Annotated in this window: 98 protein-coding genes, 1 tRNA gene and 1 pseudogene; 47 read left to right on the top strand and 53 right to left on the bottom strand. The window is 45.3% G+C overall.

Features of this window, described 5'->3' with window-relative positions; all coding sequences use genetic code 11:
- On the top strand, positions 1–155 hold a 155-nt coding region (locus DVY93_RS08345; protein WP_230710252.1), incomplete at its 5' end, for an IS3 family transposase.
- 78 nt (positions 156–233) lie between these two features.
- Here DVY93_RS08345 and DVY93_RS08340 read toward each other — a convergent pair.
- The 3 genes from DVY93_RS08340 to DVY93_RS08330 all read right to left on the bottom strand — a co-directional run bounded on the left by DVY93_RS08340 (position 234) and on the right by DVY93_RS08330 (position 4,882).
- Positions 234–1,223: a malate dehydrogenase gene (locus tag DVY93_RS08340; RefSeq protein ID WP_193005317.1), complete on the bottom strand. Its 990-nt coding sequence runs from the start codon at positions 1,221–1,223 to the stop codon at positions 234–236.
- A 424-nt stretch (positions 1,224–1,647) separates the two neighbouring features.
- Positions 1,648–2,472 (bottom strand): hypothetical protein, encoded by an 825-nt coding sequence (locus tag DVY93_RS08335; RefSeq protein WP_230710249.1) that lies wholly within the window; start codon positions 2,470–2,472, stop codon positions 1,648–1,650.
- Positions 2,473–2,761: 289 nt separating this feature from the next.
- Positions 2,762–4,882 (bottom strand): lytic transglycosylase domain-containing protein, encoded by a 2,121-nt coding sequence (locus DVY93_RS08330; protein WP_230710248.1) that lies wholly within the window; start codon positions 4,880–4,882, stop codon positions 2,762–2,764.
- A 347-nt stretch (positions 4,883–5,229) separates the two neighbouring features.
- Here DVY93_RS08330 and miaB point away from each other — a divergent pair, with 347 nt between their 5' ends.
- The gene (gene miaB, locus DVY93_RS08325) at positions 5,230–6,702 is read left to right on the top strand and encodes a tRNA (N6-isopentenyl adenosine(37)-C2)-methylthiotransferase MiaB (RefSeq protein ID WP_230710245.1); all 1,473 of its coding nucleotides are present in this window, start codon (positions 5,230–5,232) and stop codon (positions 6,700–6,702) included.
- Positions 6,703–6,883: 181 nt separating this feature from the next.
- On the opposite strand, the gene DVY93_RS08320 is transcribed toward miaB, so the two are convergent.
- The 3 genes from DVY93_RS08320 to DVY93_RS08310 form a co-directional block, all read right to left on the bottom strand.
- A complete protein-coding gene (locus DVY93_RS08320; RefSeq protein WP_230710243.1) occupies positions 6,884–7,612 on the bottom strand; it encodes a LysE family translocator in 729 nt (242 codons plus the stop codon).
- 86 nt (positions 7,613–7,698) lie between these two features.
- The gene (gene argE / locus DVY93_RS08315) at positions 7,699–8,919 is read right to left on the bottom strand and encodes an acetylornithine deacetylase (RefSeq protein WP_230710241.1); all 1,221 of its coding nucleotides are present in this window, start codon (positions 8,917–8,919) and stop codon (positions 7,699–7,701) included.
- A 63-nt stretch (positions 8,920–8,982) separates the two neighbouring features.
- Entirely contained in the window at positions 8,983–9,636 is a 654-nt protein-coding gene (locus tag DVY93_RS08310) for a UPF0149 family protein (protein WP_193005311.1), read from the bottom strand.
- Positions 9,637–9,848: 212 nt separating this feature from the next.
- Here DVY93_RS08310 and DVY93_RS08305 point away from each other — a divergent pair, with 212 nt between their 5' ends.
- Positions 9,849–10,289 carry a hypothetical protein gene (locus DVY93_RS08305; RefSeq protein ID WP_193005310.1) on the top strand — a complete coding sequence of 147 codons (441 nt, stop codon included), beginning with the start codon at positions 9,849–9,851 and terminating at the stop codon, positions 10,287–10,289.
- 106 nt (positions 10,290–10,395) lie between these two features.
- Positions 10,396–10,812: a cell division protein ZapA gene (locus DVY93_RS08300; protein WP_230710239.1), complete on the top strand. Its 417-nt coding sequence runs from the start codon at positions 10,396–10,398 to the stop codon at positions 10,810–10,812.
- Between the two features lie 225 nt (positions 10,813–11,037).
- On the opposite strand, the gene DVY93_RS08295 is transcribed toward DVY93_RS08300, so the two are convergent.
- The 4 genes from DVY93_RS08295 to DVY93_RS08280 form a co-directional block, all read right to left on the bottom strand.
- Complete coding sequence (locus tag DVY93_RS08295) at positions 11,038–11,334, bottom strand: hypothetical protein (protein ID WP_404672010.1); 297 nt, start codon at positions 11,332–11,334, stop codon at positions 11,038–11,040.
- 111 nt (positions 11,335–11,445) lie between these two features.
- Positions 11,446–13,539 carry a glycine--tRNA ligase subunit beta gene (gene glyS, locus DVY93_RS08290; RefSeq protein WP_230710238.1) on the bottom strand — a complete coding sequence of 698 codons (2,094 nt, stop codon included), beginning with the start codon at positions 13,537–13,539 and terminating at the stop codon, positions 11,446–11,448.
- Positions 13,540–13,548: 9 nt separating this feature from the next.
- Positions 13,549–14,550, bottom strand: a complete 1,002-nt coding sequence (gene glyQ / locus DVY93_RS08285; protein WP_198334031.1) for a glycine--tRNA ligase subunit alpha — start codon at positions 14,548–14,550, stop codon at positions 13,549–13,551.
- Between the two features lie 492 nt (positions 14,551–15,042).
- On the bottom strand, positions 15,043–15,255 hold the full coding sequence (locus DVY93_RS08280; protein WP_193005307.1) for a PspC domain-containing protein: 213 nt from the start codon (positions 15,253–15,255) through the stop codon (positions 15,043–15,045).
- 539 nt (positions 15,256–15,794) lie between these two features.
- Between DVY93_RS08280 and nadR the strand changes: the two genes are divergently transcribed.
- The 3 genes from nadR (at position 15,795) to DVY93_RS08265 (ending at position 18,337) form a co-directional block, all read left to right on the top strand.
- Positions 15,795–16,889: a multifunctional transcriptional regulator/nicotinamide-nucleotide adenylyltransferase/ribosylnicotinamide kinase NadR gene (gene nadR, locus DVY93_RS08275; protein WP_330165963.1), complete on the top strand. Its 1,095-nt coding sequence runs from the start codon at positions 15,795–15,797 to the stop codon at positions 16,887–16,889.
- Between the two features lie 62 nt (positions 16,890–16,951).
- Complete coding sequence (pnuC, locus tag DVY93_RS08270) at positions 16,952–17,683, top strand: nicotinamide riboside transporter PnuC (protein ID WP_230710237.1); 732 nt, start codon at positions 16,952–16,954, stop codon at positions 17,681–17,683.
- A gap of 207 nt (positions 17,684–17,890) precedes the next feature.
- Positions 17,891–18,337, top strand: a complete 447-nt coding sequence (locus DVY93_RS08265; RefSeq protein ID WP_193005304.1) for an Mpo1 family 2-hydroxy fatty acid dioxygenase — start codon at positions 17,891–17,893, stop codon at positions 18,335–18,337.
- A 190-nt stretch (positions 18,338–18,527) separates the two neighbouring features.
- On the opposite strand, the gene DVY93_RS08260 is transcribed toward DVY93_RS08265, so the two are convergent.
- The 6 genes from DVY93_RS08260 to DVY93_RS08235 form a co-directional block, all read right to left on the bottom strand.
- Positions 18,528–19,139 carry a nitroreductase family protein gene (locus tag DVY93_RS08260; RefSeq protein ID WP_193005303.1) on the bottom strand — a complete coding sequence of 204 codons (612 nt, stop codon included), beginning with the start codon at positions 19,137–19,139 and terminating at the stop codon, positions 18,528–18,530.
- A 206-nt stretch (positions 19,140–19,345) separates the two neighbouring features.
- Positions 19,346–20,284 carry a pirin family protein gene (locus DVY93_RS08255; RefSeq protein ID WP_230710236.1) on the bottom strand — a complete coding sequence of 313 codons (939 nt, stop codon included), beginning with the start codon at positions 20,282–20,284 and terminating at the stop codon, positions 19,346–19,348.
- Positions 20,285–20,448: 164 nt separating this feature from the next.
- Complete coding sequence (locus DVY93_RS08250; protein WP_230710235.1) at positions 20,449–21,162, bottom strand: pirin family protein; 714 nt, start codon at positions 21,160–21,162, stop codon at positions 20,449–20,451.
- Positions 21,163–21,392: 230 nt separating this feature from the next.
- Positions 21,393–22,199 (bottom strand): YoaK family protein, encoded by an 807-nt coding sequence (locus DVY93_RS08245; protein ID WP_230710233.1) that lies wholly within the window; start codon positions 22,197–22,199, stop codon positions 21,393–21,395.
- Positions 22,162–22,716 carry an NADPH-dependent FMN reductase gene (locus tag DVY93_RS08240; protein ID WP_230710231.1) on the bottom strand — a complete coding sequence of 185 codons (555 nt, stop codon included), beginning with the start codon at positions 22,714–22,716 and terminating at the stop codon, positions 22,162–22,164. Before DVY93_RS08240 ends, DVY93_RS08245 begins: the two co-directional genes overlap by 38 nt.
- 35 nt (positions 22,717–22,751) lie before the next feature.
- Positions 22,752–23,153, bottom strand: coding sequence for a DoxX family protein (locus tag DVY93_RS08235; RefSeq protein ID WP_287022217.1), 402 nt, complete (start codon positions 23,151–23,153; stop codon positions 22,752–22,754).
- 135 nt (positions 23,154–23,288) lie between these two features.
- Here DVY93_RS08235 and DVY93_RS08230 point away from each other — a divergent pair, with 135 nt between their 5' ends.
- From DVY93_RS08230 to DVY93_RS08220, 3 genes are all read left to right on the top strand, one after another.
- Entirely contained in the window at positions 23,289–24,194 is a 906-nt protein-coding gene (locus tag DVY93_RS08230) for a LysR family transcriptional regulator (RefSeq protein ID WP_193005299.1), read from the top strand.
- Positions 24,195–24,302: 108 nt separating this feature from the next.
- Positions 24,303–25,430 (top strand): hypothetical protein, encoded by a 1,128-nt coding sequence (locus DVY93_RS08225; protein WP_230710229.1) that lies wholly within the window; start codon positions 24,303–24,305, stop codon positions 25,428–25,430.
- Positions 25,430–26,233 carry an SDR family NAD(P)-dependent oxidoreductase gene (locus DVY93_RS08220; RefSeq protein ID WP_230710228.1) on the top strand — a complete coding sequence of 268 codons (804 nt, stop codon included), beginning with the start codon at positions 25,430–25,432 and terminating at the stop codon, positions 26,231–26,233. Before DVY93_RS08225 ends, DVY93_RS08220 begins: the two co-directional genes overlap by 1 nt.
- A 94-nt stretch (positions 26,234–26,327) precedes the next feature.
- Here DVY93_RS08220 and DVY93_RS08215 read toward each other — a convergent pair.
- A tRNA-Gly gene (locus DVY93_RS08215) sits at positions 26,328–26,402 on the bottom strand.
- 431 nt (positions 26,403–26,833) lie between these two features.
- Between DVY93_RS08215 and DVY93_RS08210 the strand changes: the two genes are divergently transcribed.
- From DVY93_RS08210 to DVY93_RS08195, 4 genes are all read left to right on the top strand, one after another.
- Positions 26,834–27,646, top strand: a complete 813-nt coding sequence (locus DVY93_RS08210) for a M48 family metallopeptidase (RefSeq protein WP_193005296.1) — start codon at positions 26,834–26,836, stop codon at positions 27,644–27,646.
- 227 nt (positions 27,647–27,873) lie between these two features.
- Positions 27,874–28,197 (top strand): BolA family protein, encoded by a 324-nt coding sequence (locus tag DVY93_RS08205; protein WP_230710227.1) that lies wholly within the window; start codon positions 27,874–27,876, stop codon positions 28,195–28,197.
- A gap of 88 nt (positions 28,198–28,285) precedes the next feature.
- Positions 28,286–28,645 carry a SirB2 family protein gene (locus DVY93_RS08200; RefSeq protein WP_230710226.1) on the top strand — a complete coding sequence of 120 codons (360 nt, stop codon included), beginning with the start codon at positions 28,286–28,288 and terminating at the stop codon, positions 28,643–28,645.
- A 135-nt stretch (positions 28,646–28,780) separates the two neighbouring features.
- On the top strand, positions 28,781–29,182 hold the full coding sequence (locus DVY93_RS08195) for a hypothetical protein (RefSeq protein WP_193005293.1): 402 nt from the start codon (positions 28,781–28,783) through the stop codon (positions 29,180–29,182).
- A 103-nt stretch (positions 29,183–29,285) separates the two neighbouring features.
- Here DVY93_RS08195 and trxC read toward each other — a convergent pair whose 3' ends face one another.
- The 4 genes from trxC to DVY93_RS08175 form a co-directional block, all read right to left on the bottom strand.
- Positions 29,286–29,723 (bottom strand): thioredoxin TrxC, encoded by a 438-nt coding sequence (gene trxC / locus DVY93_RS08190; RefSeq protein WP_193005292.1) that lies wholly within the window; start codon positions 29,721–29,723, stop codon positions 29,286–29,288.
- Positions 29,724–29,855: 132 nt separating this feature from the next.
- Positions 29,856–30,476: a class I SAM-dependent methyltransferase gene (locus tag DVY93_RS08185; protein WP_193005291.1), complete on the bottom strand. Its 621-nt coding sequence runs from the start codon at positions 30,474–30,476 to the stop codon at positions 29,856–29,858.
- A gap of 24 nt (positions 30,477–30,500) precedes the next feature.
- Entirely contained in the window at positions 30,501–30,683 is a 183-nt protein-coding gene (locus tag DVY93_RS08180) for a YgaP family membrane protein (protein ID WP_193005290.1), read from the bottom strand.
- A gap of 60 nt (positions 30,684–30,743) precedes the next feature.
- Positions 30,744–31,616 carry an MBL fold metallo-hydrolase gene (locus DVY93_RS08175; protein ID WP_193005289.1) on the bottom strand — a complete coding sequence of 291 codons (873 nt, stop codon included), beginning with the start codon at positions 31,614–31,616 and terminating at the stop codon, positions 30,744–30,746.
- Between the two features lie 347 nt (positions 31,617–31,963).
- Here DVY93_RS08175 and DVY93_RS08170 point away from each other — a divergent pair, with 347 nt between their 5' ends.
- From DVY93_RS08170 to DVY93_RS08150, 5 genes are all read left to right on the top strand, one after another.
- Complete coding sequence (locus tag DVY93_RS08170; RefSeq protein WP_330165962.1) at positions 31,964–32,254, top strand: ArsR/SmtB family transcription factor; 291 nt, start codon at positions 31,964–31,966, stop codon at positions 32,252–32,254.
- Between the two features lie 57 nt (positions 32,255–32,311).
- Complete coding sequence (locus DVY93_RS08165) at positions 32,312–34,021, top strand: SulP family inorganic anion transporter (protein WP_230710223.1); 1,710 nt, start codon at positions 32,312–32,314, stop codon at positions 34,019–34,021.
- Between the two features lie 186 nt (positions 34,022–34,207).
- On the top strand, positions 34,208–34,534 hold the full coding sequence (locus tag DVY93_RS08160; protein WP_230710221.1) for a beta-lactamase hydrolase domain-containing protein: 327 nt from the start codon (positions 34,208–34,210) through the stop codon (positions 34,532–34,534).
- A gap of 133 nt (positions 34,535–34,667) precedes the next feature.
- Positions 34,668–35,000, top strand: a complete 333-nt coding sequence (locus tag DVY93_RS08155) for a TIGR01244 family sulfur transferase (protein ID WP_198333857.1) — start codon at positions 34,668–34,670, stop codon at positions 34,998–35,000.
- Between the two features lie 154 nt (positions 35,001–35,154).
- Positions 35,155–35,901, top strand: a complete 747-nt coding sequence (locus DVY93_RS08150; RefSeq protein ID WP_230710219.1) for a glutathione S-transferase family protein — start codon at positions 35,155–35,157, stop codon at positions 35,899–35,901.
- An 83-nt stretch (positions 35,902–35,984) separates the two neighbouring features.
- Here DVY93_RS08150 and ahpF read toward each other — a convergent pair whose 3' ends face one another.
- Complete coding sequence (gene ahpF, locus DVY93_RS08145) at positions 35,985–37,565, bottom strand: alkyl hydroperoxide reductase subunit F (protein WP_230710217.1); 1,581 nt, start codon at positions 37,563–37,565, stop codon at positions 35,985–35,987.
- 478 nt (positions 37,566–38,043) lie between these two features.
- Between ahpF and DVY93_RS08140 the strand changes: the two genes are divergently transcribed.
- Positions 38,044–38,292, top strand: a complete 249-nt coding sequence (locus tag DVY93_RS08140) for a YdcH family protein (protein WP_193005283.1) — start codon at positions 38,044–38,046, stop codon at positions 38,290–38,292.
- A 148-nt stretch (positions 38,293–38,440) separates the two neighbouring features.
- Here the strand turns inward: DVY93_RS08140 and DVY93_RS08135 are convergent, their stop codons facing one another.
- Both DVY93_RS08135 and ahpC read right to left on the bottom strand, forming a co-directional pair.
- Positions 38,441–39,310, bottom strand: coding sequence for a glucose 1-dehydrogenase (locus DVY93_RS08135; protein WP_193005282.1), 870 nt, complete (start codon positions 39,308–39,310; stop codon positions 38,441–38,443).
- Between the two features lie 503 nt (positions 39,311–39,813).
- Positions 39,814–40,380 (bottom strand): alkyl hydroperoxide reductase subunit C, encoded by a 567-nt coding sequence (ahpC, locus tag DVY93_RS08130; RefSeq protein WP_193005281.1) that lies wholly within the window; start codon positions 40,378–40,380, stop codon positions 39,814–39,816.
- Positions 40,381–40,683: 303 nt separating this feature from the next.
- On the opposite strand from ahpC, the gene DVY93_RS08125 reads away from it, so the two are divergent.
- Both DVY93_RS08125 and DVY93_RS08120 read left to right on the top strand, forming a co-directional pair.
- Positions 40,684–41,592: a hydrogen peroxide-inducible genes activator gene (locus DVY93_RS08125; protein WP_230710215.1), complete on the top strand. Its 909-nt coding sequence runs from the start codon at positions 40,684–40,686 to the stop codon at positions 41,590–41,592.
- Positions 41,593–41,634: 42 nt separating this feature from the next.
- The gene (locus tag DVY93_RS08120) at positions 41,635–42,306 is read left to right on the top strand and encodes an HD domain-containing protein (RefSeq protein ID WP_230710214.1); all 672 of its coding nucleotides are present in this window, start codon (positions 41,635–41,637) and stop codon (positions 42,304–42,306) included.
- Here DVY93_RS08120 and DVY93_RS08115 read toward each other — a convergent pair.
- The 7 genes from DVY93_RS08115 to DVY93_RS08085 form a co-directional block, all read right to left on the bottom strand.
- Complete coding sequence (locus tag DVY93_RS08115; protein ID WP_230710212.1) at positions 42,284–42,889, bottom strand: methyltransferase domain-containing protein; 606 nt, start codon at positions 42,887–42,889, stop codon at positions 42,284–42,286. The genes DVY93_RS08120 and DVY93_RS08115 overlap by 23 nt on opposite strands.
- A 108-nt stretch (positions 42,890–42,997) precedes the next feature.
- Positions 42,998–43,666 (bottom strand): M48 family metallopeptidase, encoded by a 669-nt coding sequence (locus DVY93_RS08110; RefSeq protein WP_230710210.1) that lies wholly within the window; start codon positions 43,664–43,666, stop codon positions 42,998–43,000.
- A 2-nt stretch (positions 43,667–43,668) separates the two neighbouring features.
- Entirely contained in the window at positions 43,669–45,219 is a 1,551-nt protein-coding gene (locus DVY93_RS08105; RefSeq protein ID WP_230710208.1) for a DUF1513 domain-containing protein, read from the bottom strand.
- 3 nt (positions 45,220–45,222) lie between these two features.
- Complete coding sequence (locus tag DVY93_RS08100; RefSeq protein WP_230710206.1) at positions 45,223–46,374, bottom strand: imelysin family protein; 1,152 nt, start codon at positions 46,372–46,374, stop codon at positions 45,223–45,225.
- A 41-nt stretch (positions 46,375–46,415) separates the two neighbouring features.
- Entirely contained in the window at positions 46,416–48,068 is a 1,653-nt protein-coding gene (locus DVY93_RS08095; RefSeq protein ID WP_230710204.1) for a di-heme oxidoreductase family protein, read from the bottom strand.
- Between the two features lie 261 nt (positions 48,069–48,329).
- Positions 48,330–49,790 (bottom strand): imelysin family protein, encoded by a 1,461-nt coding sequence (locus DVY93_RS08090; RefSeq protein WP_230710202.1) that lies wholly within the window; start codon positions 49,788–49,790, stop codon positions 48,330–48,332.
- Positions 49,791–50,189: 399 nt separating this feature from the next.
- Positions 50,190–50,846 (bottom strand): OmpA family protein, encoded by a 657-nt coding sequence (locus tag DVY93_RS08085; protein WP_230710200.1) that lies wholly within the window; start codon positions 50,844–50,846, stop codon positions 50,190–50,192.
- A 525-nt stretch (positions 50,847–51,371) separates the two neighbouring features.
- On the opposite strand from DVY93_RS08085, the gene DVY93_RS08080 reads away from it, so the two are divergent.
- From DVY93_RS08080 to minE, 5 genes are all read left to right on the top strand, one after another.
- The gene (locus DVY93_RS08080; protein WP_230710199.1) at positions 51,372–52,325 is read left to right on the top strand and encodes an acyltransferase; all 954 of its coding nucleotides are present in this window, start codon (positions 51,372–51,374) and stop codon (positions 52,323–52,325) included.
- 202 nt (positions 52,326–52,527) lie between these two features.
- Positions 52,528–53,622, top strand: coding sequence for a hypothetical protein (locus DVY93_RS08075; RefSeq protein WP_230710197.1), 1,095 nt, complete (start codon positions 52,528–52,530; stop codon positions 53,620–53,622).
- A 108-nt stretch (positions 53,623–53,730) separates the two neighbouring features.
- Positions 53,731–54,555, top strand: coding sequence for a septum site-determining protein MinC (minC, locus tag DVY93_RS08070; RefSeq protein WP_230710195.1), 825 nt, complete (start codon positions 53,731–53,733; stop codon positions 54,553–54,555).
- 405 nt (positions 54,556–54,960) lie between these two features.
- A complete protein-coding gene (gene minD / locus DVY93_RS08065; RefSeq protein WP_193005268.1) occupies positions 54,961–55,773 on the top strand; it encodes a septum site-determining protein MinD in 813 nt (270 codons plus the stop codon).
- Positions 55,774–55,775: 2 nt separating this feature from the next.
- A complete protein-coding gene (gene minE, locus DVY93_RS08060; RefSeq protein ID WP_193005267.1) occupies positions 55,776–56,066 on the top strand; it encodes a cell division topological specificity factor MinE in 291 nt (96 codons plus the stop codon).
- A gap of 109 nt (positions 56,067–56,175) precedes the next feature.
- Here the strand turns inward: minE and DVY93_RS08055 are convergent, their stop codons facing one another.
- The 9 genes and pseudogenes from DVY93_RS08055 to pilG all read right to left on the bottom strand — a co-directional run bounded on the left by DVY93_RS08055 (position 56,176) and on the right by pilG (position 69,522).
- Complete coding sequence (locus tag DVY93_RS08055) at positions 56,176–56,703, bottom strand: cytochrome b (RefSeq protein ID WP_198333842.1); 528 nt, start codon at positions 56,701–56,703, stop codon at positions 56,176–56,178.
- Positions 56,704–56,844: 141 nt separating this feature from the next.
- Complete coding sequence (locus DVY93_RS08050; protein WP_230710193.1) at positions 56,845–57,360, bottom strand: hypothetical protein; 516 nt, start codon at positions 57,358–57,360, stop codon at positions 56,845–56,847.
- Between the two features lie 17 nt (positions 57,361–57,377).
- Positions 57,378–58,382: a chemotaxis protein CheB gene (locus DVY93_RS08045; RefSeq protein ID WP_230710191.1), complete on the bottom strand. Its 1,005-nt coding sequence runs from the start codon at positions 58,380–58,382 to the stop codon at positions 57,378–57,380.
- Complete coding sequence (locus DVY93_RS08040; RefSeq protein ID WP_230710189.1) at positions 58,372–65,304, bottom strand: Hpt domain-containing protein; 6,933 nt, start codon at positions 65,302–65,304, stop codon at positions 58,372–58,374. The genes DVY93_RS08045 and DVY93_RS08040 overlap by 11 nt, the downstream gene beginning before the upstream one ends.
- Before the next feature lie 30 nt (positions 65,305–65,334).
- Positions 65,335–66,294: a CheR family methyltransferase gene (locus tag DVY93_RS08035; protein ID WP_230710187.1), complete on the bottom strand. Its 960-nt coding sequence runs from the start codon at positions 66,292–66,294 to the stop codon at positions 65,335–65,337.
- Between the two features lie 113 nt (positions 66,295–66,407).
- Positions 66,408–67,481: pseudogene (locus DVY93_RS08030) on the bottom strand (methyl-accepting chemotaxis protein); the annotation flags it as partial.
- A 519-nt stretch (positions 67,482–68,000) separates the two neighbouring features.
- The gene (locus DVY93_RS08025) at positions 68,001–68,531 is read right to left on the bottom strand and encodes a chemotaxis protein CheW (RefSeq protein WP_193005261.1); all 531 of its coding nucleotides are present in this window, start codon (positions 68,529–68,531) and stop codon (positions 68,001–68,003) included.
- Between the two features lie 3 nt (positions 68,532–68,534).
- Entirely contained in the window at positions 68,535–68,897 is a 363-nt protein-coding gene (locus DVY93_RS08020) for a response regulator (RefSeq protein ID WP_193005260.1), read from the bottom strand.
- Positions 68,898–69,144: 247 nt separating this feature from the next.
- A complete protein-coding gene (pilG, locus tag DVY93_RS08015; protein ID WP_045453505.1) occupies positions 69,145–69,522 on the bottom strand; it encodes a twitching motility response regulator PilG in 378 nt (125 codons plus the stop codon).
- A gap of 675 nt (positions 69,523–70,197) precedes the next feature.
- On the opposite strand from pilG, the gene DVY93_RS08010 reads away from it, so the two are divergent.
- The 7 genes from DVY93_RS08010 (at position 70,198) to DVY93_RS07980 (ending at position 79,157) form a co-directional block, all read left to right on the top strand.
- On the top strand, positions 70,198–71,493 hold the full coding sequence (locus tag DVY93_RS08010) for an efflux RND transporter periplasmic adaptor subunit (protein WP_230710185.1): 1,296 nt from the start codon (positions 70,198–70,200) through the stop codon (positions 71,491–71,493).
- A 299-nt stretch (positions 71,494–71,792) separates the two neighbouring features.
- Positions 71,793–72,515 (top strand): response regulator transcription factor, encoded by a 723-nt coding sequence (locus DVY93_RS08005; protein ID WP_058025471.1) that lies wholly within the window; start codon positions 71,793–71,795, stop codon positions 72,513–72,515.
- An 85-nt stretch (positions 72,516–72,600) separates the two neighbouring features.
- A complete protein-coding gene (locus DVY93_RS08000; protein WP_230710183.1) occupies positions 72,601–74,799 on the top strand; it encodes an ATP-binding protein in 2,199 nt (732 codons plus the stop codon).
- A gap of 356 nt (positions 74,800–75,155) precedes the next feature.
- Positions 75,156–75,926: a methionine ABC transporter ATP-binding protein gene (locus tag DVY93_RS07995; RefSeq protein WP_230710181.1), complete on the top strand. Its 771-nt coding sequence runs from the start codon at positions 75,156–75,158 to the stop codon at positions 75,924–75,926.
- 19 nt (positions 75,927–75,945) lie between these two features.
- Positions 75,946–76,632 (top strand): methionine ABC transporter permease, encoded by a 687-nt coding sequence (locus DVY93_RS07990; protein ID WP_193005256.1) that lies wholly within the window; start codon positions 75,946–75,948, stop codon positions 76,630–76,632.
- Positions 76,633–76,862: 230 nt separating this feature from the next.
- On the top strand, positions 76,863–77,816 hold the full coding sequence (locus DVY93_RS07985; RefSeq protein WP_193005255.1) for a MetQ/NlpA family ABC transporter substrate-binding protein: 954 nt from the start codon (positions 76,863–76,865) through the stop codon (positions 77,814–77,816).
- 492 nt (positions 77,817–78,308) lie between these two features.
- Positions 78,309–79,157: an aldo/keto reductase gene (locus tag DVY93_RS07980; RefSeq protein WP_230710179.1), complete on the top strand. Its 849-nt coding sequence runs from the start codon at positions 78,309–78,311 to the stop codon at positions 79,155–79,157.
- Between the two features lie 81 nt (positions 79,158–79,238).
- On the opposite strand, the gene ccmE is transcribed toward DVY93_RS07980, so the two are convergent.
- From ccmE to ccmA, 5 genes are all read right to left on the bottom strand, one after another.
- Positions 79,239–79,739: a cytochrome c maturation protein CcmE gene (ccmE, locus tag DVY93_RS07975; RefSeq protein WP_193005253.1), complete on the bottom strand. Its 501-nt coding sequence runs from the start codon at positions 79,737–79,739 to the stop codon at positions 79,239–79,241.
- Positions 79,740–79,981: 242 nt separating this feature from the next.
- Complete coding sequence (gene ccmD / locus DVY93_RS07970; RefSeq protein WP_193005252.1) at positions 79,982–80,203, bottom strand: heme exporter protein CcmD; 222 nt, start codon at positions 80,201–80,203, stop codon at positions 79,982–79,984.
- 16 nt (positions 80,204–80,219) lie between these two features.
- Positions 80,220–81,008 (bottom strand): heme ABC transporter permease CcmC, encoded by a 789-nt coding sequence (gene ccmC / locus DVY93_RS07965; RefSeq protein WP_198333832.1) that lies wholly within the window; start codon positions 81,006–81,008, stop codon positions 80,220–80,222.
- Between the two features lie 199 nt (positions 81,009–81,207).
- Positions 81,208–81,915, bottom strand: a complete 708-nt coding sequence (locus DVY93_RS07960; RefSeq protein ID WP_404672023.1) for a heme exporter protein CcmB — start codon at positions 81,913–81,915, stop codon at positions 81,208–81,210.
- A gap of 85 nt (positions 81,916–82,000) precedes the next feature.
- Positions 82,001–82,630: a heme ABC exporter ATP-binding protein CcmA gene (gene ccmA / locus DVY93_RS07955; RefSeq protein ID WP_230710174.1), complete on the bottom strand. Its 630-nt coding sequence runs from the start codon at positions 82,628–82,630 to the stop codon at positions 82,001–82,003.
- Between the two features lie 133 nt (positions 82,631–82,763).
- Between ccmA and DVY93_RS07950 the strand changes: the two genes are divergently transcribed.
- The 4 genes from DVY93_RS07950 (at position 82,764) to DVY93_RS07935 (ending at position 86,027) form a co-directional block, all read left to right on the top strand.
- Positions 82,764–83,861: a hypothetical protein gene (locus tag DVY93_RS07950; RefSeq protein WP_230710172.1), complete on the top strand. Its 1,098-nt coding sequence runs from the start codon at positions 82,764–82,766 to the stop codon at positions 83,859–83,861.
- A gap of 56 nt (positions 83,862–83,917) precedes the next feature.
- Positions 83,918–84,733: a YbjN domain-containing protein gene (locus DVY93_RS07945; protein ID WP_230710170.1), complete on the top strand. Its 816-nt coding sequence runs from the start codon at positions 83,918–83,920 to the stop codon at positions 84,731–84,733.
- Positions 84,734–84,848: 115 nt separating this feature from the next.
- The gene (locus DVY93_RS07940) at positions 84,849–85,766 is read left to right on the top strand and encodes a histone deacetylase family protein (RefSeq protein ID WP_230710169.1); all 918 of its coding nucleotides are present in this window, start codon (positions 84,849–84,851) and stop codon (positions 85,764–85,766) included.
- A gap of 54 nt (positions 85,767–85,820) precedes the next feature.
- Positions 85,821–86,027: a DUF2905 domain-containing protein gene (locus tag DVY93_RS07935; protein WP_230710166.1), complete on the top strand. Its 207-nt coding sequence runs from the start codon at positions 85,821–85,823 to the stop codon at positions 86,025–86,027.
- Positions 86,028–86,035: 8 nt separating this feature from the next.
- On the opposite strand, the gene DVY93_RS07930 is transcribed toward DVY93_RS07935, so the two are convergent.
- Together DVY93_RS07930 and coaBC are read right to left on the bottom strand one after the other, a co-directional pair.
- Positions 86,036–86,821 carry a sulfite exporter TauE/SafE family protein gene (locus tag DVY93_RS07930; RefSeq protein WP_230710164.1) on the bottom strand — a complete coding sequence of 262 codons (786 nt, stop codon included), beginning with the start codon at positions 86,819–86,821 and terminating at the stop codon, positions 86,036–86,038.
- A gap of 48 nt (positions 86,822–86,869) precedes the next feature.
- Positions 86,870–88,261, bottom strand: a complete 1,392-nt coding sequence (gene coaBC / locus DVY93_RS07925) for a bifunctional phosphopantothenoylcysteine decarboxylase/phosphopantothenate--cysteine ligase CoaBC (protein ID WP_230710162.1) — start codon at positions 88,259–88,261, stop codon at positions 86,870–86,872.
- 128 nt (positions 88,262–88,389) lie between these two features.
- Here coaBC and radC point away from each other — a divergent pair, with 128 nt between their 5' ends.
- From radC to DVY93_RS07910, 3 genes are all read left to right on the top strand, one after another.
- Positions 88,390–89,073, top strand: coding sequence for a RadC family protein (gene radC / locus DVY93_RS07920; RefSeq protein ID WP_230710160.1), 684 nt, complete (start codon positions 88,390–88,392; stop codon positions 89,071–89,073).
- 311 nt (positions 89,074–89,384) lie between these two features.
- A complete protein-coding gene (locus DVY93_RS07915; protein WP_230710158.1) occupies positions 89,385–92,324 on the top strand; it encodes an acyl-CoA dehydrogenase in 2,940 nt (979 codons plus the stop codon).
- Between the two features lie 425 nt (positions 92,325–92,749).
- Positions 92,750–94,126 carry a dicarboxylate/amino acid:cation symporter gene (locus DVY93_RS07910; RefSeq protein WP_193005241.1) on the top strand — a complete coding sequence of 459 codons (1,377 nt, stop codon included), beginning with the start codon at positions 92,750–92,752 and terminating at the stop codon, positions 94,124–94,126.
- Positions 94,127–94,219: 93 nt separating this feature from the next.
- On the opposite strand, the gene DVY93_RS07905 is transcribed toward DVY93_RS07910, so the two are convergent.
- Positions 94,220–94,975, bottom strand: coding sequence for a TSUP family transporter (locus DVY93_RS07905; protein ID WP_198333823.1), 756 nt, complete (start codon positions 94,973–94,975; stop codon positions 94,220–94,222).
- Between the two features lie 452 nt (positions 94,976–95,427).
- Here DVY93_RS07905 and nhaA point away from each other — a divergent pair, with 452 nt between their 5' ends.
- Both nhaA and DVY93_RS07895 read left to right on the top strand, forming a co-directional pair.
- Complete coding sequence (nhaA, locus tag DVY93_RS07900; protein ID WP_230710156.1) at positions 95,428–96,630, top strand: Na+/H+ antiporter NhaA; 1,203 nt, start codon at positions 95,428–95,430, stop codon at positions 96,628–96,630.
- A gap of 120 nt (positions 96,631–96,750) precedes the next feature.
- Positions 96,751–98,094 (top strand): oxygenase MpaB family protein, encoded by a 1,344-nt coding sequence (locus tag DVY93_RS07895; RefSeq protein ID WP_230710154.1) that lies wholly within the window; start codon positions 96,751–96,753, stop codon positions 98,092–98,094.
- Positions 98,095–98,363: 269 nt separating this feature from the next.
- On the opposite strand, the gene DVY93_RS07890 is transcribed toward DVY93_RS07895, so the two are convergent.
- Positions 98,364–99,101: an NUDIX hydrolase gene (locus tag DVY93_RS07890; protein WP_230710152.1), complete on the bottom strand. Its 738-nt coding sequence runs from the start codon at positions 99,099–99,101 to the stop codon at positions 98,364–98,366.
- A 526-nt stretch (positions 99,102–99,627) separates the two neighbouring features.
- Between DVY93_RS07890 and DVY93_RS07885 the strand changes: the two genes are divergently transcribed.
- Positions 99,628–100,191 (top strand): NUDIX hydrolase, encoded by a 564-nt coding sequence (locus DVY93_RS07885; protein ID WP_198333820.1) that lies wholly within the window; start codon positions 99,628–99,630, stop codon positions 100,189–100,191.
- 143 nt (positions 100,192–100,334) lie between these two features.
- Positions 100,335–101,663, top strand: a complete 1,329-nt coding sequence (locus DVY93_RS07880; protein ID WP_230710151.1) for a serine hydrolase domain-containing protein — start codon at positions 100,335–100,337, stop codon at positions 101,661–101,663.
- A gap of 109 nt (positions 101,664–101,772) precedes the next feature.
- Here the strand turns inward: DVY93_RS07880 and DVY93_RS07875 are convergent, their stop codons facing one another.
- Positions 101,773–104,814, bottom strand: coding sequence for an insulinase family protein (locus tag DVY93_RS07875; protein WP_230710150.1), 3,042 nt, complete (start codon positions 104,812–104,814; stop codon positions 101,773–101,775).
- Positions 104,815–105,259: 445 nt separating this feature from the next.
- Between DVY93_RS07875 and DVY93_RS07870 the strand changes: the two genes are divergently transcribed.
- On the top strand, positions 105,260–105,721 hold the full coding sequence (locus DVY93_RS07870) for a universal stress protein (RefSeq protein WP_193005233.1): 462 nt from the start codon (positions 105,260–105,262) through the stop codon (positions 105,719–105,721).
- Positions 105,722–105,896: 175 nt separating this feature from the next.
- Here the strand turns inward: DVY93_RS07870 and DVY93_RS07865 are convergent, their stop codons facing one another.
- Entirely contained in the window at positions 105,897–106,832 is a 936-nt protein-coding gene (locus tag DVY93_RS07865) for a LysR substrate-binding domain-containing protein (RefSeq protein WP_230710149.1), read from the bottom strand.
- A gap of 155 nt (positions 106,833–106,987) precedes the next feature.
- On the opposite strand from DVY93_RS07865, the gene DVY93_RS07860 reads away from it, so the two are divergent.
- The gene (locus tag DVY93_RS07860) at positions 106,988–108,079 is read left to right on the top strand and encodes a YeiH family protein (protein ID WP_230710148.1); all 1,092 of its coding nucleotides are present in this window, start codon (positions 106,988–106,990) and stop codon (positions 108,077–108,079) included.
- A 184-nt stretch (positions 108,080–108,263) separates the two neighbouring features.
- Here the strand turns inward: DVY93_RS07860 and DVY93_RS07855 are convergent, their stop codons facing one another.
- Together DVY93_RS07855 and DVY93_RS07850 are read right to left on the bottom strand one after the other, a co-directional pair.
- Positions 108,264–108,473 carry a cold-shock protein gene (locus DVY93_RS07855; RefSeq protein ID WP_010201661.1) on the bottom strand — a complete coding sequence of 70 codons (210 nt, stop codon included), beginning with the start codon at positions 108,471–108,473 and terminating at the stop codon, positions 108,264–108,266.
- Between the two features lie 245 nt (positions 108,474–108,718).
- Positions 108,719–109,141: a YbaN family protein gene (locus DVY93_RS07850; protein ID WP_193005230.1), complete on the bottom strand. Its 423-nt coding sequence runs from the start codon at positions 109,139–109,141 to the stop codon at positions 108,719–108,721.
- Positions 109,142–109,656: the final 515 nt, after the last annotated feature.

The following is a 109,656-nucleotide window of genomic DNA, read 5'->3' as shown; positions in this document are numbered from 1 at the left end:
TAAAGTGTGAGACCATTTACCTTGAGAAGCCTCAAAACATTGAGCAGTTAGAGCAACAAATCCATGAGTACATTCATTATTACAACCATGAGCGTATTCAATTGAAACTAAAAGGACTGAGCCCTGTACAGTACAGAACTCAGTCCTTGGGGTAAACTAAACCGTCCAAGTTTCGGGGGTCAGTTCAATTTAAGAGGGCTTTTTCTATATGACAACTTTAGCAGGTTACTGACTTATGGTAGCAAATGTGCAACCGCATCACGCTCTTCGCTAAGCTCTTGCTCAGTCGCAGCCATTTTCTCTTTAGAGAAATCTGATGACACATCAACGCCGTCTACGATAGACCAGTCGCCATTGCTACAAGTGCAAGGGAATGAGTAGATTAAGCCTTCCGCGATACCGTACTCGCCGTTTGAGTAAACGCCCATTGATACCCAATCGTTCTCATCCGTACCTAATGCCCACGTGCGCATGTGTGCAATAGCAGCATTAGCAGCAGAAGCCGCAGAAGAAGCACCGCGAGCTTTAATGATCGCCGCACCGCGCTGTTGTACTTCAGGGATATAAGTGTTTTCGTACCACGCGCGATCAACCAAATCTAGCGCAGGCTTGCCGTTTACAGTGCAAGCGGTTAAATCTGGATACTGAGTTGATGAATGGTTGCCCCAGATCGTCATTTTTTTGATGTCATTGACGGTGCTGTCAGTCTTTTCAGCCAACTGTGCCATGGCACGGTTGTGATCCAAGCGAGTCATCGCAGTGAAGTTACGTGGATCAAGATCTGGTGCGTTACGCTGAGCGATCAGTGCATTCGTGTTGGCAGGGTTACCCACAACCAATACTTTTACATCACGACTTGCGACGTCATTCAATGCTTTACCTTGCGCTGAGAAAATCGCAGCGTTGGCTTCTAGCAAATCTTTACGTTCCATACCTGGGCCACGAGGACGTGCGCCAACCAGTAAAGCATAATCGATATCTTTAAACGCAACATTAGCATCATCAGTTTGGACGATACCCGCCAATAATGGGAATGCACAGTCTTCTAATTCCATGACCACACCCTTTAGGGCGTCAAGAGCTGGCGTGATTTCAAGCAATTGCAAAATAACTGGCTGATCTTTACCTAGCATCTCACCAGACGCAATACGAAATAGCATCGCGTAGCTGATATTACCAGCGGCACCAGTGACGGCAACACGTAAAGGCTGTTTCATTGACATTGAATACTCCCTAATTAATTATTAGATAATTCTAATGAACGATTATCATTTTAGACATCGACTTGTTTGCCGCATAGCAGCATGTATAAACCGAGAGCTAGTGTAGCACTTCGTTCGGTAAATCGTCTAGAGACAATGAGACGCCTACTGCTCATTATATTGTTACATTTTATACGGGAGGTGTTTTAAAACAATTGAAAGTTTATACAGATAAAGCGCTGGAGACACTTAAAAGTTGGGTAATGTTCGCTTGTATAAACCGTATGGAGATCGGCAACACGCTTAGCGTCGGCAGAAGATATGATCCGTTTTTACTTAAAATTATCCCAAGCAGCCTCAGGATAAACAGTAAAAGCAACTATCAAAACAACCTTAAAAGCAACTGTAAGTATGAAAGAGCCGTAAAAAAAAGCCGTAAAAAAGATTATTTACCGCCTGAGATGACAAATTTACTGCCACAGTTGTCCACAACATCATGACAAGTACCAAATCCGCTGCCCTCATAACAAACATGGATTTCAGTCAAAGTTTGCTGACGGCGATTGCCTGCCTGACAAACCAAGTCAATACTAGCCGAAGACATGCCCCTATTTAGGTGGGTCATTTGATTGATAAAGCGTGATTTAGAGACCGTATAGCTGTTACCAGTGTTCAACTCAGCCGGTAGTTTTAACGCACCAGCATAGTTGGTAATTTGTCGAAAGTAACTACTGGCACTAAGCGGGCTACAGATACCATAGTGCTGCCATGCTTGGCTACGCACTGTTGTGTCTGGCATGACACGGTTGACGACTTTTAGTTGTAACGGCGTCAGCCTCGGTTCACTTCCACGTCCACAGCGCTCACCATACCCCATGTCCAAACCTGACACCGTTAATGAATAACCTTCTAGACACTGACGCATACGAGCCCGCGTTGGCTGTAGACTACATAATGCCGGCGTCATCTCAACCATTAATACACGCTGTCCTGTTTTGACAGTGCTAGCAGCTTGTGCTGGCAGCAGCATGACACCTTGCAATATTAATAACGTGCCAATACTCATGGTAATATTCATATAGCCAGTAGGCTTTTTGCCTATCAAACCCGCGCGTGCTGGCGCTAAGAGCTGGATAGGTTTATTTTTGAAAAATATTGTCGATTGATTAAGGTTTGGGGTCAGGTTGACGGGCGAGCGTCCCTGCACCTGAACAGATGAGAGACGGCTCACTTTTGACAATAGGAACAGACGTAAATATTTTTTGATCATAAGGGCTGAAGGCATCTAGCAATGATAGAACATGGACTATAACTTAGATCGTAGCGCGCAAGACTAAACACGCACAAACATAAGAATAGAGCTAACAAAAAATATGGGTATCGATTGATCAGCACGAATTAAAGGCACTAATTAACGCAATGGTAGCAAAACGTTTTTTTTAATCCATAGCAGAAACGTAAACATTATCATTATCATCAGGAAACAGTCTAATATGAACATACAAATAGACCACTAAAGATAAATCGTTAGTGGTCTATGGCGCACAAAGCTGTGGCTATCAGAACGTGGCAGGAACCGTGCCCATACGCTGACTAATGGGTTGATGACGGCCTAATAAGCTACTATAAATAGTGGCATTTTCCATCACATGTTTGACATAGTTGCGCGTTTCAGGGAACGCTATCGACTCAACATATTGGTCAGCTGCTAGTGATCCGTAGGCGGGCTGCCAGCGCTTGGCATTGTTCGGTCCAGCGTTATAGCCAGCCGTTGCTACCGCAGGTTGCTGGTTCAACCTTTTAAAAATATCACCCATGTACCAAGTACCATAACGGATATTGGTATCGCCACTGTTGGCGCGGCTGGCACTATAGGTCTCGCCCAAATGACGGGCAACGTATTTTGCAGTATCCGGCATGATTTGCATCAGACCACTAGCGCCAACATTTGAGCGCGCTGAGGTCACAAAACGGCTTTCTTGACGCATAATGCCATATGCCCATGCAGGATCAATACCTGCCGATTGACTATAACGTACCACAGCATCTTGGTGCGGCATTGGATGCGACAAGGCTAAACTATCAACTCTATCAGTATTATCAATGGCATAAATCGCACGGTCGAGCCAGCCGAGATCATAGGCTTGACGAGCCGCAGCTACGATTAAATTATCATCACGATTGTCACGCGCCTGCTTCACCGCCCAGTTCCACTCGCGATTGGCATAGGCACGGCTAACATCCGCATTATATAAGGCAAAAGCACGAGCGAAGTTTGCATCTTGCATGACACGCGCACGGTCGGCATTACTGACATTTGGTAAATGATGACCACCCAAACGACTGGCATCAAAACGCTGACCGATTTTATCTTTTGCCATCAGTCCATAGTAGTCGTTACTTTTTGCTAGGTTCTGATACATTTTTTTAGCGATACTGCGCTTATTGGCATTGCTTGACTGCTCATAAGCGCGTGCCAGCCAATACTGCCACTGATTGTCTTTTTGGGTTTCACTATCCATCTTGGAGATAGCTTCAACGACATCATCCCAACGCCCAAAGCGAATCGCCGCCATGGCATAGTCTTCCGCTTCTTCAAAGTTAAAGTCATCGTCTAAGCTGTTACGAAACCAGTCAACCGCCTCAGCGCTAAACCCATCATCAGTGTTATAGTTCATGCGCTTCACCCCAAGGATGCGATATGCATAACGACGGGTATCATCATTCAACAGTCTAACTGAGCGCTGGTTGTCTTGCTTGATATCAAAATCTAACTGGAGCGCGGCTTCACGATAAGACTTATCAGCCACACGTCCCAATGCATATAAATACAAATATTGGTTGGTTTGACTGGCAGGCTCACGGCCAAAACGGCTAAAGAACGAAGATGGATTCAGCTGAATGTCACTTAGTGCTGAATAAGCAATCGGTGTACCAAGACGTGATGACAATGCCATGATGTCACCAGTCTTACCGATACGTAGCATACGCTTAAGACGAGCCGCCCTATCTTGATTGCTAATCAGCGCGTTATTATTCATCTCCATCGCCAACTGCTCACACAAGGCTGGCTGTTTCATGGTCGTGAGCCAAACATCTGACTTCGCTGCCATGGCACGCATGGTATCACCGCCGTTATTAAACCCAAGCGCCACGGCACAGCGCTCGCTTGCATCAGCATTGGTAATGAGATTTGCCACTTGTCTGACAGATGCGTAGTCATTAGAACCCGCTTTGGTTTCGGCAAAATCAGCCACCAGCTTTTCTGCCATCACAGTATTGGGATACTGGCGCACAAACTGTGACACAGCAGCCGCACTTTGCGAGTTTAGGTCTAAATTCATCCGCCAATAAGTCGGATACATGGCAAACAAACTGCCACTCATGGCTTGCTCATAACTGTAAAGGGCACTAATGTCGCCGCGCTCTGCCGCAATAGCTGCCGCGGTAAATGAGCTTGCACCACTATCTTGTTGATAGCTGCGGTCTTGCTGATAGCCATCTTGATCATCGCCCCACAGCTCGGCACAAGCAACTTGCGACAATCCTAGCGCACTGACTGCCGTCGCCAAGCTCAGCGCACTCACTCTTAGCCGACTTGCTTTGAGGCGCTTTGAACCATCCTTTTGATCAGTCGACTCTCTATCCTTGATGCTATGAGCAACGCGCAACTTTGTCATATTGTCTCTCTTTATTATATCACTACACATTTATAAACCACGAATTGCCGAGTACCGCTAAGGCTATGGCGCTTATCATACTATACTCGTTGCACTTTCAACCATCACCTTTACCTTCCGTTAATAAATAGGACAGCGCGGTGTAACATAGAAGTGATAGTGGTGGGTAGTTTTTACTAAAAGCGCTGCTACTCCCAGTAAATATTTGATACTGTTATGAATTATCTATGATAATGACCCTAAATTGCCCGTGCTAATTTTTCACATTGGGAGCGGGTTGTGATAAAATACGCCACCTGTTAATCGGCTACCCCGCTATATTTTTAGTCAATCATGGACTTATCCTTATGAGTGTTACTGTATTTAATCCCCGCATTAATAATGACGCTGCTGTTGCTAAAACAACTGCTGCCGCGCCTGCTGTCACTGCACTCAAAGAACCAAGTTCAGCGCCTAAAAAGGTCTTTGTCACCACTCAGGGCTGTCAAATGAATGTCTATGACTCAGGCAAGATGCTTGACGTACTTGGTGACTCACACGGCATGGAAGTGACACACGATATCGATGAAGCCGATGTACTACTGATGAACACCTGCTCTATTCGTGAAAAAGCGCAAGAAAAAGTCTTTTCAGAACTGGGTCGCTGGCGCAAACTAAAAGAAAAACGTCCCGACCTAGTCATCGGGGTTGGCGGCTGCGTGGCCTCGCAAGAAGGCGATAACATTCAAAAGCGCGCCCCATACGTCGATATGGTGTTCGGCCCGCAAACCTTACACCGTTTGCCAGAGCTATATGATCAATCGAACGAGCAGCGCGATATCTCTCCTAAGCACCGTATCGGCACCATTGACGTATCCTTCCCAAGTATTGAAAAATTTGATTTCCTACCAGAACCAAGAGTAGAAGGCTATAAAGCCTTTGTCTCCATTATGGAAGGTTGCTCAAAATATTGCTCATTCTGCGTCGTTCCTTATACCCGCGGTGAAGAGTTGTCGCGCCCACTTGATGATGTGTTGGCTGAGATTGACAGCTTAGCAGCGCAAGGTATCCGTGAGATCAACTTGTTGGGCCAAAACGTCAATGGCTATCGCGGCGAAAAAGACGATGGCAGTGTCTGCCGCTTCGCCGAGCTATTGCACTATGTGTCGCATGTCGATGGCGTTGAGCGTATACGTTATACCACCAGCCATCCGCTTGAGTTTACCGACGACATCATTGACGCTTATGCCAAGCTGCCAGAGCTGGTGTCACATTTGCATCTGCCCGTACAAAGTGGCTCCAATTCGATTCTTGCTGCCATGAAGCGTAACCACACCATTGATGTCTACATCAATCAAATTAATAAACTAAAAGCCATTCGTCCCGATATCCACTTGTCTAGCGACTTTATCATTGGCTTCCCAGGTGAGACAGATGAACACTTCCAAGAAACGTTGAACTTGGCAAAAGAATTAAACTTCGATCATTCTTACAGCTTTATTTATTCTAAGCGTCCGGGCACGCCAGCGGCAGAGTTGCCAGATGATGTTAGCTTCACAACCAAAAAAGCACGCTTGGCTGAGTTCCAAAAGGTTATCATCGACTCGACACTTGCTAAAACGCATGAAATGATCGGTACCACGACTCGCGTGTTGGTTGAACAAGTTGCCAACCGTCACCCTGATTGTTTAATCGGTACGGCAGACAATACACGTACGGTTATGTTCCCGTACGATGAAGAGCAAATGAATGAGCTGCTCGGTAAAATCGTTAGTGTACGCGTTACTGATTTTGTCAGCCCGCATATGGTGAAGGGTGAGCTAATCGAGGTCTTGGCTTAAATGTTTACAAGCTGAATGTGCATCAATAAAAAAGCCGTTTACTATGTTTATAATAGTAAACGGCTTTTTTATCGCCAGTTCGACGTGTACTTTCTCACATAAATCTGTAAAAAATCCCTCATGATCGTACTGTGCCGCTCTCAAAATGAATCGACTGTATCTTAAACCATAAAACTATATCTTAAACCATAAAACTGTTTACAACTTCAACCAATAGCGCAGCCGCGATCACTATAAATATGACACCGCAACCACGGTTAAGCCAAGCCAAGCGACTGCCAACATCCAGCCAGCTTGCCAGCTTCTTACCGCCTAAGGTGTAAACAATCTGCCAAATCGTCTCACTGAAAAACAATCCGATGGTCAATAAAATGTATTGTGGCCATAGCGGCGCGCTAAAGTTGATAAATTTGGGGAAGAAAGCAGCAAAAAACAAGATGGCTTTTGGGTTGGATAAAGACACCCAGACACCCGTACGAAACAACGTCATATTACTTGGGGAAAATGTAACCGCAGCACTAGAGAGCGAGCGCGGTTTGGGGGTGTCAGCTGTAGCTTCTTCATAGGCAAGATAGTCAATGGCCACTTCCTCGCTCATCTCGCGCGCATCCTTCATCAAGCTACCACCAGCATCACGCCACGAGCTGATCCCCAAATAAATCAAATAGGCCGCTCCTACCGCCTTGATAATCGTCAGCAACCAAGGCGACTGACGACTGATGACATCCAAACCTAGCAAAGTTGAGAGCAGTAAAATAAACAAACCAAGACTCAAGCCCGCCAGCGTCCACAGCGTACGCTTCACGCCATAATTCATCCCATATTGAAACGCTAACAGCATGTTCGGACCTGGGGTCGCTGAAATCAAAAATGTACTTGCAAAAAATACCGCAAACAGATGCCAAGACATCAGCCAACCCCTACGTCGTTATTTATAAAAAATGTTAAGCAATCGAGTTACCGAATATCAAAAATGAACAGCGCGCTTTTTATAGATTACTTGAGCGTACAGCTCGTGAGCAACTTCTGTAAAAATTCATCACAGCGTGCCATTTCGCTAAGCTCAACATACTCATCCGCCTTGTGGGCTTGTTCAATACTACCAGGACCACAAATAATCGTTGGAATACCCGCATTGGTAAACTGACCACCTTCCGTCGCATAAGCCACTTTGTGACGGTCATCGTCCCCCGTTAGAGCGGCTATTAACGCTTGTAGCTCAGCGCTATCGTTATCGGTCATAGCCGGCACGCTTTCTTCTTGCATCAGCTCAATCCCCGTCTCTGGGGCACGCGCTCGCATTTGTGCGCTCAGCTCTGCCACCTTCGCTTGGATCGGTGCTAATATATCGTCTTGCGTCATATGCGGCAAATTGCGGTAATCAAAAGTAAACTCACACAGATTGGGCACAATGTTGGTCGCTGTACCACCGTGGATGGTGCCGACAGATAAGGTCGAATAAGGCACATCAAACAGCGCATCATTGTCTTCGCGGCAACTTATCTCTTCTGCCAAAGTATCGACGTACCCGATCAAACGACTGGCATAGCTGATGGCATTAACCCCTTGCGCCGTCAGTGATGAATGCGCAGACTTACCATGTACGCGGCAACGATATACAGCAATGCCTTTATGGGCGACCACCATCGCCATATTGGTCGGCTCACCCACGATGCAATAATCAGGCGTAATACCGCGCGCTTTTAGATCGGCTAATATCAAGGGTGCACCTAAGCAGCCCACCTCTTCATCAAATGACAACGCCAAGTGCAATGGACGACGTAGCTGACCGCTGTTTGATAACTGTACAGCCTGTGGCAATAGCGTCAACGCACAAGCGATAAAGCCTTTCATGTCACAAGCGCCGCGCCCGTATAGCTTGTCACCACGGATCGCCGCATTAAAAGGATCTGATGACCACTCTTGACCATCAACTGGCACCACATCCGTATGCCCTGATAGTACCAGCCCATTGTCTACTTTATCCGCGTTTTCTCCTGATGGCACGGTCACAAATAGATTGGCTTTATTTTTGGCCTCATTGAAGGTCAAATCTACCGTTAGACCCAAATGCTCACAGTAGCCTTGCACGTCTTCAATCAAGGCTAAGTTTGAGTGCCGACTGACGGTATCAAAGCCAATCAGACGGGTTAGCCAATCGATGCTTTGTTTAGGGTAAGACACATTTTTTAGCTGATTCTTGTTGAGAGAATTCATGAAATATCCTTATCACGATGTAAGATAAAAAGCGAGTCTCTTTGTCTTATCAAATCACATCATTTACGATGGATTGTTTTGGTTCATCGCATCGACGACTGGTGGCATTGGTTTTGGCAGCTTACCTTCTGCTTGTAGCTCTTGAGTCGTTTTGGCATCGAGAGCAAGTCCAGATATGAGGGCGATGTCTTTGACTGGCTTACGCTTACGAGTGGCAAAGCTCACTGGCACCATACGCGCAAACTCATAGATATATAGATAGGACTCTTCACCACCTTCAAAATCTTCATCGTCTTCAAGGCGTATCGCGCCAATTTTGGCCAAATCCGAGAGCATCTCATTTTCTTCACTGGTGAGACGGCAGTCGGTAATGCCAAAGCCGGTCATAAAACCATTCGCCCACTGTTTCAATGCCATCACGCGCTCGTATAAATCGTGTTCATCATCAGGTATCAGCGGCATATAAGAATAGGCATCATCTTTGTCTTTAAGCTGAAACACGGTATCTTCCGCTTCTTCAGCCAATAAGGTCAAGGCAGGCTCTGGTAATGGCGCAAAACTCAACTCCTCAAACACCTTCGCCCAGACCTTTTCGTCAGGGGCATTACAAGCCGTCATCAGCCCTGTCATCAAACCGTGTACCTCACTGATAGACACATCAGTCCAGTCATCAAAAGCGGTCAGCCAAGTATTCCAGCCAGATATATTGTCATTCATAATAGATGTCCTAGTGATTGATTATTGCTGAAAAAATAGAAGTAGACGCCGTGCAATGTCACTGACAAAACCACGGCTAGTAACCGTAAAAAGACCAAGCCTAATACGTGTAATTACTTTGTTGATATAGATATTATGCGGTCACCTATGGCATTATTAAACGCAGAAAACAAAATTCATCCACGCTTACTTGTTAAGGATAAAAACTGACTATGTATGATCAACTTAAAATATTAGAAAAAATGGTACTCGACATCAAAAAACAGTATCAGCTTGTCAGTGCTGAACTTAGCAGCCTTAAACAAAACCCTGTTACTGATCCTCAAGAGCTTGCCGCCCTAAAAACCAAGCTCAATACCAGCCATACAGAACGTGACGGTGCCAAAAAACAACTAAACGATCTCGATAAACGCTACCAAAACCTTGCAGAAGCGCATCACATGATTGGTGAAGAGCAAGACAAGCTGCAAAAACAGATCAGCCAACTACAACAACAAAACAGCGAACTGCAGCAGCAAAATAATGAGTTAAAGCAGCAGTATCACGATATCAAACAACAAAACAGTGAACTACAAAAAAAGAATCAACTGGCCGCTGAGCGCACACAGGTCGTATTAAAACGCTTAACCCGTATCGACCAAGCAGAAGGTTAATGAGTCATCAAAATAGATAAAAAACCTATCCTTTATCGAATGGTGCCACTCTACTTTTACTACCTTATACCTCACCCTTTACTGACTAAATATTGTAGGATTTATCATGACCGATGACCAAAGCAAATTTATAGAAAAACAGCCCAAAAACCCTCAAATCAAAGACAACCAAGCACAAAGTACAGGACTGCAATCGCAGCCGACTAATAAAATGACCAAAAATCCTGAACCCCAAATCAAAAAAGTAGACATTGCGATTGCGGGCGTGACCTATCCAATTTTTTGCCCCGTACACGAACAAGAGGAGCTGCTTTCAGCGGTCTCTTATATCAATAACTATGCCCTGGAACTAAAAAGAGACGCCCCTAGCCTCAGCCAAGAAAGCATACTGGTACTGTGCTGCTTGAATCTGTATGAGAAAATCGACGCAAATCAAAGAAGTGAGGAAGATCGCTTACAGCAAAACAAACAGTCTGAAGCCCTACTCAATAAAATCATGAAAGACGCACAGTCTGTTCTGTAAGTCATATTGATACATCGAACAAAGAAGCGCCTAGCCAATCAAGCTAAGCGCTTTTTTATGCCTAATCGATAACCCATCTGTTTATACAATCGATTGAATTGAATGCTGAGATAGCGCCGCTACTGGGACAAATTTGTTGCCTTCTCTGTGTTCACAGTATATTATCCCAATAGCCCGTAGTGCTCAACGTATAGCCCTCAACATCTCGATTTTATATCGAACTTCCTATACGTTAGGTTGATAGACCTTACCTGCATGAAAGTCGGCCTGATGCTCGTAATTGCAAAAGAACAATTCCTTCTTACTGTCAATACCGCTCTCATCCGTTACGGCTAACTTTGGATTGGTCTCGAGTACACCGCGATATTCTGCCAAGCTATTGCCGCAAAAATCGCAGGTACGCGGGGTGGTGACATCGCCTTTTTTTGGCATCATGCTTTTGGGTGGACGCGGGTACATAAACTTATAAAAGGCCCACATCACCGCCCAAATCATAAGAATGACAATAATAACACCAAACACGGCAGTACTCCTTCGGGTATAAGTTAGCGCAGTAAGGGATAAAAAACTGGCCATACAAAGCCAGTTTTTTGTATAAACAATCCATTAAATCAGTGATTGGTTTTCAGCAGATTATAACTGTAACTCACTGATATCAGCCACCGTTAAAAACAAGGCGCGAACCTGCTTTAGCAATGCTAAGCGATTATTCTTCAAAGCATCATCTTCACTATTGACCATCACATTATCAAAGAACTGGGACAATGGATCATCTAAGCTGGCAAGCGTTTGCAGCACTTGCGTATAGTCCGCTTTTTCGAGTAGCGGAGTCACTGCCGTCTGCGCCTCACGCACGCTGCTGTATAAGCTCTGCTCAGCAGGCTCAGCCAATAGCGCCTCATCCACAGTGTCAGAGACACTCACTTCTGACTTGGCTAATATATTAGCCACGCGTTTGTTGGAGTCGGCCAACATGGAGGCTTGTGACAGTTCACTAAACGCTTGTACCGCCCGAATACGCTGGTCAAAATCAAGCGGCATATGCGGATTGATTGCCTGTACCGCCTGAATCGTATCAACGCTAACGCCTTGCTCGGTGTACATCGCACGATAGCGCGAGTTTAAGAACGCCATTACTTGTGTAAAGGTATCACCCATTTTAGCAATCTTACTGCCTTTAGCATCACTGTAGTTTTTAATCGCTTGTTCAACCAGTGCCACTAAGTTAAGGGGTAACTGCTTTTCGATTAAAATACGTAAGATACCGATGGCCGAACGGCGTAAGCTAAACGGGTCTTTTGAACCCGTCGGTGCTTGGTCAATAGCAAAAATACCAACCAGCGTATCCAAACGATCCGCCAACGCCAAACAAATCCCAATCGGTGTCTGTGGTAAGACATCACCACTGAACTTTGGCAGATATTGCTCCTCTAAGCTTGCCGCAACCGCTTCCGGCTCTCCGTTTAAACGCGCATAATAAGTACCTGCAATTCCTTGCAGTTCAGGGTATTCACCAACGAGTGAGCTTGCCAAATCTGCTTTGGACAGTATCGCAGCACGCACTGTCTCATCAACGCTAATCTCACGCCCTTGTTGTTGCATTAAGGTAGCAATGAATGCGGCAAGCTTGGCGATACGCTCAGATTTCTCCCAGATGGTGCCTAGTTTGTCTTGGAACACACGAGTTTTGAGGCTCTCTGTGAGCGCAAACAACGGCTGTTTTTGATCTTGTAAGAAGAAAAATTCGGCATCAGCCAAACGCGGACGCACGACTTTTTCGTTGCCTTCAATGATCTGATTGGGATCTTTGGACTCGATATTGGTAATAAAAATAAAGTAAGGCTGCAACTTGCCTGCTTTATCCGTTAGACAGAAATATTTTTGATCCGCTTGCATGGTAGAAATCAGCGCTTCTTGTGGCACTTGTAAAAAACGTGCTTCAAAGCTTGCCCGTAGCGCAATCGGGAAGTCAACCAAAGCGGTGACTTCGTCCAATAAATCTTGCGGTACGATGGCGTCAGAGTTAACTTCATCTGCCAACGCTTTGACTTGGTTTTTGATTAGCATTTGACGCTTATCAAAATCTGCCACGACTTTTAAACTATCGAGCAGCTGCTCATAATCATTCGCATGAGCAATAATATGATAGTCAGGGCTGTGGAAGCGATGACCACGGGTTTGCGTGCCCGTCTGGTGTCCTTGGATAGTGGCATCAATGATGGCATCATCCTGCATCAATACCGCCCACTGTACCGGACGTACAAACTCATCTCTTGACGCGCCTGAACGCATACGCTTTGCAATGGGCAAATTATCAAGCGCGGTTTGAAAAATAGCAGGCAGCAGCTCAGTGGTCGCTTGCCCATGAATGGTTTGCTCATAGCCGACATAGTCACCTTTATCGGTGTTTATGGTTGTCAGCTCGCTGGCGTCAATGCCCAAACCTTTGGCAAAACCCATCGCCGCACGTGTTGGATTGCCATCGGCATCAAACGCCGCTTTGATTGCTGGTCCTCGTTTTTGCTCAGTGCGATCAGGCTGCTTGTCGCTAATGCCCTGAATCTGAATCGCTAAACGGCGCGGGGCCGCAAAGGCTTTGATACTATCAAAGCTGATATCCGCGTCCGTTAATTGCTCAGTGACACTCGCTTGTAGCGCATCACGTAACGGCTTTAGGCTTTTTGGAGGTAGCTCTTCACACCCCAGTTCAAATAGAATAGTACTCATGGGATGCTCCTATTTATTGTTAGTAGATTGGTTATTAGTAGACTGATTGTTGTCAGTATTTTCTATTTCTAAGTCTTCTGTTGCCACGTCTTCTTTTGGCAAATACTTATCCAGCGCGTCTTGGCGATGCGCTTCATCTGCTAACGGGAAGCCCAGTTTGGCACGTGCTTCGACATAACCAAAAGCGACCTTACGCGCAAGCGTACGAACGCGTAAGATAAAACGCTGACGCTCCGTGACTGAGATGGCACCGCGCGCATCGAGCAAATTAAAGGCATGGGATGCTTTTAATACCATCTCATAAGCGGGCAACGGCAACCCTGCTTCGACCAATTTATCTGCTTGCTGCTCATAAAAATCAAACATCTCGCCCATCATCGGCACATCAGCGTGCTCAAAGTTATAAGTAGACTGCTCAACTTCGTTTTGGTGGAAAACATCACCATAAGTGACACGGCCAAACTCGCCATCCGCCCACACCAAATCATAAACGCTATCAACGCCCTGCACATACATGGCCAAACGCTCAAGACCATAAGTGATCTCACCTGTGACTGGGAAACACTCGATACCGCCTACTTGCTGGAAGTAGGTAAACTGGGTCACTTCCATACCGTTTAGCCAAATCTCCCAACCAAGGCCCCACGCGCCAAGCGTTGGTGACTCCCAGTTGTCTTCCACAAAACGGACATCATGCACCAACGGATCGATACCGATGGCGCGTAGTGAGTCCAAATACAGCTCTTGAATATTGGGCGGATTGGGCTTGAGTACCACTTGAAACTGATAATAGTGCTGCAAACGGTTTGGGTTATCACCATAGCGACCATCAGTTGGACGGCGTGACGGCTGTACATAAGCGGCATTCCAGCGCTCAGGACCTAATGAACGCAAAAACGTCGCGGTATGAAAAGTGCCCGCGCCAACCTCCATATCATAGGGTTGCAACACCACGCAGCCTTTATCGGCCCAATAATTTTGTAGGGTAAGGATTAAATCTTGAAAGGTCATCGGTTGGGGTTCTTTATCTTGTATCATCGGGGTTGTCGCTTCGGATGTCATAGTTTGGGTTTTCATAGTAAAGCCACTGTGGAATGAGTATGATTAAATAAATCTCTGATAGCGCTCGCATGGCCTATTTGGCAACGACTCTATTTGCCTGCTCACCTTACTAAAAATTGACTATTTTATCCATATTTACGACAACTAAATTTACATTGTGTGCATAAATACTCAGTTGTATCGCCTATTTGCACCCAAACGCTAAGGATGCCAACGGCCACAGTCACAGATAAAAAAATACCCAAACGCGTTAGCATCTGGGCAGGAGGAAAAGTATATCGTGGGCATCCTGATGGGTCAGGCTTTTTGTTTTTTAAGGAACTTATCTTTTTAAGGAAACTGCTTGTTAGAAAAATAATACTTTAAGGGAAACAGTTTTATTTAAACTTTATTATCTAAACCTTCTTTCTACAATAATTTTTCAATTTTACTACTGCATTCTTATTGATAAGATTGATTGGTCGCTTTTGGCATCACTATCCATAAAACAATGTAAATTAAGATACCTGGGACGGCAGCACTTAGCGACGAAATAATGACGAATAACAGTCTGACCCAAGTGGGTGACCAACCTGCATACTCTGCAATTCCACCCATCACACCGGCAATCATGCGATTGTTCTGTGAGCGATGCAACTTTGCTAATTTAGCCAAATCAACTACCTCTCTATCGATTATTTTGTTTATTTTTTCTAGTTTTTTTACTTCATTTTTTGTCTTTAGTTTTTAAGCTAAAGCAATCTTCTTAACTTGTGAATAATTATATCAACTATTAAGCATGTATCTGTTGAAAATGTAGGCGTACTTTGTGAGTTTATGCTACTCGAGCTTGCCAAATTCTGTCATAAAGCCTCTTAACTTGCTGATTTTAAATAAGTATTTCAAAATGTTTCAGAGTTGGTTTTATTGCTCAAACCTTACCAATTTGCGTTTGGCATTCTGTGATTTGCACATATAATCAAGCACATAAGCGGCATTTGAACTTCATAAAATGAGCGGTGTAAAAAGACGGACGAAAAGTTGACTGTCTAATCTGCGCTAGATTTATAGCAAACCACGTCTGTCACTGTTAGAAAAGTAGGGTCTGTAGTGTCTAAGGAAGTCAGCGCACCACTCCCGTTTACAATAACCTACCTGCAAATCCCCAAAAACCTTTATACCATGCTGATAAATCACTTAAGTTTAGATGAGTCATCGTTAAAACTACCCATAATCAGACAAAAAAGGTTAAAACAAGAATGGCTATATACGACACGGGATTGATGATTGGACACTTTGAACCTTTGCATCTGGGGCAGATGCGCAGCATATTGTATGCAGCAGGACAAGCAAAGAAACTACACATCGTTATTATGGCGCATCCATCACCGCATCCAGACTTTGCCATTACCTTACAAGACAAAGCGCGCTGGCTACAAATGGCCTGTGCAGATATGCCCTTCATTCACATTCATACCACGCATGAGATTGAGCTGCCGCTCCATGAGCATTTCGCTGATGTCAGTATTGATGTGACTGTAAGTAACGCGAAATTACAACGTTTGATGGCGGCGCTAGAGCTGCCATCAAAGACGGTATTATTCGTGGCTGATAACCACCCCCTGACCCAGAATTCGGTTCAAAATCAGCTACTGCTACAAGTTGTCACCACCCCATTGCAGCGTGAGTTTGACTCTTATGCTATAGCTTGCGACCCCGTCACGCATTGGTCAGCGATTCACCCGCAAGCGCGCGGAAATTATACCAAGACGGTGGCGATCGTCGGCGGTGAAAGCTCAGGCAAAACGACATTGGTACATAAGCTTGCCAATCATTATGGTGCCAGCTTTGCCCTTGAGATGGGTCGCCTGTACGTTGGGACAGACTTGGGCGGCAAAGAAGTTGGGCTTCAGTACAGTGACTATGGTCCCATTTCACTCAATCATGCGCAGGCGATACGAGATGCGGCAGCGGTGGCAACTGCCCCTGTCACCATCGTTGATACGGATTTTGTCACCACACAGGCATTCTGTGAAGAATATGAAGGCCGCCATCACCCCTTTGTGGCCGCTTGTATTGATGAGTTTCGCTTAGATCATACGATTATGCTGGATAACAACACGCCGTGGATCGACGACGGCATGCGCTCTTTAGGAACGCCTGAAGCCCGTGGACGGTTTGAGCAGCGGCTGATCGATATTTTTGCCCGTCACCATATAGAGCCATACTTGATTGATGAGCCTGACTATGACGCACGCTATCAGCAAGCATTACTATTTATCGATCAACATATTTACAATCATCATTGAGTCAGCCAGCGCGTTTTAGGCAACACCTTATTAAAATCAGTCATTATGTTAGGGAAAAAACTATGCGTATTCAGCTATTGGACAACATCACCGGAAAATGGGCGATACAATGGATTGTTATTTGGTTTATTTGCGGCGTCATTGCCTTATCCGCAGGCTTTTGGCTGACCACAGACCACACCACGCTTGATTGGTTTTATTTGGCGGTCTCGTTTATTGGTCTGGTGTGTGTTGTATCGCTGTCTTTTCGCAAAAACGTCATGGGCAATGGCTTCGGTATGGGCGCAACCGCTGGCGAAGTGATTGTGCAAGCGACCTCAGGTGCCGTGGGTTTGATGCTAGCACCACTTTTTAACTTCTTTACCCACGTCTATGGTATTTTTTATTGGTCCAAACATACGGATCCTGATGGCGACATGATACCCAAATCTGCTAGCAAAGCGGTTTGGTTAATTACCGCCGCATTCATTGTCATTGGCCTTGCTCTCTTCCCAACGATAAATGATTTATTAGCGAGCTACGGTTATGCGGTGGTAGAGGACGACAACAGTCAGTTCTTAGGATTTATTTCCTTTTTTTGGATCAATGTGATCGCTTTTGTGCTTTCCATCACTGCCCAAGCCGCGATGATTTTGCGCTACTCATTTAACTGGTGGCTATGGATTATCGTCAATTTTGTCTGGCTTATCGTTAACCTGATGTCAGGCAATTTTATCTTTGCCATTCAAACCATGGTCTATCAAATCAATGCGTTTGTTGGTCTTTATGAATGGTATCGCAGCGAGCAAGGCTAGTCGCTTTGTATCGTCAGCTAGCTTTTCAATATACGAGTGATTTTGACCACCATCGCGGATGGTATGGCCGATTTTGACTGAGCCGTCTATCAGATAATCTGGTAGATTGGCGCCATTAGTGCTACAACTGACTCTAAGAGCTATATTAATCCCAAGATTGATAATAAATGTCAGTCTATGGTTTCAACTACTAACAAGGAGGTTAGTATGTCTTATCATCGTCAAAAACGAATGTCTAAACGCACACTTGAGCAGTGGCTCAGTGAGTATTCTGTCAGTCACCAAAACCTGATTAACAAAAAAATCCATTGGTTATGTGTCCCGACTATTTTTGTCAGTTTGCTTGGCATGGGTATGTCGCTATCAGTCTGGTTTACCTTGGTACTTAGTGCCTTGGTATTGTTGTTTTACATGCGTCTGTCCACGCCGCTGTTTTTGGCGATGGGCATGTTTATTCTCATTTGTCTGTCAGTGATGGCGGCGTTACCATGGGGCTTTAAAATCTGGGCAGGTATTTTTATTGTCGCTTGGATTGGGCAGTTTATTGGTCATAAAATCGAAGGGAAAAAACCGTCATTTTTTGAGGACTTACAGTTCTTATTGATTGGTCCAGCGTGGGTCGCCAACAGTCTGATGCGCCGCAAGCCGAATTAAGGCGGGTTATGGTTTTAGGCCCCAAGAAAATCAATGCGTTGTTAGATTAAACCTTTCCTTATTTAGACGCTTTTAGATAGAAAAAGCGCGGCCCAACCTTTCGTTGAGCCGCGCTTTTTTACTTTCTTCTTTTGTATATCAACCACACCCATATTCTAAGAAGTTGTTTAGCGTGGGCCCATCATTTGAACTATGCACCAAACACTTTTAGGCGCTCATCGACTGGCTTAAATTCTTTATCACCGGCTGGCTGTTCAATAGCGCCAAACACCATTTGGGCTTTGAGCTCCCAGTCTGCATCAATGTTCCAAGCGTGAGCCACTCTTTCATCAATGATAGGATTATAATGCTGTAAATTTGCCCCAACATTGATACTGGCGAGCGCCGTCCAAATGACGTACTGATGCATGGCATTGGTTTGGGTTGACCACACTGGGAAGTTTTCCGCATATAAAGGCGCCGCTTCTTGCATGCCTCTAACGACCGCTTGATCTTCAAAGAATAGCACGGTACCAGCACCCGCTCTAAAACCAGCAACTTTATCTTTGGTAGATTTGAACGCCTCTTCGTCACCAACGATGACACGCAACGTCTCTTCGGTCATATCCCACAGTTTTTTATGGTCATCACCAAACAGTACCACGATACGCGTTGACTGTGAGTTAAACGATGAAGGCGTATGCAAGATAGCATGCTCAACCAGCTGAACAATTTCGTCATTAGCGACTGGCAACTGATCGCTTAGCGCATAGATAGAACGACGTTTCTCTGCTAACTGCTGTAGTGTTTGTAAATCTGACATAGTGCTTCTCCACATTATTGTATAAGTTATTCAAATCTAGTTGAGATTCTTTGCCAACCCCTATGGTTAACAAATGAGTGTAAAACAGGATGGTTAATTTGCGCCATTATGGAAATAATTCAATCAAAACCCTAGTTCATTTTTGTAAATAAACTTAACTATATATAATTTTCTGAAAGATAATTTAATAAGTAACCGCTAGTTAGTTAGCCTTTAAAGCCTATAGGCAGTTTTGGGGCAGGCAGACGCTCCATAGTAGAGTCAACCTCACCAAAACGCTCATGACCATTGTTCCAGTCGCTGATGGACTGTTCGATTTCTTGTTTATTGTCTGCGACAAAGTTCCACCACAGCAGCACTTGGTTATTCAAAGGCTCACCGCCAATAAACATGATCCGTGTGCCTTTTTTTGCAACCAGCTTGATATAATGGCGACCAGCAATATCCGCATCATGGAAGCGAAACAATTGATCTTTTTCGCAGATATTGCCCTCAGACTCGATCTGCCCTTCTGTCACCAAGATACCATACTCAAAGCCTGACTCTAAATGAAGCGCAACCTCTCCATCTTCTAAGAAATTCACATCGATACCGACCATTTTTGAGTATTGTATGGTCGGCGCATCATAACGCTCGCCTGATACACTGACATAACTCCCTGTCGTGAGAACCATTTCAGCGTTTTGCTCGCGCCAAGTGGGTAGCGCTGGATAATGATGAAAGCTCCGCTCAATTTTCTGATCGGTCGGTAGTGCAATCCACAGCTGTACCATACTCAGGCCATAAGCTGCATCTGGTGAGCCGCCAGTATCTGGAAAGACGCTTTGTTCCGTATGACTGATACCTTGCGTCAGACCCGTACCTGCTGTCATGACATTGACTTGGTTTTGGGTGATGACTTGTTCATTCCCCAAGCTGTCTTTGTGTAGCACTTCGCCCTCTAACATCCAACTAAAGGTTTGCAAATTGGTGTGCGGATGACGACCAACTTGCATGCCTGCCTCATCTTCAGCAAATTCAACTGGGCCAGCATGGTCCAAAAAACACCAAGCACCAATCGGTTGATGGCCTTTATTGGGTAACAATCGTGCGATTGGAATACCACCAACCTCTGCCAACCTTGGCTTTAGGGTTTTAATGCTCATTATGCACCTCTTATTATCAGCGACTGCTTAGCGTGTGATGTCACTAACACACATTAAGCTTAATAAACTACTCAGCGAGCACTCCCACACAGGGAGCTGGACACGGCTGATGGTCAATAGAAATGAATCTGTTAACACCCATATAAAGCCTCAGTGAAAAGCATTTAAAGCGTGATAGGCACTTCCATGACCAGTACCTTCGCATCTTCCTCTGTCACCATCGTAAAATCGCTCGTATCCCAAATGCCTAGGCCATCACGAGTGTCCAAAGTGTGACCGTTTACGACGACTTTACCGCGAATAACAAAAATATAAACACCATTGTTAGGATCTTTTAACTGATAAGTCGGCGTCACACCTTTGTCAAAATCACCCATGCTAAACCAAGCATCTTGATGAATCCACACGCCAGCATCGTCAACGTTTGGTGACAGTACTTGATTAAACTCATTCGGTTGCATGATGTCATCCATGCGCACTTGCTGATAGCGAGGCGTCACGTTCATGACATTAGGGATGACCCAAATCTGTAAAAACCTCACAGGCTCATTGGCATCACCATTCATTTCGCTATGCGTAATGCCTGTCCCCGCTGACATGACTTGGATTTCACCTGTCTCAATCACCCCTTCATTACCGATGTTATCACCATGACTGAGCTTACCTGACAAGGGAATACTGATGATTTCCATATCACGGTGTGAATGCTTGCCAAAGCCTTGACCACCGATCACAAAATCGTCGTTGATGACACGCAATGCGCCAAAACCCATACGTTCAGGGTTGTGATAGTTAGCAAAACTAAAGGTGTGCTTACTTTTGAGCCAACCATGGTTGGCATCGCCACGCGAGTCTGCGGCATGATAGATTGCGTTCATGGTATATCCTTATTTATCATATTTTAAACTTATATAATTTTTTATTTATTAGCATACTTGAACAATGAGTCTATTATAATTATTGTGTATAAACCGATAAACTCAGTTTTTTGCAAATAACTATTCTTATTTATAGAACAATAGTGTCCCTTTCTAAGTAAGTACTGCTTAGTACGTAAATACCGCTTAGCAAGTCCTAAAATTTTAGCGATGGCTAGTGGTGCATCTTTTTAACCAATATCGCGTAAAAATGCTTTATCACGTGCTAAAACCGCCAAATACAAGACAGGCAGTACAAATAACCCAACCGCCCAAAAGCTCAGCTTGAGATATAAAAGCGCCCCGACTAGTGCTCCGACTAAAAAGCTAAAAACCAACGTTGCGCTATGACCGAGTTTTTTGGCGTTTTCGGTGGTGCGATTGTTCACATAGTCAGTCAAATTGATACCCAACTGCGTGGTGTTGCCCGTCATCAGCACTGTCGGGCTCATGTGTTTGATCAGTGTCTTACTTGCCGTGTTACGTATCGCAAGGGCAATCAAACCCAGCCCGCCCGTTATCGCCACTGTGATGTCACTCGCGTCCACAAAGGGCTGATAGTACAAGCCTGCGACCATAAAAGCCGCCAAAAAAAACGCTTCGGCGAAGAATAAGTGACTCAATATCATTGTCTGTTTTTTGCTCTTATCGATGAAAGTCTTGGTCACCATCACTGTCAACACAAATAGGGGCAAAGCAGCCAGCTTAATCCATAGGCCACTCTCACCTTTGACCAAGCCACTCCCTGCCATCACTAAGTTACCCGTGACATGGGCGGTAAAAAACCCAAACAAGGCGATAAAACCGATGGTATCAATCGCCCCGCCTACTATGGTCAATAACACAGGCGCTCGGTTGCGCTGCCAAAAGCTTGGCGGTGGCAACTGGTCATTACCGTGAGCACTATCCTGACCAGTATTGGTGCTGCTGGTACGATCATGCGTTTGGTCAGAGATAGCGTTAGGCATCTGTACCTGCTGCAAAAGCAACCAATTCATCAATGAATGTTTGCAGATACTTCTGGGTTCGCTCTGTGACGCTACCATCTTCATTTAAACTGTCAGTCGCTTGGCTAAGATACACTTCCGGACTAACCATCATGTGTGCTGAGAGCATCTGCATACTTTTGCGTACATCAAGCCCACTATTGATGCCGCCATAGTTGCTTGGCGATGCGGTTACCAATGCGACTTTTTTATGCCTCCAGACACTTTCTTTATATGGACGGGAGGCAATATCTATCACGTTCTTTAGAGCCGCTGGCATAGTACGGTTATGCTCTGGCGTGACAATCAAAACTGCATCAACCGCTGTTAACTGCTGACGGACTCGCTCGTAGCTGTCTATCGTTGTATCGTCATAGTCTTGATTATAAAGCGGCAAATCTGCAATACACACCTCTTCAACTGTGACGTTTTCGGGCATTTGCGACACGATGTATTGTGCAAACTTGCGATTGATTGACGCTTTTCGCAAGCTACCGATTATTAGGGCAATCTTTATGGATGCGCTCATAGTGACTCCTTATTAATAATAACCAAAGATATTTACTATACTGAGCTTTTGCGAGTATGACTATTGTCAATCGAGTAAGCACCTGGACCGTGAGCGAAAATCATCAAAAACCCACCTGCTATTGCGATGTTTTTCATAAAAGGATTTATTTGTGACGCGTCAAGCCAAAACTGATGGAAGATGAACGCTGAGACAATATTAAAGCCAACAAACAACGCAGCAATCAAGCGCGCTCTAAACCCAAGCAAAATAGCAATACCGCCAAACAGCTCAAGCGCGATGACTAACGGTAATAGCATACCTGGCACACCCATTGACTCCATATAGCCTTGAGTGGCCGCATATCCCGTCATTTTGTTGAAGCCTGAAAAAATAAAAATCATCGATAAAAGCAAACGACCAATGGGAGCACTAAGCTGTTGTAATTTGTCCATCATGATTATCCAATAAATGTGTGTAAATACGTTTTTTACCAAAGAATGACACCAGTATAAATGTTGACCATAAACGGATAAACAGCAATAATGACAAATGTAAGTTCTTTATTTTAGAACAATCATGAGGCGATAGAGATGGGACAGTTAGAAGATATGGCGATGTTTGTACGTATCGTCGAAGCAGGGAGCATTACCAAAGCAGCTGAGCAGCTAAATATTGCCAAGTCAGCCGTGAGCCGCCGTCTCAAAGAGTTAGAGACACGTTTGGGCAGCCAGCTTATTAGCCGAACCACACGCCAATCGCACTTGACCCAGACAGGTGCGCAGTATTATCAACAAGTAAACAGTATCTTAAGTGCCGTTGATGCCCTCAACGAGCAAACCAGTGGCGCACCCACACGCATTGAGGGCACGCTAAAGATGACAGCCCCTTTGTCATTTGGCCTTATGCATCTGAATGATGTGATTGATGAGTATGCCAGCCAGCATCCTAACCTCAACTTTGAGTTGGATTTTTCCGATCGGCGTATTGATTTGATTGAAGAAGGCTATGAGCTGGCGATTCGAATTGGAGAGCTGCGAGATTCTAGTTATCAAGCAAAAAAGCTGGCATTGATTCGTTGTGTTATTTGCGCCAGTCCTGACTATCTAGCAAGGATGGGCACGCCTGAGACGCTAGAAGATTTAGAAGATCATGAGCTTTTGCAATATAGTCTCGGTCAAACCAATAGTATAGACCTGGTGGATGCTGAAGGCAAAAAGCATCATCATACAATCGATGCTAAAATCAAAGCCACCAATGGTGAGTTCTTAGTGGATCTGGCGGTCAAGGGTCATGGTATTACCTTTATCCCGACCTTTATCGCTTACCAAAGATTGGCACGTGGCGAGCTGGTGCCCACTCTTCAGCAGTATCAGCTACCCACGCTCAACGCCTATGCTGTTTACCCGAAAAACCGATTTTTATCGCAGCGTTGTCGTTATCTGATTGACTTTATTGCCGAGCGTTTCGGTGATGATCCCTACTGGGATGATTTCTGATAAGCCTGTTTCCGCAAATTTAACCGTCTTCTAAAAACGCTACCAAGACCAAAACAATGTTGCTACTATAATCTGCAGAGATATCCATCAGTCATAAGGAGATGCAATATGGATTTATCATCGTTGGGCATGAAAGCCATCCGCGAATTCGATCATGTTCGCGCAAGCCCATTGCCTCAAGAGCGTCTAAAAGCGGCGCGCAGACAAGCAGTGGTATTTAGAGAGCGCTTTATGGATGAAGCGCCTGTGCTGTTTTATCAAAGCGCTGACATGGTCAGAGTGCCCTATCCCACGTGGTATGCCTACAGCGGTGTCTATACCCAAAGCACCTATAAGTTCCCCTACCTACATATCCTAAACCGTATTTTTATCATTCAATATTATGATTGTTTGGGTGAAGTAAAGACCCTGCTGTTTTCTCCTTCTGATATCGAAGCCGATCGAGAAACGCCTTTTTTTAAGCAATTAACAGAAAAAATGCCAAATTGGTCACCACTTGAAAAGGTGGTGGCGCCTATCATCCGTGATGTGGCTGGCGCTTTAGCTGAGATCGGTTTAGCCCCAGAAGATGTTGATTATATTAGCTACGATCACTTGCACACCCAAGACATCCGCCGATGGCTAGGCACTACCAACACTGATGGCTCAACCGACAGAGCTGCCTATTTCCCTAACGCTCGGCTATTGATACATGAGCAAGAATGGCAGAGCACCACTGCGCTGCTGCCCGTCCAAGCGGAGTGGTATTGCCCTAACGGCATCGAGGGCGTGGATCCTAACAAAGTGATTACATTTACTGGCAGTATTCAATTAGGCGAAGGCTTGGCGCTGGTGCATACCCCCGGACATACCGAGGGCAATCACTCTCTAGTCGCACGCGTGCCAGATGGCATCCGTGTCACTTCAGAAAATGGTGTCGGCGCTGATGCTTATGCGCCAATGAACTCAAACGTTAATGCCATTCGACGCTACGCCAAAAACACAGGGATGGAGGTCATCCTAAACGGTAACACCCTAGAAGGCAGTAACGACCAATATATCTCGATGGTCGTCGAAAAGACCATTGCTGGGCCCTCTAGCAATCAGGATTTTCCCAACTGTGCCCCAAGTAGTGAAGCCACGCCCTACTGGCTTATTCCTGGTCATAAAGTCAGTCATTTAATGGGCGCGACAACCTTTGGAACGTTACAAAAGCGCTCCTTACCAACCGACCGAGTGCAGAAGGATGCTGTCTGATGGGATATTTTACGGATAAAAATATTTATATCACTGGCGCGGCTTCTGGCATCGGCTTCGAAACGGCCAAACAGCTGATCCATCAAGGCGCAAACTTGGTGTTGTTTGATGTGCAACCGCTTGATGCAGCTTTAGCCATACTCAAGGGATTGAATAAATATAACACCTCGATTGCCACTTATGCGTTGGATGTGACGGATGCCGATACGACAGCCAAGCAAATCGCAGCGGCGGCTGAGCGACTGTCACCAGATATTTTAATGCACTTTGTGGGCGTGACAGGGCCTTGGGCCTTTGATGAGATGACTCAAGCGCAGTTTGAGCGTGTGATGAATATCAATGTGTTTGGTACGCGCAACGTACTGGCTGCCGTACGTCCGTTTTTATCACGGGGTGATCAAGTCATGGTCACCGCTTCCATGTCATCCTTCACTGGCAGCTACGGTTATAGCTCGTACAGTGCATCGAAATTTGCTGTTTGGGGCATGATGCAGTCAATAAGCTTTGAATGGAAGCCACTCGGTATCGACATCACCGTCTTCGCGCCACCGCCGATAGATACCCCGCTTACCCAATCTGAAGTTGGCGTGATGGCACAAGCTGGTATCGGTATGAAAAAACTCGCCGGTGAACTAAAGATTGAAGCGGCGGTCAGATCTATGTTGAAAGGCGTAGAGAACCGAGAGTTTTTAGTGGTGCCAGGGGTCATGGCCAATTTGATTAGACTCCAGTTGCGCTTTTTTCCCATTAGCTGGGTCAACTGGATAGGCAACAAAACTGTGGCATGGTCGATGAGAAGTTAATTATATTATCCTTAATCATCAGCCTAGCTCAAATTTTACCCATAAAAAAAGCCTCACTATAAAGTGAGGCTTTTGCGCTTTTTCAAGCCATATTTGGAGCGGGAAAAGAGATTCGAACTCTCGACCCCAACCTTGGCAAGGTTATGCTCTACCACTGAGCTATTCCCGCTTAATATCAATGCGTAGCGTTGTTAACAACTGCTCCGTCTCGATAGGCTGGCTATTTTAGCAAATATTTTGAGGGTGTCAACACTTTTTTTAAAATTAATTCGGAGTAATGTGATTTTAATTGCCATTTTATACGAGTATCTAGCATAAGCTATTGATTTAATAGCATCTATTACCGCCCAAATAATTTCACTATTATTTCACTTCTCATCTGTGACTTACAATCCTATGCTGCGTTGTTACTATTCCTGCATTGGTTTTGACCTGTTAACATTATTATACTTATGGCTAATGGCTGTTGAGGTAAAATTTTATTGTTTCAGTAGATTGGTAAAAGCAGGTAGAACATCAATAAAAGGCTGCCTTTTCGTCTACTGCTCATCTCACCTTTTTGTCTCACTTATTTTAATATTTATAGCGAGGATGTTTAGCATGAAAAAATTACTGACCACCACTGTGATGGCCGCCTCATTGTCGGCACTGACTTTGACGGGTTGTTCGAGCACAACTAGTACTGGCGCCGTTGGCGTTGATCGCCAGCAGCTCCTTTTGGTCTCAAGCGAGCAAGTGTTGCAGTTATCAGCGCAAAGCTATGCTAAAACCATGCAAGAAGCAAAAGCACGCGGCGTGCTGGACACCAACCAAGCGCAGCTTAATCGCTTAAAAAACATCGCTAATCGCTTAGTGGGTCAAGTTGGCGTCTATCGCCCAGATGCCGCAAAATGGCCATGGGAAGTGCATACGATTAAATCTAATGAGTTGAATGCTTTTGTTATGCCAGGTGGTAAGATCATGTTTTACTCAGGTATCATTGACCGCCTAAATCTCACGGATGATGAGATTGCAGCGATTATGGGTCATGAAATGTCGCACGCCCTCCGTGAGCACTCACGTGAGCGCCTATCACGACAGTACGCCACACAGACCGGCATCGGTGTTGCTGCCAGCATCTTTGGCCTATCACAAGGACAGGCTGAGCTAGCGAACGTCGCAGGTGACTTGGGTTTGAGCCGTCCGCACAGCCGCACACAAGAAGCTGAAGCCGATCAAATTGGTTTGGAGTTAATGGCACGCGCAGGCTACAACCCACAAGCCGCGATTACCTTGTGGCAAAAAATGCAGCGCGCCAGCCAAGGCGAGCCGCCACAATTCCTAAGCACTCACCCAACCAGCAGCAATCGTATTGCGCAGCTACAAGCATTGATGCCCAAAGTCATGCCACTGTATCAAAAGGCGCGTCGTTAATCAGGATGGTTAGACGTTGTATTTTTAGTCAGCACGCCTAACTTATAAAAGCAGAGTCCACACTATTAAGCTGTACTCTGCTTTTTTACTGTTTAACCACCCGCTTATCTTAGCAACACATCTCGTTTAATAGCATGCCATACCACTCACAGCCTCTGCTATAATAAACAGCATTTGTCATCGCAGATTGCTAAGTATTATTAAGTCACGTACATTCAAGGATTGTTATGAGTAACACACCTACCGCCGATGCGCTTGTCGCTGAGCTACAGGCTTTGCAACCGCAACATCTAGAACTGGTCAATGAGTCAATGAATCATGCTGGCTATTTTGAAGGCAAAGAAAGTCACTTTAAATTGACTGTTGTCAGTGACGCCTTTGAAGGCAAAAGATTGGTCGCTCGTCACCAGTTAGTCTATGCACAGGTCAACTCGCTCCTAACTTCCCAAGGTGGGCAAGTACATGCCTTGGCTATCCATGCCTACACCCCAACAGAATGGCAAGGTCAAAGCCCTGATAGCCCGTTATGTGCTGGACAAAACAACGTTTAGAAGAGTCATTTGTCCCAACCTTTTTTATACAATGATGAGATGCTATAAACACGCTTGAAAACTGCATTTTTAGAGGACGCAATATTTAATGAAACATTTACATATGCTAATGGCGGTACTAATCATTGTGCTGTTTTTGTACCAAAGCTACTTGGTGTTAAGTACAAATAGACAAGCGCCACGTGCGGTCAAAATAGCCACTCACATAATTTATGCGCTAATTATCGTATCAGGGGCCGTCATGCTCATGCAGCTGATGAGCGCAAGCGCCCCTGTACAGTGGGTATTTGCCAAAATCATCTTATTGGTGGCGGCCATTAGTGCGAGTATAAAAGCCTTTAATAATCAGGCGACGCTTGGACAAAGAAAAACAGGTATTCTCATTGCCGCTGTGGCGTATGTTGGTATCGTCATACTCGCGGTCACCAAACCTGCAAATTTATTTTGATAAATATGTCGTATTAGAACGGCAAAAATCGTCAACGTGTTGGGGTTAAAAATCTTGAATAATCAATATCTTAATCCCGTGATTTTTGCTATCTTAAATACTTACCATACAGTAACTTAGCCTAATGGAGCCACTATGAAAACTCTTACTACAGCGTCACTACTGGTAACAGCGGGCATTTTCGGTCTCTCAGGCTGTGCCTCTACTGGCACTGTCACACCGCAGTATGTGCCGCCCAGTACTTATCAAAACTATGATTGCCAAGCACTCAGCCAAGAGTACGCCCGTGTCAATCGTTATGTGGCAGCGGCGCGCAATGAGCAATCGACCTTATCCGCCTCAGGGGTCGGGGTTGGGGTGTCTGCAGGACGCTGGGGGATCTCACCTAACATCAGTTTTGGTGTGGGTAAGAGCAGCGATACCAAAGCTCGCGATGCAAAATTATCGCGCCTGTATGGCGAGCGTGATGCAATAGTTCAGTCTGCCCGTATTCAGCGCTGTAGCTTTGCAAACGGTGTCAAAATTTATGGCGAGTAGTACTCAATAAGCCATATCGACAGTTTCAAAGTAGTATTAACGAAAAAAAGCCAATATGCGCTAAGCATGTTGGCTTTTTTTATTCATGATTACAGTCTAACGGTTATGATTGCAGGCTTTGTACCCACTGAACAATTTGGTCACTAGGTAGGGCGCCTGACTGCCGGGCGATTTCTTTACCGTTTCTAAACGCCACCATGGTGGGTAAGCTGCGAATATTATAAGGGGCTGCCGCTTGCTCATACTTATCTGTTTGTATCTTCGCAAAAACCACTTGCGGTAACTGACTGGCAGCCGCTTTGAACTGCGGTGCCATCATAAGACACGGTTGACACCAACTCGCCCAAAAATCAACGACGGTCAGCACGTCATTTTTTTGAATGACTTTATTGAGCGTTTGTGCGTTCAACTCGTGAGGGCTGCCAGTTAATAACGGCTGGCTACATTTACCACAATTTGGTGCCGCATTTATTTTTGCGGCGGGAACGCGGTTGGTCGCTTGGCAATGTGGGCATACTAGATGAAAACTTTGCTCGCTCATAATTTGATTCCTATTTTAATTGTTCTAATCGTTTGGCTTTTTTAAAAATTCACTATTGGTATTTGCAAATGAAAGCTGTCTACACAGGTTTGTTGCCCAAGCAATTTTAACATAATTGTTCATACTCATTATCTATGACACTTGGTGTGCCACGCCACTATATACGTAGCTCATCGGTCGTGGACCGGGCAAGTACTCCTCACTCAACTCGTCGATGACAAAACCACCTGCTCTAATTATCGCTGGAATATCACGATCTAGATGACAACCGCCTGCCATCGGTTTCCAAAAAGGTGTTAAACGATACTGCCAGCGCTTAATAGAAAGGTCTGGCGCTAAGCCATGCTCACAAAATAGTAAGCGACCGTCAGGTTTTAGTACGCGTGCCATTTCTCTAATTGCGGCTACTGGATCATCGATACTACATAAGGTGAAGGTCATCACAATAGTATCAAATCGATCGGTATCAGCATGAATGCCTTGGACATCCACCGCTATCACTTCAATTGGAATGTTAATGTCAGCTGTTCGTTTACGTGCCAGCGTCTGCATCTGAGAAGCTGGGTCGATACCGATAATAGAAGTGACTTTTTTGGAATCATAAAATTGCAAATTCAGACCACTGCCAATCCCAACTTCTAATACCTCGCCTAGCGCCTGAGGGACAATTTTAGACCGCGCTTTCGTCACATTGCCCGTACTACAGACGACATCTATCAGCTTTGGCAACACATAACGCTCGTACGGATTCACTGCCTTCCCCCTTTATTGTCACACTTAGCGCTTGCAAGTATTTATCCCAAGCATACTGTACAGCGGACAAAAGCGGAATAGTCCTGTGAGTAAAGGAACTAAGCCAATTACACCCCACCAGCTTTGGAAATACAAACCCAAGCCGATAATGACGACACCAGCAATAATACGTAGTAACCGTTCAGTACTTCCGACATTCATTTTCATGGTTGTGTCCTTTATAGTTCAAGTATTAGGTAACAACTGTCTCTCATTATACTGTCGGGTTTATTCACCGAGCATATTGATCGGTATTTTCAAATATCGAGTACCATTGTCTTCTGGCTTTGGAAAGTGACCGGCATCAATATTAACTTGCACTGCTGGAATGATCAGGCGCGGCATCTCCAAAGTCGCATCGCGGCGCTCGCGCATCTGCACAAACTCAGCTTCATTAATCCCATCTTTAACGTGGATATTACCCAGTTTTTGCGCAGCGACAGTAGTCGTTGGGCAGTGTTTACGGCCCTTACTGGGATAGTCATGACACAGGTACATCACGGTATCTTCTGGGAGTGCCAACAGCTTTTGGATAGACTGGTACAGCGTTTTGGCGTCCCCTCCTGGAAAGTCGCAGCGCGCCGTCCCCACATCAGGAGCAAACAAAGTGTCGCCCACGAACACCACTGTTTTTTCTTCATCAGCAGCCACATAAGCCATATCAGCACGCGTATGACCCGGCACGTACATCGCAGTAATAGTAATACTACCAAGCGCTAATGTCTCACCGTCATCTGTCAAAATATCAAACTGACTGGCGTCGGTACGAAAGCTGATATCAAAGTTAAAAATTTGCTTAAATATTTTTTGTACTTCGGTGATATGTTGGCCTATGACTAACTTTCCACCAAGATTTTCTTTTACATGGATCGCAGCTGACAAATGGTCTGCATGTGCGTGAGTCTCGATAATATAGAGCAGCTTCCAACCGTGCTCATTTACAAACTCAATGACGTCATCAACGCTGCTGGTGCCAGTGCTGCCCGATTTGGCATCAAAGTCCAACACTGGATCGATGATGGCACATACTTGCTGCTGAACGTCCGCCAGTACGTGCGTATAGGTTTCTGTGTCGCTATGTAAGAATGAATGAACTTGCATGGCTACCTCGTTGCTTTTATCAGAATATTTTATTTTTCAACAGATTCTTCAGTATAATATGGGCTCATTTATCATACTTGCCTATACCTGCTTATTATTGATACACATCAATATAGCAACTACTATACATTTTATCAATTTATATAATGTAAATAACTATAACTTGATATCACTGGCGAGATCATTGATAATTAACTGTATTTTTTATCATCTCTACTCTTTTTAATTATGTCTCATATAAGGAGCTCGCTCTGACTACTTCAGCATTGAGCACATCTACGACCAACCCTAATGATACTATGTCGTCACGCGTCGCAGAGGCCACACCCAAAGACTTGGCTGAACAAATGCAACAGGCCTCGATGCAAGCCAGCCAGTTATTAAAGTCGCTGTCACACCCTGATCGCTTATTGCTCTTGTGTCAGCTGACTCAAGGTGAGTACTGCGTCAGCGAGCTTGAAAATCTCGTCGGTGTTGGCCAGCCAAGCTTATCGCAGCAGCTGGGTATCCTACGTAAGGATGAGTTGGTCTCAACCCGCCGCGACGGCAAGCAAATTTACTACAGTATTGCAAGCGACGACGCTTTAGCGGTATTGGAGCTGCTCTATCAACGATTTTGTGCAAAAACCGACCGTTAGCTTACTGGCTTAACTCTGATGTTTAATTAATTTTCTTTATTGTGATGACGTACTGCTATGCTTTCTATCGCCGCGCGACTGTTTCCTACTTGGTTACGTCAGTATCAACTGTCTGCCTTGCCGACTGACGTCATTGCTGGGCTGGTCGTCGGTGTGCTGGTCATTCCACAAAGCTTAGGTTATGCGGTGCTGGCAGGGTTACCACCCGTCTACGGACTGTATGCCGCGATCGTGCCCGTCATGGTTTATGCTTGGATAGGCTCAAGCAATGTCCAAGCGGTGGGGCCTGTCGCTATCACGGCAATTATGACGGCAAGCAGCCTGCACCCTTATGCATCGCAGGGCGCGCAGCAGTACGTATTGATGGCAAGTTTGTTGTCGTTGATGGTCGGCGTCCTACTATGGTTGGCGGGTCGGCTCAAGCTTGGCTGGATTATGCAGTTTATCAGTCGCGGCGTATCGGCGGGCTTTATCAGTGGAGCGGCCGTCCTGATCTTTATCAGTCAGCTTAAGTATTTGACGGGTATTCCCATTGCAGGAAACGGTTTGATTGGTTATCTGTCCAGTATGCAAAGGTATGCCCACCAGCTACAGCCGCTGACGCTGCTTATTGGGGTGATAGCCTTTGTCCTGTTGGTTGCCAATCGCTACGGCAGCAAATGGGTATGGCAGTCTTGGTTGTCATCCGCCTATGCCAAATGGGCAGAGCGCTTATTTCCGCTTATTCTACTTGGTATTGCCATCGTCCTGAGCATCAGTTTGCATTGGACAACGAGTGGCGTGGCTACGATTGGTCGTATTCCGCAAGGGCTACCAACTTTTACTATTCCCTATGTGCCAAACTTTGATGAAGTGCTAGATTTGTTACCTAGCGCTGGGCTAATGGCACTGATTATTTTTGTCTCCAGTAGCTCAGTCGCGAGCAATTATGCACGCCTGCGCGGGGAATCCTTTGATGCCAACCGTGAGCTGACGGGCTTGGGGCTTGCCAATATGGCAGGTGGTTTTTTTCAAAGCTTTACGGTCGCTGGTGGCTTTTCGCGCACCGCGATCAATGTCGATTCAGGTGCCAAAACGCCGGTCGCTAGTTTGACAACAGTGCTGGTCATGATTGCCGCGTTAATTGCTTTTGGTAACGTACTAGCCCCTCTCCCCTATGCCTTACTAGGCGCGACCATCATGGCGTCTATCATCGGTCTCATTGATATGACGACCTTCAAATCCGCGTGGCAGCGAGACCGCTTAGACGCGGCCAGCTTTATGGCAGCTTTTGTGGGTGTGCTGATATTTGGATTAAATACGGGTTTGGTCATTGGTCTGATGGTGTCGTTTGCTAGCTTGATTTGGCAATCAAGCAAGCCGCACGTTGCTATTGTGGGTCAATTGGCAGGTACGGGGCACTTTCGTAATATCAATCGTCATGACGTGGTGACGTTTCGTAATCTGTTGATGCTGCGTATTGATGAAAGCATATTTTTTGGTAACAGCGAATCCGTCCATCGCCGTGTCGTCCAAGCCACCCAGCAGTATCCAGAAGCTCGTGAGATTATTCTTATTATGTCAGCGGTCAATCACATTGATTTGACGGGACAAGAGATGCTTATTAGCCTCAACCAAGAGCTTTTGGGCCAGCACAAGCATCTAAATTTTAGCTTTATTAAAGGACCTGTGATGGATATCATTGAGCATACGCCGATTATCACCCATCTGTCAGGACACGTTTATCTCAGCACCATGGATGCGGTAAACGCATTAAAAGATGTCTAATAGCACTATACACCGCACGTTATTGAATCAATAATCATAATCTCGGCTGTGACAAAATGTAGATACACTAAAAGCTGTGTTATGCTAAATTATTCTAGTCTTTAGAGATCATCACTGCCAAACACGGCACTTAACCCTAGTACGCTAAAATCTACTGCCTTTTAACATATATGGCCGAACTGACTTATGACCGATAATTTAACTATTTATAAGCAAATTTATCCGAGCCAATGCGTAAAAATTGCTGAGCTTGGTTATCGTTCTGTGCTCAATATTCGTCCTGACGCTGAAACAGAGACGCAGCCTAATAGCGTCGATTTTGCCCGTGCGACGGCAAAAGCCAACTTGTCCTATCATCATCTGCCTTTTGACGACGAGCGGTTGAGCCGAGCGACTGTCGAGCAATTTGCTGACTTTTATCGTGCCATGCCCAAACCCATACTCATGTTTTGCGGGACAGGTGCCCGTGCTAAACTGCTTTACCAAAGTGCATTGATGCAAGGGCTGCTGTAGAGACGGCTATAAAAACGGTCATGACGTTTACACACCTCATCTTTAGAAAACTTCCCATACAGCTTAGGCTTAGATTCTGTACTTTCCTCCCAAACTGATCATTTTTTTCCATAGACAATAAAAAGGAGCTCTTATGAGCCATCAAGTGAGCTTTACTGGACAAATCACCCCTGACCAAGTACCTATGATTGCCGAAAATGGCTTTAAAACCATCATTAATAACCGTCCAGATGGTGAAGAACCAAATCAACCCACCAGCGCAGAAATTGAAGCCGCTGCTAAAGACGCCGGCCTTGCTTATAAAGAGATATCTTTTGCTGGTAATGAGCTGAATCAAAACCACGTCGAAGCGTTTGCAGATTTCTTTAATCAAGCGGAACAACCCATGCTGATATTTTGCCGTACGGGTAACCGCTCAAACGGTATCTATGAAGCCGCCAAGCAAATGGATTTGTTAGACGACTGATAGTGAGCCACACAAACTTACCACTGCTTAAAAAAACGCCCGTCCAGATTTTGGATGGGCGTTTTTTTAAGCAGTGGTAACATTACAAGTTGGTCAACCTGCAACGTTAAGTACATAATAAAATTTTACCTACACACCTTGATAGAATTTGATTATGCAAAAACCGCTACTTACCATCGGTAACAAGAACTACTCCTCTTGGTCATTACGGGCGTGGCTCTTGCTCAAAGCTTTCGATGTTGATTTTGATGAGCAGCTCATCGAATTATTTCATCCTTCAGCCCGTCCCACGCTTGCAGCAAACTCTCCTACGGGCATGGTACCTGTTTTGGTATATGGCGAAGGTGATGAAAAAGTAACCGTTTGGGACACAGTAGCTATTGCCATGCATATTAATGAATATTTCACGGAAATCAATATTTGGACAGGTATCAGTAAGTCTGACACCAAAGCGCAAACTGACAGTCAAAATAGGATCAATAGCGCTTACTGCCAAAGCATTATTGCTGAAATGCACTCAGGACTAATGGGCATTCGTAGTGAGATGCCAATGAACATCAGAGCTACCGCTAAAATACAACCGAGCAGTGCTTGCTTAGCTGACATAGCTCGTGTTGAAAATATTTTTGCAGATTGCTTAAAAGGACGGGCAGAAGGCAGTTTTTTATTCGGTGAGTTCACGGCTGCGGATGTCTTTTTTGCTCCCGTGATTCTGCGTTTAAACACCTACGCTAGAGCATCCAACCTTACTCTACAGCCAATCACCAAACAATACTGCCAAACGCTACTAAACCATCCACATGTACAAGCTTGGCAAAAAGCCGCCTTAGAAGAAACCCGTATTATTAAAGAAGATGAAGCGGGGACCATTCTGTCGGTGGCGGGCATACTAGCTGATTAGTGCTTCCTTGTTACTCAATAAAAACCCCTGAAGCCTATTATGACTTCAGGGGTTCAAATTTTTAGTAAAGTATCAGTGGAAAACTACTGCATAACTAAATATTCAAATGCTGATAATGCCGCTTTACTACCCTCGCCCATCGCAATGTTAATCTGTTTAAATGGTACGGTAGTCACATCACCACAAGCAAAGATACCCTTGCGATCTGTATGACAGCGCTCATCAATCTCAATCTCACCAAAGCGGTTTAAATCGACAAACCCTTTAATGAAATCCGTATTAGGCACTAGACCGATCTGTACAAACACCCCTGCCAGATCAAGCTCTTTGGTCTCACTTGTGTCACGGTCTTCATAGACGATTGAGCTGACTTTACCGTCGGTCGCTTTGATCTCTTTAGTAGCGGCACTAACAATAATATCAATATTGGCCTTTTCTTTGGCTTTATTGATCAATACTTGGTCAGCCTTTAGCTCATCGGCGAACTCGAACACGGTGACATGCTTGACGATACCCGCCAGATCTAACGCAGCTTCGATACCCGAGTTACCGCCACCAACGACCGCCACTTCTTTACCTTTAAAGAACGGACCATCACAGTGAGCACAAAACGCCACGCCTTGACCAATGTTTTCTTCTTCGCCTGGTACACCCAGCTTACGCCATTGAGCACCTGTCGCTAGAATAATACTGCGAGTCTTAAATGACTCACCCGTATTCAGGTGGATACTATAGTTTTCATCTTCGGTCTCATCAATCTCTTTAACCCTAACGTGCTCTTTGAGAGTGATGTTGTACTCTTGCAAATGTTTTTCAAAATTTGAAGATAACTCGCTACCTGTGATCAAAGGGACAGAGATTAGATTCTCAATGTCCTGTGTGTCTTTAACCTGTCCACCGATACGGTCAGCAACCATGGTCACTTTTAAGCCTTTACGCGCCGTATAAATAGCGGCAGCCACCCCTGCAGGGCCTGCACCAATAATAGTCACGTCTTGCTGCTCTAGCTGTTCAGCATCCTCTTCGTTAGCATCAGCTAACAAGTCAGGGTATTGCTCTTGTAGCTTTTCAATTAACTTAGCCGTGTCAATTTTACCATTAGCAAAAGGTTTACCATTTAAAAACACAGCTGGTACGCCTTGGATATTGTTGGCATCAACTTGCTCTTGGAACAATGCGCCATCGATCATCTCGTTGCTGATATCATCATTGAGGAGCGCAAATTGGTTCAGCGCCTGTACCACTTCAGGGCAGCTATGGCAAGACAGTGACACATAAGTCTGGAACTGGAGCGGCTTATTAAAACGCTTGATAAGCTTCTGAATACCTTCATCCAACTTTAAGGTGTGGCCACCCGCTTGCAAAATTGCCAAAATCAATGACGTAAATTCATGCCCACCTGGGATACCACTAAAAACAATACCGGTGTCACTCAATGCGCCATCAAGGTGACTGACCACTTTAAAACTGATCGCACTCGGTAAGCTCTCATCAGTTGCTTCTACGTCAAAATTAATCTTATCAGTAGTGCCTGCAATTTTAGTCAAAAAATCAATCAACTCAGCGCGCTTACTATGTTCGCCGCTACCCAACACAAAGGTAATCGGACGGGTCATATTTTCGCTATAGCTTTTGACTGCATCTAATAAGTTTTGATCTATCATGTTTGTTCCTCGTTATTACTGTATATGTAACGGCAACTGCGTGTCACCCGTTTAAATATGAATTTTGTATTACTAATAATTTGTCTAATACTCTATAGGCTTATGCCTTTTGATGTCTCTATTATCATAGGTTCCAAGTGTTTAGACAAGCTGAGAAACTCAAACTTTACGTTTTATAAAACCAATCATTAAACGTTATAAATAATTAAATATAAAACCATAGGCAGAGTATACCCATAGCAACAAGGTACTTTTTTCGCTACAATCAAAAGAGGTCGATAGGAATTATTCCTATTGAGCTTACGGCAGATCAGCTTTTACGTGTGCTTATTAAAAGCCCTTTCTGCTTGTATGGGCCTTATCGTGGTTAGTTTAAATGCGATAAAGCCCCGTAAGAATCAAGTCTCACAATCATAAAATCTTAACGAAATACGCGTTTGCTTACTGCAATATTGCGTTTTATAACAAGGATGACCCGATGAGAAAGACTGATACTAGGCAAGACAATAGAGAAGTTATTGCTGAACTTAAGCAGAAAGACAGCCACTTTGCGAATATTTTCGACGAGCATACTCAGCTTGATGAGAAAATCAATCAACTTGAAAAAGATGTGGTACAACATGCCAGTCGTGACGAAGAAATAGAACACATGAAGCGACGAAAGCTGTACCTGAAAGATGAAATTTATAAAGCCATTGAAAAAAACAAACTACAATCCTTGAGCTAGCCTGCATACGTTTTGTAGTTATGGCTTTATGCGAGTAAGTAGCCGCTTATGTGCATGGTTAAACAATTAACTGACACATAGGCGGCTATTTTATTGATTATTTAGGACGATTTATTGGTGGTTTTCTAACCCTGTCATTAACCAATGCTTACCCACCAATAATCTCACCGCCATTCACGTGCATGACTTGTCCAGTAACATAGCTTGCCTCGTCACTTGCTAAATATAAGTAAGCAGGAGCTACTTCATTGGGCTGACCGGCACGTCCCATAGGCGTGGTTTGTCCAAAACTTTCTACTTCTTCAGGACTAAATGACGCTACGATAAGCGGTGTCCAAATAGGGCCTGGTGCCACTCCGTTGACACGGATGCCTTTTTTCTCACTCATTAAGTTATTGGCCAACGCCCGAGTAAAAGATAAAATCGCGCCCTTGGTGGAAGCATAATCAATTAAACGGTCACTGCCACGATAGGCGGTAATGGAGGTGGTATTGATGATGCTACTGCCAGCCTTCATGTGCGGCAACGCAAATTTACTCAACCAAAAATGCGGATAAAAATTGGTGTGAAGGGTTTTATCAAACTGCTCGCTACTGATGTCAGTGAGCGACTCTTGCTCAACCTGCATACCTGCATTGTTGACTAAAATATCAATTTTGCCAAATTCAGAAATAGCGGCATCGATGAGCGCCTGACAGTTAGATTCTTGCGATAAATCAGAGGCGACCAAAAGGCAGCGCTGGTCGTAGGACTCGATATGCTGCTTGGTAACATTGGCATCGTCGTCTTCGCATAGATAGCTGACCACCACATTTGCGCCTTCTTTGGCAAACAGTATCGCGACTGCTTGGCCGATCCCACTATCCGCGCCCGTGACCACCGCAACCTTTCCGGCAAGTTTACCGTTTGGATAGTCACGCGGTAAGACCTCAGGGGTTGGCGTTTGCGCCTGCTGTGAACCAGGTAATGACTGCTGCTGTTTAGGGAACTCTTTATCAGATGTTTGATTGTTACTCATAACCACTCCTTTTTTTAATTTTTTTTTACTATTCATAAGTTTATAAAGTCGTAATGGGCAAATTTTTGTCTTACTTTGCTTTGTTTATATTTGCGCTTATGCGGCTCTTTTTATTTGTACGCACTGTCTCTTTTTTATACGTACTGTCTTTTGAGCTGTTATTAGACTTATACTCTCGGTTGTTCTTACTCATTTATTTATGACTAGCATAACGAGTCAGACGTACAAGACAAACAGCCTTACGTGACAGTGTGTGACGGTGATGTAAGCAACCTATCCCAACTTAACGCACAGTAAATTGTGTTAAAAATAAAAGGAGTTTTATAAAGAACTGCTTACTGAGGCAAACCCGTTTTTGGCAGTGCTAAAATTTGGCAATGCTAAAAAAGGCTCTATCGACCATTGCCGATAGAGCCTTTGTCATATTTTAATAGTTATCTTTATGGGATAAATACTAAGATACTTTTAATTTTGGTTTAACTAATTTTAGACTAACCTTGTTCTTAGATTTTACCAACAAGATCAAGACTTGGTTTTAGCGTATCGCCGCCTTGTTCCCAAGCTGCTGGACATACTTCGCCATCATTTTCACGAACATATTGTGCCGCTTTTACTTTACGTAGCATATCTTTTGCACTACGGCCGATACCACCAGCATGGATTTCAGCGACTTGAATTAAGCCATCAGGATCCACTAAGAATGTACCGCGCTCAGCCAAACCAGCTTCTTCAATCATGACGTTGAAGCCACGAGTGATTTTACCAGTAGGATCGCCGATCATTGGGTAGTTTACTTTACCGATTGCATCTGAAGAGTCATGCCATGCTTTATGCGTGAAGTGGGTATCTGTTGATACTGAGTAAACTTCTACGCCTAAGCCTTTTAGCTCTTCATAGTGGCTTGCCATGTCTTCAAGTTCAGTTGGGCAAACAAAGGTAAAGTCAGCTGGGTAGAATAGGAAAATAGCCCAACCGCCTTTAACGTCTTCTGAGGTGATGGTTTTAAACTCACCGTTTACATATGCTTCTGCTGAAAATTCTGGGATTTCTTGATTGATAATAGACGCCATGATTGGCTCCTTTATAGTTAAGTTAAACGAAATTTATTTATAAGGTTGTTTCAATTAAGCCTTTAATGCTCTGGGCTACCTGACAAACTATACGCGAATTCTATCGTTAATCCAGTTAAAAGTTTTTAATGTGATGTTTTGTTTTATTAAACTTGTTAAACTATTATCTCTGCTTTTCATCATCAGTGTACTATACGTAAGTACCTACTTATTAGAAATTCTCAAAACAAATGATAGGGTACTCATCTATCGAATGACACAGCGGAATCAATTGCGATAAAAGCCCATTAACAGAGAGGTTTTATGATTACTTTACGTCAACTTGAATTTGCCTTAGCAGTCGCTAAGCACCGTCATTTTAAACGGGCGGCAGAAGACTGTAATATCTCACAATCTGCGCTGAGCTTGGGGATCGCAGAGTTAGAAAAACAGCTGGACACTCAAATTTTTGAACGCAATAACAAACAGGTCTTAATCACCCCTATCGGTGAAGATATTCTGACCCGGGCGCAGCGGGTTTTTTCTGAGGTACACGATTTAACCACACGAGCGCACAGCCATCAATCGCCGCTCGCGTACCCGATGACGGTTGGCATTATTCCCACCATTGCCCCGTACTTGCTCCCAAAAGTGTTGCCTGCGCTACGAAAAAACTATCCAGAATTTCGTATGACCATCGTTGAACAACAAACAGAGCGCCTGCTCGAGCAAGTACGTTATGGTCATATTGATACCGCGATCATTGCGCTCCCTTATGCCGTAGATGGGCTGCATAGCTTTGAGTTTTGGAGTGAAGACTTTTTTGCGGTTTTTCCAAAAAATGATGCGCACGCCAAGCTAGACACTATTGATGCTGATGAGCTGGCCACTGCCAATCTTATGTTATTGGGTGAAGGTCATTGCTTAACTGACCAAACGCTCTCTGTCTGTCACTTTGACCGCGCGCAGATGAAATCCAGTTTTTCTGATGCCAGTCTTAATACCTTAATTCAGATGGCACTCGCCAATATGGGTACGACGTTGGTACCTGAGATGGCGCTGGATCAGTTGCATCTGCAAAACCGCAACGCAGTTGCAGTGCCACTAGCAGAGGAAGGACCACATCGTCATATCGCTTTTGTCACCCGTCTAAATTATTCCCGTGTCGATGATGTCAATTTGCTTGGTAAAGTGTTTAAACAAGCTTTTGAAGAGGATGCCAATAAAAGTTAACCATCCTAATGAGTCGTCGTCACTATAAAAAGCAGGATAAATATGCACGAATTTTCGCAAATAAATACTGAACTGGGCAATCGTTTTGCGCAGCATTTATCTGCGATCAACCGTGATGTCCTACCAACAGAGACAAAAACACTGTGGCGAGATATCGCTGTTCGTTACAACGAAACCCAGCGCGCTTATCACACTTTACGTCACGTGCGGCAGCTGTTTGAACAGTTCGAACAGATTGTCTCGCATCTCCACAAGCCACATCTCATCGCTTTGGCGCTGTATTACCACGATGTAATATACCATCCGATACGCTCAGATAACGAGCTTAAAAGCGCTAAATACGCAGTAGATCAGTTAAAGGGATATCTGAATGATGAGCAATGTCGATATATCTATGCGCTTATTTTAATGACTGCCACTCATCAACTTAGCGAATTGACAGACGATGATAAACGCAGTGATGCGGCCTACTTGTTAGATACGGACTTAAGTATTTTAGGGACGCCTTGGCCTGAGTATGAACGTTATGCGCGCGCGGTACGCCAAGAGTACGCGCATATTTCCGTCATCGATTACCGAATCGGTCGAGTGACAGTATTACAGAAACTATTAGCGCATCCCAAACTCTATCTCACCTCATATTACTATGAACGATTAGAGCAACAAGCTCGAGAAAATATGGAGCGTGAGATCAGTCTTTTATGCGCATCTTAATAAACAGCTCACTGCCCTGCCGTGCTGGATGCGAGTTATCGCTCGGCTCCATAATCTCAATATCAAAATAGGGGGCAAAACGCTGCTGATACTCCGCTTGTGTGCCACCGAATGGCGGCTGCACTTGTCCAAAATCTTTGTTGAATAGTAATCCCACCAGTTTACCGTTAGGCTTAAGCAGCGCCGCCATCTGCTGCACATACTCATCACGTCTTGCTGGATTGATCGCACAAAAAAACGTCTGCTCCAGTATCCAGTCAAATTGATATTGCTCATCTGACAAACTAAAAAAGTCCGCACAGATTAAATGTGTAGAGGGAAAGTGAGGATAACGCGCTGCAAATGCCTCAATTGGGGCAGGCGCGAAATCAACCAATGTCACATTGGTAAAACCTTGCTCGTGTAAGTAGCCCACTTCGTAAGCATTGCCTGCACCCGGTACTAAAATGGCCTGATGTTTGGCACTCTCAGGTAGCTGATCAATATAGGCTTTGAGTGGCGGTGATATTTTACCCATATCCCAACCAGTGCTGTCTTGCTCATAACGCTGCTGCCAAAACTCGGCTTGACTGACCTGTTCCATATGACATCCTTGTATGCCTAACTGCATTATTTAAATGAAACTACCACTACCGCTATGTCTTATCATAACAGGCTTACTAAAACAGTCTACATGGTTTACGTGAGAGGCCTAGTCTAACTGACCCGTTTTACCGGCCAACAGGTTATGCCAGCGCTGATAGTCAGGCATCGCTGTCGCCACCGTTTGCCAAAATGCAGGGCTGTGATTGGCATGATGCAAGTGGCATAGCTCATGGACGATCACATATTCGGTGCATTCAATGGGATAAGCAGGGAGATAAACCGAGAGCCAAATTCGGCGCGCACGCGTGTTGCAACTGCCCCAACGTGTATGCATTTTTTTTAATCGTATCTCATTGGCTTGAGCGCCAACGATTGGCTGCCACTTTTTAAATAACGCAGGCATTACTGTGGAAAGTTGCCGCCGATAACACGCCAATTTTTCATCGTGGTTTAAAGTAAATGGTTGCGCCATACCCCACAACAGAAGCGGACTCTCAGCAGTTGACAATTCGAGTGCGGTGCTTTGTTTGCGCTGATGTTGTTCCAACACTTGCGCGTGGTTAGCAATGGCCCACGGTACCCGCTTAGCAATAGCCTGCCCCATTTGTACCGTACTAATAAATCTTGGTACAGATACCATCAATAAATGTGGCTTTAGTCGAAAATTGATGTTTTTAACGCGCTTTTTGGTCACGCATAGCTCAATCCCTGCCCTTGCCAAATACTGAATAGCTTTCTCTAATAAAGGGGTACTCTGTTCTGGCAGTAAACTCATTCTCAAAGCGCCTGCAAATGGTTGTCAAAAGACATCCTCTGGAGTTGGCTATCTGTCAGCACACGCTCAATATTGTCACTAGTCTCTAATGCGGTCGTTGATAAATGAGTCACGCATAACGTGGTTAATTGACCTTGCCCATCACTCACGATAAATCCTAATTTTTCCCGGTTACTGCCTGTCTTGCCAGCTATTATTGCTGCCCCAGCGCAGTCTGGCAAACTGACAACATCAATCAAAGTACGCGTCGTTAAATCAAAGATTGCCGCACAGCCACCAATCGGTGTGGTCACACACAAATGATTACGCTCACTATCCACCGCCACACTGGCGATATATTGATGAAAGCGCTGCCATTGATTGTTCGGCATGACTAAGGGACTAAAATTAGGATCTCCGCGTTTGTGCGTCAGGACAAGTGGCACATTAATGTGCCTTTCTCCCTGAAACTGAATACCAATCATCACAGTGCCATTATCATGCATGGCGAGATGACGCACGCTCATCTGATTGTGCTCAGGTGTGATTTGTTCAAGCAAGGTACCGTTATGACGGTTTAAATAAACCAGCGACGGGCGCATGGTGTCTAAATTGAGTTCTTCGCGAGAAGCCTGTTCGGTTTTAATACCCCCATTGGCGATCACCAAAGTGTCACCATCAGGATGCATGATCAGCTCATGTGGGCCGATGCCGTGCGAGTCGAATTCAGCTATTTTTTTGTAATCATAATAAGCATCATAGACACCAATTTTTCCGTCCAAATGGACCGTGTCATTCTCAGTCACATAGAGCCATTTGCTATCTAAGCTATAGCACGCATGACCATAAAAATGTCGATTGGTCGCAGCTTGGATGGCAGTCTTTACCTGCCCTGTTTGCGTATCGAGTACCCAGAATTTTTCACTGGGACGGCGACCCATCACCACCACATCACGGCTTTGAGGCTTATGCTCAAGCTCACTTTGTAGATGGAAATCTGGCTGAACGACGATGTCATGGACACGTTCAGGCATGGTGGTTTGCCAGACAATTTGCCTGTCTGCATCGATACCGACTACCCCAAAATCATGCGCATCGGTGGTGGCATTTTTATCTTTTATCGATGCGATATTTTTTGGCATGGACGCCACACCGCTGACCCAACAAACGGGACGCGCTAGCATGGTGGTGGTATGTACAGCGCTAAAGTTGGTCGAGCTATTGCCGTTACCTTTATCCGCTAACGAGGTAGCATTATAAGCGCATTGCCACGCTATCGTTGCCTGCTGGCAAGCATAGCGCAAGCGCGTTAACTGCGGCTTCAAGGCGGACGGTAGTAAGGGCAACTGCGAACGAAAGCCAGTCACATAATCTTGCAAACTTGCGTCAGGATGCCGTTGTTTGCGCGAGCGATGATGTATACCGACCAGCCCTGCTGTGCCAATTATTGTCAACACTGACGTCGCCAGCAGTTCATGAGCAAATTTTTTATCTAATGGTCTGTTTTCTAACTCATCAGGTTTATAGAAATGCTTAGTCATTGTTACGGCGGGCTTGGCTCTGATAGTCTGCATTGTTTAATCGCCATCAGTACTATTAAAACCCACACGAATCCCAAGTGTCGGAATCAATTGACGCTTTATGAGGCGCGTAATCGTAGTCAGATGATCCAGCAACTTTTGCTGCGTGGCTGTATCAGCGGTGGTTAAGTCTTCTGGCATCTGTGCCAATAATGTCGTGGTATCGGCAAGCGCCGTCGATAAACTATCAGCCACGTTGTTTTCGTTGTTACTGCCCAAAATAGCGGTTAAGACGGGGTCGGTCAACGCTGTGTTTAAAGTGGCCAATTTAGCATTGATAATAGCACGGCTTTGTCCAGCAGTAGCAGCTGGCACATGGCCTTTGGCTTTTCCTGTTAAGCCCAGTGGCTGCTCAATGGCATTAGATTTCATGGTCTCAACTAAGGATAGCAAAGAGTTAAACCATTGATTTAGCCCTTGGTCACTTTCAGCCGTCTTATCAATCGCCAGTAATTCGGTAGAATTCTGCTGCCAGTTTTTCTCAATGTCTTTTAAACGTGTGCTCAAGGCACTGCTTGCGCTTATCACATAAGCACACTGACTCGCATCTAAACTGTCATTGGCATATAACGCTTCTTCTAAACCTGGCACCCCTTGGACGATAGCGCTCTCATTAGCGAGCTGTTCAGGGCTGAGCGTTGGGTTGGACGCAATCAGCTCTGCCACACCGCTATGCACCAGTCCGCGCTCGTCCGGATAATAATTGATGTACAGATTGCTCATACTGGCGGTCGCTGGACCAAAATTAATCATCTCCGCACTTGCCCATGCTTGTGCCAACACCAGCCATTGATCGCGCAGCGCTTGTAGCTCTTCACCGCTGACAGGGGCCTGCTGACAGTGCTTTTGGGCCAAATCATGCAGTGCATCACTTTGCTTAGCCACGTCCGCATATGCTGGGATGACAATATCATTTGCCACGTGGGTCAGGTAGGTTTGTTCAGTATCAGCGCTAATGTCTACTGCCGTTATTTGAGCAATAGTATCGCCCGCCCCTTCTGTTGCACTGGCAGAGGTAGCGCTATCTTGTGCCACCTTTTGGCTATCCACGTCTGGCGCTTTACTCTCATCAGCCGGTTTTACACAGCTGATCAGCAATCCAGCACTCAAGGCAGACAACGCCACTGCTAAAGCATGGTTTATTTTCATAAGTTTCTCGGTAATTTTATAGGTAGTCATTTACATGGTTTTTATAATGATTTTAAAAACGCATTCAGTTCAGCCCGTCCTTGTTTGTCAAGGTTAAGTACTTTTTTCTGTTGTTTTTGTGCTTCTCCGCCATGCCATAACACCGCTTCCATGAGGGTACGAGCGCGGCCATCATGCAAAAACGTCGCTTGTGGATCAACGGTTTGGGCAAGACCAATGCCCCATAAAGCGGGCGTACGCCATTCGTATGAGTTGGCTAAAAACTCAACTTGGGCATCTTTAGGTGGCAGTTTGCCAGCAATCGTACGATCGGCGAGATCATCCCCCATGTCATGAAGTAGTAAGTCCGTATAAGGATAAATCACTTGTCCATGCTGCTCAAGATGGTCATCATCGGTTTTTGGCAGTTGATACCTTGGCGTGTGACAACTCTGACAGCCCATATCATAAAAGCGTTTTTTGCCAGCCAGCACCAGCTTGTCATCAGCATTGCGGCGATGCGGTACGGCTAAATTGCGTGTATAAAATTCGACAAATTTTGCCACCTCATCATTGACTTCAATAGGTGGCCTACCGTCCCCTTGCTCATCCGCGCCAGTCGTCGCCTTCACACAAGCGGTTTGTGTCGGCATACATGACTCGTGCGGGCGGATATTTGACGTCAGACCCATATCTTCATTAAAGGCGCTTTGGTTTTGGGTAAGCAATTTGGTTTGCCCAGCTTTCCAGCCGAAGCGTCCTAGCGCATGCTTGCCAGTTTGCGGATCCATCACCCAGTTAAATTTTCCACTGATATCGCTATTATTATTGTTATCGATGGCTTGTTTTTTAATGTCTTCGTCAGGTATTTGTTCGAGCAGCCCAAGCCCAATCATTGGTAAGGCAACACGCGGTGATACCATCAATTCATCGTCGAATGGGCCATAACCTGGCTTGGTCAAATTAAAAGTAGGTGCACGTAACGTTTCGACATGACCGTCGGTAAAAGTAACCGTTTTATCTGTCCACTGTACCGCAATTCTCGCTTCGGCAGGTACGCCTTGAATCCCACGATCTTGTAGCTGTCCACCATACATAGGATGAGCGACTTTTTCGATCAGTGAGTTCTGCAATTGCTGGCGCTGCTCATCCGTGGTCGCTGGCATCGCCAGACGAATAAGCAAACTGTCAGCATCGTCATCCATACTCATAGGCGCATGTCCCCGACCGTCTTTGACATGACAAGACTGGCAAGCAGCGACATTAAATAAAGCCCCCAGACCATCTCGGCTATCCGTGCTAGCAGGGGCGATCACCCACGGTTGCCGAAAAAAGGCATTCCCAATAAAAAAAGACCCTTTACGCGAAGCCGTCAAATTTGATGAAGGTTTAGAGTAACTCTCGGCACTACTGATACTGATACCTGTGTCGCCACCTTGCTTGATCTCTTGCGGATCAAAGCTGACCAATTGCTGTAGTGGTACGCCAGCCAGCGCCTCGATGGTTTGGCGTCGTTCAGGCGCTAAAGCTTGGTGATCGACTGCCCCCTCTGTATTAACAGCAGCGCCATCAGACACACCGTCAGTCGGCTGACAGGCACTGAGAAACAAAGTGAAAACCACCCCAAGTGTCAGCTTTGCTGGCGCGCTTTTGTTGATAAAAGAAGAGTAGAACAAGGCAGGTTGTTTGGCTTTTAAGACATCTTTGGTGTTCATAGAGAGTACCTTAGTTCTAGTATAGAACCATTAAAATCGCGTGCTATGAAGTGCCGAACATCTAGTCGACAGGGTACAGCTGCGCACTGACCTATCAGGCTATTTTAATACGGTATAAAAAACACGTTGCCAACAGCGGTCGACAACGTGTGTATTATACCTAAATTATTTTTCTAGCCAAATCATCCTCACTGACTTATAACGACTGCTTAGGCATCATAAGTAGATTCAGTTGGCTGTTTTAAGCACATACTTCTTAACTTAAAATTGCGACCCTGCGTCAGCATCTAGGTTATCAATACCCACCGCTTTTGCCGCATTTTCGATACCAGCAGTCAGCTCTTGTAAGCTGGTAATACTATTTTCAATCCAACTGCGGCGGACATTTTGTTCTTCAGCTGAAATCCCTTGGTCGCTAACTTGACCTGCGGTAGCAATCATTTGATCAACCTTGATCCCTTCTTTTTCCGCTTTTTCAACAAGCACGTTAAAGGCAGCTTCTACGTTAGCGAAATCAGTAGCCAACTTATCAGCGGCTTCTTGGTTACCCGTGTCTATAAGGTAGTCTTTCACGCCATAACCCCCGACTGTTTTACCAGCGACTGTCTTATAGCTACCGTTAAAAACATTTTGAATCCCGCGAGCATTATTAGCATAGCTAAGATGCGTCAAGTCACTAAAACACTCGTGCTCATCTTCAGTAGAGCCTGTGACAAATGCAACCTGCATACGCTCGGACGCAAGCTCACCAAGTGCTAAGCTGCCCATCTGGTACATAATCTGACGCAAACCATTGTCATATTTACGTGCCATAAGGTCGCTGCGTAAGGTATTTTCACTTTCAGGCTGCCACTCAGCTTCCATCGCTGTTAAGTCATCCACCAGTAACTGAGCGGCGGCTTTTAAGAACTCACCACGGCGCTCACATATGCTCGCATCTTCATTGACTGTATCACCACTGGTACATTCACCAGCTTTAGTTACATAGTCGCTTACCGGACGATTGCCTGCGCCTTCGCCCACCCCATTCGTGTCTTGACCCCATAGCATGAACTCAATGGCGTGATAGCCAGTAGTCACGTTGGCTTCACTACCACCAATCTCATTCATTTCTGCTAACAGCTCAGGGGTAATGGTGCTGGTATCTTGCTTGACGCTCCCAACCGTAATGCTATCACTGTTGATGATATTGTCTTGACTGCTGTACTCGCCTTCATAGCTGTCACTGACATAATCAATCAGAGCCTCATCAAGTGGCCAAGCATTTACCTGCCCCTCCCAGCTATCGATGCTGCCAATTTCACGTTTGTCATTGGCTGTGACAAAACCTTCATCAAAACGGAAAATCTCAGTTTGTGAATAAGGCTGACGTGCCGCTTTATAAGCAGCTTTTGCCGCATCAAGATTTGCTTGAGTAGGCGTTGCTACGTATGTTTCTACTGCCGTTTGTAGCGCTTTGGCAGTATCTAACGAGTCTTTATAAGCGGCATGCGCCATGTTGGCATAGCTGATCATCAGTCTATCAGTGTGAGCCTTATCGGCAGCTGACAGCTGGGTATCATCAGCCGCTTCTGTACTTTGCACTTCTGTTTGCGTATCAGCGCTCGTGTCAGCGTCTTCGGCAGTTTGCTTGGTGCAACCCGATACCATTAACAGCCCTGCAAGTGCAGCAGCTAAAGTAGTTGGTAAAATCTTACGGCTCGTTACTGTGGTAGTCGTCATACACATCCTCAAAAAATATAGCAAAAGAAAATTGGTTTTGATTAAAGAGCATCCATTATATTAATCATTTAGATCCTATTACCGCAAGAGATCTTAGCTACCCACACTGACTATTTATCATGCATAGTAAGTTATCGTGCATAGTAAGACGTTTCATACTACAGCAATAAGAAAACTTTACAAATTATAGTGTTATTGATAATCATTATCAATATTTAATTTTAGGTTCCTTCTTGATTTTATTAAATTATCCTTTAAGCAGGAATAAAAAATGGTTAAATCAAACATAAAAAAAGACCAGCAATAAGCTGGTCTTTTTTACGTGTTAAGTAAGATCAATTTTATCTAAGATAAATAACCACTATAGGGATAGCTGTTAAATCTCTAACAATCTCTTGATTAGTTAACACTCTGTGGAGAGTTAATGGTTAGCTCAACACGGCGGTTTTGCTGGCGACCATAATCAGTGCTGTTATCAGCTACTGGACGCGATTCCCCATAAGCCACTACATTGATACGATTAGAAGCGACACCGCGAGCCGTCAGATAGTTAGCCACTGAGTAAGCACGATCACGTGACAGACCCATGTTGTACGACGCTGAACCTCGGCTATCTGTGTGACCAGTAATGTTCACAGTGGTTTTATTGTACTGGTTCATGGTAGAGGCCAGCTTATCAAGTGTTGGCTTGAAAGATGAGCTTAGGGTCGCATCGTCAAAGGCAAAGGTGATGTTACCTGGCATAACCAAATCGATGTTACCGGTGCTAGGGTTTTGCTCAACCGTGACGCCTGTACCAGCCATTTGTTGCTCAAGCTGCTTAGCCTGACGCTCCATATAATAACCAACACCTGCACCTAAAGCGGCCCCAATCGCAGCATCACGACCTGTTTTATCGCCGCCAGTTGCTTTTGAGATAGTAGCACCACCAGCTGCGCCAACTAACGTACCAAGTGCGGTCTTGTTTAGACGTTGTTGTCCTGTGTTTGGATCAGTAGTACAACCACTAAGCGCTAGACCTGATGCAACTGCTGCAATCATTAATTTATTACGCATAATATTTCCTCTTAAGCTTAAAAAGTTATAGATAAGGTGTGCTTTTTATAAATATTTTCCATTAATTTTTTCTAGGTGTATATATACACTCGTTGTCATTATGGCAACTCCCATCTAACCATGTGTAATATTTTGTCATACCTGTGTATGAGAAGTGCAGAATGCGTTACTAGATTGCTATACGGGCAAATTTCTGAACCTCAAATTTTTGATTTTTAGTACTGGTATCACAAGTCACGTTTACACGCGTACACTAGGCGGCCTTTCTGCTAAAATTAAACAATAGCAAGGGCTAAGTAACACTCGGGTATAGGCAGCTGTCTTTATAAGCCATGCTTAGCGTTTTCTCATGATGCCTCATGACTAAAACGTCTTGAGTTGATCATAGATTTATTTATAGACAAAAATTTATAATGTTACTTTTTTGACCCCATAAAAATATACATGTCTTTGAGCCTAGTCAAACGAGCAGCTCCAGCAATGGATGCCTTACATACTCATAAGATCGACCGAAAAGGATTTAGCATGCGACTAACATCTGCGATTCAAAAAATACACAAACGCACCCCAAAGTTAGGCAAAGCCGTCTCCCTTGCGACAGCCACTGGCGTCATCGCAGCCAACAGCTTCAGTTGTAGCATTCCTTTATGGCTAATGGGCGTTGGCAAGATTTTCACTGGCGCGGCTATTGCCGATAAGACAGTCATCAAAATCACCAATCACTGGATCGGTAGTAACAATGCGTTAATCGACAACATACTGCCGCGTAAAGATTGGCGCATCAACTTACCCGATGACGTTCATATGCATGGTAAATACTTGCTTATCAGTAACCATCAGTCTTGGGTCGACACCAGTATCGTGCAGTATATTAGTGAAAAACGCTTGCCGTTAACCCGATTTTTCACCAAATTTGAACTGATCTACATTCCCATTGTTGGCCAAGCCTTTTACTTTTTAGATTTCCCAATGATGCGCCGATATTCCAAAGAGGCCATCGCCAAAAATCCTGCCTTAAAAGGTAAGGACATTGAAGAAGCCAAGCGTGCCTGCGCGCTTTTGAAAGGCAAACCATTCACCTTGTTAAATTATCTAGAAGGTACGCGCTTTACCAAGGCCAAACATACACAGCAGCAGTCCCCTTATACGCACCTCCTAAAGCCACGCGCAGGCGGTTTATCATTGGCCATTAACGCGTTAGGCGCCGATATCGATGGCATGTTAGATATGACCATTGTCTATCCGGATGGGGTACCGACTTATAGTGATCTTTGGAAAGGAAACATTAAACGCTTGGGTGTGGATGTCAGGCATATCAAGATACCTGATGCCCTATTCACTGGCATCCAAAATGGTGGATATGAAAACGATGCCGCCGTAAAAGCGCAAATGTTTGAGTGGGTTGAGCAAATATGGCGCGAAAAAGACCAGCTGATTACAGAGATGCTGGCTGAGTTTGAAGCAAACCCGCAAACTTAAGCCGTTTATGACGGTTAAGAGCGTGAGGGCGTAAAGAGAATCAGTGCATAATTATAATAAAAGATGGGTTGTTTTTTAACCTTATTCATTGATAATGTGAATGGTTATAAGCTTATGGCTTTTTTCCCATGACTGACTTGGTGGCCATGTGCTATTTGAGTCGCTTATTTTTTATGCTATTGATTACTTATAAGGTTTGACTGTGTCCGCCTCTCCTATTACTAGTCCACCGCTAGACTCAGCGCCCGTGCCAAATCAGTCGCCTCGTTTATCAGATGATAAGCTGCCCCGACCCAATCGCCCAAAGCCAAATCGCTTAAAACTTACTTATGATATCGTGATGATTATTGCGATCAGTATTGATCTGCTACTGATTAGTGTGGATGCGATCTTGATGAGTAACTTTAGTCACAATGTCGCAGGGTGGCTAAGCATTAGCGAGGCGCTCAACTGGTATCAAAATACCCTGCATGACCCTTTGCGTACTGTTGGCGGTTTTTTTACCGTCTTTTTAATTCTTGAGCTGTTGTTGCGTTGGGCGATTGCAGTGAAACAACAAGTTTATTATCGCTGGTTCTTTTTTCCTTTTGTCCATTGGTACGAAGTACTGGGTTGTTTTCCGCAGCTACGAGCCTTACGTTTGTTTCGAGCAGTGGTCATCGGCAGGCGCTTATATCAGCTTGGCTACCAAGTACTGCCGCAGCCCTGGATCAATCGCATTACATTCTATATCGACTTACTCTTAGAAGAGCTGTCTGATCGCGTCATACTAACCGCTATCCAAAATTTTCGGCAGCAACTGACCAACCCTGAGACGCACAAATCACTTATTGAATCCACGATTGCGCGAAATCGCACGGAAATTGAAGCCGCATTGTTGTCCGTACTACGGTCAGAGCTAGCACCCAAATTACAGGCATTGACGGCATCAACAGGCGGCGGCAATATGTTAGCCAGTGAGATGGGCCATGCTATTGAAGAAGGGTTGGCCAACACCCCCGAGTTACGCCGTTACCTGCGCATGATACCCATCGCTGGTAGTTTAATTGAATCGCAGCTACAACATGTCGGGCATAACATAGGTGAAAACGTCGTTTACGCGTTGAATAAACGCCTGCTTGACACTGAGCGTCTCGACGCATTGATGGTAGCGATTGCGAATGGTATTGCGAATATAGACACGGATAATACTGCACTGGATACCTTGATTTCGAGTATCATTGATGACAGTCTGACTGAGTTTGAAGCTCAAGTAAAAGTACAGCAGTGGAAACATCAAGACATGCTTAATTTGTAACCTGTACTTCTAACAGTGGGTATGGCTCAGTAGTAAATAAACAATATGGTTCGATAACAAAATAGCAGCGTGAGTACAGCGATAGGATTATCTCTTGAGGATTTATATATGACAGTTTTAGAGAACAATAACCAGGCCTCGAGTGCCGCACCAGCGTTGGCCTTTTATGGCAAGATGCTGACCTTTTCACGTTTGCAGTTTAGTACCGATGATCTGGTCGCTATTGAAGCCCAGCTTGCTGAAACGCTGAGCAATAAAACCAGCAATATCCCCATCCTCATCGATAGTGAGGTTGAGCAAGACTTATCAGCATTGGTAGAGCTGTTATGGTCATGGGGTCTACAACCTATCGGCGTAGTGACAGGGAAGCTGGACGAACAAGCACGCGCACAGCGCTTGGCGATCTTCCCCGCCGATGGCAAACGTATCGAGCGTATTTTACCGAGCAAAAAAGCAGCGCCGCAGGTCGCTAAAGTAGCCGAGGATAAAAATGCCGATTTGGCCAACAATAAAGACACCCCTGCAATCAACGACACAGCCACTGAGACAACGATATCTGATGTCACTGCAGAATCCCTAGTGAGCACTGAGCAAATTACCAGCCTCATTTATGACCAAATGCTACGCTCAGGGCAAAGCCTCAATCATGTTGGCGGTGACTTAATCTTGACCAACAGTGTCAATAGCGGTGCTGAAGCGATTACTGATAATAGCTTACACATCTACGGTCGTGCCCAAGGTCGACTGGTTGCAGGCGCAACTGGTGACAAAGATGCGCGTATTTTTTGTCAGGTTTTCAATCCATCATTGGTTTCGGTGGCTGGCACCTATTGCTTGCGCGACAACTTACCCGAGCATGTGATTGATAAGTCAGTGCAAGTCAGGTTTATAGAAGGTGAAGGTCTGGTATTTACGGTGATGGATGAAACCTAACAGACTCACTGGTTTGCACCCATCAGTATTTTAGGCGCTTTTTAGAAGGGTCGGCTGACTAAGCTGGTCGACTCTTAACGGCCTTATAAGTGGCTTACTTAATATTATAGTAAGTTTATTTAACAAAATTGCTCTATGATGAATCGCTAGCTCTGCCACTATTTACCCTCTTCATACATGCCTATTTTATTAGATAAAAAAGGCCGTATTAACTGGTAAATTTTAGGTAACGAGGCCGTGTGGTCTATATAGAAACTGTTTTTCTGCTTTAGTCTCGACCTGCTATAAATTTTTGTTTATTTATGCTAGGCTAGGTTCGCAGGTAGTGTATATATCGTATGTGAATAACATGCCGTTGCCCTATTTATATAAAGATAACCCATTGATTCATAGGAGTGTGCCATTGTGGCGAAGATAGTTGTAATCACTTCAGGTAAAGGCGGTGTGGGCAAAACCACGACAAGTGCCTCTTTTGCCGCTGGTTTAGCGTTGCGTGGCTATAAGACAGTCGTTATCGATTTTGATGTGGGTCTACGTAATCTAGACTTGATCATGGGTTGTGAGAACCGAATTGTTTACGATTTTGTCGATGTCATCACCGGTAACGCGCGCTTGTCGCAAGCCCTTGTCAAAGACAAACAGCTCGAAAACTTGTACATCCTTCCCGCCAGTCAAACCCGTGACAAAGACGCATTGACAAATGAAGGTGTGGCGGAGGTTATGGCTGAGCTGTCTAAACAGTTTGACTATATTATCTGCGATTCGCCTGCTGGCATTGAGCGTGGGGCTCAGTTAGCAATGTATCATGCTGATGAAGCGATCATCGTCACCAACCCTGAGATCTCATCAGTGCGTGACTCAGATCGTATTATTGGTATTTTACAAAGCCAAACGAAAAAGGTCGCAGAGAATCAAGGTACGGTACGTGAGCACTTGATTATCACTCGTTACAATGCTGAGCGTGCCGCTGCTAATGAGATGATGGATATCGATACGATCTCGAATGATATCCTAAAAGTGCCGTTACTTGGCGTGGTTCCTGAAAGCCATTCAGTGCTTGAAGCATCTAACCACGGTGAGCCCGTTATTCATTATACCGATTCTGTTGCTGGTCAGTGTTATGATGACATTGTCGCCCGTTTCTTAGGCGAAGAACGTCCACTACGTCATATTGACGTGAAGAAAAAAAGTTTATTACAGCGCTGGTTTGGGGGTTAATGATGACTAAGAAAAAAGGATTTTGGAGTAGCCTGTTTGGTACTGACGACAGTAGTAGCGCAGGCAGCGCTAATTTAGCTACTGAACGTCTTAAGGTTATCGTTGCTAGCGAAAATCGTTTAAATAATCGCTTAACCGTTGATCGTATCGAAAAAATGAAACGTGAAATACTAGAAGTGGTTAATAAGTATGTCAATGGCGTCCAGATAGATGATGTCAATATCAATCATCGTTCTGAAGACAGCTTAGATGTACTAGAGATGAATATCAGTTTGCCTGAGCATAAAAAATAACGTCGTCAAACGCTCTTTTGTGCCTTGACGCCTTTATGCCGCACCTAAAAAAGCCCTAAGTACTCTCGTGCTTAGGGCTTTTCGTCGATAAGAAGTAACACAAAAACGACTACTTCATGCGCGCTATCAAATTGTCTTTTTTCACAAACTGATGATACAAAGCTGCGCCAATATGGATAAGCGTAAACGCAATAATCGCAGGCCAGATAATATCAGTGTGCAAATCATTATAGGAGCGGGCCAAACCGCGATCTGGGGTGACAAACACTGGAATCTGAAACAAGCCAAAAATATCAACTGGTCGGCCACCATAGACCGTCATTAACAAGCCGGCCATTGGCATGGCGATTAATAACGCATACAAACCAAAATGGGTTAAGTGTGCCAGCAGGGCTTGCCACTTTGGCATTGGGACTGATGGCGGAGCTTTAGTCAATAGACGGTTGATGACCCGCGCTATCATCCAAAACAGCAAGCTGATGCCAAACGATTTATGCAATCCGATATAAAGGTTGCTATCAAGATTGTCATACAGCAGTATCATTACCCACGTGACTAGCAACAAAATCGCACTAATCCAATGAAAAATACGGCTACTGACGGACCACTTTGATACGTTTGAATTTACATTACTCATGAGTTGCCCTATTACCCTCGTCATCAATTAGCTGTCATTCACGTGATAGACAAAACAGCTATGATTCAGTAGTTAATCATCATCAAGGATAACTGGACGATCGCTTTGATAGCAAAGACCCACTCAAAAACAGATGAAAAGTTAGCTGTCTAAATCAATTAATTGGTGCGCAATTTTATCTAAGTCTGGCACCAAGTAAGTTTTGTCATCAATCATAACGGTTTGAAAAAGGTAGGATAGCACAACGTTTTCATTAAGGGGTAATCCTCTATCATCAGTATCCATATTATTGAGGGGCTCAGAATTATCGAACTGCTCAGGGACATCAATGTCTTTCACCTCAGAAATACGCACTTGTCGTGGTTGCAACTTACCTGCCGTTTGCAAAGCCAAGCGGTGATCTGAGGTATTACCCTCTAATACCACGATTGTCTCTGGCGACTGATCCTGCGGTAACAGATGAAATACCATCAACGCTTGTTGCTGCCAGTTATAGGTTGACGTACGCTCGGCACAGTTTTCCACACTCAAAATCAGGCTACTTGGAATCAACCAGTCAGGTTGGTTAACAGCTGGAATAACAGTAACATCGAGCATACCGTTGTTTGTGGTCAGCAAGCTTACTGCCTCAAACGAATGTTTCAAAATTTGTTTCATACATCGCTCACCATAAGTTAAGGCGAAGAGCTTGTCACCGCCCTCTCGCCAATATAATCCGTCAGTTTTTTTGCCAAATCCGCTGGACTACCGACAAAACCACAATACCCTGAATCAATAATAGCCTGAGGTTGACTTGAGCAAGCGCTCAAACTAGGGTCTTGCGCCCACAATTGACTGTTGTTATGTTGAATGAGATCCAAGTACTGGGATCCATCGTTGCCCATCCCTGAAAATATGATATTGATAAGCTCACTACCATAAACGTCGCTGGTGTTTTTGAGAATCTGACCGATAGCAGGTTTATACTCCCCACTCCAAGCTTGATCTAACAGTATTACTCGACCTGTTGAGTCACAGACAATCTGCTTATCGATAGGTGCTATAAGGCACTGACCGGCTCGTAAGCGCTGTGAAGAGGTAATGACCTGACAACGCCAGTTATTATGACGGTTGAGTATGCGCGGCAAGGTATCAATCATGGTTCTGTTAAAATGATGGGCCAGTAAAATACAAATCGGCAGCGTGGGCGACACGTTATCTAAAAACTCTTTTATGGCATTAGGCCCTCCCATAGAAGCGCCCAAAAAAACCACATAGCGCCAATCTATTTCAGGACTTTCATTCCTTTGAACAGGGGCATCTACTAAGAGCGGCAAAGCAAATATGTGTGCAAGCTTACGCTTTAACTTACGCTGCCATTTGGCATACTGCTGCGCTTCATTCAGATAAGGTGCTTGACTAAAACCGACCAGTACGGCGGCGGGTTTAGAGGCAGTAGTCACGGTAAGCACATTATCATCGTAGTCACTGTCTATCAGCCAAATGTCGATGGCCATATCGGTGAGCTCGCTTTTTTTTTGCAATTGCAGCCGTGACACACAACCAACGAGGGTAAAACCGCAGCTGCGTACAGTGTCCGAAAAAGCCATACGCTGATGGTAGTCTTCTGCTACCACCATCACCTTGATATCATCTTTGTTTTTTTTACTCAGTGCCAAAACACGTGCATTATCCATCATGAGTCAAGCTGACCTTTTGACCCAGTATCTGCTGGATTTTACTGAGCAGCTCTTGCTCTTGGAATGGCTTACCCATGTAGTCATTCACGCCAATCTCTAAGGCACGCTCACGGTGCTTCTCACCCGTACGTGAGGTAATCATAATGATAGGAATGTGCTGTAAGCGCTTATTGTGTCTGACTTGGGTAGCGACCTCAAAACCGTCCATGCGCGGCATCTCAATGTCTAGCAGTATCATGTCTGGGGTCGTGTCTTGTAATATCTCAATCGCATCGATACCATCTTTTGCCACTGCCACGTTAAACCCTTGGCGCTCCAAGAAACGTGACGTTACTTTACGTACGGTGACTGAGTCATCGACGACTAAGACCGTGGACTTAGACTCTAAACGACCTCGTTTAGCATCAGCGGATTTCGTGACGTTTTTACTTAACTGGGCATTACGCATTAACGCGATCAGATCTAAGATGAGCATTACCGAGCCATCGCCCATAATAGTAGCAGCTGAAATCCCAGGTAGGTTCGACAGCTGTTTTCCTAATGGTTTTACCACCACCTCAATACGTGACCCTGCGATTTGGTCAACTTGCAAAGCAATGTTGTGTCCTGTGCGGTTTTTAATAAGAATGAGAGGCAAACTGGTGTTGGTGTTAACAACAAGCTCATTTAGCTTATTGCCTGATAAGATTTCATTTAAATAGCGCACCCGATAATCACCATCCTCAAAGCTCAATGTTGCATCATTTGACTGATAATAGTCGTAAAGCTTTTCTGGACTGATACGAACCACACGCTCAATCTGCACCAATGGTATCGCATAATATCGATCCGCGGCCCGAACCACCAACGCATCAGACACAGCCACCGTCAGTGGTAAACGCATCGTAAAGCGTGATCCCTTACCTAACTCCGAGGTGACCGATACGGCGCCACCTAATTGACGAATCTCGCTAATAACCACGTCCATCCCAACGCCGCGACCAGAAATTTGCGTCACTTGTTTACTGGTACTTAGGCCCGCATTAAAAATATATTGCATGATATCAAGATCAGTGAGGCTATTATCGTCTGCGTCAATGAGACCTTGAGAGATCGCTTTATTACGTACCGCGTCTACATCAATACCGCGACCATCATCTACTAACTGAATGACAATCTCACTCCCTTCACGCTGCACTTCAAGAGTGATACGCCCACTACGCTCCTTACCTGCTTTTAGACGCGTCGAGGTGTTCTCGATACCATGATCGACCGCGTTACGCAGCATGTGCTCAAGCGGCGAGGTAATACGCTCTAGGATGGTTCTATCCATCTCGTCATCAGCGTTGATTATTGTTAACTCAACAGACTTGTTAAGCTCATTAGCGGTCTGACGCACGACCCGCTCAAGACGCGGGGTCAAGCGCGTAAATGGCACCATACGCGAATGCATAAGCCCATCTTGCAACTCAGTTTGTGTTCGTGACAGCTGTAATAAAAGACTTTCGCTATCACGTGTTTTCTCTAACAAGGTGTGGTTAATATCAACCAAATCCGACGCCGATTCTGTCAAAGACTTTGATAATTGATTCAAAGAAGAGTACTGATCCATCTCTAGAGGGTCAAAATCTTCATTCTCAATCAGCTCATCGTCTATCTGCGATAAAATTTGTGCCTCAAGCTCGATTTCCATCCGGCGTAACTGATCGGCTAGCCGCTGTACTGTGATACCCATATCTTCAATACTGTTGGTCAAGCTGCTCATACCCATATCGATACGCGCACGGTTAATGGCTGACTCGCCAGACAAGTTGATCATATGCTCGATCAACCCTCCTGAAATACGAATCATCTCATTATTGTTAGCACTCTGATCTTCCTCGTTGGTACTGCTGACCATCGCTGGCATGTCACTAATATCTTTCGCAAGATACTGTGAATCCTGCCTTTCTCTCGCTATGAAGATTGCTTCATGCTGTGCCTGCAGAGACTCCTTGGGTATTTGTTTTAAACTGTCTGGATTTTTACCAAACTGCTGTAACGCTTCAATGAGCAATGCAGGCGTTGGCGGATTGACATGCTGTCTAAGCATCGATACCGCATCGGCAAGCCAGTCATGACTGGCAACGAGTAACTCTAATACTTTTTTGGTAGTAGGACGGCGGTTATTCACAAAATCTTTATAAACAGCCTCCATTTCATGAGCCAGATCAGCGATGCCAGCCGCAGTAACCATTCGTGCCCCACCTTTGATGGTGTGCAAATCACGCTGAAGCGCTTGAAGCGCGGTTGTGTTACTTGTATCTTTTAAGAATAAATGCAGATATTTATTACGATTGGTAAGCTCTTCTGCTTCTTCTAAAAACACCGCCAATATATCAGGATCAGGCAAACCATGAGCCCATGACTGTTTAATCATAGTGTCTAGGCTTAAAGCATCAGACGCCGCATCGCTATCATAACTACTGTCAGCTGTACTTACCGTCTCAGAGTCAAAACGGCTCTTCGGTGCTGGTATGATGAGCTCTACCGTTTCTGGCAACGTTTTTGCTTTTTCAAACTGTTGTAATTGCTCGATAAGCGCTGAGGCAAAAAACGATTTTTTATAATTTACGATATGCATCAATTGCAGTGACATCGTGTCCTGCACCACCTGCATAATCTCAAGCCATTGCGCTGTTGGTGCTTGTCTGTTCTCTACAAACGCTTCATAGATACTTTCAGCTTCGTGAGTCAAATCGCCGATACTACGAATACCTGCCATCCGCGCGCCACCTTTGATAGTGTGCAGATGGCGTTGCAAAACTTTTAATGCATTAACATTGGTGATATCAGCACGCCATTTATTAAAGCTCTCATCTAGCGCCGTATCAAGCTCCTGCGCCTCTTCTAAGAAGATCTCTAACAGTTCAGCGTCGGTATCAATAGACTCAAGCTGTAGATCAGGCGCTGAGACGGTTTGCACAGTAAAGATGCTTTCATTATGAGTACTGCTATCATCATTTTGGTAGATATTTTGCAGGTCATCAAGAGCTTGCTGATCGATTTTCAGTGACATACTACCCGCTAACGCATCAAACAAACCGACTAATTGGGCATGGCCGTCATGTAATACCGCTTGAACATTTTTGTCTCTTGCTTTGTCAGGATTATCCTGCAAGTAGCTATAAGCATGACCCAGCTCATTGAGGATTGAGGTGAATTTTGGAAACGCTTGGGCTTTATTGGCTAAATACTGTATTTGCGAAATTTGCTGCTCTATATAACTCTGAACTTGTGCTGTCTCAGAGTGGCTCAGTGCGGCATCTAACTCCCATTCAGCATCCAATAATTCATCGATATGATTGTCTAAAAGCTGCGCGATCGTTGGTTTATTATCCGATATAACATCAGCATCGCTAACGCCATATGGCTCGCCCAGCATGGCTTGTAAAGAGGCTATATCTTGTTGACTTTGCGCGCCTTCTATCGACACATCTTGTGGCTGAATGTTTTGTTTGTAATTGTGCAAGTAGCCATCCATCAACGTGGCAGACTGAGCCAATGCTTCTAAATGCTGAGCATTCATGGCCGTATCTTGCTGCTGCAACAACTCCAAGCTATGCTCAATGGTGGCACTAACTTCACTGATAGCGGCTAAAGCACTAGAGCCAGACGCCCCTCTCAACGTGTGAAACGCCCGTACAATCGCATCGGTCACTTCAACGTAAGGCTGATTTTGATGTTCATCAACGAATTGATCAATATCGTGTAACAACCCTTCGGCTTCGTCGATAAAAATCTCAAAGAATGCTTTTTCTTTTTCGCTTTGCGGCGCTAAGATAATGGGTGCTTCTGCTATCATTTCGTTGACAGAGTTAATCGTCTGTAGCGTAATGTCTATCTCTTCGCTACTGTCATCATCAATAAGATTGGCTTCATCTACATCAGCTGGCACGACCCAATCTTGGTTGGCTTGCTCTTGCTCAAACTCATTCGATGCTTGCTCGGTCAAGGTAGAATAGCTGAACTCATCCCCTTGCTGTTTACTAAAAGCCTTAGCGCATGCAATCCATAGTGGCACCATGGTAGGGTATTCTTGACCGTTATTTTCAAACACCGTTAGCATCTTAGGATAGGCAGCTAACACATCTGCAATAAGCTGACACATATCTGCTGAGACCGTAATACTACGATCCAAGAGGCGATTCAGCATGTTTTCTATCGCCCATGCCAGCTCCGCAGTGTAGTTAGCCCCGACCATACGCCCCGACCCTTTTAAGGTGTGGAACCCGCGACGGATATCCGCCAGCACGCTTAAATCCGTTGGTGACAGTTGCCAATTTGCCCATAAAGGTACGATTTCTGCCAATACTTCATTGGCTTCTTCTATAAATATCTCTTTAATATCAGGATCGGCATCGCTCGCATCTACTGGCAACTGCTCCGTCTCCGCCATAAAAGACTTCAATACCGCTGGTATCACTAGTGTAGATAAGGACGCAGGTTTACTGCTCCTTTCACTATCATTACTGTCTTTGGTAGATTCATAAACGGTATCGAGAGAATCTGACAACTCAGCATAGTCCGCCGTCAAACTTGATACTTCAGTATCAGTCAGTGCAGACTCAGAGGTGGTTAGCCCAGCATTGATAGGCTGCTGTGTCATTAAGTTGTGACTTTGTAAAATAGTAACAGCAGGGTCAAAACCTGGTAACTGCTGCGCTGCAAAATCTGTGACTAACGCTGGCAAACGCTTGGTCGTCTCTATCACAAGACTGACTATCTCATCTGTGACAGGTAGTGTCTTATCTAAAAGGCGATTGAGTAGGTTTTCGATTGACCACGCCATCTCACTGATACTAAAAGCCCCGACCATACGCCCTGAGCCTTTTAAGGTATGAAAGCCTCTGCGTACTTCCGTTAAGGGAGTTAAGTCCTGTGCATCCTGCTGCCAGATCGGTAAGAAGTCTTCTAGGTCGGTGATGACGTCTGTCGCCTCTTCGATAAAGATGTCGCGAATCTCTTCATCTATCTCAAAGTTATCAGGCTTGACTTGCTCACGAGCGCGCATCAATGCAGCACTCTCGGAACTATTATTATTTTGGTCATTAGCGCTATTACTGCCAACGTCGGTAGTCGCTTGCTCTACCACACTCTCACTTTCTGTGCTTGAGTCAGTAACAGGAGCAATCTCGCCACTATCATCATAACGAAGTACATTCGTTGCGGCGGGCTTTTGCGTCAGAAAAGTGTCGTTGATCGTCTCTGGTGCTTCAATATAAACATCTAGAAGCTGGGCGGCTTTAGTAGTGTGCTCATTGGCCCGTGTTAGTAACTGCTGATTGAAAACTTGCTGCGCCAGGTAATCAAGCAGCAGCTCAATAGACGTTAGCCCCTCAGCTAGCGATTGGGTCACATCCCAACTGAGCGCTTCGATCTTGTGAGTTGCCAGCTGTGTAAATATGCTGGCCATGTCATTCATGGTTTGGCGAATGGCGGGTAAACCCATGTCAGCAAAAGCATCACCAATACGAGTAAAGTCTGTAGCCGTTGGCAACAGATGGATATCTTGACGCTGTATATATGCACTAAAGCTTTGCTTGACGTCTTCGACCGCAATACGTAGCTCACGCAAGCCTTCGCCAGCGGGAGTTGAATCCTGACTATCAGCCGTTTGCGTATCAACACTTTCGCCCACATCAGACCGCGTAATAAAAGAGGCCGCGTTTCCTATTTTAAGAGATATCGTCTGTTCGGTATTATAAATAGCACTGTACAACTCTTGAAGCTTACGCTCAATCTGCCCCTGCTCTTGGGCAAAGCCTGTTTCTGACGATAAAGCGTGCTCTATATCTGTAAGCACCGTGTCGACTTGTGCCACATAGTATGTCCAGCCTCGCCCCTTAAGCTGACTTTTTATTTTTTGCAACGGTGTTAAAAGCGTGTCTGGCTTATCGAGATGGAAGATAAGGGTTTCAAGCTCACTTAGTATCCGTGGTAAAAAACGTGGAGGCGTCGGTGCGCTATGCGATACACCGCTTAGCGTAGACTGCGTGCGCTCACTGTTTTGTGCCAGACTATTTAACTCAGCATACACGCTGGTAGTTAAATGTTTAATAGTGCTCGATGACAGCTGAGTGTGCTGGACACAAGACGCTATCATTTGCTCAAGCTGACTTAACAATGGTGCATACTGTTCAGGCAGCGGTGTGTCGTTATGAGTCAGATCATTGAGCCACAAGTCTGTTAAATACCACAGGCGTTGTAAGTCACCATCCTGAGTGGTCTGCCATAAGTATTGACTGACCCTTGCTAATACCGTTAATAAAGAGGCCTGATTGGTATTGGTAACCAGTAACTCTTGTACTTGCTGTCGCCAAACCAGTAATAACTGTTGATAGTGATGGTCAGTCAACTGCGTAGCGGCTCTACTAGTCGGTACTACCACCTCAATATTATCGATAACACTGTCGCCAGTAACATGGTTGTCAGTAACATGGTCATCGACAGCGTTAGGGTATGAATGCTCACCTTGATGATCGATAAGACTAGCAGGTGAGTCAGTCTCTATCCCTAATTTTGCCAACGCCTGCGTAAGCTTGTTAGTAGCGTTACTAACAAAGGCGGTACGGTAACTGCTCGTATGTGCGTATTGATTCAATTCTCGCTGCAACAACTCATGAGACAGTTGGCCGATACGACGATGAGTAGAGTTACTATTGTGGCTGCTTGTGCGATTGCTTGCTTCTGCCAGCAAACTCAGTTTATTGGCGAGACTTGCCAATAAAGGCAGGCGGATCATGGTCAGCGCCCCACCAACCTGATGGTAGTTCTGTACCATCTGCTCGGCATTAGTGCGATCAGCGCCTAATTGCCAGCCCTCAGATATCTGTGATAATTGCTGATTAAACAGAGGTAACAACCATTCAAGCGTCACTATGTCATTGGGCTGGTTTTTCATCGGTTTATCCTAACTCGTTTAGGCACTAATTTAGGCGTGGATTTTTTGCCACACATTAACCTGTGGGTGCGCAATACGGCGCATATTCGAAGGACGCCAAAACAACGCCTCACCTGGAGCCAATATAATATATCCACCTAACGCACACTGTTCTGATAGTCTCGCTAGAATATCGCGCTGATCAAACTTACGAAAATATAGCAGCATATTTTGACAGATGATCACATGCTGAAGATGCGACGTGGGTGGTTTTTTCTCAATAATGTTGTGTAAAGCGAAACTAACGCGCTGTTGCAATATTGGCGCAACCTGCCAGTCTGCGTGCGTACTGTTTGTCGCTTTTTTTACAGCAGATAAACCATAAAAATTTGACTGATGCGCCTCACTCTTATCTCGCAATGGCTGAACAAACTGCTGGCAACGGGCGGGAATTAAGAGCTGCTGCCGCTTATCATACTGCCCCAGTCGTGCCTGTAAAATGGCTTGTTGGCTGACATCAGTACCCAATATCACATAGTTTGTCAATGGCTCCGCTGCCAAGCTCATCGCGAGCGACCACGTTTCCTGCCCACTTGCACAACCAACGCTCCAAATACGAAATAACTCACTAGAGCCATTGTCACTACTACGGTCGGAGGCCGTCAATTGATGCTGCCGCGCATACTTTGTGACAAATTCTATAGACGGCATGTGGCGAAAGAAACGACTTTCATGGATCAGCACTTTATCTAACAACTGCTGACGTAACATAGTATTGTTTGGCAGTTGATGCCATAAACTATTAGCTGTCAGTCCATGCGTTAATACCGTACGGTCAATCGCATTTATCAACCACTGCAGCTGGACATCTGGTAGAACAAAGCCAATTTCTTGCTCTATGTACCGTTGCCACTGCTGCACATCAAGACTGTCTTCCTGCCTAGCGTCTGTGACCAAAGAATTCTTGCCTGATTGAATGGGATCGCCATCTGGTTGAGTAAAATTATTCACATCACCTGCTATGATTTTTGCTGCACGTCATCACGGCTCGTACAGCGTTTTAACGCACACATTAATAAAAGACGATAAACCGTTCAGTACTGACTTAGCACTGAGCGTTATTATCAAGCGCTTTCTGACAACGTATTTTCCGTACTCAGCGTGTCACTGTCTAACAACTCATCGTCATTCGTTACTTTAAAGCCTGTCACTGACTCTTGTAGCGCTGCCGCCATCTCGCTCAGCTCACCAATAGAACGCGCTGTTGCCATCGTCCCAGATGAGGTTTGTGAGGTAATGTCTTGGATAATATTCATAGTGTGCGAGATGTGTCCAGCAGATTCAGCCTGCTGCATGGCTGCATTTGAGATGTTTTGAATCAAATCAGCCAACGTGTTAGAAACACTCTGTACCTCTTCTAGTGCTTCACCAGCATCCTTCGCCAAACGCGCCCCACGTACGACTTCAGAGGTCGTGGACTCCATTGACATAACCGCTTCATTGGTATCTGCCTGAATGGTTTTTACCAGTGTTTCAATCTGTTTGGTGGCATTAGCAGAGCGCTCAGCAAGGCGTTGGACCTCATCGGCAACAACCGCAAAGCCTCGACCAGCTTCGCCCGCCATCGATGCCTGAATAGCAGCATTCAATGCCAGCACGTTGGTCTGGTCTGCAATGTCATTAATCAAACCAACGATGTCACCAATTTCTTGCGAAGACTCACCAAGACGCTTGATACGTTTGGACGTCTCTTGAATCTGATCACGAATAACGTTCATGCCCTCAATAGAGCGCTGTACAACCGCCGCCCCATTGTGCGAGATAGCCACTGAACGCTGGGCAACCGTCGCAGACTCTGACGCGTTGTTTGAAACTTGGTCAATCGAGACAGTCATCTCATTAATAGCCGCTGACACACCCGCAATTTCTTGTGCTTGATGCTCAGAGGCTTCAGCCAGTTCAACCGCATTCATCTGTGTTTGCTCTGAGGACTGCGAAACGCGGGCAGCCGTGTTATTAATCACCAGTACTAACTGGCGCAACTGATCAATCGCAAAGTTCACTGAGTCAGCAATGGCCCCTGTAAAATCTTCTGATACCGTGGCATTAACCGTTAGATCCCCTTCTGCCAAATCCCCCAATTCATCAAGTAAACGTAGAATGGCTATCTGGTTACGCTCGTTTTCTTCTTGAATCTGACGGGCGCGCTCAGACTCTGCCTCTGCTTCTTGACGACGGCGTAGGGTTTCTTTTTCAATCAGTAATCGCTCGGACCCACCACGCTGCTTAAGAAGCTGATACAGAGTAAACAGAATCCCTAGGACCCCGATGGCAAATACAACCGCCGGTAAAACAACAGATTGGTTAAAATCGGCCAAGTACTGGCTCACTGACGATAACGAATTTACCAGCCAAATCAAACAGACCACACTCACTAGAACAAAAAATCCTAATAACAGTTTCCAAGTGTTATTAGCCTCTTTGCCATCTGCTGTTTTTTTGGTCGTACCAGCGACAGGTTTTTTTATAACATCACTCATAGTGCGTTTCCTTTCAAACAATCGTCAAAGTCTTCTCGTGACTGACTTTGACAATCTTACTGTTATAAAAGCAGCAGTGATTAGCAAAGCCTGTATGAATGCTGACATCCAACCGTATCATGTCATTCGCTATTATTTAGTCATTGTTCTAACAGCTACGTACTCTGTTATCGACAGCTATATTGCAGCATCGGTGTACTGCACATCTTGGGCAAGCAAGCTTGGCATAAAGACATACCAATCCTGCTCATTTTTAACAAACTTTCCATGATTATAGGGGGCAAAGGGTGAGCTAGGCTCAATCGCTTCTGCTCGGTACTGGTCCCGAGTAAACTGCTCAATACCAATGACTTGATCGACCAATAGCCCTGAAAACAGATTGTCCTGATCGATGACAATAACTTTTCGTTGGCTCATTTGCGTTAAGCGGCTAGGAACCTGTAAAAACTGAGACAAGTCCGTTATTGGTAATAGGCGACCACGAATATTGGCGATGCCTAACATCCAGGGTTTTACTAAAGGCAAGCTTGTGTACTCCGGCATGGCCAATACTTCTGATATCTGACCCATCGGAGCAACCAGTCGCTGTCCGCCAATCTCAAATACCACACCTTGCCAATCATACTCTTGTCCACCGCGCCGTCCACTTTTGCGGGCGCGGGCCAAATCTGCTAAACGCAGAAGCTCAATAAATCCCCTGGATGCCACAAGCTACTCCATTACTTTGCGAATGATATTAACCAATCCATTTTCATCAACTGGCTTAGCCATGTACTCTTTAGCGCCTTGACGTTTGCCCCAAACCCTATCTGTTTCTTGATTTTTGGTACTGATCATAATCACAGGAATGTGGGCTGTGGTTTCACCACGAGTGATTTTACGAGTGGCCTGAAAACCATTCATCTCTGGCATAACCACATCCATTAGGATGACATCTGGTAGATGATCCACGGCCATCTGACAGCCTTGCTCACCATTTGTCGCCTCTAATACTGTAAAATTATGTCGAGCAAGCATGTCGCGAAATTTCGCCATTTCAGATGGCGAGTCGTCAATGACTAAAACAGTAGTCATAAGAGTTCCCTTTTTTCGAAAATACCCCAGAGGATATATTTTTATATTATTGAAACAACCCAAGTAAAATGACTCGTCAAACATGAATGACAAAGAGACTTTCTTAAAGGTTGTGATGAAACGTTGAGCAATTATTTGTAAATACTCATAAACCCAAATGCCGAGGCCATATCGCCTAACCTGTAAAGTTTACCGAAATCACACAGATTGTTCAGCCTGAATTTAATCACACATTTACTTATTTGTCTTAGCGGTACTGGTTAATTGCCTCAAACAGCTCATCTTTACTAAATGGCTTCGTCAAATACTCATCAGAACCAACGATACGGCCCCGCGCTTTATCAAACAAGCCATCTTTAGACGACAACATAATCACGGGCTTACTGGCATAATCTGGGTTGTTTTTTATCAACGCACAAGTCTGATAGCCATCTAAACGCGGCATCATAATATCGACAAAAATAATATCTGGGTTGTTATCAACAATCTTTGCTAACGCATCAAAACCGTCAATCGCGGTCACTACTTCACAACCCGCTTTTTGCAATAGGGTTTCTGCGGTACGGCGAATGGTTTTTGAGTCATCAATCACCATCACTTTTAAACCATCAAAATTATTTTCCATTATCACTGTCCTATAAACGACTATTGATTCGTAATGCTACCGATCAATACAAACTTTTAACGGTTTTTTTACCTCGTCATATCACGTGTTCTTCATGTGATACGGCCGTCTAAATTTGTATTGCCATGTGTTATGACAGTGAATCTGTCATCTGTCAATCTCTGCCTGTCAAACAGGGCATCAACATGGGTTACTATACGCACTTTCTGATTGATAAATTTGCTAAATTGAGCCCTACTCGGCGTTTTTTGCCCGAACTATTTCGCTTTTTTGAGCGCCCATTACCTCAGTGTTGGTAACGCGCGCTCAGAGAACAGTCATACATAAGTCATCGATAGCGCTCTCAATTTCTAAAACCATCAACCGCATGATATTTCTGCATTATATAGAAACGATAATCACATTGCTGGATAATTTTATTTTGTAATAAAAGTGTATCAATAGAATTTGTTATGTTCGTTTTAGCACAGTTATTGACCCTTTTCCAGTCATTAACAAATAAATGTTCACACTAGCCAGTAACATAAAAATGGTTGTTACTCGCGAGCGCAATGATTTTGGCTATTTATTAGTAATTAAAACCTCAATCTTGGTAAGTACCCTAAGTATTGGGCAATTGTTTCACCTCGATACAATTCACTATATAATAAAATAACGATTCTTACGGTGACGGCTATGACTGCTTCTAAACTTTTAAAAAACAGCACCTATTTACTCAGTGCTTTCTTGCTTGCCGCCTGTCAGCCATCGCCGCCTACTGATGAACCCGTGACTTCCACAGACAGTGCCGCAGTCGATACGCCAATTGTCATTACTAATGATAGCGTGACCATGACACCAGAGCACATATTGAGTATTAAGCCGTCACGCTATCAGCCTAGTGTGGGACTGCAAGGTCGTATCGAACCCATTAAACAAACCAAGTTTACAGCCGCACACCCTATCAACGTCAAAGAAATACTGATCAGTGAGGGACAATGGGTAGAAAAAGAGACGCCTTTGCTCATTGTTCGACGTTTGGAGAGCGGTAACACAGGAGTGCACTCAGAGCGTACAGCAGGCAACGCACCGCTAGAAACCGAGAACTCGCCTCAAGAAAATACATTGGCTAATAACATCGACGGTCCCAAAGGCGCAAAGCTGGCAGATAAACAAGAAAAAGAGACCCACTCCCGCCCTGAGCAAGCCCCTACTGATGACAATGGTAATGATAATAAGACAGACATAAAAAACAGCGTGACCGATGGCAGTGAACCATCAAAAGCGCCATCAACCATCGATAACGCAAACGTCGACTCCAGCGATAGGACGGTAAATAGTAGCAAAGGTGCGACGAGCAGACCCTCTCACTATAAATTGGTCACGGTGCGGGCCAGTTTTTCAGGGCGTGTAGAAGAATTGTATGTGAAGGCGGGACAAAATATAGAGGCTGGCACCCCTCTATTACAGCTTAGCGACGAGACGAAATTGTACTTTATTGCTACCCTACCTATTCAAGCGGAACCTCAGCTTTCGGTTGGTCAGACGGTCAACTTTACCGCTGAAGGTGTGTCAGATAAGTTTACGGGACAGGTCAGTAAGCTGACAGCGACCAGTCAGCCTAAAAAACTCTTAGTCTACGTCGATGTGATTGAAAATCAGAAAAATCATGACAAGCTGTTAGCAGACATGAAGGTCACAGGGCGGGTTAATTATGGTCAAATAGATGTGGGTACGATTGTACCCAAACGCGCCCTTCATGATGTCGACTTAACAGAACTACAAAAGCCGCCCTACAAGCCGCTGAGACCTTTGACGGCGAATGTCTGGGTTATTGGCCAAGATCAGCGTTTAAAGCGCCGAGCTATTGAAGTGGTTGAATATAATCCCACAACAAACCAGTATTTAATTGCGGGTATTAGTAATGACAGCTTAATTTGTTTGGCAGACTTACCCATTGATTCTGAAGGCAAAAAAGTCATTGTTTCATAGCGATAAACATCGACAGTTACATTGTGTAGAAACATTAACAAAGGCTCTCTTGTTTTGTAACAGCGTAATTAGGCACTATGCCCGTATGATATATAGCATATACTGAGTATTGGAACCGTTTGTACTTTATGACTGTCGGTCTTAGTAGTCTGAAAACAGGTTTGCAGATTGCGAGAGTGAGTATAAATGAGTAAATAATGTCAATACTTGAGCCGCTAATATAGTGATGTGCCTGTCTGATTAACACATCAAGCGCACAAGACTTTTGGCAAACTATAACAACAACGAGAGGACAACCCATGAGCAAACAGATTTTATTAATTGAAGATGATCCAGATTTGGCTGAGTTGATCAGTGACTACCTGACAATGAATTATTATGATGTTCATCATGCAGGACTCGGTCAAGAAGGGCTTGATTTACTAGACACCAAAGAGCGTGACATTGATTTGGTCGTACTTGATTTGATGTTGCCTGATATGGACGGCATGCAAGTGTGTCAAAAAATTCGCGGCAATAAAAACAACATGACCAATAAAGTGCCGATTATCATGTTGACTGCGAAAGGGGATACAACGGATCGCGTACTCGGTCTTGAGATGGGCGCTGATGATTATATTGCTAAGCCCTTTGAACCACGTGAGCTTTTGGCCCGTATTCGCGCGGTTATTCGTCGGCACGAGCAGCCCAATCAAGCAGACAGCCAGTCAGACAGCTTAACGTTTGGGCGTTTGAGCGTCTTCCCTGACAGCCATGAAGTCACTATCGACGATGAACCAGTACGTTTGACGACGCATCAGTTCCAACTTTTGCATTACTTTGCTACCCATTCTGGTAAAGTGTTGAATCGTGAGCAGCTTTGGCAAGCCATGCCCAATGATGACAGCTCAGACAACATTGATCGCGCGATTGACGTGCATATTTCACGTCTGCGAGCGTTGATTGAAGACAACCCACGCCAGCCAAAACGTATTATTACCGTACGCGGCGTTGGGTATCAGTTTGCCACTGATCAGGTTTGATCCCAGAAAGTAGCCAGACGCTTAACCCCGTGGTATGAGACAAACCTGTGAGCCGACGTAAACGCTTGAAAACAGAGACTATTTAATGCAGCAGTTGGGATTTCGCTCCGTATTTGCCAAGCTATTTGCCAGTGTCATGCTGGCACTTATCTTATTTGCAGTCGCTATGGTGCTATTGACTCAACTGGTGCATGACAAAGATGCAGGCATACGCTCAGAAATACTGGCCACCCAGATTTTGGGACAAATTGACCCATTTTTGCATGAGCTTAATGTCTCTGTTAGTAAAGACAATCGATTACAGTCACGTTTTATGCTGGCTGTGGTCAAAAAAAGCTTTGATATCTTTGATGAATCACTACAAGCAAAGATGGGCTTATACAACAATGATGGTCGGTTGCTGATGCAAACAGACAATAGCGATTTGCCGCTAGAGCTGCCAGCGCCCCCATCGCTGCTATCACGCGTTTTCCCCTCATTTTCTGATGTCTCCCCTACCAAGCAAGTTCAAGTCTATAGCAGCACTGGCTATACCCTGTTGTATGAATCACGCTTACCTCCTAAAAAGCCGGTACTCTCGGCTGCGTTGAATTTATTCACGGGTACGCTACTGCTGCTACTCATAATGGCAGGCGTACTGTGGTGGATTGCTCGTACCATCACGTGGCGCATCAATCAGATGAGCCAACAGATGACGCAACTGGGCGATGGCGACTTTACGGTACGCGTTAATGCCCGCGGTAATGATGAAATCGCCTCATTAGCCCGCGGTTTTAACCAAGCAGCACAAAAGATCGAACATCTTATCGATGCCAATAACTTACTATTAGCGCACGCTTCTCATGAGCTGCGTACGCCCATTACGCGTATCCGTTTACAGATTGAGATGATGGATATGCTGGCGGGCGCTCTACCTTCTGATACTAAAGCGAAATTTGATAAGCGCGCCCACGCAATTAATCGTGACTTATCAGGACTCAATGATTTGGTAGAGAGTATCCTACTGGTGAGCCGTTTAGATGCTGGCCATGCGTTGCAGCAAGTTGAACGCTTAGATTTATATGATCTAGTCAATCAAGAACGTCAACACTATCCTGAAGCCACCCTGATTGGTGAGCATATTGTCATTGATGGTCAGTCATCCATGTTGACCCATTTGATTCGCAATTTATTAACCAATGCGATGCTCCATGGCAAACCGCCAGTCACGGTATTGCTATACGGTGTGCAAACGGCTGAGGAAGCCGGCACCATTCCTGATTATCTATTGCAAACGGTGCTATCTAGTAGCTTTGTCGATTATAATAGCTCTGACTTTGAAACGTATGACGAGCAAACTGAGCAAGTTGATAACAACGAAGAGGCGCCACAAAGCCCGAAAAATTCAAACGACGCGTCCCATACAGATAAAGTCAAATCTGAAGCAGCAGAACCAATAGCCACACTGCCAGCTCCGCCTATTTATAAAAATGGTGAAAGCGTTGCTGTTGATAGCGATACTCATGCAGAGGTTAGCCTAGATACGGATGCTAACAGCGAGAGCCTTGAGAATGGGACGGGATTAACAGAAACCCATGCTCCTAGTACTCACGATGAGCACTCTGACTTAAACGCTGCTGTCACCTCAAGCACTGCTGCCACAAGTACGAGTGACTCCCCCCGTCCCAATAGTGACTCATCATTGGTGGTTACCCATCACAGCTTTACCAGTGATTTGACTGACAGAATTAAAAAGGTTATTTGGAAGGCGGTTCCTGACTCTGCCCTGTCTTCTACCGCTGCCAACAATACTGAAAGTGCTACTCATAGCGAGGAAGCGCCTAAGTCTAAAGAGGGAATAATAAGTAGGAGCGTCAAGGCGCAAAAAAGTGGTGAAGCGCCAAAAGCAGATAAAGAAGCTGTTTCTGCAACTGGCGCTAAAAAGGACAGCAAAGACACCGCGCAAAATGATACTGAGACGACGAGTACACCCCGCAAAGAAGGACTGTTTGCCAAACACATGAAGAAAGCGAAAGCCGAACCTGTACGTCCTTTACCAAAATATGCGGTACTGGCAGTGATTGATGAAGGCACTGGTATTCCTGAAGACAAACGCGAAGAGGTGTTTAGCCCATTCGTGCGCTTGCAGCAAAAAAACAAAGGCTCGGGGCTCGGCTTGTCCTTAGTTTCACAAATCGTCACCGCCCATCAAGGGCGTATTATCACCGATACGCTAAATGGTCATACGAGATTTTTAGTCGTTATACCAGTCAAACATGACCCACACCATACCCAGCACGATTAATCAGCTACCTACAAGTCAACTCTACATCCGCTACAGCGTCATCTCACTTGAGGGGCGGCGTATATAATCCATGTTTGCTTTCTTTATCAAGATTATTTAGATTCGACCATACCCAATGAGCGTTTCTTTTTATACTGACATTGCCCTCTCTATTCTTCAAACCCCCTTTCACTAATTGCTATTAGTCATAAGCGGGTCACGGATGCGCATATCCAAAGCGCTCGATAATATGCTATATTAGCGCCCCTTATTATAGGGTTGTTGACTGTGGTTTTTTAATGCGTCTCTGACACGCTAAGAGACGCATAACAACACACTCATAACTATTAAAAAAATTATTGAATTTTGAGCCCTCCATGAATGACATGATTGTCTTAAACGATGTGACCAAAAGTTTTTTAAGCGACCGATCAATCAAAAACGAAAATGGCAAGCCGCATTGGTTTACCGCTGTTGAGCCAACGTCTTTGACGATCCAACAAGGCGAGATTTTTGGCCTAATGGGGTATTCGGGTGCCGGTAAGTCGACTTTGTTACGTCTGATTAATATGCTTGAGCGCCCAGATTCTGGTCAAGTCATTATCGATGGCACCGATTTGACCACCTTGTCTGCCAGTGAGCTACGTATTGCTCGGCACAATATCGGCATGATTTTTCAGCAGTTTAACCTGATGTCGAATCGTACTGTCTTTGACAATGTGGCTTTTAACTTAACGGTGTCAGGCTATCCTAATCGCGATATTCACAAACGAGTCATGGATTGTCTTGAGATTGTCGATTTAACCGATCGTGCTGGCCATTATCCTGCCCAGCTATCAGGCGGGCAAAAACAGCGCGTTGGTATTGCTCGAGCGATTGCCCCGAGTCCAAAAGTACTGTTGGCCGATGAACCAACCAGCGCCCTTGATCCTGCGACCACCCGCAGCTTGTTGACTTGCTTACGTGATATCAATGAACAGCTTGGCGTGACCATTGTGATTGTGACTCATGAGATGAGCGTCATTCGTCGTCTCTGTGATCGCGCAGCATTATTGCATCAAGGACAGCTATTAGAAGTGGCAGAGGTAAGAGACGGTCTGATTCAAGCAACCACCCCGATTGGCAAAGGCCTAGTCGTTGAGGACTAATGAGGCAGGAGAAATAGATATGTTAACTGGTACTGAATTATCCGCCTCGATAGACAAGCTGTTTGCACTGCGCAAAGAGATTGCAAATGCGTTTATTGACACGTTCATCATGCTCGGCATCTCAACGACGGTCGCTATTGTCATTGGCGGCCTGTTTGGCGTCTTCTTATTTTTATCCAGTGACCGCCAATTTTTGCAAAATAAAACCTTGTACGGTGTGCTGGGTGGCATCACCAACTTTATGCGTGCTTTCCCCTTTGTCATTTTGATGATCGCCATGAGTCCTTTTACCAAAGCCATTGTTGGCACCGGTATCGGACCTATCGCAGCCTCTTTAGTCTTGGCAATCGCTGGTTCATTTTATTTTGCCCGCTTAGTGGAACAAAACTTGCGTGAAGTGCCGCGTGGTATTATCGAAGCGACTGAGTCTATGGGCGCGCGTCCCTTTACTATTATCAAAGTCCTACTGAATGAAGCACGCTCAGGCCTGATATTATCAGTGACGATTCTGTGTATCAGTTTGCTGTCTTATTCAGCAGCGGCTGGTATGATTGGCGGTGGTGGTTTGGGTGATTTGGCGATTCGTTACGGTTATTATCGTTATCAAACTGAGGTGATGATTTTTATCGTTATTGTACTGTCAATAATGGTTATCGCGATTCAAGCCACTGGCAATTGGATGGCCAATCGCTTGGATAAACGCTAAAAGCCCTATCAGTACAAAGTGAGAAGCGGCATTGAGCTGCCCTTATTATGAATAATACTCAGGGTTTAATGCCGATTCATCCTAAGTAAAAGGCTTGACTTTGTTACTGTGACCCTTTAATTTTGTTACTAACTTAACACCCCTTAACTGAGCAGCATTAGTTTCTATAATGTTGCTTTTTTAATCGTCATACCTCTCCTCTATTCTCTGTCTCTTATTAAGGAAGTTCCATGAAATTAACAGATATCAGCCGTCAGTTAGCGACTGCATTTGCTGCTGTTGGCGTATCAAGCTTGGTTTTGGTCGGTTGCAACAACTCCTCAGCACCAGAAGCCACTAAAGAACCGGTTACCAATGGCACAACTGCAGAAACTGCCGCTAGCGATATTGATCCTGAGCATACAAAAATCGTCATTGGTACTACCGAAGGTGACTTTGCCGATATGGTACGTAACCAAGTGAAAAGCTCGCTTGAAGCGCAGGGCTATGAAGTTGAGTTGGTGGCCTTTACAGACTACGTTCGCCCTAACCTTGCGTTGGCTGAAGGCGACTTAGACATTAATATTTTCCAGCATAAGCCCTACCTTGATACCTTCAAAAAAGAAAACAACCTTGATCTAGTCGAAGTGTTCCAAGTGCCAACCGCACCCCTAGGTATCTACTCAGGCAAAAAGAGCAGCTTAGACGAAGCCTATAAAGGTATGAGCGTCTCTGCACCAAATGACCCAAGTAACTTTGCCCGCGCCCTTGTGATGATGGATGATCTTGGTTGGATTACGCTAAAAGACAACATCGACCCATTGACTGCGTCAAAAACTGACATCGCTGATAACAGCAAATATGATATCGACATCGTTGAATTGGAAGCGGCGCAACTACCACGTGCTCGTGATGAAGTGGATTTCGCGGTTATCAATGGTAACTATGCCACAGACGCGGGTATCGAGCTGACTGAAGCACTATTCCAAGAGCCAAGTTTTGCTTACGTTAACTGGTCAGCGATTAAGTCTGCTGATCAAGGCAAAAAATGGGTCGAAGATGTGACTAACGCTTATAACTCAGAAGCCTTTAAGAAATATGCTCACGAGACTTTCCCAGGGTATAAATATCCAAAAATCTGGGGCACAGATCACAGCGCCAACACTGATGCCGCTACTGCACCTGTAGAAGCCACTGCTCAGTAAGGTTTTAGTTCAAAAATACTCTAAATTTACTGATCTCATGATAGTTACAAACGTCCATTGCTTAACGTGATGGGCGTTTTTTATGGGGCCAAATTTTTTATTTCTGTTTTTATTAACTGCCTGTCTCATCATTTATCCATTACCAAAAATGACGTTACAGCCTGTTTGTCCTTTGTAGGAAACCGTCAACCACCCTTTCTCTTTTTCTCAGTTAGTCCTATAGTGGATGGGCTAAATAGAAGCGCAGTCAAATTGAGCGCTACTATGACTGGCTACTATTATAGTCGGTTCACTTTAAAAATGTGACGGCTCTACTGGTATGAATTTTATGAAGCCTCTGTCACGCTTGCGAACAGCCAGCGAGGGAAATTTATATCAGTAGAACACCATTAACGGATGGTCCACTTTTATTCTGAACTGACTACACTGATAGTTAAAACCAGTTTTTGATTCGAAAAGAAATCAAAATCATAAAAACATAAGGATAATAATATGACTACTAAAACTTATAATATTCGTACCGCTGGCCAAGCAAATATCCCCGTACTGGGGCTGGGTACTTGGCAGTCGACTGGTCAGGACTGCGTTGATGTCGTTAAAAAAGCATTAGAGATGGGCTACGAGCATATTGACACTGCCCAAGCGTATGACAATGAAAAAGAGGTCGGACAAGGTATTAAACAGTCAGGGGTCGCTCGTGACAAGTTCTTTTTAACCACAAAGATTTTTCCTGATGATATGAAGTTTCAACCGGAGAAGTTGGCGGCAGCGGCTAAGCGTTCTCTAGAGAACCTAGATACCGACTATGTAGATCTTTTGCTATTACATTGGCCCGATGATCGCGTGCCATTGTCTGAAACTATGCCTGCGTTGTGCGAGCTACAAAAACAAGGGTTAACGCGCCATATCGGTGTCTCGAACTTTAATATCGCCAATATTATCGAAGCAAAAAAACATGCAGACGTGCCAATCGTGGTGAACCAAGTTGAGTTTCATCCCTTCATTAAGCAAAATACGTTACAGACTTTCTTAAACAACCATCATATTTTACTAGAAGCGTATTCACCCCTGGCACGTGGTGACGTGTTTGACAATGACATCATCAAAGAAATTGCTGATAAACACAATGTGACACCAGCTCAGATATCACTGGCGTGGATTTTGTCGGATAAGCACCGTGTTGCTATTCCAAAAACCTCTAACCCTGATCACCTGCAGGGTAATCTAGACGCTGTTAATGTCAAGTTGAGTGCAGAAGAGCTAGATAAAATTGGCGGGTTGGCGCGCTCGGATGGCCGCAAGATTGAACATCCTGACTATAGCCCTGTATGGGATGACTAATAGCTAACTGCGATATAATACCATTAAAAAAGGCCACCGATGAGTCGGTGGCCTTTTCGTATTTAGATAAACAATCTGATACTACTGTTGCAGCGTTTGAGTCTCGTGAATTTTTTCAGCGGGATTATATTGCTCAGAAGGGGGAACTGCACCACTGCGATTGTTTTCTTTCATTGATTTGGCGACCTCAGGTGGCATATAGTTTTCATCATGCTTGGCCAATACTTCTCCTGCGACAAAGGTATCACCCTGCATTTTACCCGTGGCAACGACGCCTGAATTTTCAGCAAACAAGTCAGGCAAAATCCCTTGATAAGTCACGGGTACTGTCGATTGAAAATCAGTAATAGCAAACTCAACGTTCAGAGGATTGTCTGCTGCGCGCTGGACACTACCTGCAACGACCATACCACCAGCACGGATACGCTTGTCTTGTGGCGCTTCGCCTTGCGCAATGGCCGTAGCGTCAAAGTAGTAGTCGGTTTGTTGCCCAATGGCGTAAATCACCAACACCACGGCTATCGCCGCGCCTGCAAGCGTAAACATAACCCACATCAGTTTTTTGCGCCGAACTGCGTTCATACCACTACCTCATTGATGAGTCCCTATTTTACAAATCACTCATCTGCAAAATAGAAAATATTAAAGAAACTACCATTAGAAAAACTTTTTAGGAATGTCTTTCTAATCGTACTCTTCTAATGGCTATATGATAGCATTTTTCGGACAAATCAATAAGTCCCATAGCCATTTATGAGGTGACACTGCTACAAATAAGACAAGGCAATTTTATGTGCTAAATCTATGATATTGAGTTAATTTTACTAACGAGAACGCTTGGTGACAGGCGTCGATGGTTTAGCAGTGCGCTGCGCTTGACGCGCCTGCTGGATAGTGAGCTGTTTGATAAGCGCTTGTCGCTGTCTGCGGCTATAAACAATAAAAGCCAGCATCATGCCAACCGTAATGGCCCAGCATGACCACACAAACACCCCATGCTCACCCATGGCGATAAACTCAGAGACGCTATAAAAATAGGGCTGCATAATATTTTCCTAGCCGTTATTTATGTTGACCACGGATGTACTCTTTCACCCACGCTTTACCTTGGTCACGCGACAAAATTAAGGTATTGGTACGATAAATTGCCAATGTCGCGACCAGTAAATAGCTGCCAATAATCATTAGTAATAATGGCATCCACATGTCTGCCGACATTTTTGGGGCAGCGGTTAAAGTAAAAGTCGCGCCTTGATGCAAGGTATTCCACCACTCTACTGAGTACTTGATAATAGGGAGATTCACCGCGCCAACAATCGATAAAATGGCCGCTGCTTTACCACGATTGGCGGTATGTTCAAAAGCGGCAAACAGTGCCATGACACCCGCATATAAAAATGCCAAAATCAGCATGGACGTCAAACGCGCATCCCATACCCAATAAGTACCCCAAGTTGGTTTTGCCCAAATGGAGCCGGTTAGCAAACTGATGACACACAGCAAAAACCCCATCGGCGCCAGTGCTTGTGCGACCAGGCTGGCCGTCTTAATCTTCCAAACTAAATAGATGACGCCTAATACGGCAAGCGCAAAATAGATAGAGATAGCAAGACTGGCTGCTGGAACGTGGATAAAAATAATACGATAGCTATTGCCCTGCAAGTAATCAGGCGGCGCAAAAGCGAGTCCCCACACACTACCGAGCAGCAGACACATACCAGCTAGTATCGCTAACCACTTCACCCAAGGCGCAAAAATACGAAAGAACTGCTTGGTACCCACAGTGGTCAAAAAGCCTTGCCAAATGCGTTGCCACAGGCTAGGAGATGAGACATTATTCAGGTTGGGCATGGGAATAAACCTATTGCGCAGCTTATGGCGGCAGGTGCGGCCCATCATGGACACTACTACCTGCTAACCTGCTGGCGTTAAACACTGGATAGAATCTACAAGGGATGTTTTATGTATTTGCTTGGCTATTATAGCAAAATTGCCAGTTTTCACCATGCTGTTAATACAAAGGGGTTTAATAAAACAGCTGATGTACAGTTTAATTAAGCCACGCCATTTTTAAGGTCAACGCAATCACCCACGGCATGACCAAGACTGACACAATACTACCTGCCAATAACAAGGCCAATATAGGCAAACCATTAAGACCGGTGGCAAACAAATCAACCGCACCCGTCGCAAAAATCAACACGGGCAGTTGCATGGGCAACGCAATCAAAGGCACCAGCACCGCGCCATTTTTCAATGATAACGTCAAGCTACTAGCGACCGCTGATAGCATCAAGAGCATTGGGCTACCCGTAACGATAGAGGCCATCAATATCCAAGCCTCAAACCAACTGAGTTGGAATAAAGGGACGGCGAGCAAACTTAATACTGCCACAATTCCACTACTAAATATCCAGTGAATCGCTAAGCGAATCAATACCCATAACGGTAGTGACGCTTTGGCGACGACCAATTGCGCCAGTGTGCCATTATCAAGGGCAGGCTTAAACAACCCATCGACCCCCATCACGAGCGATAGCAGAGCGGCGATCCACACAGCGGATACCCCAAGTCGCTGCAATAATGCAGGCTCACTGCCAACCGCTAACGGAAACAAAGTAATAATCACCAAAAACAGGACCAAAGGATACAGCCACTGCACGGCCCCTTGCTGCTTGACTTGCCATTCGCGCCGCCATAACTGCGTAAAGCTGATACCGCGTGCTGTGACTTCGAGAGTATGTGAGATTTTATTCATCGTTTGTGTCGTACTGTTTGTTTGTGACATCTATTTGCTCTTCTGCTTATCGCACTTATATTGTAGTTGGCACGAAATAAAATACCTAAACCATATACTCGGTCAAATCGAGCACTTGATTGGCCACACCGACCGCTTGATGACTGGTCATTAGTATCGCCCCACCCGCATTGGCAAAATCTCGCAGTCTGTCTTCCATCCGTGCCACCATATCAACATCAAGAGCGGTAAATGGCTCGTCAAGTAACCATAACGGTGTCACATCAGGTGTCAATAAATATAACCGCGCCAGAGTGATACGGCGGGTCTGGCCAGCAGATAAATGACTGGAGCTGAGGGTTTCAAACCCTTGCAATCCCACCCAAGTGAGGGCCTCATCAACATCAGCAGCACTTGGTGTGAGACCATACAGATTCAGCAAGAACGTTAGATTTTGCGCAACAGTGAGATTGGGATGAATACCCAGTTGATGCGAAACATATAATGGCTGAATGGGCAAGTTTGCCGCTCCTTGGTAAACCACCTCACCTGTCAGTACTGGCAGTAGTCCAGCCAGCTGCATCAGTAGCGTCGTCTTACCCGTACCATTTGCACCGATCAGATGACAAATGCTACCAGCAGACAAATGGAGCGTGACCGCTTCACACAGCGGGATTTCACCACGCTGAACCGTCAGCTCATCAAGCACAAGTAAGGGGGTAGCCAAAGCCGTCATCAAAACCTCTCGTTATTTATCAAGCGGCAGTCAATATTCATCACAAACACATACGCTGTTCATGGCATAATACTTTATGCTTACTACAAACACACAGTATAACAAATTGTCGATTACTATGACCTCAAAACCTATGCAGACTTCAAAAGATAGCCAAAACCAAATACCCAAAGTAGATACTGAAAAGGCAGACCTTGCAAACAGCCACTCTCAAGCAAGCTTAGCAGATACAAGCTTAACCATAGACCGCTTGATCGACGCCCAAGTTGCTTTTATGCAGGAGTGGTTACGTAAGCAAGCGGAACCTTTGAGTGTGGAGGCTTGGCAATGGTTTGGTGAGCAGCCGTTAAATAAATATGTCAGCCGCGACCATTTGCAACACTTGGTGAATGACTGGCTACTGAATCAGCCAATCAGTGACGTGGTGCGCACCGATATTCGCGATATTTTGCATACCGTTATTTATCACCCCGTCAATGACAACGTGCCATTGTCTGAGTTGGTCGATGACACGCAGGTTGAAACCCTTGCCAATTATGTAGGTAGCCACGAGCAGCAGCGCAATGTCTTAATCCATACGCTGGTCGGCAATGAAACCTTTGCCGACTTGCTGACACAAACGCTGTACCACGCCATCAATGACTTTATGGAAACCACGCTCGATAAAGCAGGCGGCGTTGGTAAGCTAATGAAACTTGGGCGCAGCTCTTTTGAAAAGGCCACTAACAGAAATCTTGATGAAAAGTTGCAGGCGTATTTGCACCGCAATATTAAGGATTTAGCGCGTAGAGCAGAAACCAATGCGCAAGAACACTTATCAAATGAAGAGGTCGCGCGACTATTGGTCACGGGGTGGGCGCGGATCAAAGAGCAGCCTATCAGCCATCTACAAACTTATTTGCGCGATGACCCTGATAACAGCAGTATCCATCATATTGAAGCCAGTATTCAGCAAAGCTATAACCGCCTGCGCATGTCGCCTTACTTACATAGCCTCGTGGCAGCCAGTATCGATACTTGGTATGGTAATCATCAAGCAGATACTATGGCTACCATTGCCGCAAGCTTACACATTGATGAGCAGGCCATGACACAGTTTAGTACAGCGCTATTGCCTATAGTACAGGATATGCTTGACAGTTCGTGGTTTACGGCACATATTCGTGAGATGCTACAGGCGTTTTATAACCAGCCCGCTATCAAAGAGAGTTTAATAACTAATAGCGAGTAACTGACCGTTTTAAGGTATATCAGTCTTTAATACTATTTATTTGTCAGAACAATATTATGAGCCAACGTAATAAACTCAGCTTATGGCAAAAACTCAAACGGTTACTGACTGACTCAGCGCCGACGTCTGTTGCTGATGGTGGAGATAAACCACCACAGTTATCAGAAAATGACACCGATACGACTCACTCAGACACTGATAGCCAAAAAAACAGTGAGACAGGTGGCGACAATAAAAGCACCTTTGACGGCGATGCCGAGGCTGGCTCTGCCCCTGATGCTAAAAAGAACAGCCAGCCCTCTGAAAATGACGGCTCTAACCGCACGGAACATCGCCAGCACAGCGACACCCCCATCGTCGATATCCTAAAACAGTACTTCAGCAGCAAACAGTGGCACTACACTCACTATCGACCCAAGACCAATGACCGCCAGCAATCGCATCATTTATCGTTAAGGATGCGTCATAGACAACTAAACTGCGGCTATCTGTTTCGCGTTCAAGAGAAAAACAAACTGTTAGCCGTTTATGGGATCTTGCCGTTTTTGATACCAGAGAGTCATCAAAACGCGGCGATGCTACTGATCACGCAAATCAATTACGACATGCTCATCGGTAGTCTAGAAATGGATGTCAATGATGGCGAGATACGCTACAAAAATGCCATCGATGTTGAAGTAGTCGGCATTAATGACGTCACGATTGAACACTTACTGCAAAGCGTGATCGCCATGACCACGGTCGCTCATGAGTTATTTTTTAACTTGGTGAATCATCAAGATCCTGCCGAAGATTTACAAACACTGATGTTGGAGCTACGCCAACAGGTAGATTCGCGCACGTTCTTTTTGCCAACCCAGTTCGTTCAATAAAGCCTGGCTTAAAATACGTATCAGCCACTTTTATGCTGTCTTATCACCCCCTGACGCATCAGTCTCTTATTGTCCAAACGCTCAAACACCTCTAAAAAAGAAGTCTTGTAAAACTATGCTAAAAATTGCCTACTCTGACATTTTTCGTTACTCGGTACCTGAAAAGCACCGCTTCCCTATGCAAAAATACACCATGATTCCTGAGCGTCTAGTGGCGGAAGGCACGATCAGTACCGATAACTTTTTTGCCCCTGACCGCCTAAGTGAAGATGAGATCTTGTCCACGCATACGGCAGACTACTGGCAGCAACTAAAAACCCAAACACTACCAAGAAAAGAAGCACGAGCCATTGGCTTTGAGATGACGCCAGCGCTGGTAGAACGCGGCCGTTATATTGCCCACGCAACTTATGAATGTGCGCTGTATGCGCAGCAGTATGGCGTGGCAATGAATGTCGCGGGCGGTACGCACCATGCCTTTGCCGACCATGGCGAAGGGTTTTGTGTCTTCAATGATGTGTGCATCGCCAGCAATTTGTTACTAAATCGCGGACAGGCGCAAAGGATTTTGATTATTGACTTGGATGTCCATCAAGGCAATGGTAACGCCAGTATCATGGCGGATGAATCGCGCGTTTTTGTCTTTAGTATGCATGGTGGCAAAAACTACCCGTTCCGTAAGCAAAAATCAGACTTAGACATTGAGTTAGATAACGAGACGGGCGATAAGGAATACTTACAGATTTTGACAGGCACGCTACCGCGATTAATCAATGAGTTTGGGCCAGACATGATATTTTATCAATCCGCTGTCGATGTGCTCGCGACGGACAAATTGGGAAAACTGGCACTGACCCTAGACGGTTGCAAAGCCCGTGATGAGTACGTGTTGCGTCAAGCGAAATCTGCCAACATTCCTGTCGCTATCGTGATGGGAGGCGGCTACTCAGAAGACATCGAAGATGTGGTAGAGGCGCATTGCAATACGTTTCGTTTGGCACAGCAGATTTATTTTGGTGAGATGGCGGGTTAGTACGGAGGCTTAACCTCTAACGAATGAATGTATAACGTCACAAGGCAGATTTATATGGCAAAAATATTGATAGGATTGGGCATTGTACTGGTTATTATCGGGGTGATTTGGCTGTGGTTTCCAAGTGCGTTTTCGTGGATAGGTAACCTGCCAGGCGATATCAAACACACTTCAGGCAACACGCGGATTTACTTTCCTGTGGTCACCATGATAGTGATCAGTGTCGTTGCGACTATCGTGTTGAACTTATTGAATCGTTAACTGTCTTCTTATGACAAAATCGCCGCCATGCCTTGCCAGCCGACACGGATACCAAGCACGGTTAAAATCAATAAAATAAGCTGACGAAAACGTGCTTGTGGTAAATACCGACGTAAGCGAATGCCAACCAAAAGAGCCGCGATAGACAGCACACTCAGTAGCGCAATCAGCTGCCATTCGCCATGACTCAGGGCCATGATAGGCTCACGTAAGACGATGATTTGAGCGATTTTGCCCAAGAAGTAGCACAGGTTACCGACTTTGGCGATCGTGTTTTTATCATTGCTTGCAGACAATAAGTACATCATCAGTATGGTCGACATGGCATTGGTCGCCCCGCCAACGACGCCCGCGCTAAAGCCAACGATAACTAGCACAGGTTTGGTATCAGGTAAGCGAATCTGCTTACCCAGTAAGCTGCTCATCACATAAAAACCAATGACCGCGGCCAGTACCAATAGGATATAAGCGCTATCTACCCATAACAATAGCTTAGCGCCCAAAACACTACCAAGTAAGCTGGTTAAAGCAAGCAACCAATAGCGTCTGCCGTAATAAGTGAAGTTTTGCCAAATCGTGCGACCGCCACCCGCCAGCCATGTCATCACATTGAGTAATAGCGATGGAAAAATAACTAAGACAATGGCATGTGGTAATGGATACATGCTGGCAAGCGCGGTGGTCGTCACCAAAGTCACGCCTAGTCCGCTAATGCCATGCAGCAGTGACGCCAGCGCAAAGATCGCAAGTAACAATAACGTCTGTGTGCTATCGCTACCGGCTAGGTCGGTCATGTTTTTCGCACCATTCTAGGCTGACGGCCTATATCCATAACGACACAACTAGCCATTTTGACGATGCCAGATTGTCTCACCAATGAGGCTAGCCAATTGCTCAGCAATCTTATCCTTGCTGGTTTTTTCCAGTGTGATCGCCTCACGCTCGTAACGCTCAGAGAAAAACACTTGCATGGCGTTGTCATTACTAGCAAAACCAATGTCTTTGCGTGAGACGTCATTACAAGCAATCAAGTCTAAGTTTTTAGACGCAAGTTTACCGCGAGCATAGCGCTCAACGTCTTGCGTCTCTGCGGCAAATCCAACGACAAATAGTGCAGGATGAGCAAGCGAAATAGTCGCCAAAATATCGGGGTTTTTGACCAAACTGAGCGTCATAGCCTCTTGCGTTTTTTTGATTTTTTGTGGCGCTGCCTCTTCGGTGCGATAGTCAGCCACGGCTGCTGTCGCAATAAAAATATCAGCGGCACGCGCGTTGTCATCGGTGACAGCCGCATGATGGCTATGTTGCTCTTTATGCTCATCGTCCTGCTGCTCATAATGATCATCACCGCAATCACAGTCACCATGATGATGTTCATGGTCGTGAGCATGATCGTGCGCCTCTTCAGACAAGAGCGATAGCGCGCTATGTGTGCCATCCACGCATTGCTGTGCCGCAAGCAACATCTCTTTGGCAGACAACACGTCTATGCGCGTGACATTCAGTGGTGTGGGTAGGGTGACTTTGCCGCCAGCAATTAAAACAACCTCCGCCCCTGCCACCACACAAGCGCGCGCTAACGCGAAGCCCATTTTTCCAGTCGAGTGATTGGACAAATAGCGCACGGGATCAATGGCTTCAACTGTCGCGCCTGCAGTAATGACGACCCTTTTTCCTGCCAGCAGTTGCGGCGTGGTTTGCATGGCATTAAATAACAGTATCTCGGCCAATAGTTGCTCAGGCTCCGGTAGTCGCCCCGCGCCCACATCACCACAGGCTTGCTCACCACTTGCAGGCTGGATAATCTGATAATTCATATCACGTAGGGTTTGGACGTTCAGACTCACCGCTGGATGCGCCCACATCTGCTGATTCATCGCGGGTGCAATAATAACGGGGGCCGCCGTGGCCAGGCAAACAGTGGTCAATAAGTCATCTGCCATCCCCATCGCGAGTCGGGCGAGCGTATTGGCGGATGCTGGCGCAATAACGATTAAATCTGCCCATTTAGCCAGTTCAATATGCCCCATTCCTGCTTCCGCTTGCTCATCGAGTAGTGAGATATGCACCTCATTACCAGTCAAGGCTTGCAATGTCAAAGGGGTGATAAATGCTTGGGCGCCTGTGGTCATAATGACGCGCACATCAAAGCCCGCCTTGATTAACAAGCGGGCAAAAGTAGCAGATTTATAAGCGGCGATACCGCCAGTGATAGCAAGCACGATATTGGACATAAGCATGGCATCAATAAAAAAGGTGAAAGATAAAATTGCGCTTATAGTAACAATTATGAGATAAATTGGGTAAGATTTTCTATATTTAACGGCGGTATTTGCCAGCAATTCCTAATCAAGGAGCGACAATGGCCATTAAAGACTGGCATGAAGACGACCGACCACGCGAAAAACTACTGAGATTTGGGGCAGCCCATTTGACCGATGCAGAAATTTTGGCGATATTTTTACGCACAGGTACCCAATCGCAATCAGCAATTGAGCTGGCTCGTCATCTCATTGAGCAATTTGGCAGCTTGGCAGAGCTTTTGGCTGCCCCGCAGGACATTGTTCTGTCTTGTCATGGTATCGGCCCTGCTAAATATTCGCAGATATTAGCATCGCTTGAGATGGGGACACGCTATTTAGACAGTAAACTAAAAACCGGTCAGGCACTCGGGCGCTCACAAGTGGTTAAAGACTATATCAGTACGCAACTGCGCGGTGAGCATCGCGAGGTCTTTGCTGTGCTCTGTTTGGACAACGCGCTCACTCTTTTAAACTTTGAGATACTGTTTACAGGCGGTATCTCATCGTGCTCAGTCTGTGTGAAGCACGTACTACGCCACGCTTTGAGTCACGCAGCCAGTCAGCTAATTGTCGCTCACAACCACCCACACACCGATGCTCAGCCCTCCACTGCAGACAATATATTGACCGGCGAGCTAAAAAAGGCCTGTAATTTATTAGACATCACGCTTATCGATCATATTATCGTCGGACGTAATGAAACGTTGTCTTATGCCGAAAGCGGCTTGGCACCTTTTAATTAGGGCATCTTGATACATATTGTCGACACAGCGTAGCACTTTAGCTCTTGATAGTCACCGACAACTGTTTCATATTATTAGCCAGTTTTGTCTTTTATGGAGCCGGTTTTTATTCGCCCTTTATCAGTACAACGGTAGCAGGCAATGTAAACCTGTAAAATCAGTTGTATAAAGTGCTATAACATTAACAGCGATATCTGTTTTAACTTGGTCATAAGACACTCAAACGTCAGAAAAAAAACAACTATATTTGTCCAAAATTTTTTATTCATACATGTTTACGCTTTTGGTTCAGCGTTATAAAGGAGATAGTCATGGCAGTTGGCTTATTTATTTTGGCAGTCATCATTCAATTAGCCATGGTCTTGGCCATCTTTTTGTTGTCCTTGTCACGCGTCACTGGCAGCATTGTCGCCCTTATTACCGTCATCGTAACCGCGATCATCAGTCCTTGGTCACTCATTTTAGGCATACCCATCGCCCTACTCTGTTTGGTTCTACTCATCGCCCCTCTACGCCAATCCTTAATTACCAAGCCTGTTTATAAGGCTCTAGGCGGCGCTATGCCTAGTATGAGCGACACTGAGCGTGAGGCGCTTGATGCTGGAACCAGCTGGTGGGAAAAAGAGCTGTTTATGGGGGCCCCAAACTGGGATACCTTTGCCAAATACCCTTATCCAGAACTGTCAGCAGAAGAGCAAAGCTTTATTGATAACGAAGTAGAAACGCTCTGTGCCATGCTCGATGAGTGGAAGATCCAGCATAAAGATAAAGAGCTGTCACCTGAAGCGTGGCAATTTATCAAAAGCAATGGCTTTTTGGGCTTAATCATCCCAAAAGAGTTTGGTGGCCTAGAATTTAGCTCTTATGCGCAAAGCCGTGTCATGAGTAAGATCGCGTCGCGCTCACCGACTGCCGCTGTGACTTGTATGGTACCAAACTCACTCGGCCCTGGTGAGCTTTTGATGCACTATGGTACGGATGAGCAGAAACAACGTTGGTTGCCGGGTTTGGCAAAAGGCGATGAAGTTCCTTGCTTTGGTTTGACAGGCCCTGAAGCGGGTTCTGATGCAGGCGCCATTCCTGACACAGGCGTGGTCTGCTACGGCATGCATGAAGGCGAGCAAGTGCTTGGTCTACGTATGAACTTCTCCAAGCGTTGGATTACCTTAGCACCTATTGCCACTGTGGTTGGTCTGGCCTTTAAAATGCACGATCCAGAAGGTCTGCTGGGTAACCCTCAAAAGAGCGACTATGGCATCACCTGTGCGCTGGTTCCTGCCAGCCACAAAGACGTTATTATAGGCCCACGTCACAATCCTATCGGCTCACCATTTATGAATGGTACCGTCGATGGTAAAGACGTCTTTATCCCATTAGATTACATCATCGGCGGCGTTGAAAATGCAGGTCGCGGTTGGCGCATGCTGATGGAATGCCTAGGCGTTGGTCGTGGTATCTCCTTACCTGCGCTATCCACCTCAGCCAGTGAAATGACGTATTTGTCTGTCGGGGCTTTTGCTAAAGTGCGCGAACAGTTTAAAATTTCGGTTGGTAAGTTCGAAGGCGTACAGGATGCCACCAGCCGTATGGCCAGTAACACTTATATGCTAGAAGCGTTCCGTCATCTGGTTACTTGCGGGCTAAACCAAGGGGGTACGCCATCGGTGATGACCGCAATGGCTAAGTACTATGCGACTGAAACCATGCGCAGTGTGGTCAATGATGGGATGGATGTCGTTGGTGGTCGTGCTGTACAGATGGGTCCACGTAACTTCTTGGCGACGCCTTATCAAGCCATTCCGGTGTCTATCACCGTTGAGGGCGCCAATATCTTGACACGCTCACTGATGATCTTTGGACAAGGGGCCATGCGTTGCCACCCTTACCTATTTGATGAGCTGCAATTGCTACAAAGTGACGACAAAGCAAGTGCCACTAAGAAATTCGATACGCTCTTTTTTAAACATTTGGGCTATACCTTTAACCGCGGGGCAAAAGCCTTTGTCGCAGGGTATGTCGGTGGCAGTAATCACGCACCGAGTTTTGCGGATGGCTTTACCCGTCCCTACTATAAGCATATCAATCGCTTAAGTGCGAGTTTTGCTTTGACAGCCGATATGGCGTTAGGGTTACTGGCCGGTGATTTAAAACGTAAAGAGATGCTCTCTGGTCGCTTAGCCGACATTCATGGTCATTTATTTATTAGCACTGCTATTTTGCAGTTTTATGAGTATGGCACTAAATCAGAAGCTGAGCGCTTGCATGCCGAAGTGGCGCTGCAAAATAGCTTTTATACGATTCAAGAAGCTTTTTTATCACTCTTTGCCAACTTCCCAAATCGCATGGCCGCCAGCTTGGTCAGCTTTGTGACTTTCCCAAGTGGCCGTATCTTTACGCCGCCAGACGATGAGCTGAAACGCAAACTGGGCGATACCTTCATGGATGATTTTGCGGCCAACCCATTCCGTGACTATCTCAAAACCATGGTTTACTACAATACCGAAGCAGACGATGTCACGGGGCGCATGGAGCATGCCTATCAAACACTGCTCGATATAGAACCTTTATGGCAGAAGTTTAAAAAGGCGGAACATAAAGACAGCTTTGAAGGCCTTACTTTTGAAGATCACGTGGTCTATGCCAGCCAAAACGGTGACATTACCGAAGAAGAAGCGGAAGTGCTCATTCAATACAATGCTTTGCGCTTTGATTCTCTATTGACCGATGTGTTCGACAAGCATCTATCGCAAGCACAAGAACGTGATAATCCACACAGCCTCGATAACGCAGTACAACAACTGACGGACTATGCGCAGCTAAAAAATGAGGCGCAAGCCAGAAACGGGATTGCGACGACTGATGGGAGCGCATCTGGTAACATGGCTGCCACTGCCACTAATGATAAGACTGGTGACGCTAACCCCAATCACGGTTATGAGAGTGATGGTGATGTAGAAATGGTCTCTGAGCAAGATACGGCTCAAGAAGTGCGCACTCAGACCGACTTTGTTGACGCCAATCCTGATGCCGAAGCGCTTGACCATCGTCATCGTGACGCAGAGTCACACTTAAATGAACGCATGAGTAACAACCACAGTCTACATAGATCTAGCGCCGATAATCCTGAACACTTAGACCATACAGAAAGACCTGAAAACGTAGAGGTGACTCAAGACACGGTAGAAAGATCTTCTACCAGTGATAGTAAGTGGCAAGATGGTCTACGTCGTGATGAAAATGATAAGGTATAAAAAAGTATAGAGAAAAATAGGATTTACATGAGATGCTGATAAGTGACGACTGTTAAACACACTACACATGTTATGTAGTATCTTCTTATAATTCAGCTTAAAAAGACTGTCCAGTTTGGGCGGTCTTTTTTTATAAACACCCATTTTTAATCATCCATGCTAATAATATTTAGTGCCATTTGTCCGCTCTTTACCACTGAAAAATGTCGCACAAACAGCTTAATTAGTGACCTCATTTCATCTAAATTATAAAAAAACGTTGCAGTCTCCTTAACAATTATTTTATATTGTGCGAGAAATTGACATAAAATGACAGACAAAAAATTTACAGACGTAACAAAATCAGGTATAGAGCCCGCAATAATTGATGTATTGAGCTCGTACCCGACCTGACACTAGGCGTTGCGTACAAAAGGATAGAAGTTATGTGGAAAAATTTGGGACTGACGGGCAAAATTATTGTTGCCATGGTACTCGGTATCATACTGGGTTTATTTATAAACTATTCAGGACTAAACGCTGAAGGCGGTTTTGTTAGTACCTATATTACGAACGGGTTTTTCGCGATTATTGGCAAACTGTTCGTTAACTCACTAAAAATGTTGGTTGTTCCGTTAGTACTTATCTCGCTGATTTGCGGGGTTTGCGGTATTGGTGATATTCGCTTGCTTGGGCGTATTGGTACCAAGACCTTTCTCATCTATATGATGACAACCGCGTTGGCGATTGCCACTGCGATTGGCCTTGGTATTTTATTTGGTATCGGTAAAGGTATGGATATCGAAACGGAAGCTGCGTTCGAAGCCAAGTCAGCGCCGCCCCTACTAGATGTTTTCTCCAATATCATTCCATCTAATCCCATCAGCGCGATGGCGAATGGTGACATGCTATCGATTATTTTCTTTGCGATCTTAATCGGTATCAGTATTTTGATGGTTGGTAAGCCTGCCAAAGGGTTGGTACAGAGTTTAGAGCTTATTAATGAAGTCATCCTAAAAATGGTGACCATCATTATGAACTTAGCACCATACGGTGTTTTTGCTCTCTTAACTAAAGCCATGGCTGAGCTTGGTTTAGATCTTATTTGGTCATTACTTGGTTACGTTGCAGTGCTGGTTGGCTCACTGGCTTTCCACTTTTTCATTACCATGATGATTGTCCTCAAGCTGTTTTCAGGCTTGTCCATCAAGACGTTTTTGGCAAAAATGCGTGAAGTGCAGATTTTTGCATTCAGTACTTCAAGCTCTAACGCTACGATTCCTATTACCTTGCGTACTGTCACCAAGCGTATGGGGGTCAATAACTCAGTTGCTTCGTTTACCGTTCCGTTTGGTGCAACCATCAACATGGATGGTACCGCCATCATGCAAGGGACGGCGACCATTTTCATTGCCAATATTTATGGTGTTGATTTGGGCGTGACTGAGTACCTAACCGTTATCCTTATGTCGGTACTGGCCTCTGTCGGTACTGCTGGTGTCCCTGGTGTTGGTCTGATTATGTTGTCTATGGTGTTTGCCCAAGTCGGTCTGCCTATCGAAGGTATCGGTCTGATCTTAGGCGTGGATCGTATCCTTGATATGTTGCGTACCGCGGTGAACGTTGGTGGTGATGCGGCAGTGACGGCCATTGTGGCAAAATCAGAAAATAAAATGGATACAGCGATTTATAACGATCCTGATGCAGGTGCCAAAGACGTATTTGACGGTCATATCGATGAAGATAATGAGCGCGAGTTCTCTAATGTCTTTAGTGATGGCATCATGGGTAGTGAATACGATGATGTCGATCGCCGTCGCTAGTCATGCATACTGAATAAAGATTGGCATAAAAAAACCTCAGTCAGATTGACTGAGGTTTTTTTATGCCTGAGCTATTAGCTAAACACGTTTGATTTAGCCAAGCACATACTTAGTAATCATCGCTAGGCAAACCAGCACAATCATCGGACGTATCAGCTTACTCCCCCCTTTGACGACCATGTGTGAGCCAAAATACGCCCCTATCGTTTGCCCCACCATCATCGCCAGACCCACTTTCCACAAGACATTGCCGCCTAAGATAAAAAATATCAACGAGCCAATGTTAGTAGATAGGTTTAGCACCTTAGCAGCACCTGTCGCTTCGATAATCTGACGCCCGCGCAACGCCACATTGCCGAGTGCAAAGAACATCCCTGTCCCTGGGCCAATATAACCATCATAAAAGCCGATTAATGGCGCAACCACCTTTTGCCATTTGCCTTCTGAGATGCGCGGGGCGGCCTCTACTTCACCAAGTTTAGGCGCAAACAACGTATAGATACCAATAGCCGCAATCAAAAATGGAATCAGCTTTTCAAGGAGATCTGGCGGTGACATCTGTACGGCGATCGTACCGATAACCGAACCAATAAAAGCGCCAATAATAGCCACCTTTATACGCTGCGGCTTGATCACACCTTTTCTAATCATCGTAATGGACGCGGCTAGTGCACCTGAAGCCGCTTGTAGCTTATTGGTGCCAAGCGTTAGCACGGGTGGAATGTTGGCCAACAGCATGGCAGGTATGGTCAACAAGCCGCCACCACCAGCGATGGCATCGATAAAGCCTGCCAATGCTGCCACCACAGTAAGCAGTGCAATGATCTCTAAGGAGAGGGATATGTCCATGACGCTGACCTTCAAAAGTTATGATAAATAAGGAAAAACCTCTAGAGTACTCGGTTGAGAATGTACTATTGATGAGGCAATAGTACGGCTGATACGTCCCAGAGAGCTAACCGAGCGGTATATAACGTCGCTCATTATAAAGATAAAACCGTAAAAAAAACCAAAAACGTAACAAAGTCTGCTAGATTTGTCTAATGGCTTGCTAAAACGCGCCCTAAGCGATTGTTGAACAAAAAAATAACGGCTTACAACAGCTTTGCCTGCGGTCGCACTTTTATAATAGTCTTATTCTTGAGATAACAAGGTGAGCTTGTGACCTTGGGTTGATGTATTTTGTTGTCTATATTAATAAGAGTGTGAGAAACTGTTCCTGTCTATCTGCGACATCAGTATAAGCAGCAGCGTAGATATTTGAGTTAATTTAATAAATTGTATGAGTAAATGAGGATGATATGGCAATACGAAGGATTAAGGCATTTTTTGAGTTTGAGGCAGCAGGCGGTATTGTCTTAGCACTGGCCGCCATTGCTGCAATGATCATTGCCAACTCCCCTCTTAGTGTGTGGTACGAAGGCTTTATCCACGCACCTGTTGCCATTCAAATCGGTAACTTCGCCATTGCCAAAGACGCTCACCACTGGATCAATGATGGTCTGATGGCTGTTTTCTTTTTCTTAGTGGGGCTTGAGCTTAAGCGTGAAGTGTTGATCGGTGAGTTGTCTAACGTCAAACAGATCATACTACCAGCTGGGGCAGCAGTAGGTGGCATGATTATGCCAGCGGCGGTCTACCTGCTCTTTAATTATAATGAGCCTGAGTTTTGGAAAGGTTGGGCCATTCCAGCAGCGACTGACATTGCCTTTGCCCTTGGTATCTTGAGTCTGCTAGGTAACCGCGTACCCAACTCCTTAAAAGTATTCTTAGTATCCATTGCTATTTTTGATGATATTGGCGCGATTTTGATCATTGCCTTGTTTTATACCAGTGAATTATCACTAGAGTCATTAGCAGTGGCGGGACTGTGTCTGCCGTTTTTATATCTTCTCAATCGCCGCAACGTCACCAGCATCACGCCTTATCTGCTCATTGGTGTCATCATGTGGATTGCGGTACTCAAATCCGGTATCCACGCCACCTTAGCCGGGGTAGTTTTAGCGCTATTTATTCCGATGTTTGACCGTACGGATCCTGAGCACTCGCCACTGGAAGAGTTGGAACACGACCTACACAACACCGTGGCCTTTGGTATATTGCCAATATTCGCGTTTGCCAACTCGGGTATATCGCTCGAAGGTGCAGGTGTGGCGGAGCTATTCCATTCGGTACCACTTGGGATTGCCGCGGGTCTGTTTATCGGTAAGCAGCTAGGCGTTATGATCATGTGCTGGTTGATATTTAAGCTTGGTATCTCAACCATGCCCAGAGGTATGAATTATAAACAGATATATGGTGCAGCCTTATTATGCGGCGTCGGCTTTACCATGAGCTTGTTTATTGGCAGTTTGGCATTTGCTGGTGACACAACACTGTTCGATGAGCGCTTAGGTATTATCATGGGTTCAATCGTCTCTGGTATCGCCGGTTACCTCATGCTTAAAGTCAGCCTAAAAGACAATATCAGTGGTACGTCAGTCGATTTGACTCGTCCACACTAAGCGTACAATGAGCTACTTGCCAGCGTATCAATGGCTAAGTAGCTCTTTGTTTTATAATACAAGAGGATAAAGGCTGTTTGATAAATAAGAGTACTTGATAAACATGGCTACTTGATAAACATGGATCAGAATAACATCATGCCCAAAAGTATCGACCCTGATCATCAGCACCATCAATCGATAGATGCCTATCAGCGTCATGGTCGTACCACCGCTATTGACGACCATAGCGACCTGCAAGTGCTAAAGCGAATCAAACGTTATTTATTACCAAAAGATTTTGTCATCTCTCAAGAGTTGTTAAATGAGATGGTCGCCGGTTATGATATTGGCGACCCGCTGGCAGATGCTTTGGCGGCTGAGGGCGTTCGTTTTGCAAAACCCTTACAGCAAATTATTATTAACAACGGCTTCAATCACACCCTCAAAAACAACCCCTCTTTTTGCGCGTTAACCGAGCAGTTTGGCAGTCATCCTGATTGGTTCGATCCTAAGCTTGCCCAGATCGGTGCAGTCGCCTATCGACGCTACCCGCTGATGCTAATTTGGCTCTTGCGTAACGTCGCCCTGATGGCAGGGTACAGTATTCCTGCCCTCTCGCTGCCATTGATTCAAACTGGCGCTTTGATGCATGATGCCTTGCCGCGCCTGATGCGTACTTATGCTTATATCTTAGCTGTCTCTGAGCACCCTCAATCGAATATGAGCACGCGCCATGGACGCAAACCTATCGAGCAAGTATTGGCCATTGGCTCTGAAGGCTGGCGGCAGTCTATCAAGGTGCGGCAAATTCACACCTTAGTGCGTCAAAACCTCCTCAACGGGAAAGGCAATGCAGCCAAAGGTGACCTAACAGAGGCCGATCAGCACCACAATCCTGATGGCAGCTGGAACACGGCCTATTGGGGTGTACCAATTAACCAGACCGATATGATCGCCACCCATTTGCAATTTTCGCTGCTGATCATGCGCGGGTTACGACTGCTTGGTGCGCGTATTAGCAAGGAGGAAGCCGAAGGTATTCTGCACTTATGGAATCTTGCTAGCTATTGGATGGGCGTTGATTTACAGCGCTTGCCGAAGGATGAAGCGGCGTGTTGGGAGTGGCTATATACGTATCTATCCATTCAGCAGCTTGACTTTAAAATGGGACAGCCACTGGCAAAAGCCTTGCACGACTTACCGCGACAGCTTATGGGCGAGGACAATCGCCGAGGGCGCTTCGTTGAGATGGTCAATGCCAGCGTAACGCGTACTTTGGTCGGTGATGACATTGGTGATGGCTTGGATTTACCAAAATCAAAGATACGGTTTGGCGTACTGTCTTCCGTGCCCATCTTGTTTGCGCTTGATACTGCCCGGCAGCACAATCAAAGTATTGATAAAAAATTAGAAGCGTTTCGCGCCAAACGCCAAGACAATATGAACTGGTGGCTAAAGAAAAACGATGATTATTATAAGTAGAAGCACAGTGCTGTGAGTATAAGTAAAAGAGTACCGTGCTGTGGGATGATATTTTAAAGCTTCTGTCGGCAACGGCACAGCATAAAAGGAAGACTTATACCAGCAGAACGCCTTTTTTGGTCCCTACTTTTATTTGGAGGGACTATCACTCCGAACATTATTATAAATAAATAGAGGGTTCTTAGACATTATCCATAGTCATTAGCATAGCACCACACTAGGCAGGCATTGTTCATGGCTTGGCATGATCGACTATCGATTTATATTCTCTACAGACGGGTATTTTGTATACGGTAATACCATTCAAGCTGCCGATCAAAGCCAGTTTCTAATAAGCTTGCAATGACTCGCCCTGTCAGACCCCATACCGTCTCACCATCCACTTGCCAGCTGGGCGTTAGCAGGGTCGCAGTCTGGTCTTGCATCGTGTATTCTACCGCATACTCTACCGTAGGCTGAGTGAGTAACGACTCAAAATCTGCCCAAAATATGCGTGAGATCTCTCCCAGTTCGGGCACTAATATCAAATCTGGCGCAATGAGTGCCACAATTGGGCGTACACTCATGCCACTTTTGGAGGTTTGGATGGGCAGTTGACCAAGCAATTGGACTTTGTTGGGTGGGAGCGCTGTCTCTTCGCAGGCTTCGCGCAGCGCTGTGATGACATTATTACCATCACTTATTTCATACTTACCCCCTGCACAAGACACCTCACCAGCATGGCTATTCATATGCGCAGCACGGCGCGTCAGGAGCAGCTTCGGGTGGCGTTCATGAGTAATCGCCACCAATACTGATGCGTCTGCAATCGGTGTTTGATATAAGCTGTCCAAGATGCGCGCACTATGCGATGTGTGGTGGGCGTCATATAACGCTGGGCTGGTCACGGCATTTAACGTCTCGTGCTGTACTCGCTCAGCCAGTTTTCTGAGCGTAGGATAACGAATAAACGTGGGCACAGCGACTGATAATTCATCAAAACTTATAGATTGCGGTGGGAGTAGCATTATAATTGCCCTGTATTTTTATCCGTGTTTGACCTCATTACGATAAACTATCTATCACCTAAACCTCAAAAATAAAACATATCATGGTCAAGTAGTTAAGGTTATTGAATACTATTTAGGAAGTGCTAGTGGATAACATTTTCTCATTCAATAAAATGCAGAGCAGAATCGATGACTGCTCGCAAAGATTGCCTCGCTATTGGTCATCAGTATTTGCGCCTACTCAAGCCTAGCGCAAACCGGCGATGACTGCATATACTTTCTGTGACTGAGTTGCTCTGCCTGTTGTACGCGCCCTTATCTGACAAAAATACCAAACACTAATATCGTAAAAATGTGCTGTTTTTGTCATCCATGTCAGTACGGTGAGAATTTGTGTTATCTTAAGCTTAAAGCCAGTTATTTGTCAGATAAAAGCCTGATAAGCTAACGTCTCACTCTTCTTATAGAACTTATATAAATAGAAGAAGCATTATAACGCTTAAAATAACCCCATCACTTTTTCTCATTACATAAGGCAGTTGATATGCGCTATTGTCTACAATGCGGTCATGAAGCAGAACGCAAAATACCAGCCACAGATAATATACCGCGATTGGTATGTCCAAATTGCCACTACATCCATTATGAAAATCCAAAAGTGATTTGTGGCTCACTTGTCGTGCATAAAAACCGTGTGCTGCTGTGTCGGCGTGCCATTGAGCCACAGTACGGCTTATGGACCCTGCCTGCCGGTTTTATGGAGAACGGTGAAACCATGGCAGAAGGCGCAGCGCGTGAGAGCTATGAAGAGGCAGAGGCGGTCGTTATCAACCCTCACCTATACTGCCTGTATGACATTCCTGATATCGGTCAAATCTACAGTATCTACCTAACCGAGCTAAAAGACGGGGCTTACGGTATTGGCTCTGAAAGTCTGGACTGTGCTTTATTTACAGAAGAAGACATCCCTTGGGACAGTATTGCCTTTGAGGCCGTGCGCCGCACCTTAAAAAGCTATTTTGAAGACCGTCAGCAATTCGATAGTTTAGATAAGTTCCCCATTCATCAAGACTACATCGGCAAAGATCAAAGCATCAAACGCTATTAACATCGTACTATAAGTACAAAATACCTTACAAAAGTCGTTGGTAAAAGCCATTCATAAGAATTATGCTAAATGCTTAGTGTTGTCTCTTAGAATGGTTTTTTATTGCCTGACGTTAATGGCTCAATCTGACTTGTGAGAATATCATGCTGACTTTGTTGCAACGCGCCTTACCGCTGTTACCGCTGACCATCGCCGTGACACTAACCAGTATCAGTACCATAAGCCATGCAGACGACTCACGTCTCACTGCCAAAGAGTCAGACCCAAAAACGCTTGGGTGGATGCAAGGCTTTCCGCCACCAGCTGATAAGCTGATAGCGCAGCCATCCTCTGATTTTTTTAGTTTTCCAAAGCTACGCTGGACAGTCTGTCATATCCGTGAGCTGATGCCGACTACCGAAGTCAGTCGCGGTATCGGTGCGCCGTCCAAGCTCAGCTATGAGCTGGATAAAAACATCGATGCCATCCCCTTTATCCCCACTGGCAGTAATCGCCCAATGACATGGCGACAGTCATTAGATGCCAACTATACAGATGGTATTATGATCCTGCATCACGGCAAGGTGGTGTATGAGCGCCAAAACGGTTGCCTCAATGAGCTTGGGAAACATGCAGCGATGTCGATGACCAAATCCATGACGGGCTTACTGGCAGAAATCCTTGTAACCGAAGGCAAGCTTGACGATAAAATGTTGGTGGCCTCTATCATTCCTGAGCTGGCGAACAGCGGCTTTGGTGATGCAACCGTGCGCCAAGTCATGGATATGACGACAGCGCTGGACTATAGCGAGGACTACGCCGATCCCAATGCTGATATTTGGCAGTACTCAGAAGCCGCCAGTCCGCTACCAAAGCCTAAGGGCTACACCGGTCCTAATGGCTATTTTGAATACCTACAAACGATTCAGAAAAAAGGCGAGCATGGTGATGCCTTTAGTTATCAGACCATCAACAGCGACACGCTTGGGTGGATCATTGCACGCACCACTGGCAAAGCAGTCGATGACTTACTCTCTGAGCGCATCTGGCAAAAAATCGGCGCAGAGCAAAGCGCCTACATGACCGTTGATGCTAAAGGTACGCCGTTTGCCGGCGGCGGTATCAGTGCAAGCTTGCACGATATGGCACGCATTGGTAGCCTCATGCTAAATAAAGGCGTCATTAATGGCAAGCGCTTGTTCCCAGCCGCTGTAGTAGAGCATATCGAAGCTGGCGGCGACAAGGATGCCTTTGCCAAAGCCGATTATAAACAGCTCAAAAATGGCAGTTATAAAAGCATGTGGTGGTCATATGACAATCCCACCCCCGTCTATTCGGCTCGCGGTGTCCATGGTCAAAGGATTTATGTGGACCCAGCGGCCGACATGGTCATCGTCCGTTTTGCCTCGCATCCTGATGCCAGCAATGGCAAAAATGATCCGACATCAATACCTGCTTTCCAAGCTGTCGCAAATTATCTGATAACAAAGTAACGGCTTAAAAGTGAACAATAAAAAATAACGATGAAAAATAAAAACCGCCGCTTTCACTATTTATCTTGAAAGCGGCGGTTTTTTATACCACACAAATCAACGTAGATTTTTAGCTTTTAATTTTGCACACGTTAAAGCCAAGCTCTTTTACCTGAGCTTCTTTGTCATATGGCGCTAAGACCGCACGCACGTGCTTTTGCCCTTGTAAGTATTGCTTGGCAACACGCTGCAAATCCGCAACCGTCACCGCCAAGATCGCTGCCCGCATTTTACGCTGCCAGTCTGCCCCGCGATGATGCAAGTTGGCAAAGCACGCTTTGATCGCCTCACCCGCTGGAGAGCCAGGCTTATCCATACCTGAAATAATACCTAAGATAGCTTCTTCTAACTGCTCATCCGTTTGCGGCTCATTTAACAACCATTCAATACTGGCATCGAAGTGAGCAAAGGTCTCAGCACACTGTGGGTCACGGTAGCTAAAGAATTTAAAGGCACAAGCATTGGCATCGTAACCGGCGCCGCCACCATAAGCACCGCCGCGCTCACGAATGGCACTGTGTAAGTAACCATTACGTAGATAAGGCGCTAATACCATCAAGGCAGCCGTATCAGGATGGTCAGCCGCGGGCACTGTATAAGCACTGGCATTATGATAAACGTTGGTCGGCACCAGCCAGGCTAAATCTTCAACTGCTACTGACTCACCCTCAACATCATTTAGGTGCAAGTCTGCAAATTCGCTTGGGATATTGGCGTCAATGGCATTATCAGTGTTGGTTAACTTCTCTGCCAGCGCTGGGGCACGACTGTCTTTCCAGCTCTCCACAATTAAGTCACTCAAACGCTCGCTTTGCTCAGCCTCACAGATAATTACAGCGTGTTTCGGCAGACTAATGAGACGCTGATGCAGATCCATCAAGCCTGTCGCAAGCTTATCCCATTGTGCATCGTCAGTACTGGCATGGGTTAAGAAATCTTTCAACGCATTGAGTGCCGGCAGTCCGCTACGTACATACTCTAACTGTGCTTGACGACTCATGCCGCGACTGGCCGTTTGCATGGCATAAGAATGCCCTGAGCCCGCAAGGTTAGATTGCCAGCCCGCTTGGCGCTGCTGCAAAATCTCTTTAATACGGTCATGCTCAGTAAAGACACTGTGCTCCATGACTTCTTTTAGCAGATCAATCGCTTCAGGTTTGCGGTTCAGCGCCCGCGTTGCCACCACAAAATAGCTGCTAATAGACTGGCTGTCATCGACATTGGTACGTTGGCTGATACGCGCTGTCACCCCTGAGGAGTGCGCCGCTTGTTTGGCTTGCATTTCATGCGCGCTGAGTGAGTCGGTACCAAGCTCTGACAACAAGCTTAAATAAATAGGCAGTAATGGGTGATTAATGACGTCATTCACTGGTAACTGGTCGTTGTTAGCCTCACCAATTGCATCGGTCAATGGGACGATGACTTGATAATAGTAGATACCATTGGTGCCTGCTTCATACTCAAACAAGGTACTGTCTTGACCACTTAAGCGCACCGTTTTTTGCGAGCCTTGTTTAAAGCTAATGTCCGTTGGTACATCTTCTAAGCCCACTTTTGGTAACAAGCTTAGATCATCAGGCGCGGCTTGGCGCGCAGCCAAATCCAACGCCTGCTTATGCAAGATGTCTTTATCATCAGCGGTCAAATCCATCGCGATGGTATCAAGGCGAGTTTGCTCTGCTGCGGCCAATCGCGCTGATTTTTCACTGTCTGGTGTCAATGTGACACGGACGCGGTGGTTGTTTTCAAGCAAATGCGTTTTGATTAAATTGGGCAGCCATTGCGGATCGACGACCTGCTCACGCAACCATTGTAGATGCTCATCAACTTCCCAGACGTCGATAGGATTGCCATCATGAATAGCCGTACTAAAGCCCTCTAGCATTAAATTTAGACCATAAGGAACACTATCGCCGCCGATATGGCGTTGATCAATTTCTATCTGATGCAAAATAGTTTCAATCGTTTCATCATCAATCGGTGCGCTAGCAACGTCAGTAAGCAAGTCTATAATGCCCTGCTCTACCGCTTCGGCGTGCTCAGGGTTGGAGCCACGTAGGCCGGTATAAAAAACCATTTCATAATGACTGTCATCGAGTCCTAGCAGCGGACTTGGCGCTTTACCCAGCGGATGACTGTCAAGATAAGCACGCAGCGGTGAACCAGCATGTTCCACCAACACCCCTTCTAATAAACGTAGCGCCAAACGCTGCTTGGGATCAGTAATAGACGGCAGCAGCCAAGCGACGACATGGTGGGTTTGATCAGGACCGGCTTCGTCAGCGGTATAAGTGTCGGTTGCGCTAATTGGTGCAGACAGACGCTGCTCTGGACGCGACACGTGTTTTTTGCCTGCTTCAAACTGGATTAAAGCATCTTCATGAATCTTCGCCTGCGTCTCAGCGACGGGGATATTACCAAAGCTCATAATCACGCTGTTTGAGGGATGATAATGGCTTTGATGAAACGCTACCAACTCAGGGTGCGTCAAGTCAGGAATGTCCGCAGGATCACCGCCCGAATTATAATGATAGGTGGTCGTTGGAAACACATGATGGGCAACCGCGTGATATAGCTGATCAATCTCACCGCTCATCGCGCCTTTCATCTCGTTAAACACAATCCCTTTAAAGTGCGGTTTGTCCTCGCTGTCTAACTCAACACGGATGCCTTCTTGGGCAAAATCGAGCGGATGAATATTGGGGAAAAATGACGCATCCAAATACACGGCCAGCAGGTTAAAGTAGTCGTTTTTGTTTTGCGTGGCATACGGATACGCGGTCCAATCAGCAGCAGTCATCGCATTCATAAAGGTATTGAGCGAGCGCTTAATCATCGAAAAGAACGGATCACGGACAGGGAACTTCTCAGATCCACACAAAGCCACATGCTCTAAAATATGTGCTTCGCCCTTTGAGTCCATAGGCTGGGTACGAAAGCCCACCAAAAAAGCATTTTCATCACTTGGGTGTGCCAAATGATAATGCATCGCTCCGGTTTTAACATGCTGACTGATCAACACATCCATCGAAAGCGCCTCAATATGGCGATGCTCAATCAGCTCAAAAGCAGGATGCAGGGTCAAGTCAGCAGTAAATAGCGTGTCAGTCATAGTGTTCCTTATAAAGCGTTTTTAACCCAGCCGATACTAACGTGACGCTGATAAAAAGTGGCACATCGTACGGCATACTTGGTTAAAAACCAATAATGAATAAAAACGTAAAAATAGTGAGTACAAAATAAGCCACTTGATCAGTCATCGATATCCGTCAATGTACAAAGATCTTTAAGTAACTTTTTGGGTAATATTCTTATTTAATGGCTACATATTTCGTGGCAGTGCTCCATCGAACAATAGGAATTTGCCTAACGGTATTAGATGGGGCTGAGCGTTTGATAAGTCAAGGCACGCCCTAAAAGATAAGCAAGAAAGGCCTACTGTTAAAAAGACACCACCTGCAACCTACATATATTCATTTGTCCCAGTTTAATGATGTTACTTAACAGCAGCTATCAGTAGTGCTATAGTTAGAATCATCTGTTACAAGGAGCCGCTCATGAGTTACCAGCATATTTTATTGGTCACCGATTTAATGTCCGATGCCGATATCGTCGCTCAAAAGGCCAAGCGTATCGTTGAAAACCGGCCCGGTTCCAAGCTATCGGTACTGCATATTGTCAAAGATACCATGGTTGGCTTTGGCTATGAATTGGTTCCCGCCTCTAGCCTATACGATGAAATTGATGACGAGCGCTGCCAAGAAGCACGGGCTAAACTGGCGCAGTTTTTGGAACGCAACCAGTTACACGCCGTCAATTCTGAAGTGACCACCGCCATCTCGAATAGCGAAGGGATCGTCAATTACTGCCACAAACACGACGTTGATTTATTGGTGATTGGTCGTCATGAACGCCATGGCATTGTTGCTTGGCTGAGCGGCGCCACAGCGGATAATATCTTGCCAAACGTGCCTTGTGACAGCTTAGTGGTTAGATTGGACAAACCAGTTTCCAATTAGCTTAAAGTATAAAGCAGCTTAAAATATAACGCTTCAGCTAAGTTGCTTGTATCACCACTTACCTTTATGAAGCTTCCTCAAAGCTTACTTGTGTAAAGCGTCCTCAAAGCTTACCTGTGTAAAGCGTCGTATAGACACCGACTATGGGGCGCTTTTTAACAGGCGTTTTTGACCATCACTCTGCTATCAAAATATCAATAAACGTCTGCCAAATGGGGCTTTGATGGCGGGCTTTATGCCAGACTAACCACCATGTCCGTGACAGATCGATACCCGCCACTTTTACTTGTATCAGTTTTCCGGCCGCAAGCTCGGTCTCAATCACATGCTGCGACAGACAGCCCAGACCAATGTCAGCACTGACCATGTGCTTGATGGCCTCCGACTGTTGAATCGCCCTGACGACCTCCGCATGGGGTAGATACTTGAGCAACTGCTCATCGATAATTTGCCGCGTACCCGATCCTGCTTCACGTACCAATAGTGGCAGCCGTGCCAACTGTTCAATATTAAGCTCATAACAGTGTTCATCGGCATGATAGGCGGCCAACCCTGACAACCACTGACTATCGCGTTTGGCAAAGACCATCAAGGTATCTGTCCGCCACGCTCGTTGCTCAATGGCTTTCATGTCTGTCGGGCGCGGCATCCCTTCCACTAAAGCGATATCAATATTTAATTGCTCAACCTCACTAACCACTTCTTGGGTATTGGCAATATACATATCGACATTCGCATCTGGTAGCGCTTTATATAGCTTAGCCAGCAGCGGCGGCAACACATAGTTCCCAATAGTGGTGCTGGCGCCAATATGAATCTGCCCTGCTTGGTACTTATGATAGTGCTCCAGCGTCAGCGCTTGCCCTAAGATCGCTTGCGCCTGCACATAAATAGGATGGGCATTGGGATGCTGATTGAGCCGGCGCCCGACCCGCTCAAACAACGGCATTTGCAGCCTTGACTCTAGCTCAGTCAAGGCGCTACTGACCGCTGATTGTGATAAGTGTAGCGCTTCACTGGCGCGGCTGGTACTACCTGTCTGGTAAACACTGACAAAGACAGATAACTGCTTTAGCGTGATTTTCGGTAAGGTTTGCACCGCTTTCTTCATGTTTTATACGACCTTCAGTTGTTTTTATCAGTATCTATCTATAAAATCGATAGTTTCTATCTTATTAATCTGTTTTTATTATAGTTCGTGGTGGCTTATACTGTCTATTCATAAGCTTATGCTTATTTAGATTTTAGACAATAGGACAGACAGTCATGCACGCCTTAGCCCAAACAGTGACCCATTATTGCCCAAGTAACCGCCATTTGGCTGGGTTAATGGTGGTACTTGTCGGCAGTTTGTTTTGTTTGTGGCTGGATGTGAGCCTAGAGGTTTGGACAGATGGACGTGTTGTCGGCTTATCCTCTTTAACGCTGGCGATTTTGCTGGGTATGGTATTGGGCAATACCATCTACCCTAGTTTTGCTGATCGCTTAAGTGTGGGCGTTGGCTTTGCTAAAGGTCAGGTACTGCGTCTCGCCATCATGTTTTATGGCTTTAAGCTGACACTGACACAAGTCTCAAGCGTAGGTATGCCTGCGATTATGACGGATGCCCTAGTATTGACGTCGACCTTTTTACTCACCTATTGGCTAGGCACAAGATGGCTAAAGGTCGATAAACAGACAACCTTACTGATTGGCTCAGGTGCCAGTATTTGCGGTGCCGCCGCGGTGATAGCCGCAGAGCCAGTCGTCAAAGCGGAAGCGCATAAGGTGACTATCGCCGTGGCAACCGTGGTGGTCTTTGGTACTATCGCTATGCTCCTCTACCCCTTCTTATATCATCTGGGTTGGTTGCAACCTTGGCTCAATGCCGAGCAATACGGCATTTATACCGGCTCAACCATACATGAAGTGGCACAAGTGGTGGTGGCTGGTAACGCTATCAGTACCGAGGTTGGTGATACGGCGGTCGTCACCAAGATGATACGGGTCATGATGCTGGCGCCTTTTTTGCTTGTGCTGTCTTTTGCCTTAACCACAGACAATAGCGACAATATTGACGATAGTGATCGGCCTTCGCTCATGAAGCGTATACAACAGGTCAAAGTCCCGTGGTTCGCCTTTATCTTTATTGCGGTCGTGCTAGTACACACTTGGGTACCGATGAATGCAGGATTGGTACATAGTATGGTCATGCTCGATGATGTGCTGCTCACGATGGCCATGTTTGCGCTCGGTCTGACCACCCACTTAAGCGCCATCAAACAAGCTGGCATTAAGCCGCTGATTTTGGGTGCCATGATGTTTGCTTGGCTGATCCTTGGTGGGGGCTTGATCAATATTGCGATTAGCTTGATTTAGTATATTACTACCACTGAGCTATTTGTTATGATTCAACATTAACAATGCCTACGATCATCGCGATGATCGTAGGCATTGTTAGTTCTATGGGCTGCTACCCCTAAATCGCAGACGAAAAAAAACGAACCCGAAGGCTCGTTTTTTATACATCTGTTTATCTAATTATTTATCTATAAAAGACAAATTAGATAGCAACGATGTTATGTGCTTGTGGGCCTTTTTGGCCTTGAGTTACAGTGAACTCAACTTCTTGGCCTTCAGCCAAAGTTTTGAAACCTGAACCAGTGATTTCGCTGTAATGAGCAAAAACGTCTGCGCCAGTTTCTGGAGCGATAAAACCAAAGCCTTTAGCTTCGTTGAACCACTTAACTGTACCTTTTTGAGTATCTGACATATTGATAATCCTACTTTTAAATTTATTTAATGGCCTAGTGACCGGTAACGCTTGCAAATAGCTACTGAACGATAAATATTAAAACGAAGGATTATAACTAATACTACGAGGTAATGATTTGGTGCAGAACTGCTCTTAAGCTTGAGCGTATTATAAGGGGAACAGCCGCTTATCGCAAGCCTTATCTCATATTTCATGTAACTGAAGCCAATTTTTCGCTATTTTTGGTCCTAATTGCAACCATTTTAGGCATTTGGTAAACGGAACAAATACACTGCTACCCCGCTACAGACGGTCGCTACCAGCCATGCCACCCATATCATATCAGCAGGCAGCTGATAAAATAACATGGCGGTTGATAGGGTCATCATGATCGTTGCCAGCCACTTAGCATACAGCGGTACGGCGTGGCGATCCTCCCAATCACGAATAAATTTACCAAAGTATTTATGATTAATGAGCCAAAAATGAAAGCGCTTAGAGCTACGCGCCCAGCACCCTGCTGCCAGCAGTATAAACGGCGCGGTCGGCATCACGGGCAACAGCACCCCTATGATCCCCAAAACAAAAAATATCCAACCGAGTGTCACAAACGTCCAACGTACTGTCGGACTAGTGGATTGATTGGTCTTTGGGCGATAATAAAATACTTTTTTGTTTTGGCTCATAAATGATGTCATTGGATCGTATTAAGTGGCTGATGGTAAATGGCGGCTATTAATACATAGAGGTTAAGCGGCTAACATGCTGCCTGCGATCACTCCCTATATAGGACATTCAGCATGCAATATCCCCACAAATGCTACAAGACTATTTTTACAAGGTTTTTGCAATAAATAGGTGTGTTTGGTTAGTGGTTGGGTAAGTGGCTTTTAGAACATGTCCACCTCTACCGGACTTTGGCAAGTGAATATGAGCCTGATGGGGGCAGTATCGTCAATAGCAAGGTTGCTTAGAGGCGCGCGTTGTCCGACGGTGAGATGGTTCATGGTGTTCCTTAACGTTGAGTATGTCTTTTTATCGCTACAGCAATTTGCCAAATTAATATGCCAGATAATATATAGTCAATCCCACTTAAAAGTGTTATAAACTAATTATCAAACCTAATTGCTATCATAAAGACCATGACTTACTCCCTAGATTTTCGCAAACAAGTACTAAAAAGCTTAGACGAGGGTATGAC

The organism is Psychrobacter sp. CCUG 69069 (assembly GCF_021023115.1).
Lineage (GTDB): Bacteria > Pseudomonadota > Gammaproteobacteria > Pseudomonadales > Moraxellaceae > Psychrobacter > Psychrobacter namhaensis.
The sequence above is the reverse complement of the archived record's forward strand: the minus strand, read 5'-3'. Positions and strand labels throughout refer to the sequence as shown.

Bases quoted from the DNA above. Each gene is read 5' to 3' on its own strand.
- DVY93_RS08220 (WP_230710228.1), top strand. From the start codon at position 25,430: ATGGGATATTTTACGGATAAAAATATTTATATCACTGGCGCGGCTTCT.
- DVY93_RS07855 (WP_010201661.1), bottom strand. From the start codon at position 108,473: ATGTCAGATACTCAAAAAGGTACAGTTAAGTGGTTCAACGAAGCTAAA.
- DVY93_RS08175 (WP_193005289.1), bottom strand. From the start codon at position 31,616: ATGCAAGTTCATTCATTCTTACATAGCGACACAGAAACCTATACGCAC.
- argE (WP_230710241.1), bottom strand. From the start codon at position 8,919: ATGAATTCTCTCAACAAGAATCAGCTAAAAAATGTGTCTTACCCTAAA.
- DVY93_RS08240 (WP_230710231.1), bottom strand. From the start codon at position 22,716: ATGAGCGCATCCATAAAGATTGCCCTAATAATCGGTAGCTTGCGAAAA.
- DVY93_RS07915 (WP_230710158.1), top strand. From the start codon at position 89,385: ATGGCAGTTGGCTTATTTATTTTGGCAGTCATCATTCAATTAGCCATG.
- DVY93_RS08080 (WP_230710199.1), top strand. From the start codon at position 51,372: ATGCGACTAACATCTGCGATTCAAAAAATACACAAACGCACCCCAAAG.
- DVY93_RS08110 (WP_230710210.1), bottom strand. From the start codon at position 43,666: ATGAGTTTACTGCCAGAACAGAGTACCCCTTTATTAGAGAAAGCTATT.
- DVY93_RS08160 (WP_230710221.1), top strand. From the start codon at position 34,208: ATGACCGATAATTTAACTATTTATAAGCAAATTTATCCGAGCCAATGC.
- radC (WP_230710160.1), top strand. From the start codon at position 88,390: ATGGCCATTAAAGACTGGCATGAAGACGACCGACCACGCGAAAAACTA.
- DVY93_RS07885 (WP_198333820.1), top strand. From the start codon at position 99,628: ATGCGCTATTGTCTACAATGCGGTCATGAAGCAGAACGCAAAATACCA.
- DVY93_RS08335 (WP_230710249.1), bottom strand. From the start codon at position 2,472: ATGATCAAAAAATATTTACGTCTGTTCCTATTGTCAAAAGTGAGCCGT.
- DVY93_RS07940 (WP_230710169.1), top strand. From the start codon at position 84,849: ATGCTAAAAATTGCCTACTCTGACATTTTTCGTTACTCGGTACCTGAA.
- DVY93_RS08255 (WP_230710236.1), bottom strand. From the start codon at position 20,284: ATGAGCATTAAAACCCTAAAGCCAAGGTTGGCAGAGGTTGGTGGTATT.
- DVY93_RS08225 (WP_230710229.1), top strand. From the start codon at position 24,303: ATGGATTTATCATCGTTGGGCATGAAAGCCATCCGCGAATTCGATCAT.
- DVY93_RS08230 (WP_193005299.1), top strand. From the start codon at position 23,289: ATGGGACAGTTAGAAGATATGGCGATGTTTGTACGTATCGTCGAAGCA.
- DVY93_RS07980 (WP_230710179.1), top strand. From the start codon at position 78,309: ATGACTACTAAAACTTATAATATTCGTACCGCTGGCCAAGCAAATATC.
- DVY93_RS07910 (WP_193005241.1), top strand. From the start codon at position 92,750: ATGTGGAAAAATTTGGGACTGACGGGCAAAATTATTGTTGCCATGGTA.
- glyQ (WP_198334031.1), bottom strand. From the start codon at position 14,550: ATGACCTTTCAAGATTTAATCCTTACCCTACAAAATTATTGGGCCGAT.
- DVY93_RS08000 (WP_230710183.1), top strand. From the start codon at position 72,601: ATGCAGCAGTTGGGATTTCGCTCCGTATTTGCCAAGCTATTTGCCAGT.
- ccmD (WP_193005252.1), bottom strand. From the start codon at position 80,203: ATGCAGCCCTATTTTTATAGCGTCTCTGAGTTTATCGCCATGGGTGAG.
- DVY93_RS07870 (WP_193005233.1), top strand. From the start codon at position 105,260: ATGAGTTACCAGCATATTTTATTGGTCACCGATTTAATGTCCGATGCC.
- minE (WP_193005267.1), top strand. From the start codon at position 55,776: ATGACTAAGAAAAAAGGATTTTGGAGTAGCCTGTTTGGTACTGACGAC.
- DVY93_RS08040 (WP_230710189.1), bottom strand. From the start codon at position 65,304: ATGAAAAACCAGCCCAATGACATAGTGACGCTTGAATGGTTGTTACCT.
- DVY93_RS08320 (WP_230710243.1), bottom strand. From the start codon at position 7,612: ATGTCTTGGCATCTGTTTGCGGTATTTTTTGCAAGTACATTTTTGATT.
- DVY93_RS08300 (WP_230710239.1), top strand. From the start codon at position 10,396: ATGACCGATGACCAAAGCAAATTTATAGAAAAACAGCCCAAAAACCCT.
- DVY93_RS08085 (WP_230710200.1), bottom strand. From the start codon at position 50,846: ATGCGTAATAAATTAATGATTGCAGCAGTTGCATCAGGTCTAGCGCTT.
- DVY93_RS08090 (WP_230710202.1), bottom strand. From the start codon at position 49,790: ATGACGACTACCACAGTAACGAGCCGTAAGATTTTACCAACTACTTTA.
- DVY93_RS08165 (WP_230710223.1), top strand. From the start codon at position 32,312: ATGCTTTCTATCGCCGCGCGACTGTTTCCTACTTGGTTACGTCAGTAT.
- DVY93_RS07930 (WP_230710164.1), bottom strand. From the start codon at position 86,821: ATGACCGACCTAGCCGGTAGCGATAGCACACAGACGTTATTGTTACTT.
- DVY93_RS08205 (WP_230710227.1), top strand. From the start codon at position 27,874: ATGAGTAACACACCTACCGCCGATGCGCTTGTCGCTGAGCTACAGGCT.
- DVY93_RS08210 (WP_193005296.1), top strand. From the start codon at position 26,834: ATGAAAAAATTACTGACCACCACTGTGATGGCCGCCTCATTGTCGGCA.
- DVY93_RS08265 (WP_193005304.1), top strand. From the start codon at position 17,891: ATGTCTTATCATCGTCAAAAACGAATGTCTAAACGCACACTTGAGCAG.
- ahpC (WP_193005281.1), bottom strand. From the start codon at position 40,380: ATGGCGTCTATTATCAATCAAGAAATCCCAGAATTTTCAGCAGAAGCA.
- DVY93_RS07960 (WP_404672023.1), bottom strand. From the start codon at position 81,915: ATGAATAAAATCTCACATACTCTCGAAGTCACAGCACGCGGTATCAGC.
- DVY93_RS08100 (WP_230710206.1), bottom strand. From the start codon at position 46,374: ATGAAAATAAACCATGCTTTAGCAGTGGCGTTGTCTGCCTTGAGTGCT.
- DVY93_RS07865 (WP_230710149.1), bottom strand. From the start codon at position 106,832: ATGAAGAAAGCGGTGCAAACCTTACCGAAAATCACGCTAAAGCAGTTA.
- DVY93_RS07935 (WP_230710166.1), top strand. From the start codon at position 85,821: ATGGCAAAAATATTGATAGGATTGGGCATTGTACTGGTTATTATCGGG.
- DVY93_RS08125 (WP_230710215.1), top strand. From the start codon at position 40,684: ATGATTACTTTACGTCAACTTGAATTTGCCTTAGCAGTCGCTAAGCAC.
- DVY93_RS08340 (WP_193005317.1), bottom strand. From the start codon at position 1,223: ATGTCAATGAAACAGCCTTTACGTGTTGCCGTCACTGGTGCCGCTGGT.
- DVY93_RS07880 (WP_230710151.1), top strand. From the start codon at position 100,335: ATGCTGACTTTGTTGCAACGCGCCTTACCGCTGTTACCGCTGACCATC.
- DVY93_RS07945 (WP_230710170.1), top strand. From the start codon at position 83,918: ATGAGCCAACGTAATAAACTCAGCTTATGGCAAAAACTCAAACGGTTA.
- DVY93_RS07990 (WP_193005256.1), top strand. From the start codon at position 75,946: ATGTTAACTGGTACTGAATTATCCGCCTCGATAGACAAGCTGTTTGCA.
- ccmA (WP_230710174.1), bottom strand. From the start codon at position 82,630: ATGACGGCTTTGGCTACCCCCTTACTTGTGCTTGATGAGCTGACGGTT.
- DVY93_RS08180 (WP_193005290.1), bottom strand. From the start codon at position 30,683: ATGAAAATGAATGTCGGAAGTACTGAACGGTTACTACGTATTATTGCT.
- DVY93_RS08250 (WP_230710235.1), bottom strand. From the start codon at position 21,162: ATGAACGCAATCTATCATGCCGCAGACTCGCGTGGCGATGCCAACCAT.
- DVY93_RS08305 (WP_193005310.1), top strand. From the start codon at position 9,849: ATGTATGATCAACTTAAAATATTAGAAAAAATGGTACTCGACATCAAA.
- DVY93_RS08055 (WP_198333842.1), bottom strand. From the start codon at position 56,703: ATGAGTAATGTAAATTCAAACGTATCAAAGTGGTCCGTCAGTAGCCGT.
- DVY93_RS08260 (WP_193005303.1), bottom strand. From the start codon at position 19,139: ATGTCAGATTTACAAACACTACAGCAGTTAGCAGAGAAACGTCGTTCT.
- miaB (WP_230710245.1), top strand. From the start codon at position 5,230: ATGAGTGTTACTGTATTTAATCCCCGCATTAATAATGACGCTGCTGTT.
- DVY93_RS07950 (WP_230710172.1), top strand. From the start codon at position 82,764: ATGCAGACTTCAAAAGATAGCCAAAACCAAATACCCAAAGTAGATACT.
- glyS (WP_230710238.1), bottom strand. From the start codon at position 13,539: ATGAGTACTATTCTATTTGAACTGGGGTGTGAAGAGCTACCTCCAAAA.
- DVY93_RS07850 (WP_193005230.1), bottom strand. From the start codon at position 109,141: ATGAGCCAAAACAAAAAAGTATTTTATTATCGCCCAAAGACCAATCAA.
- DVY93_RS08045 (WP_230710191.1), bottom strand. From the start codon at position 58,382: ATGATGGATAATGCACGTGTTTTGGCACTGAGTAAAAAAAACAAAGAT.
- DVY93_RS08105 (WP_230710208.1), bottom strand. From the start codon at position 45,219: ATGCAGACTATCAGAGCCAAGCCCGCCGTAACAATGACTAAGCATTTC.
- DVY93_RS08310 (WP_193005311.1), bottom strand. From the start codon at position 9,636: ATGAATGACAATATATCTGGCTGGAATACTTGGCTGACCGCTTTTGAT.
- DVY93_RS08095 (WP_230710204.1), bottom strand. From the start codon at position 48,068: ATGAACACCAAAGATGTCTTAAAAGCCAAACAACCTGCCTTGTTCTAC.
- DVY93_RS07995 (WP_230710181.1), top strand. From the start codon at position 75,156: ATGAATGACATGATTGTCTTAAACGATGTGACCAAAAGTTTTTTAAGC.
- DVY93_RS08150 (WP_230710219.1), top strand. From the start codon at position 35,155: ATGCAAAAACCGCTACTTACCATCGGTAACAAGAACTACTCCTCTTGG.
- DVY93_RS08010 (WP_230710185.1), top strand. From the start codon at position 70,198: ATGACTGCTTCTAAACTTTTAAAAAACAGCACCTATTTACTCAGTGCT.
- DVY93_RS08115 (WP_230710212.1), bottom strand. From the start codon at position 42,889: ATGGAACAGGTCAGTCAAGCCGAGTTTTGGCAGCAGCGTTATGAGCAA.
- DVY93_RS08235 (WP_287022217.1), bottom strand. From the start codon at position 23,153: ATGATGGACAAATTACAACAGCTTAGTGCTCCCATTGGTCGTTTGCTT.
- DVY93_RS07875 (WP_230710150.1), bottom strand. From the start codon at position 104,814: ATGACTGACACGCTATTTACTGCTGACTTGACCCTGCATCCTGCTTTT.
- pilG (WP_045453505.1), bottom strand. From the start codon at position 69,522: ATGGAAAATAATTTTGATGGTTTAAAAGTGATGGTGATTGATGACTCA.
- nhaA (WP_230710156.1), top strand. From the start codon at position 95,428: ATGGCAATACGAAGGATTAAGGCATTTTTTGAGTTTGAGGCAGCAGGC.
- DVY93_RS07905 (WP_198333823.1), bottom strand. From the start codon at position 94,975: ATGGACATATCCCTCTCCTTAGAGATCATTGCACTGCTTACTGTGGTG.
- DVY93_RS08245 (WP_230710233.1), bottom strand. From the start codon at position 22,199: ATGAATTGGTTGCTTTTGCAGCAGGTACAGATGCCTAACGCTATCTCT.
- DVY93_RS07985 (WP_193005255.1), top strand. From the start codon at position 76,863: ATGAAATTAACAGATATCAGCCGTCAGTTAGCGACTGCATTTGCTGCT.
- DVY93_RS08020 (WP_193005260.1), bottom strand. From the start codon at position 68,897: ATGACTACTGTTTTAGTCATTGACGACTCGCCATCTGAAATGGCGAAA.
- minC (WP_230710195.1), top strand. From the start codon at position 53,731: ATGACAGTTTTAGAGAACAATAACCAGGCCTCGAGTGCCGCACCAGCG.
- DVY93_RS08005 (WP_058025471.1), top strand. From the start codon at position 71,793: ATGAGCAAACAGATTTTATTAATTGAAGATGATCCAGATTTGGCTGAG.
- DVY93_RS08120 (WP_230710214.1), top strand. From the start codon at position 41,635: ATGCACGAATTTTCGCAAATAAATACTGAACTGGGCAATCGTTTTGCG.
- trxC (WP_193005292.1), bottom strand. From the start codon at position 29,723: ATGAGCGAGCAAAGTTTTCATCTAGTATGCCCACATTGCCAAGCGACC.
- DVY93_RS08200 (WP_230710226.1), top strand. From the start codon at position 28,286: ATGAAACATTTACATATGCTAATGGCGGTACTAATCATTGTGCTGTTT.
- DVY93_RS08155 (WP_198333857.1), top strand. From the start codon at position 34,668: ATGAGCCATCAAGTGAGCTTTACTGGACAAATCACCCCTGACCAAGTA.
- DVY93_RS08135 (WP_193005282.1), bottom strand. From the start codon at position 39,310: ATGAGTAACAATCAAACATCTGATAAAGAGTTCCCTAAACAGCAGCAG.
- coaBC (WP_230710162.1), bottom strand. From the start codon at position 88,261: ATGTCCAATATCGTGCTTGCTATCACTGGCGGTATCGCCGCTTATAAA.
- DVY93_RS08330 (WP_230710248.1), bottom strand. From the start codon at position 4,882: ATGACAAAGTTGCGCGTTGCTCATAGCATCAAGGATAGAGAGTCGACT.
- DVY93_RS08140 (WP_193005283.1), top strand. From the start codon at position 38,044: ATGAGAAAGACTGATACTAGGCAAGACAATAGAGAAGTTATTGCTGAA.
- DVY93_RS07895 (WP_230710154.1), top strand. From the start codon at position 96,751: ATGGATCAGAATAACATCATGCCCAAAAGTATCGACCCTGATCATCAG.
- DVY93_RS08195 (WP_193005293.1), top strand. From the start codon at position 28,781: ATGAAAACTCTTACTACAGCGTCACTACTGGTAACAGCGGGCATTTTC.
- pnuC (WP_230710237.1), top strand. From the start codon at position 16,952: ATGCGTATTCAGCTATTGGACAACATCACCGGAAAATGGGCGATACAA.
- DVY93_RS08170 (WP_330165962.1), top strand. From the start codon at position 31,964: ATGCAACAGGCCTCGATGCAAGCCAGCCAGTTATTAAAGTCGCTGTCA.
- DVY93_RS08050 (WP_230710193.1), bottom strand. From the start codon at position 57,360: ATGAAACAAATTTTGAAACATTCGTTTGAGGCAGTAAGCTTGCTGACC.
- ccmC (WP_198333832.1), bottom strand. From the start codon at position 81,008: ATGCCCAACCTGAATAATGTCTCATCTCCTAGCCTGTGGCAACGCATT.
- ccmE (WP_193005253.1), bottom strand. From the start codon at position 79,739: ATGAACGCAGTTCGGCGCAAAAAACTGATGTGGGTTATGTTTACGCTT.
- DVY93_RS07890 (WP_230710152.1), bottom strand. From the start codon at position 99,101: ATGCTACTCCCACCGCAATCTATAAGTTTTGATGAATTATCAGTCGCT.
- DVY93_RS07860 (WP_230710148.1), top strand. From the start codon at position 106,988: ATGCACGCCTTAGCCCAAACAGTGACCCATTATTGCCCAAGTAACCGC.
- ahpF (WP_230710217.1), bottom strand. From the start codon at position 37,565: ATGATAGATCAAAACTTATTAGATGCAGTCAAAAGCTATAGCGAAAAT.